Here is a 115,343-nt window from a genome sequence, read left to right as displayed (position 1 = left end):
AAAAGCCGGGCGTGTTATGAAAGCATCCCCAGTCAACGTAAGCTCTACGGTATTTGGGGCCGCCATTAAGCAAAGTAAAGCCCTCCGGCGTAATAAGTTGCATGGGCAACAGATGCGCCAGTTCAGCAACTTTATGGCCATCGCTGCCATCAATACGGACTTTGCTTTCACCCGCACGGTTTTTGGTTAATCCCACCGACAGTTCGCGCTCTTTGCCTTCAAGGCGCCCATGCAGAACAAAGGCAGCCTGATCGTGACGAATCACCCGGCCCGCCTGCAAACTGCGAAACGCGCGACCATGTCCCAGAGTATAAATAGCTTCTAATACGCTGGTTTTGCCGCTGCCATTGGCGCCAACGAGAAAATTGAAGCCCGGCGCGAGTGTTAAATCGGCCTGCTCAATGTTGCGAAAATCTTTGATAAGAAGGCGGGTTAAAGCCATGAATCATCCAGCTTAAGGGCGAGAGTAAAGCAACGTTTTTCAATACTACCCAGGCCGTAGGCGACGCAGTCAGTCTGGTCACGGCCAGCGCGCAGCATCTGGGAGCATACTAAAGTATGTGACCAGGGACGAGCACTGCCCGGGGCCAGACTGGCCAGTAAGCCAGGCCAATATTTTCTACAGGCGCATAGGCATTACAACATAGGCGGCTGCTGGACTCGCAACGTCTTCGATTTGTACGCTGGAAACAGAGTCCGTTAACAGCAGACGCACATTTTCACACTTCAGCGCGTTCAGTACATCCAGCACATAACTGACGTTAAAGCCAATTTCCAGTTCGCTGCCGCTGTAAGAGACATCCAGCATCTCTTCCGCTTCTTCCTGCTCAGGGTTATTTGCAGTGATTTTTAACTGATTTTCCGTGATATAGAGGCGAACACCACGGAATTTCTCGTTAGAAAGAATCGCAGCACGTGCAAAAGCCTGCTTTAACAGATCGCAGCCAGATTCTAATGCTTTGTCAGGATTTTTCGGCAATACGCGACGATAATCAGGGAAACGGCCATCAACCAGCTTCGACGTAAAGATGAAGTCGCCAACATGCGCGCGAATATTGCTGCTGCCAATTTGTACCTGTAAAGGGGTTTCACCGCCATCCAGCAGGCGCAGCAGCTCAATCACACCTTTACGCGGCACGATCACCGAATGGCTCGGCAATGCCTGACCAATCGGCATAGAACATACTGCCAACCGGTGACCATCAGTGGCTACGGTACGTAACTCTTCTCCTTCGGTTTCAAACATCATGCCGTTGAGGTAGTAACGTACATCCTGATGCGCCATTGAAAACTGTGTCGCTTCGATCAGGCGCTTCAGGGTGGCCTGCGGCAGCGTAAATTCTACTTCGCTTTGCCAGTCATCAAGATTAGGGAAATCGCTGGCAGGTAGCGTTGACAGAGAAAAACGGCTGCGGCCAGAGCGTACTAACATACGATCGCCTTCCAGCGTAACGTTGATCTCCGCCCCTTCCGGCAAACCACGACAGATATCGAGGAATTTACGCGCCGGAACGGTGGTAGCGCCGGGTTCATGCGCTTGCGTCAACGCCACGCGAGCCACCATTTCCATTTCTAAATCGGTACCGGTCAGCAACAGCGAGCCTTCGTTAACCTGCATCAGCAGATTACCAAGAATCGGCAGCGTCGGGCGTCCGCCAAGTGGGCCGCTGACTTGTTGCAGCGGTTTTAGCAACTGCTCACGTTCAACAATAAATTTCATAGCGTCAGGAAGATAATGTTCTGATGAGATTAGAGAAATCTTCTTTAATATCGTGGCTTTCTTCACGCAATTGCTCGATCTTACGGCAAGCGTGAAGCACCGTGGTATGGTCGCGGCCACCAAAGGCATCACCGATTTCCGGTAAGCTGTGGTTAGTCAGCTCTTTTGCCATTGCCATTGCCATCTGGCGCGGACGCGCGACCGAGCGCGAACGACGTTTAGAAAGCAGATCCGCGACTTTAATCTTGTAATATTCAGCCACTGTCTTTTGGATATTATCGATGGTGACCAGCTTTTCCTGCAACGCCAGCAGATCGCGCAAGGCTTCACGCACGAAATCGATAGTAATGGCGCGACCAGTAAAATTGGCGTTGGCAATCACGCGGTTCAGCGCGCCTTCCAGTTCACGCACGTTAGAGCGCAGACGTTTTGCAATAAAGAAAGCAACTTCACCCGGCAGGCGAATATCATTTTCGTCCGCTTTTTTCATCAGGATCGCGACACGTGTTTCCAGCTCAGGTGGTTCGATCGCGACGGTTAATCCCCAGCCAAAACGCGATTTCAAACGATCTTCAACGCCGTTGATCTCTTTAGGATAGCGATCCGACGTGAGAATAATTTGCTGATTGCCCTCTAATAAGGCGTTAAAGGTGTGGAAAAACTCTTCCTGCGAACGTTCTTTATTGGCAAAGAACTGAATGTCATCGATAAGCAGTGCATCCACTGAACGGTAATAACGTTTGAACTCTTCAATAGCGTTGTTCTGCAAGGCTTTTACCATGTCCTGCACGAAACGTTCAGAGTGCATGTAAACCACTTTAGCATTGGGTTTACGTGCAATGATGCCATTGCCGACAGCGTGCAGCAGGTGCGTTTTACCCAAACCGGTGCCGCCATACAAGAACAGCGGGTTATAAGCACCGCCAGGATTATCTGCCACCTGACGTGCCGCCGCGCGCGCCAACTGGTTAGATTTACCTTCGACAAAGTTATCGAAGTTGTGGCGATTGTTTACATTGGAACGATAGGTCACATCTGCAGGCGCTGGCACGTTATCCCAGCTTGGGCGCAAAATTTGCGCAGGCGCGGGACGCGGTGGAACTGGTGCGGGCGCGCTCACACTGGCCATTACCGGCTGGCTAACCGTTGTCGCTTGTTGTACCGGGCGTGTTCCTACTTCAAAACGCAGTAACGGCACATCTGTTCCGCAGAATTCATTCAGCAGGGCGTTAATGCTGTTGAGGTATTTATCCCGAACCCAGTCGAGTACGAAGCGATTTGGAGCATACAAGGCAAGCGTATTGTCGTTTAACTCAGCCTGTAGCGGACGAATCCACATGCTGAATTCGGTGGCAGGAAGCTCATCCTGCAAACGGGCAAGACACTGTTGCCAAAGCGTAAGTGACACGGCGGACTCCACTCGTACAAATTCGATAAGAATAGTAGGCGCTAAACTAAGAAACGTTCATTTTTGACACAGACGAAAGAAAGCGCCTGCGACCGCTATCAGCGGTTTTCCGTCCCGCAATCATCGGAGGATCGTCAGCGGAAGGGCGGATCATAGCGCAAAGCGCGCCAGAGATCTTCACTTTCTACACAGTTTTTATCCTTTTTATCCACAGGCGAAAGGCGCGGAGAAAAGTTTACGCCAGCTGCGGAAAAAACCAGCAAGAATAAGGCTGAATGATGCAATTTTTCTGGCAGCCTCTCGTTTTAAACAACAGATCTTGCGATCCGATCGCAATTAGATCCTGTGCGATCCTTGCGCTTTGATGCGGAGCCCGTATAATTCTCCCCCGGCGTTGTCGCGCTATGCCCAATGCCCGGACTCAGCGGGCTGTATCCGGGATTCCAGGTACCGCGACAAGCGAAGTAAATTGACTCTGGACTGTACAATTATTACAATCCCGCCTCTTTATTAAAGACACATTGAGGCGTTGGTCGTTTTACTGGCCCAAAAACGCGTCACCCAGTGAAAATTTTCAAGTTTAGGTAGAAATCGCCATGAAACGCACTTTTCAACCGTCCGTACTGAAGCGCAACCGTTCACACGGCTTCCGTGCTCGTATGGCAAATAAAAATGGTCGTCAGGTTCTGGCACGTCGTCGTGCTAAAGGCCGCGCTCGTCTGACCGTTTCTAAGTAATAAAGCTAACCCTGATGGGTAAGCTCGCATTTCCCAGGGAGTTACGCTTGTTAACTCCCACTCATTTCACTTTCGTCTTCCAGCAGCCACAACGGGCTGGCACGCCGCAAATTACTATTCTCGGCCGCCTTAACGCGCTGGGGCATCCCCGCATCGGTCTCACCGTCGCTAAAAAACATGTGAAGCGCGCCCACGAACGCAACCGGATCAAGCGATTGACCCGCGAAAGCTTTCGTCTGCGTCAGCATGAATTACCGTCGATGGACTTTGTTGTGGTCGCGAAGAAGGGGGTTGCCGATCTTGACAACCGTACGTTGGCGGAAGCGTTGGAGAAATTATGGCGTCGTCACTGTCGCCTGGCGCGCGGCTCCTGATCGTCCTGATACGCGTCTATCAGCGCGGTATCAGTCCATTACTGGGACCACACTGTCGGTTTCATCCAACCTGTTCTCAATACGGAATTGAGGCATTACGCAGGTTTGGCATGATAAAAGGCAGTTGGTTGACTGTAAAACGCGTATTAAAATGCCACCCTTTGAACCCGGGTGGTGACGATCCTGTGCCGCCAAAAACCTTTGATACCAGAGAACATTAACGATGGATTCGCAACGCAATCTCTTTCTCATCGCTTTTCTGTTCGTGTCTTTCATGATCTGGCAAGCCTGGCAGACGGACCATGCTCCGCAGCCACAGCAGACCCAGACCACGCAAAACACCAACAGCACAGTGGGTGATGCCGCCAGTCAGGGTGTGCCGGCCAGCGGTCAGGGCAAAACGATCACCGTTAAGACCGATGTCCTGTCATTAAATATCAACACCCGCGGTGGTGATGTTGAGCAAGCACAGCTGCTGACTTACCCAGACAAATTAGGTTCCGATCAGCCTTTCCAGCTGCTCGAAACTACGCCTGGATTTGTTTATCAGGCGCAGAGTGGCTTAACTGGTCGTAACGGTCCGGATAACCCAAACAATGGTGCGCGTCCGCTGTTTACCACCTCGCAGGATCACTTCGAACTGGCTGACGGTCAGACTGAACTGCGTGTGCCGATGACCTTCACGGCGGAAAACGGTGTGGTTTACACCAAAACCTTCGTTTTCAAGCGTGGCGATTTTGCCGTTAATGTTGACTATAACGTTAACAACACCACGCAGCAGCCGCTGGAAGTCGCTCTGTTTGGCCAGTTGAAGCAGACCATTGATCTGCCCAAGCACCGTGATACCGGCAGCAATAACTTTGCGCTGCATACATTCCGTGGTGCGGCTTACTCCACCAGCGATGAGAAATACGAAAAGTATAAATTCGACACCATCGCGGATAACGAAAACCTGAATATCACCACCAACAATGGTTGGGTGGCGATGCTGCAGCAATACTTTGCGACCGCCTGGGTACCGCGCACCGCAGGCAGTAACTCGCTTTACACCAGCAATCTGGGTAACGGCGTTGCTGCCGTCGGCTATAAATCTGCGCCGGTTACTATCGCCGCCGGTTCCCAGCAGAATCTGGGTGCTACGCTGTGGGTGGGCCCGGAAATTCAGGATAAGATGGCTGCTGTTGCGCCGCATCTGGATCTGACCGTAGATTACGGCTGGCTGTGGTTTATCTCTCAGCCGCTGTTCAAACTGTTGAAATTCCTGCACAGCTTTATCGGTAACTGGGGTTTCTCCATTATCGTCATTACCTTCATCGTGCGTGGCATCATGTACCCGCTGACAAAAGCGCAGTACACCTCGATGGCCAAAATGCGTATGCTGCAGCCTAAAATCCAGGCAATGCGTGAGCGTCTGGGTGAAGACAAGCAGAAGATGAGCCAGGAAATGATGGCGCTGTATAAGGCAGAGAAAGTGAATCCGCTGGGTGGCTGTTTGCCATTGCTGATTCAGATGCCAATCTTCCTTGCCCTCTACTATATGCTGATGGGCTCGGTTGAACTGCGTCATGCGCCATTCGCGCTGTGGATCCATGACTTGTCTGCGCAGGACCCGTACTACATTCTGCCGATTCTGATGGGCATCACCATGTTCTTCATTCAGAAGATGTCACCGACCACCGTGACCGATCCGATGCAGCAGAAGATCATGACCTATATGCCAGTTATCTTTACCGTGTTCTTCCTGTGGTTCCCGTCAGGTCTGGTGCTGTACTACATCGTCAGCAACCTGGTAACCATCATCCAGCAGCAGCTGATTTATCGCGGCCTGGAAAAACGTGGCTTACACAGCCGCGACAAGAAGAAAGCGTAAGACGTTGCGGGAGACATCCCGCATTAAAAAGGTCTATCCTGAGGCGGTCATTGCGACCGCCTTTGTTTTTGTAGTGAGAGAGAATTTATGAGCCACAGCGATACTATCGTTGCCCAGGCTACACCGCCCGGACGCGGCGGTGTGGGTATTTTGCGTATTTCCGGCGCACGTGCAGCCGACGTGGCGCAGCAGGTTTTAGGCAAATTACCTAAACCGCGCTACGCTGATTATTTGCCGTTCAGAGATGCCGATAACAGCGTACTGGATCAGGGTATTGCGCTGTGGTTTCCGGGGCCTAACTCTTTTACCGGTGAAGATGTGCTGGAATTACAGGGCCACGGCGGCCCGGTGATCCTTGATCTGTTGTTAAAGCGTATTGTTGCCCTGCCCGGCGTGCGTATTGCGCAGCCGGGTGAGTTCTCTGAACGCGCCTTTCTGAATGACAAGCTTGATTTAGCCCAGGCTGAAGCGATCGCCGATCTGATTGATGCGAGTTCCGAACAGGCGGCGCGTTCAGCTGTTAACTCGTTACAGGGCGCATTTTCCACCCGTATTAACCATCTTGTGGAAGCACTTACTCACCTGCGAATTTATGTGGAAGCAGCGATCGATTTCCCTGATGAAGAAATTGATTTCCTTTCTGACGGCAAAATCGAAGCGCAGCTTAATGCTGTCATCAGTGACCTTGATGGTGTGCGTGCTGAAGCGCGTCAGGGAAGTTTGCTGCGTGAAGGCATGAAAGTGGTGATTGCCGGGCGGCCTAATGCTGGAAAATCGAGCCTGCTCAATGCACTGGCGGGACGGGAAGCGGCCATTGTGACTGACATTGCGGGTACGACGCGCGACGTACTGCGCGAACATATTCACATTGATGGTATGCCGCTGCATATCATTGATACCGCAGGTTTACGTGAAGCCAGTGATGAGGTTGAGCGCATCGGTATTGAACGCGCCTGGCATGAAATAGAGCAAGCCGATCGCGTGCTGTTTATGGTGGATGGCACGACCACCGATGCTACCGAAGCTGCGGCTATTTGGCCCGATTTTGTTGCGCGGTTGCCCAAAGCGTTGCCGATAACGGTGGTACGTAACAAAGCCGATGTCACGGGTGAGGCGTTAGGTCTGACAGAAGTGAACGGTCACTCACTTATTCGCCTGTCGGCGCGCACCAGCGAAGGCGTTGATGCGCTGCGTGAACATCTCAAACAAACCATGGGATTTGCAGGCAACATGGAAGGTGGATTCCTTGCGCGACGCCGTCATTTACAGGCGCTGGAGTTAGCAGCTACTCACTTACTTCAGGGTAAAGCGCAACTGCTTGGCGCATGGGCAGGCGAACTGCTGGCAGAAGAGTTACGTCTTGCGCAGCAGGCGCTCAGTGAAATTACCGGTGAGTTCACGTCGGATGATTTACTGGGACGCATTTTCTCCAGTTTTTGTATTGGGAAATAAGCGTACAACACCTATTGACCGGCAACGTCCTGTCGCCGGTCAGATGATTTTCACTCTTCATTAGGGTGATTCTTGCCTGAATGCTATTTGGCTGTGTTGAAGCATTGCAGTATAACCATTGAAGCCCTGTCCGGGGCGCGCCTTCATTTGTGGTAATCGCTTCTTTATTTTTATGTTTAATAAGGAATACAGAATGAGTACTCCGCTCGATACTGCTGCATTAGACACGCTGTTCAACCAGGCCCGCACTTACAGTTACTGGCAAGATAAGCCTATTGATAATTCGCTGCTTGAGCAGCTTTACGCGCTCACTGCCCTTGGCCCGACGTCTGCCAACTGTTCACCGGGACGCTTTGTTTTTGTCACCTCCGCAGAAGGCAAAGAGAAGCTCAAACCGGCACTCTCTTCCGGCAATCTTGAAAAAACCATGGCAGCCCCTGTGACGGTCATTGTGGCCTGGGACAGTGAATTTTATGAAGCATTGCCCACGCTGTTTCCTCATGGCGATGCGCGTAGCTGGTTTACCAGCAGCCCGGATTTGGCAAAAGAGACCGCGTTTCGCAACAGCAGCCTACAGGCTGGCTATCTGATCCTCGCTGCGCGTTCTTTGGGTTTAGATGCTGGCCCCATGTCCGGTTTCGATCCTGCGAAAATTAATGATGCGTTCTTCTCTGGCAGCAAATGGCAGGTTAATTTGCTGATAAACCTCGGTTACGGCAATCCTGATAAGCTGCATCCGCGCCTGCCTCGATTGGGTTTTGACCGGGCCAGCACCTTCGCCTGATGGCATCAGCGTCGCGACAGACGTCGCGGCGCATCAACAACCCAAACGTTCAGCTCTCTGTCACAAACTTCATCTTATTCTGAATTTTAACCATTCTGTGGTATGCCGGATGCAATCAGCTCAGAAAATTCTTACAATGCGCCTGATGATTATCTGACCATTTTCACGGAGCGACAGATGGCTGGTCATTTCGTACGTTGGACGGGCGATCCCGGTTTTTCGCCAGAAGGTATGCGGATTCCGCAGGATGTTTTTAACACGGCGCAACGCTTTGCTGACAAGCGTCGGGGTCGCTTTCTCGCCGCACGTACGCTGCTGGCGCAGCTTATGCTGCGCGTTTACGGCATCAACGAGCTTCCTCCTTTGATTACCAAATTCAATGGCCGCCCGGCGTTTGCTGACAGCAATCTGCCCGATTTCAGCATCGCCTATGCCGGAAATATGGTTGGCGTGCTGCTGGCTGAAGAGGGAGGGCGTGCCGGGCTGGATATTGAAATTGTGCGTGCTCACAGTCGTCAGACGCAGGAACAGCTTATGCAGGGATTTACCTCTGGTGAGATTGCCTGGATTAACGCTCAGCAAGATTTTATGGAGGCGGTGACGCAAATCTGGACGTTGCGCCAGAGCATCCTCAAATTAACCGGGGAGGGTGAAAGCGGGCTGGATTCGTTACGGTTATTACCCGGTGCAGGACGTTTGCGTTCAACGCTTTATCCCGACGTTCAGGTGGTGTGTGATGCAGAACCAACCCTGGTCTGGGCCTGCGCGTTATCGTCGGCAACGCAGCGTCTGCACTTGTGGGAGATGGATAACACGCTTCAGTGGCGGCCACTGCGCGAAGTGGAAATGAGTAAACCGAACATCGGCCCACGCGCGTTGCGCCTGACCAGTTTACCCAACGAACGAAGCGCGCAGACTGAGATATAAAAAGGCCGCAATTGCGGCCTTTTACGTTAATGTGCGTCGACAAAGACAATTTTCAGTACAAACAGCAGCGCCACAATAACCACACACGGGCTGATTTCACGCCAGCGGCCCGTGCCCAGTTTCATTACGCAGTAAGCAATGAAACCCAGCGCAATGCCTTCGGTAATAGAGAAGCTGAACGGCATCATCGCTGCGGTGACAAAGGCTGGCACCGCTTCTGTCAGATCATCCCAACGCACGCGCGACAGGCTGGCAGTCATCAATACACCGACATAAATCAACGCCCCCGCAGCCGCATAGCCAGGCACCATTGACGCCAAAGGTGACAGGAACATCACCAGTAAAAACAGGATGCCGGTCACCACAGCCATTAGTCCGGTACGCCCGCCAATCGCCACCCCTGAGGTGCTTTCAATATAAGCCGTTACCGATGAGGTGCCGATCAGAGCGCCGCTTACCGAGCTCACGCTATCAACATAGAGTGCCTGTTTCATGCGCGGGAAAGTGCCTTTCTCATCGGTCAGCCCGGCTTTATCCGTGACGCCAATCAGCGTGCCGGAGGAGTCAAACAGGTTCACCAACATAAAGGAGAAAATGATGCCCGCCATCCCAATATTAAAGGCGCCCCTGATATCAACCTGCCCGACAACAGTACTGATGGAGGGCGGCGCAGAGAACAGGCCGACAAACTTAACGTCGCCCAGCATCCAGCCAATCGCCGTTGTTACCACCATGGAAATCAGCACGGCAGCATGAATATTACGCGATGCCAAAATAGCAATGATAAAAAAGCCGAGCGCACCGAGCAGTACGCTGTGTGAGGTCAAATTACCCACTGTGACCAGCGTATCGGGATTGGGGACAATAATACCGGCGTTCTTCAGGCCCATCATGGCGATAAATAAGCCGATGCCAGCAGTAATACCCACACGCAGGCTGAGCGGAATATTGGCAATCATCCAGTAACGCACACGCAGCAGCGTCAGGATCAGCAAGCCCAGGGCGCCCCAGAAAATCGCGCCCATACCGATTTGCCATGAATAGCCCATCGCGCCGACCACCACAAAAGCGAAAAAGGCGTTCAGACCCATTGCGGGTGCCAGCGCCACAGGCAGGTTCGCAATTAATCCCATCAAAATACTGCCGAGTGCGGCAATCAAACAGGTCGTCACAAACACTGCCTGCGTATCCATGCCCGCCACGCCTAAAATCTGCGGATTGACGAAGACGATATAGACCATGGTCAGAAAAGTGGTAATGCCGGCGATCACCTCGGTGCGCACCGTCGTGCCGTGTTCCTGCAGCTTGAATACGCGCTGCAAAAGGCCTTGTTTGTTCATTTCATCCATCCAGAAGAAAAACTTTCGGCGCGTATCCTGGCGACTTTACCCACGCAATACAATGATTTTTCGCAACCGATTGCCAGTCTCGCAATCTGCGCCCATTACGGTAGAGTGAGAAGGTACTCACAAATCAAAGGATAAAGCCCAATGTCGGTAGAATGTGTGTTTTTTGATTGCGACGGCACGCTGGTAGACAGCGAATTACTCTGTACGCAAGCCTATGTAAATACCTTTGCCCGCTACGACATTGCCCTGTCGCTGCAGGAAATGTTTGAAAAATATAAAGGTGTCAAACTGTACGACATTATCCGTGAGGTGGGCGAGGCGCACGATATGGCGTTGCCGATGGATGAAGTGGAAACAGCTTATCGTGCAGAAGTGGCACGGCTGTTTGATGCAGAGTTGAAGCCTGTCCCTGGAGCAAAGGCACTGGTTGAACAGATAAAAGTCGCGATGTGCGTGGTGTCAAACGGAACGGTGAAGAAGATGCAGCATTCGCTGGGTTTAACCGGCATGCTGAAGCATTTTGAACATCACCTCTACAGCGGCTATGACATCCAGCACTGGAAGCCGGATCCAGAGCTGATGCATCACGCCGCCGGGCAAATGCAGGTGCCCATTGAAAACTGTATTCTGGTGGATGATTCAGAAGCGGGCGCCCGGGCCGGTATTGCGGCTGGCATTCCCGTGTTTTATTACTGTGCCGATGCGCATAATCCCGAACTTGATCATCCGCTCGTCACCCGCTTCGACGATATGGCGCAATTGCCCGCGCTCTGGCGCGCCCGCGGCTGGGATCTGGTGTAAAAGAGAGCCGCACCCGTTGCGCAACGCAGGGAAAACTATGCCGCAAACCGTCTGGTTCTTAACTTTGCCTGGTGTAATGGCGTTGGATCTTACCGGCCCCGCCGAATCACTGGCGCTGGCGGGCGATCATTTTACGCTGCGCTATATTGGTCCACAGCCGAGCGTAGTCTGTTCCACCGGCATGACGATCGGCAACATTGAACCCTTACCGGATACGCTGCCGCCAGAAAGTTTGCTGGTGGTGCCGGGCGTTTATGATTCGCGTATTTGCTACGACACGCCGCAGGCGGAGCAGGCGCGCAAATGGCTGCAAACGCAACAGGCGGTGATTCAGGCGCAAAATCTCATGCTGATCTGCGTCTGCTCCGGCGCGCTGCTGGCAGCGCAGGCAGGATTGCTCAACGGTGTTCAGTGCACTACCCATCACGATGTATCAGATCGCATGAAAGCTGCTGCCCCGCAGGCGAGGGTAAAAGATAACCGCGTGTTTGTTGAAGATGGCAACATCTGGACCAGTGCCGGTATTACCGCAGGCATCGATCTCGCTTTGCATTTGATCAACCGGCTTTGCGGCGCGCAACGTGCGTTGGCAGTCGCTCGCGAGATGGTGGTGTGGTTTCGCCGTTCTGGCGATGATCCGCAACTGTCGCCGTGGCTGCGCTATCGCAATCATCTTCACCCTGCCATTCATCGCGCCCAGGATGCGATGATCGCCCATCCGGAACATGCCTGGACACTGGCTGAACTCGCCGCACGTGCCCATGTCAGCAGCCGCCATCTGGCCCGACTGTTTCGTCAGCATTTAGGCATTAGCGTGCGGGAATATCATGAACAACTGCGCGTCGGCATTGCGCGCCAGCGCCAGCAGCAGGGTGAAGCTGCTGAAAAGGCGGCGCTGGCGGCAGGATTTTCCTCAGCACGCCAGCTGCGTCGCGCTCGCCAGCGTTGGAATGATCAACTGACCAGGTGATGTTTATCAACACGCTTCAGCGCCATCGCTAACAGCAGGCTGCCGCCGAGGGTGACGCCAAACACCCACGGCAAATCCAGTAGCGGGCGTGCCATATTGTCGTAATGATGGGTACGCAAAAAATGGATAAACAGGGCGTGAAATCCATAAACAGGCAGCGAATAGCGTGAAATAAAGGCAAATAGCGGCAACGTGCGCTGATTTAAAACATTTTTAAACACGATTAGCAGGCTAATAGCAGCAATAAAAACCAACGGGCCGCAGTATAAATACCAGGTATCGTTAAACGCACCGTTAATCTTCAGCGCCTGTTTCGTCCCTAACGCAATTCCCGTTACGCAGGCGATAAACAACAGCGTAGCCAGTGGCGTGGTAAAGCGCCGGTCCGTTTGCATCGACCCAATAGCGCGACCCAGCAAGGCATACAGCAGATAATAAATACTGTTGCCACTGACATATAAATTCACCGGCAGCCAATGGAATGGGCCAAGCGACTGACTGACCGTATTCGGATTGGCTAATACCGCCAGCACAGCCACTAACAACGCAACATAACGCGCCTGTACCGCTCTCACCTGGATAAGCGGTGACAGCAAATAGATGCCGATCAGCGCAAAGAAAAACCATAAGTGATAGAACACCGGTTTTTGCAGCATCTTCAGTATTGATCGTCCTTCGCTGATAGGCGTCAGCCAGGTGATATAGGCCAGCGCCACGGCACTGTAGAAAATTAAGCACAGCAGCAGTCGCTGCATATGGCGTGGCTGTGCGCTGCGCTCACCAAAAAACAAGTAGCCCGAGATCATGAAAAACAGCGGAACGCAGACGCGCGACGCAGAGTTCAAAATGTTGGCCATATCCCAGTGCCATCCCGTCACCGCCATCGGGCCGGTGATGTACCAGGTGGTGGTGTGAATCACAATCACCATCATGCAGGCGACCGCGCGTAAATTATCGATCCAGTAAATCTTTTGTGGCATGGCGTCCTCTTGCGCAGATTCTGGTGCGAAGAAGGGTAGACAGTCATCATCACACCGACAACCTCTGGCTTAAGGATTCGGATCCCTCTGTAATGCCTGGCAGAAGGGTTTGAAGACGATGGGCGAACCGATCCGGTATAAATCGCCCCTCAGGCCGCACAGGATTTCCGGCTGCACATCGCGCGGTCAAAGGGTATACTGACGCACTCTTTTTTCATCTAGCCGAATCGCGTGCGAATTCAACATGCAAAAGTTTGATACCAAGACCTTTCAGGGCCTGATCCTGACCTTGCAGGATTACTGGGCGCGTCAGGGCTGCACCATCGTTCAACCGCTGGACATGGAAGTGGGCGCTGGCACATCTCATCCAATGACTTGCCTACGTGCAATAGGCCCGGAGCCGATTGCAACCGCTTATGTGCAGCCATCCCGTCGTCCGACCGATGGGCGCTACGGTGAAAACCCAAACCGTTTACAGCACTATTACCAGTTCCAGGTGATGATTAAGCCATCCCCGGATAACATTCAGGAGCTGTATCTCGGGTCGCTGAAAGAATTAGGTATTGACCCGACAGTACATGATATTCGCTTCGTTGAAGACAACTGGGAAAACCCGACGCTGGGCGCATGGGGCCTGGGTTGGGAAGTGTGGCTCAACGGCATGGAAGTGACGCAGTTTACCTATTTCCAGCAGGTTGGCGGTCTGGAATGTAAGCCTGTCACTGGCGAGATCACTTACGGTCTTGAGCGTCTGGCGATGTACATTCAGAGCGTCGACAGCGTCTACGATTTGGTGTGGAGCGACGGTCCGCTGGGTAAAACCACCTACGGCGATGTGTTCCACCAGAACGAAGTCGAGCAATCCACTTACAACTTTGAATACGCTGACGTCGATTTCCTGTTCTCCTGCTTTGAGCAGTATGAAAAGGAAGCTCAGCAGCTACTGGCGCTGGAAAAACCGCTGCCACTGCCTGCTTACGAGCGCATTCTTAAAGCAGCGCACAGTTTTAACCTGCTGGATGCGCGCAAGGCGATCTCTGTAACCGAGCGCCAACGCTATATTCTGCGCATTCGCACCCTGACCAAAGCCGTGGCTGAAGCTTACTACGCCTCTCGCGAGGCAATGGGCTTCCCGATGTGCAATAACAAAAAGTAAGAGGCAGCCATGACAGAAAAAACCTTCCTGGTGGAAATTGGCACCGAAGAGCTGCCACCAAAAGCACTACGCACCCTGGCAGAAGCTTTTGCTGCCCAGGTAACGGCTGAGCTGGACGCGGCTAATCTGGCACACGGTGAAGTGAGCTGGTTTGCTGCACCGCGTCGGCTGGCATTAAAAATCGCGAGTCTGAGCGCCGCACAGCCCGATCGCGAAGTTGAAAAGCGTGGGCCAGCTATTGCTGCCGCTTTTGATGCTGAAGGCAACGCCACCAAGGCTGCTGAAGGCTGGGCGCGCGGTAATGGCATTACTGTTGATCAGGCTGAACGTCTGAGTACCGACAAAGGTGAATGGCTGGTTTACCGCGCGCAGGTAAAAGGCGAAGCCGCACAAAAGCTGTTGCCTGGCATGATCGCCACGGCGCTGAGTAAACTGCCGGTGCCAAAACTGATGCGTTGGGGCGCAAGCGACGTACAGTTTGTGCGTCCAGTGCATACCGTAACCATGTTGTTGGGCGATGAACTGATTCCGGGCACCATTTTGGGTGTTGAATCTGCTCGCATCATTCGTGGCCACCGCTTCATGGGCGAGAATGAAATCATCCTTGAGAACGCCGATCAGTATCCGGACGTTCTGGAAAAGCGCGGTAAAGTCATCGCCGATTATCAGACGCGTAAAGCGATGATTAAGGCTGATGCCGAAGCGGCAGCACGCCGACTGGGTGGCAATGCTGACCTGAGCGACAGCCTGCTGGAAGAAGTGACCTCGCTGGTGGAGTGGCCAGTGGTGCTGACTGCGACCTTTGAAGAGAAATTCCTCAAAGTCCCGGCTGAAGCCCTGGTTTACACCATGAAAGGCGATCAGAAGTACTTCCCGGTTTACGGTAATGACGGCAACCTGCTGCCGAACTTCATTTTTGTCACCAATATCGAGTCCAGCGATCCGCGCCAGATTATTTCAGGTAACGAGAAAGTGGTTCGTCCGCGTCTGGCGGATGCCGAATTCTTCTTCAATAACGATCGTAAAAAGCGTCTGGAAGATAACCTGCCGCGTCTCGAAACCGTGCTGTTCCAGAAAGAGCTGGGTACGTTACGCGATAAAACCGATCGCATTCAGGCGCTGGCAGGCTGGATTGCTGGTCAGACTGGCGCAGACGTAAACCACGCTACGCGCGCGGGCTTGCTGTCGAAATGTGACCTGATGACCAACATGGTGTTTGAGTTCACCGACACTCAGGGCGTGATGGGCATGCACTATGCGCGTCATGACGGTGAAGCCGAAGATGTGGCGGTGGCGCTGAATGAGCAGTATCAGCCGCGTTTTGCCGGTGACGATCTGCCATCTAACCCGGTCGCATGTGCGCTGGCTATCGCCGATAAAATGGATACCTTAGCCGGTATTTTTGGTATTGGTCAGCATCCGAAAGGCGATAAAGACCCGTTCGCTCTGCGTCGTGCGGCGCTAGGCGTACTGCGTATTATCGTTGAGAAAAACCTGCCGCTCGATCTGCAAACGCTAACAGAAGAAGCTGTACGCTTGTACGGCAGCAAACTGAGCAACGCGAAGGTCGTTGATGATGTGATCGACTTTATGCTGGGCCGTTTCCGTAGCTGGTATCAGGAAGAAGGCCACAGTATTGATACGCTGCAGGCAGTGCTGGCGCGTCGTCCAACCCGTCCGGCCGATTTCGATGCGCGTATGAAAGCCGTATCGCATTTCCGTACGCTGGAGGCAGCGGCTGCGCTGGCAGCAGCAAACAAGCGTGTCTCTAACATTCTGGCAAAATCGACAGAAACGCTGAACGACAGCGTGCAGGCTTCGCTGTTGAAAGAGAACGAAGAGATCCAGCTGGCAACCTTCGTGACGGCTTTAAGCAGCAAGCTTCAACCTTTCTTTGCTGAAGGCCGCTATCAGGATGCGCTGATTGAACTGGCGCAGCTACGTGAAGCGGTAGATAACTTCTTCGACAAAGTAATGGTCAACGCTGAAGATCCGGCTGTGCGGGTTAACCGCTTAACGCTGCTGGCAAAACTGCGCGAGCTGTTCTTGCAGGTTGCGGATATCTCATTGCTGCAGTAAGTGATTTTGATGGAGTGTAAAAAGGGGCGAAGAAATTCGTCCCATTTTTTTGCCTGTTTCAGACGGGTTTTAATCTGAACCGATAATCTTGAAAGTGATGAATTACACGAACGATGCTAATAATGTGAGTATCGCGTAGATAAAAAATGATGTGGCTTCCGCATGGCACGAAATAAAATTCTGCCCAGTTTCATGACGGCGATGGCCTGAATTAAATCTGGTGAGTTTAATGAACATCTGATGAAGCATCGCGTTGTAATCGTCTGCTTGCCGCAATCTAAAATTATTTAAGCCATAAAACCAAATCGAGATGAGATCATTTTTTGCTTTGGGATAGAGCTTCATTTTCCTTATCATGCATGCCTGCCCTGTTAACCATTTTCAAAAAAGCTTCCCTGTCCCATTCTTCGGGCTCGCCACTTTCTAATCCCGCTTTCAAAAGTGCCTTAAGATTTTCTGGTTGTGGGGCAACATGCTTTTCGCGCAGCAAACGTAATGAATCCCGCACCACGTCGCTTTGTGTTCGGTAGTCGCCTGATCCAACCAGAGATTCAACAAACTCCCTTAAATCATTACCCAGATCGATTGTCATAGTACGAGCCATACGCTGCCCAGCTTTGGGTAAAGGGGTAAGTGCGTTGCAGCCCGATTACAGTGATAAAGGTGAGATGGTGCGAGAAATCAGGGCAACTGGAATAACTGCGCGTCGCGCAATAGATGTTCATTGCCTCGACGGCGGGTAAAGCCACTGCGATCAAAAAACTCCAGGATTTGCACGGCGACTTTACGCCCGACACCAAGCTGACTACGAAAATCGGCAGTCGTGGTGCTGATGCCTTGCGCGTCATGCTGGCGTATCAGATCGGCGAAGATCAGGATCTGGTCGCTGCGATAGTAGCGATCGCGCACGATCGCCGTAATGTGGCCCAGGCGCGCAGCGGTGAGCAGCAGATCGCGTATTGCGGTTTCATCCTGCGTCAGTGCCTGGGCAATATCACGCACCCATAGCGGCTGGTCGAGAAACAGTGGTTCCGTCTGTTGCCAAAGCAGTGCTTCGCTGGCGGTAAAACGCGGCTCGAAGTCAGGCAGATGCAACCAGCCCTGGCGGTGGTTAATCAATCCTTGCGCCAGCATGCGGTCAATCAGCGCATAAATCATCCCGGCGGGCAAACCCGGCAACGCCATACGGCGCAGCCGATCGCGCCCAATGCCGGGTTGCTCCTGGTGATATTGATGAAAATGTGCCAGTGCCGATAGTATCGTTGACTGCCATTGCCCGGCTTGCTGTTCAGTGGTGAGCAAACCGCCCAGCGATACCGGATTGAGCCTGCTGAGCAGTTCAGACATAGCCTCTGGGGTGAGCTGGCGAGCCCAGGTCAATGCTGCCATATCGCCGGGTTGCTGGATCAGGTGTTGTTCAATGCTTTGCCGATCGTCCTGTGCGTCAGCCAGAGCCTCCAGCCAGGCCAGATAATCTGACTGACGTTTACCACGCTTTTTCCCGTGAAGCAGAATCACTCTGGCGCTGCCCAGCGTTTGCTGCGCGCTGTTATCACGTATGATGATGCGATCATTCTCAGCCAGCCAGAGCGGCGTCATTAAAACCAGCTCGGAGAGGCGATCGGAAAGCTGCGTCAGGCGACCGGTAACATGACTGGCGGCATGATAAAGGTGTACTGCCTGCGTTGGCTGCCTGAGCGGTTGCAGCAAATCGATTTCTACCACCAGACGAGAAAACCCTTCTGCTTGTGGCTCGGCCAGCAGCCAGTTGCCACGCTCAATCTGTGCTTTTTCAACAGCGCCAGCCAGATTCAACGCAATGCGCTCACCGGCTTGCGCCTGCGTCACAGGTTGATTTTGGGCATGCAGCGCCCGCACGCGCACCGGTTGACTGGCTCCGGTCAGCCAGAGTGTTTGCCCCACTTCAACCTTTCCAGCCAGCGCCGTGCCGGTGACGACTAAACCTGTTCCTTTCAGCGTAAAGGCACGATCAATAGCCAGCCGAAAGCGGCGTCGCGTATCACCGGGCGACTCGCGTAACTGACTGAGATGCTGGCGCAGCGCGTCAATGCCTTGCTGAGTGGAACTGCTGGTGACGAACAGCGGCAGGTCATTCCAGCTGAATTGCGCCGTAAGTTCGCGTACCTGTTGCTCAACTTCACTCATGCGCGCCTTATCAACGCGATCGGCTTTCGTCAGTGCCACCGTCAGCGATGGCAGGCCGGTAAGTTTCAGCAATTGCAGGTGCTCAAGCGTCTGTGGCATGACACCATCATCACAGGCGACAACCAGCAAAGCGTGTTGAATACCACCAATGCCCGCCAGCATATTGGCGAGAAATTTCTCATGGCCCGGAACGTCAATAAAGCCCAGCGTGCGTCTCTCATCCAGCGGCCAGTAAGCGTAGCCGAGGTCGATGGTCATGCCACGTCGCTTTTCTTCTGGCAGACGATCGGCATCGACCCCGGTGATAACCTGTAGCAGCGAGGTTTTACCGTGATCGACATGACCTGCGGTGGCGATAATCATGGCACCAGCATCCGAATGAACTGCGATTCATCGTCAAGGCAGCGCAGATCGAGCCACAGCTTGCCCTCTTGCAGGCGTCCGATCACCGGGCGCGGCAACTGCCGCCAGCGTTGGGCCAGACTGTTTAAGCTGCTGCCACGGCCATCACGTGGCGTAAAGGTCACGGCAAAGCTGGGCAAGCGTTCAACAGGAAGCGAACCACTGCCGATTTGCGAGGAGCAGGCGGCTGTTTCAACGAGAAAATCGTCTCCATAGGCTGTTTCCAGCGCAGGCATAAGTCGTTCCGCCTGTTGTAAGATGTCATGTGCTTTGCGCGTGAGCTGGCGCAGCGTTGGCAAGTTATCACCCAGCCGTTCAGGATGGCGATAGAGTTTGAGCGTGGCCTCTAGTGCTGCCAGCGTCATCTTATCGACACGCAATGCACGTTTGAGCGGGTGCTGCTGTAACCGATCAATTAACGCTTTTTTACCGATAATAATGCCGGCCTGTGGGCCGCCCAGCAGTTTATCACCCGAAAAACTCACCAAATCGACACCGGCGGCGATAAGTGATTGCGGCATCGGCTCGGCAGGTAAACCCTGCTCCGCCAGATCAATTAACGAGCCGCTGCCCAGATCGGTAATCAGCGGCAGTGCGTGCTCTTTGGCAAGTGCAACTAATTCAGCTTCATCCACCGCATGGGTAAAGCCCTGGATTTGATAATTACTGGTGTGGACCTTCATCAACAGGCTGCAATCATCGGTGATTGCGTGACGATAATCTGCTAAATGAGTGCGATTAGTGGTGCCAACTTCAATCAACTGACAGCCCGCCTGACGCATCACATCAGGAATACGAAACGCGCCGCCAATCTCCACCAGCTCGCCACGGGAAACGATAACACCTTTACCGGAGGCTAACGCGGCAAGCATCAGCAGCACCGCCGCTGCGTTGTTATTCACAATACAGGCATCTTCTGCGCCAGTCAGTTCACACAATAATTGAGCCAGTGCCCGATCGCGGTGTCCGCGTCCGGCCTCATCCAGCGCATATTCCAGCGTAACAGGCTGGCGCATCGTTTGCGTTACGGCTTCGATTGCTGCATCACAAAGCTGTGCGCGTCCTAAATTGGTATGCAATACCGTGCCGGTAAGATTAAACACCGGTTTAAGTGCGCTCGCTTCACGCATGCCGGCACGACGCTGGGCTTCGGTGCACCAGTCGTTGTGCCACGCTGGCAGTTTTGCTGCTGCTGAATGTGCTGGCGCGCCTCGTGCTGCATTTCGCGCAGTAAAGTCGTAACGAATATCGATCCTGAGTGGTTTAACAATGCCTGCAACGCCGGAGCACGAAGCAGGCTATCAATGGCGGGAAGCTGGCTGAACAGGGTATGCCTCACTTATCAGGCTGTCGGTGGCGTAGTGCGGGCAAAACTTTCACGCTGAAACAGCGTTTCTGCCAGCCTGACCAGCGCCGGGCGTTCTACGCACCAGTTTGGCACGACGCGGCGAAAGTTAAGGTAGCCAATCATGCAGCCGGTGGCGATAGTGGCCAGATTGAGCTGTCCGGCGTTGAGCCATTTTCCCTCGGCGGCCAGTTTTTCCAGCATATCCAGACCACGCTGTATTTTTTCACGATTACGTAGCAGCACTTCTTCAGATTGCTGATCGCCAGGGCGCATCTGTTCACGCACAATCACCAGCGCAGAATCACTGATGCCATCAGCCAGCTTTTCTATCTGACGAACTTGCAGTGATTCAAGCGGGTCGCCGGGCAGCAACGCTGGCGCGTTATCGCGTAGCGCCAGAAACTCGGCAATGATGGCGGAATCGAACCAAACTTGCTCATTATCAGCCACCAGCGCAGGGACTTTTCCTAACGGATTATAGTGAGGAACCTGGCTCTCTTCGCTGTATGGCGAGGCGTTAATGAACTCAAAAATAATGCCTTTTTCCAGCATGATAATGGAAATCTTACGCACAAACGGGCTGGTATAACTGCCAATCAGTTTCATTGAAGGTCTCCGTTAAACGTTAACTACGATTCGCCAGGAAATAAAAAGGGGTTGAGACTGCTGCGGGCAAAACCTTCCTGCTCCATGCGGGCATCCAGCACCAGCGAGGCGAGATCGTCTGCCACTGGCTCCAGTGCGGGATTCTTTTCCTGATACAGCATCTTGAGGTAGGTGCCGCAATCGCCACAGCTTTCCGCCTTCACCGCAGCGTGTTCATTTTCTAATGACCAGTAATGCAGATCGCGGGTTTGCTCGCAATTAGTACATTTGCTGCGCACGACATACCATTCACTTTCGCACAAGTTGCAGTGCAGGTAGCGCGCACCGTCGTTGTGGCCCATATGCACTACGCTGGCAACCGGCATGCTGGCGCACACCGGGCAAAACTGGCGTTGCTCGCCATATTCGGCGCGTGCTTTGCCGGGGATCAGTGCAGCCATTTGCGCCCAGTAGATCGACAGTGCCGCCCAGATAAACGGCGCTTTGTCGCTGCTGACTTTGGCAAACTCACCCGCAAACAGCGCGCTGGCCAGCGTTTCCAGCTCCATTGCAGAGGCTTTCTCCAGGTTTTCCAGCACTGCCAGCGCCTGGCCACTCATTTCTGGTTTAAGTTCAGCAATCAATGAATGCAGTAAACGATGCCAGTGCATATCACGCGGCAGGGTGTGAATATCAAGTGGGGGTTTACCCTCGCTGGCGCTCTGCACCAGGCGCGCATAAAGATCCATGTGCAGCGGATGGTCATACAGCACAATTTCCTGCGCCTGAGCAATAACGGCGGCAAAGCGCAGATAATCGCCGAGGGGATTTTTTGCCGCCAGGTCACGCAAACGCGCGGCGCGACGGCTGTATAGGTTTTTCAGCCGTGGGAAAAGTAACGGCGGAATCATCTCCACCGTTGATTTATCGCTCTTCTCCAGCTGTTCTTGCGGGATAATGCGAATACTCATCTGGGGCGTTTTTCCTGTTGTGTTGGCCGATGACGCTGCTCACGATACCAGCGAGGATGGTGTTTCTTCGCCCAGGCAGATGTTACCCAACCTTCAACCATCGCGGTAAGCGTGCCCTTGACCCATAACGCGGCATAAATGTGCACCATAATGACGATAATTAGCGCCGTTGCCGACACAGAATGCACTACCAACGCCAGGCGAATCAGCGGAATGTCAAACGCGCCTGCAAAGTAAGGACGCCAGATGACAATACCGCTGATGAGCAGCAGGATTAAGCTGATGATAGCAGCCCAGAACACACACTTCTGACCAAAGTTATATTTGCCACTGTCGCCGACTTCGTGGTTTTGCACGATTTTGTGAAAGTTTTTCGCCCAAACCCAATCCTGTTGACCGATCAGATTGTGTTTCCAGTAGCGTAAAAACATCAGCATGAACGCAGCAAACATTACCACGCCAACAAACGGATGCAGGATGCGCGCCAGTTGTGGCGTACCTAATACATGCATCAATCCGTTGAACGACGGGAAGAAGAAGCCTAACCCGCTTAACGAGGCCAGCACAAAGCAAAACGCGACGATCCAGTGATTAATGCGTTCGGGTGCGGTATAGCGCACAAAGCGATCGTGTTTTTTCATGATTTGCGCTCCTGAAAGTGATCATCATCTTCTTCATCTTCAACACGATTAGGCCCAACGCCGATATAGTGAAACACGGCTGCGGCAAACGTCGCGGCAAAGCCTGCTGCCGCCAGTGGTTTCCAGATGCCTTTCCAGAACGTGACGGTCGGGCTAATGCCTGGATTATCGGGCAAACCATGATAGAGCTGCGGTTTGTTGGCGTGGTGCAATACGTACATGACGTGCGTGCCGCCCACGCCAGCCGGATCGTACAGGCCTGCATTGATGTAGCCGCGCGTTTGTAGCTCGGCGACACGCTCGCCTGCCAGCGATTGCATCTGTACCTTACTGCCGAAGTGAATCGCGCCGGTTGGGCAGGTTTTTACGCAAGCCGGCTCCTGTCCGACATTGACGCGATCAACGCACAGCGTGTATTTATAGGCGCGGCTGTCTTCCTGGTTAAGGCGTGGCACATTGAACGGGCAACCGGCAATGCAGTAGCCGCAACCGATACACTGCTCAGACTGAAAATCGACGATGCCATTGGCATACTGAACAATGGCACCCTCCGCCGGACAGGCTTTCAGACAGCCAGGATCGGCGCAGTGCATACAGCCATCTTTGCGAATCAGCCACGCCAGCTTGCCGTTCTCTTCCACTTCTGAAAAGCGCATCACTGTCCAGGATTTTGCGGTTAAATCGGCGGGATTGTCGTAAACCCCGACGTTATGCCCGATTTCATCGCGAATGTCGTTCCACTCCGAACAGGCAACCTGACAGGCTTTGCAACCAATGCAGGTGGTGACATCAATGAGCTTCGCCACCTCCTGCTGATGATTGCGCCCCTGGGGCGGTGGGGTCAATCCGTTGGTTGCAGAGCGACGGATAATGTCTTGTGATTGATAAGCCATTTTCGTTCTCCTTAAACCTTTTCGACATTCACGAGAAACGCTTTGAACTCAGGCGTTTGCGTATTGGCATCACCGACGAAGGGCGTCAGGGTGTTAGCGAGGAAACCTTTTTTGCCAGGCCCTGAAAGCCCCAGTGAATCGGAATACCCACGGTATCGACGGTTTTGCCCTCCACCGTCAGCGAGCGAATACGCCTGGTCACCACGGCTTTGGCTTTGATATAGCCGCGGCTGGAACTGACTTTCACGGTGTCGCCCTGAACGATGCCCAGCTTAACGGCCAGCGTTTCGCCAATTTCGACAAATTGCTCAGGCTGAGCGATAGCATTTAACCGTGCATGTTTGGTCCAGTAGTGGAAATGTTCAGTCAGGCGATAGGTGGTGCCAACGTAAGGGAACGCATCAGCGTGGCCCAGACTGTCGCGATCGTTTTTGAACAAGCGTGCAGCCGGGTTTGATACCACATCAGGATGCAGCGGATTGGTGCCAATAGGGGTCTCAAAAGGCTCGTAATGTTCCGGGAACGGACCTTCAGCCATTTTGTTGAGCGCAAATAGCCGTCCAAGCCCTTCAGGCTGCATGATAAACGGCCCTGCGTCGCTGCCTGGCGCGGCGTTGCTGTAATCGGCAACGTCCTGACCAGTCCATTTACTGCCGTCCCATTGCACTAACTGCCGTTTTGCATCCCACGGTTTGCCTTGTGGATCTGCCGAAGCGCGGTTGTAAAGAATGCGGCGATTCAGCGGCCATGCCCAACTCCAGTTCAGCGTATTACCCAGACCAGACGGATCGCTGTTATCGCGGCGCGCCATTTGATTACCTTCTGGCGTCCAGCTACCGGCGAAAATCCAACAGCCGCTGCTGGTCGAACCGTCATCCTTCAGATGGGCAAATGTACTGAGCTGCTGGCCTTTCTTCGCAAGCAGCGTGCCTTTGCTATCGAAAATATCCGTTAATGCTTTACCGTTGCTTTCTTTCGCAACCTCTTCTGAAGCCGGATTGTCTGGCGTCAGATAGTTCCATGTCATGTTCAGTACCGGTTCCGGTACAGCGCCGCCTTCACGCGCATACATCTCACGCAGCCGCAGATAAATACCGGCAAGAATTTCGCCATCATTCACCGCTTCGCCCGGTGCATCCTGAGCTTTCCAGTGCCACTGCATCCAGCGGGCGGAGTTGACGATTGAGCCTGCTTCCTCAGCGAAACAGGTTGAGGGCAGACGGAAAACTTCGGTTTGAATCGCAGCGGTATCCACCTCATTGTATTCACCGTGGTTCTGCCAAAAGGTGGCGGTTTCGGTATTCAGCGGATCGATGGTTATCAAATATTTCAGCTTCGACAGCGATTGGGTAATTTTGCGCTTGTCAGGGAAGGAGGCCAGCGGGTTAAAGCCCTGACAGATATAACCATTCACTTTGCCTTGCGCCATCAGCTCGAAGTATTGCAACACGTCGTAGCCTTTATCCCACTTCGGTAGCCAGTCAAAACCCCAGTTATTTTCTTGCCGGGCGTGATCGCCAAAAAATGCCTTCATCAGGCTGACAAAGAATTTAGGGTAGTTGCTCCAGTAATTTACCTGGCCTGGCAGCATGGCTTTGGGAGTGTTGGCGCTGAGATAGCTTTGCAGATCGGTCTGCTTATCTGACGGCAAGGTCAAATAACCCGGCAAACTTTGCGACAGCAAACCGAGATCGGTCAGGCCCTGAATATTGGAGTGACCACGCAATGCGTTAATGCCACCGCCCGCCATGCCCATGTTGCCTAACAGTAGCTGGATCATGGCCATAGTCCGGATGTTCTGCGCACCCACGGAGTGTTGCGTCCAGCCCAGCGCATAAAGGAACGATGCGGTACGATCGTGGGCGCTGGTTTCCCCTAACAGCTCACACACTTGCAGGAAGTCAGCCTGTGGCGTGCCGCAGATACGTTCAACCATGTCAGGTGTATAACGGCTGAGGTGCTGCCTGAGTAAATTCCACACACAGCGCGGATGGGTCAGGGTGACGTCGCGTCTGGCGAAGCCCTCTGCATCCAGCTCATAGTGCCAGCTGGTTTTATCATACTGACGTGTTGTCTCGTCGTAACCGCTGAACAGGCCTGCATCAAACGAAAAATCGTCGCGCACGATCAGGCTGGCATTGGTGTACGCTTCGGTATATTCACGGTTGATTTTGTTATGGGTGATCAGCCACAGCAAGACACCCGACAGGAAAGCAATGTCAGTGCCTGAGCGAATCGGCGTATAGAAATCGGCTACCGATGCGGTACGTGTAAAACGCGGATCGATAACAATAATTTTGGCATTGTTATGAATTTTGGCTTCTATTGCCCAGCGGAAACCGACCGGATGCGCTTCAGCAGCGTTTCCACCCATCACCACGACCAGATTGGCGTTACGGATGTCGACCCAGTGGTTGGTCATCGCACCGCGACCAAATGTTGGAGCAAGACTTGCTACCGTTGGTCCGTGTCAAACGCGCGCCTGGTTGTCGACCGCTAACATACCCAGCGATCGGGCCATCTTTTGAGTTAAATAGCCAGTTTCGTTACTGGATGCCGATGCGCACAGCATGCCGGTTGTCAGCCAGCGATTAACCGTCACGCCCGCATCATTTTGCGCTTCGAAGTTGGCGTCACGATCCGCTTTCATTAATCTGGCGATACGGGTGAAGGCCTCGTCCCAGCTAATGCGTTGCCATTTATCTGAACCTGGCGCGCGATATTCCGGGTATTTCAGTCGGCTGTCGCTGTGGACAAAATCGAGCAGTCCGGCTCCTTTTGGACAGAGCGCACCGCGGCTTACCGGATGATCGGGATCGCCCTCAATGTGGAAAATGGTTTCTTTAACATTTTTTGCACCGTCGCCGAGGCTGTACATTAACAGCCCGCAGCCTACTGAACAGTAAGTACAGGTATTACGGGTTTCGCGTGCGCGCAACAGCTTATACTGCCGCGATTGCGCAAGCGCCGTCTCAGGCATAAAGCCGAGCGCCGCTGCCGTGGTGCCTGCCATACCGCCAGCACAAATTTTGAAGAACTTTCTTCGGCTGACATTCATGATTACATCCTTTTATACGATTGCGGTGACTGATGAGTGCTTGTCTGGCAGTGATCTTTATGGTTCTTCCTCTGCGAGTTTGTAGAGGTTATAGCGCAGGTTCAAAATGATCATTCGCTGGAAAAGCGGCATGATAATACCCTTTATTTACTGTGGTTTTTAGATCGGACAGATAAAGTGAAAATAAACGACGCGAATAGTGACGCGAATGTGATCAAGATCGCGGGAATGGTTGAAACCCAGGTCTGGCAACGTGATGATCTACAACAGTCTCAGGCTGACTGGCTGGCAGAAGAGGTGCCCGTCGCGCTGGTGTATAACGGCATTTCGCATGTGGTCATGATGGCGACACCCAAAGATCTTGAAGCCTTTGCACTTGGCTTTTCGCTGTCTGAAGGCGTTATTGATGCGCCAGAGGATATTTTTGGCATGGATGTGGTGCCGGGCTGTAATGGCATTGAGGTTCAGATAGAGCTTTCCAGCCGCCGCTTTATGGCGTTGAAAGAGCAGCGTCGGGCAATGGCGGGGCGCACAGGTTGCGGCGTATGTGGCGTCGAACAGTTAGATCAAATCGGTAAACCGGTTATGCCGCTGCCTTTCACCCAGCGTTTCGCGTTAAATCATCTCGATCGTGCATTAAGCCAGTTAAAAGCGTTTCAGCCGGTGGGCCAGAAAACCGGTTGTACTCATGCGGCCGCCTGGATTCAGCCAAACGGTGAACTGGCGGGGGCTGTGAAGATGTCGGGCGCCATGTCGCACTGGATAAACTGCTAGGCATTCGCAGCCAGGCTCGCTGGACGCAAGGCGCGGTATTAGTCTCCAGCCGCGCCAGCTACGAGATGGTGCAGAAATCGGCCATGTGTGGCGTTGAGATTCTGTTCGCTGTTTCTGCCGCCACGCGCCTGGCGGTTGAAGTGGCAGAACGCTGTAATGTGACACTGGTGGGTTTTAGCAAACCCGGACGCGCAACGGTCTATACACATCCACAGCGGTTAATTTAAACGCTTTTTTGTTCACAAAACGGAAGTGACACGATGTGGCAACACTATCGAACTGAGCGTTTGACGCGAAAGGATAGCGGCGTATTTGAATAGAGGTAGGTTGTTTTTCCGCCGATAAAGAGTGAACTGCGTGACACAGAAAGACTGGGATCCAGAGAGTGACTGGCTCAAATGGCTGTGGGAAAAGTACGCGGCTATGTTTGAGCTTCGAAACAGTAAGCCGCTATGCCGGTGAGAGCCGTTATATCCGGTTTAGCTTTGCGGGTGGCGATGGCGGATAGTGTCTTAATGAAAAAAAGCGACTTTGCCATTTCCGCTTATTTAAACGTGCGGAAAAAGCAAACAGCGTAAATACATTCGCTTACCGCTATGTTTTAAATTAAACCACCATGACCTGTGGCAAAGCCTGTTGCAGCGCAGCCAGCGCCACAGTTTTGCCACCGCCATTATCGGTAATAAGCAAACTAATTTCGGACGATGATGCGTAAACCGTGCGGCTGACAACGCCCATTTTGCTGTGATCGGCCAGTAAAAAACATTGATTCGACTGCTGCACCATGGCACGGGCGATGGCGGCTTCATGGGGATGAAAGCTGGTGGCACCGCTTTTTGCATCAATGCCCACGGGCGAAAGCAGGGCCACGTCGGCGCGGTAGCGATAAATTTCCCCAACGGTTATTTCACCCCGCGTGTGTTGCGCGCCTGCGCCCATAGTACCGCCTAATAAAATAACCTGATTATTCAGCGTTTCATGCTCTTCACCTGCGCTCAGCGCCAGTGCCGCCTGCAAACTGTTCGTCAGAATCGTCAAGCCGGACATGGTGCGCAGGATTTCCGCCAGCACGGTGGTGGTGCTGCCAGCATCAAGAAAAAGCGTTTGGCCTGGCTGTAACAATTGCGCGGCGGCTAAGGCAATGGCGCGCTTTTCTTTGGCCTGCGCAGCGCGACGGACGATCAGCGGCGGTTCAGGCGGGGTGTCGATCGCCACCAGTCCCCCATGCACACGGCGCGCCAGCCCTAATGCTTCCATTTCAATGATGTCGCGACGTGCAGTTTCACGCGATATACCGAGCTCTTTGATGATGCGTTCGGTGCTAACCTGACTGAGCGTAGTCAGTAAAGCACGGATACGGTGAAGGCGCGTTTCCTGCAGCATGGCAAATTCCCTGAGACAACATGAACAAGTGCCTAAGCTTACCTGAGCAGGGCGAAGGCGTCATGTGTATTTAGTTGTATTTGTGTATTTGGTTGCATTTTTAAAAAGAGCAGGCATGATGTGACTATTCGCTGCATCACCTACATTCGCAACGGGAGTTATCATGGCCACGCGCTCCACCATCATGGATACCAATAGTTTTCGTGCAGAACATGCTGACGCGCTTGATGCTGATACGCGCAAGCTGACTGACAAACGCAGTAAAGTGCTTGGCGAATCCTATCGCCTGTTCTACCGCAAGCCGGTACATCTGGTGCGCGGCGAAGGGCAATATCTCTGGGATGCGGCAGGTGATAAGTACCTTGATGTTTATAACAACGTGGCGAGTATTGGTCATTGCCACCCGGCGGTAATTGATGCGGTTACTCAGCAGATGAAAATGTTGAATACCCACACCCGTTATCTGCATGAAAATATTCTGGATTACACCGAAGAATTGCTGGCGACCACGCCCGACGAAATTGATCGCGCCATGTATATGTGTACCGGATCGGAAGCTAACGATCTGGCCATCCGCGTCGCGCGCGCTTTTAGTGGCGGTACAGGCATCATCGTGACGAAAGAGGCCTACCACGGCACCAGTGAACTGACATCAGGCGCATCACCGGCGCTGGGCAGTGGGCAGCCGCTGGCTCCAACCACACGTTTAGTTATGCCACCGGATGCGTATCGCGTTGACGCACCGGACCTGGGTGAATGGTTTGCCAAAGAAATTCAACAGCAAATCGACGATATGAAAGCGCACGGCATTAAATTTGCGGGCTTTCTTGCTGATTCGATTTTCTCTTCTGATGGCGTCTTGCCCAATCCACGCGGTTTTTTGCAAAAGGCGGTGGATGTGGTTCACGCCAACGGCGGTATTTTTATTGCTGATGAAGTGCAGCCTGGTTTTGGGCGCACCGGTGATGCGTTCTGGGGATTTGGTCGTCATGACATCGTGCCTGACGTGATCACAACTGGCAAACCCATGGGAAATGGCATTCCGGTGTCTGGCCTGCTAGCCAAAAGTGATGTGCTGGCCGCGTTCAGTGACGACATTCCTTACTTCAATACGTTTGGTGGCAATCCGGTGGCGATGGCCGCAGCACAGGCGGTGTTGAAAGTCATCAGAGAAGAGAAGTTACAAGCGCACAGCCGTGTTGTCGGTGCCAAATTGCAGGCTGAGCTGAGCAAACTGATGGATCGTTTCGACTGCGTTGGCGATGTGCGCGGTGCCGGATTATTTATCGGTTTTGAACTGGTAGAAGATCGCGCCAGTAAAACGCCAGACAAAGTGCTGGCATTAAATCTGATTGAAAAGCTGCGCGAACATCGTGTGCTGACCTCAGTCGCCGGGCCTTATGGCAACGTTCTGAAACTGCGTCCACCGTTAGCGTTCCAGGAAAGCGATATCGACTGGTTAGTGGGGGCGCTGGATAAATCGCTGCGCGAGCTGGGTAAATAACAGTGGGTCCGGCGGCAATAGTGCTGCCGGTGAAGGCCAGGCCGTAAAAACAACGGGTTGCTTTTGCTCGCTTGCTCAAACCCTTATGTTTAATGGGGCATTGATTACTCTTTTACGGATCATGAATTTAACTATAATGATTCGACTGCTTACGCGGCACGCTCAAAACAAGTGCTGCTCAAACATTAAATGGAGAGGAAGAACATGAGTTATTCACTGCCATCCCTGCCTTACGCATACGACGCACTGGAACCGCATTTTGACAAGCAGACGATGGAAATCCATCACACTAAACACCACCAGACCTACGTCAACAACGCCAATGCGGCGCTGGAAGGAACTGAATTTGCCGATCTGCCAGTTGATGAACTGATCACTAAACTGGATCAGCTGCCAGCAGATAAAAAGGCCCACTGCGTAACAACGCAGGTGGTCACGCTAACCACAGCCTGTTCTGGAAAGGCCTGAAAACCGGTACGACTTTACAGGGCGACCTGAAAGCAGCCATCGAAAAAGATTTCGGTAGCGTTGAAAAATTCCAGGAAGAGTTTGAGAAAGCGGCTGCAACCCGCTTTGGTTCTGGCTGGGCGTGGCTGGTTAAGAAGGGCGATAAACTGGCTGTGGTTTCTACCGCAAACCAGGACAACCCGCTGATGGGTGAAGCAATTTCTGGCGCATCAGGCTATCCAGTTCTGGGCCTGGATGTGTGGGAACACGCTTATTATCTGAAGTATCAGAACAAACGTCCTGACTACATCAAAGCATTCTGGAACGTTGTAAACTGGGACGAAGCAGCAGCACGTTTCGCTTCAGCTAAGTAAATAAGTGACAAACCGGTGGAAGCGATTCCGCCGGTTTTTCGTGTTTATCATGATCTGTTTTCCAGCCTCGATTGCTAAATCAAAAGTAAACCAATCCTGATTTTCTCCGCCTGGCTTTTTAACGTTAACCTGCCGTTGATATTCGTGGTTTTACCCTGAGCGCCATTCCCACTTCAGAGTATGACGCTAACATGTCAATTATCACTGCTCAGGAGACGAACACTGATTCGTCTGTTTCACTGTTTTTGCCGTTAATTAGCGGGAAATATATTCCAGATAAATTGTGGCTAAGTAAACGCTTCCGATTAAAGTTCTTGTTAAGAACCTTAATATCGCCTGTCACCACCGCGCGCTATTTACACCAGCTTTCACAACTGCCGCAAATAACGCAGTTGATGAACAGCCAGGGCTTGCTGCCAGCCAGACCTCATCGCCCTTATCTGCGCGCGGGCCTCAGCGTGGCAGCGCGTGCACAGGCTATTCTCGATCACTATCAAACCATCAATCAGCTGCAGGATCCGCAGTTGCGTCAGCTTCTGCAAAGCCACGGCGATAATGTGCTGGCTCATTTACAGGGCAAAAATGGCGAGGCATTTTTTATTACGGCCAGCCCCGGACATTATGATCGTGAAGGCGAAGTGACATTAGTGCTGCGCTATCAGCAGGACATTATTGCCTCACTCTCATTTTCACTGATTAATGAGGATAACCAGCGCACGTTGTTAATTGGTGGTTTGCAGGGACCGCGTAAAAACATAACCAACGACGTTATCCGTGAAGCGACCAAAGCTGCGCACGGCCTGTTTCCGAAACGTCTTTTAATGGAAGTGGTTTTTATTTTGGCCGGAGAGTGTCGGGCGCAGAAAATAGCGGCAGTAGGTGATAACACCCATGTTTTCCGCAGCCTGCGTTATCGTCATAGCAAAAGCGAACACTTTTTTGCCAGCTACAGTGAGTTCTGGCTGTCGTTAAGCGGTGAAGAGCGTGCAGATGGCGTATTTCAGTTGCCGTTAAGCCTGCCACGTAAATCGCTGGAAGAGATTGCCAGTAAAAAACGCGCTGAGTATCGTCGTCGTTATGAGCTGTTAGCCAGCCTGGCGGAGCAGGTTTATGCTGCCGCCGGACAACGCAATGTCGATCAGGCCGCAGCCTGACCGTTATCTCAGAATGCGTTTTTAGCGAAACCGGTCATGACTTTGAGGCCCATTTCACGTCCCAGCGCGGTCATTGGATGCACCACAACCAGACCGCGCACGCTTTTCTTTAGCGCGCCCAGGTTCGCCTGCTCTTTTTGGTGATTTCACGGCTAAAAGGCAGTTTTTGCAGCTTTTGCGCTTCAACGCTCAACTTTTCGACGCGTTGATTACGTAAACGCTCGATCTCAGTAACCAGGGTTTCTTTCTCTTTTAACAGCGCACCCAGCTTTTCTGCATCACCCGATTCCAGCAACTGCGGCTCTTTACGGTTCAGGGCATCCAGCTGATCGCTGAGGCGTTTGATTTCGTTCTTTTCTGGCTCTTTCATGACAACAACTCGTTAAGGAAAACAGGCAAAGGATACACCAAAACTGGCGCATGTTCTCGGTGAGGTTAGGGGGATAAAGCAGATAAGATTCAGCTAACGGGCTTTTTAAATGCTTGCTTAAGACTAATGCGGGAAATCAATTCAGTCAGTGATAACACCATGGTAGATCGCACCATTTGCAGATAACGTAGCTGCTGCATAGCACGCAGCTCTGCATCGTCAGGATGAAAATCGGGTCGTGGTGGCCATGCAGTGACGCAATGCAGCTCGCCAAACGGGCCGAGAATTTCATCATCCGTGAAGCGGTAATCACCCTCGTCATGATTCAGCTCCTCGCGTAGCGCAAGCAGCAATTCGCAATCTTCATACTCATGACGATTGATCACACCCAGGCCGTAGATCAATTTCAGCCGCACCGGTAATTCGCCCAGCGGCCCATTGCCAAGCAATAGCGGTTCGACGGCGTATTTAACGGCGTAATCATCCTTGCGAAACACCTGTAAAACCAGCAAGTTGACCGCTTCGGCCAATAGCTCGACGGCGGCGATCAGAAAGCTTCTCACCGAGCGACCGGCGTTCAGGCGCTCAAGCACCCGGTTTTCAAAAGCTTGCTTCTCTTCCATTATTGCCTGCATGGGTTTGATACCGCTATCGGGTGCAACTGCACTGCACCCGATGAGCAAAGCTAACATACGCGCATTATGCCATAGCGTTATATGCGCTCACCACCGAAGCCACTACTTCGCTATTAGCGTCAAGGCCAGAAACCTGCGCCAGCGCAGCCTGCGGGCCTTTCTCCTGTAACAGCGTGGCTAACTCTTGTGCCTGTGGGTCCTGATCGCTGCGGTAGTGCATCGCGGCAGCAATCCCCTGTACCAGATGCGTGTGCGGTAGTTGGTACTCCAGCGTGCCGAGTGTCGGCTTGATCAGGCGATCACCTGCGCTCAGTTTACGCAGCGGCTGACGACCTACGCGCTCTACATCATCTTTCAAATAGGGGTTTTCGAAACGGCCCAGAATTTTTTCAATGTATGCTGCATGCTTATCGGCTTCAAAACCATAGCGTTTGATCAATACAGCGCCACTCTCTTCCATCGCGCCTTTCACTACCGCACGGATTTTGTCATCCAGAATGGCATCACGAATAGTCTGATGACCCGCTAACTGACCAAGATAGGCCGTAATCGCGTGGCCCGTATTCAGGGTAAAAAGCTTGCGCTCCACAAAGGCCATCAGGTTGTCAGTCAGTTCCATACCTGCAATCGTCGGCAATTCGCCTTTGAACTGAGTCTTATCAACAATCCATTCGCTGAAGGTTTCCACCGTCACTTCAAGCGGATCATTACTGCCTGCTTCAGACGGCGGTACAATACGGTCAACAGCCGAATCAACAAAGCCGACATGCTGTTCCAGCCAGGCGTGATACTGCTCCGGCAGAGCTTTCAGAACATGCTGCTTTAACTGACTGGTGCCACGCACCATGTTTTCGCAGGCGATAATGTTCAACGGGCGGGCATTACCGCTGTCGCTGCGTTTGGCCAGGCCTCTGGCGAGGCTACCCGCAATGCGCTCAAGAATTTGTGGCCCCACCGCAGTAGTAACAAGATCAACCTCAGCAACCAGCGTAATAATCTCTTCGCTGGTACTGTTTACCGCGCTCACGCCTGTTACAACGTCAACCTTCGCCTGCTCGCCGACAACATGAACGGGATATTCATGACGTGCGTTCAGCGCATCCAGCACCGCCTGATTAACATCAGCAAACACCAGTTCGATGCCTGCATCTGCTAACAGTTTGCCAATGAAACCACGACCGATGTTTCCTGCTCCAAAATGTAACGCTTTCATAATTTTGACCCATTTCAAAGACGATGGGGCGAGCATGCCCGCCCCGGATTTCAGGACGGGCTTACCCGCCCCAGGGAAATGATTTATCTGAATTACGCGGTTGCCGGGCTGCCTGACAGCAGATCCAACACTTCCTGCACGCTGGTGGTGTTGGCCAGCTTTTCAATCACGCGGTCATCGTCCAGCGCATTGGTCAGGCTGGTGATGACCTGGATGTGCTCGTTATTGCGTGCAGCAATACCAATCACCAGACGGGCAACGTCATCTTCTTCTTCGCCAAACAGCACGCCAGCCGGATACTGGCAGAAAACCACACCCGTTTTCAGCACGCGATCTTTCGCTTCAACAGTGCCGTGTGGCACAGCAATGGATTCGCCGAGGTAGGTTGGCGTTAACTTTTCACGTTCCAGCATCGCTTCTACGTATTCCGGCTCGACGTAACCCCCTTTCACCAATTGCTCACCGGCAAAGCGAATTGCCTGCTCTTTGGTGGTTGCGCTCTGACCGAGGAACACGTTGTCTGAACCCAGTTTAAACAGGTTTGTGTTGCCATCGTCATAGCTGTCGCCTAACGTTTTCTGGACTATTTCACGGTTCGATTCGCTGCGGTTTGCCGCAACCAGGCGTTCAGTCAGCGTGCTGTACAGGGCGCTGTCGAGGAAATTGTTCAATGAAATATGCTGAGCATGCGGAGCCTGACGTATTGCACGTTCAGTCAGGTCGCGGTGCGTGATAACCAGATCCACATCACCCGGCAGATTATTGATAGCAGTATTGGTTACCGACACGTTGCTCAAACCCGCATCCTGAACTTTTTTACGCAACACGCCAGCACCCATCGCACTTGATCCCATTCCGGCATCACAGGCAACGATGATTTTGCGCACATGGTTCAGTTCAACGCTCATCGCATCACTGGCGACAGGCGCACCAGCTACGCTTTGGCCTTTAGACTGCGCCTTCATATCCTGCATGCGCTTCGTGGCCGCTTCAATGTCATCTTCATCTTTCACTTTGCTGGTTTTCAGCAAGATGGCTGATACCACAAAGGAGACGGCAAAAGCCGCGACGATAGCCATGATGTTCGCGAAGTAAGCCCCTTTTGGCGTCATCGCCAGCACCGCAAGGATCGAACCCGGTGAGGCTGGAGAAACCAGGCCGCCGTTCAGCAGTGTCAGTGTGAATACGCCCGTCATACCGCCAAGGATAACCGCCAGCAGCAGACGCGGTGCCATCAATACGTAAGGGAAGTAGATTTCATGGATGCCGCCGAGGAAGTGGATGATTGCCGCACCGCCCGCAGACTGTTTTGCACTTCCACGACCAAAGAACATATAGGCCATCAGCACGCCCATACCAGGGCCTGGGTTGGCCTCAATCAGGAAGAAGATTGATTTACCGGCTTCGCTGGCCTGCTGGATACCCAGCGGCGAGAAAATGCCGTGGTTAATGGCGTTGTTAAGAAACAGAATTTTTGCAGGTTCAACAAAGATTGAGGTCAGCGGCAGCAGGTTATTCTGCACCATCAGGTTTACACCCGCAGCGAGAATATGCGACAGCCCTTCAACCAGCGGACCGATAGCCATAAAGGCCAGCAGCGCCAACAACATACCGATAATACCGGCAGAGAAGTTGTTGACCAGCATTTCAAAGCCGCTTTTGATCTTGCCGTCAATGGCACGGTCAAAGGACTTGATCGCCCAGCCGCCAAGCGGACCGGCAATCATTGAGCCAAGGAACATTGGCATATCGGCACCGACAATCACGCCCATAGTGGTGATCGCACCGACCACGCCACCGCGGTCACCACCTACCAGACGTCCGCCGGTAAAACCGATCAACAGCGGCAGCAGATAGGTGATCATCGGACCTACCAGCTTGGCCAAGGTTTCATTTGGGATCCAGCCGGTTGGAATGAACAACGCTGTGATGATACCCCAGGCGATAAACGCCCCAATGTTTGGCATCACCATATTACTCAGAAAGCGACCAAAGCTTTGTACTTTGACCTTCACTGATGAGGACATAAACCCACCCCTTATTGAGACGCGCTGCAATAGGAGAGCGCGTTTGTTTTTGTTTAACCACCGCGGCGGGAAACCGCTGGTATTACTGTATGCACGCGGACTCTATCACGCGAATATGACGCTGCGTAGCGTCTGGAATAAGTGTGATGCAGATCACGCACTTAAGGTGGGGGCTGGGGTTGTTTAAGTGATGTAGATCACAAAATTAAGCTGTAATAAAAGTACGTTGGTGAATTTATAAGCGTAACCGGGCCAGTTTTGTGATTGTAATCACAGATAATGATGGTCTCTTTGTTTCATTTATGTGATTTAGATCACAAAGAATTTTCGTTTAAAAATGCGCCAGATCGCACTTTAATCGTGGGCTGTTTTCATGCGTATAAATCTGAAAGAGAGTAACGAAAGGCGAGAAATCGAGCGTTTAGCCCGTTCATACTTTAAGCTGCGGGGCGTTAACAACGGTTGCGGGAAAAATGAGCCTCGGGCGAGGCTCATTGCTGGCATGATTACTGTAAGCCGCCCTGAACGGCATTTTGTGCCTGCGTTAGGGCCTGCGTATTAGCTGACAGGTTGCTCATCAAAGTGTTGTACTGCGATGCCTGATCCTGAGTCGGGAACTGCACACCGCCGTCATTGAAGCTGACGCGCGTGCCCTGGGTTTGCAGGAAATCACCGGTTTGCACTGCGCTTTGGCTTAACGCCTGTAATTTAGGCAGTAAAGGAATAAGCAGGTTGGCAGGTTTTGTCACCACTTTGTCATAAACGGTGTCGTAAACTTTCTTGAGATCGTCCGGTTGTTTAAGTGCGGCCTTGCTGCTGTCAGCCTGCATTTTGGCGCTCTCAATTTGCTGGGTAACGATGACTAACGCACCGTTGGCCTGACGCAGCGAATCACGGCGGGAAAGATAGTCCTGCGGCACGCGGATCGCTGACAGCTCATCCACTACCGGGCGCATCCCTTGTTCCACAGCTTTATTCGCCTGCTGAGAAAAACCATAAATGATGGCGTAGTCGCTGGCGAAATTGCCAAAGCTCTGCTTTTGATTTTCGCTCAGGCTGGGCAGATGCTCGCCGCTGCGCATGACCGTGTTTTGCAGAAAATCAATAAAGGCTTTGCGCTGCTCGCCTTCTTTATCACCGCAAGCGGTAAGTTGCAGCACGATAAGCGCGCCAGCAAGCATGATACCGCTGCGCGCCCAGAGGCGGGAAAGTCCTGAAGCCATTCGTTCAACTCCTGTCAGTGAATCGGGCTGATATCTACGTAAGAATGGCCTAAAGAATAGAACAAACGGGGGAGTGCGCACAACGTGAAAGCCGTTGTTGTTGGGCGTATTAATCCGAAGCGTCAGTGAAATCATTTCTGAGCTTAACTGACGATGCACAACCTGTGACGTGTCCGCACTATTACGCAGCATTGCGCTCATCGCTGCGATCTGCGTTAAGCGATGTCACCGTGGGTTAAATGCTGAAAAAGTCGGCAGGTGTGATGAACCGCATTCAGCTTTAAAGCGGGATGGGCGGTAAAGGGAGGGTGATTGCAGCCTGTTAAGTAAACAAATGGCGCAAATTTTGCACGGATAAAAAGCTAAGACGTTATTATTCAGTGGCAGAACAAGCGGGTGTGACGGGTTGGGAGCAACGTCGGGTTGGACGGTGAAGAAAAGATGGAGAATCTGGTTACGGCAACGATAAGCAGAGTTGTTCAATTCCAGATAAGAGCATTTCAGTGAAAGTTTATAATTATCATTTGCTTAACCTGTTTTTGCCCGTAACGGCATCGTTAAGGTAAAAAAATAATCATAAATTGCACAGCAAATCGTCCGGTCTCTATCCATACTTAATCTCCCGGCATTTGTTGCATTGTCCTGACTTATTCAAAAAGCAGTGCGCATCAGGCTGTGTCCCGTAATGGTTTCACCTATAACAAAAACAAACCCTTGCGGGATACAGCCTGAACTGGCCGGTTTCAGAACCTGATTTCAGGTTCGTACCTCTCTACTTTCACGTGATTCATAGTGAGTTTGAAGGAGTTCTCTATGGAGTTAAAAGACCCAATGTTTGAATTGCTCAGCAGCCTTGAGCAGATTGTTTTGACACGTGATAACTGCCCTGTTGAATCGGAAATCCAACTTCAACCTGCTATGCCAGAACCCCAACGCTTACGTGAAATGACGGGTATGCAGGTTGATGAGTTTGCCAAAGTAATGGGTGTTAGCGTTTCTTCTGTAAAAAGTTGGGAAGCACGCCGCACGCGCCCTTCCGCTACCGCGCAGAAATTGATGAAATTGCTTCATGCCAATCCCTATCTTGGCCGGCAGTTACTTGAATAAAAAAGAAAAGAAAGGAACCCGCCACAGGCGGGTTTTTTTAACTCAGCCCACCATATTTTGCCGCCTGCTTAACAAACCAGCTTTCTGGCACGCTGTGCGGGGGCTGTCCTAACTGAGCGATGCCATTTTCGATAATGGTTGAGGCCTGCTGCCATAACTGCCTGTCGCCCTGTTTGAGCAACGCGATCTGCACCTTTTTTCCACTAAATAAACCCGGGCAAAATGTGGATCGAAACGCACAATCGAACGGGTATTGTCGATAATGTCAGCTAACTTAATGGTTTGTGCATCGGGTGATGCACTGGCTGTGTGTTGAAAATGTGCCAGTTTGCGCGCCGCACGATTTTTAGCAGAAGGCTGCACGCTGTCCGTTAACATCTCAACCAGTTCTGCGACGCGCGGGCCAAAAAAATTTTCGATATCGCTTAATGTGGTGCCGGTATCTTCTACCGTATCGTGTAGCCAGGCGGCGGCCAGCAAATGCTCATCATGGCTGACGCTGCGCACCAGTTCGACCACTGCCGCAGGATGCACAATGTAAGGTTCGTCAGTGTATTTACGGCGCTGACCTGCTTCGGCATGGGCTTGTGTGGCATAGCGTCGCGCCTGCTCTTCCAGAGAATCCATCATGCGTTAACCCCCGAGGAATAAGTTGCTTGCAATTATGTAGTGCGCTATTTATATTCTAACCCATGAACAGTGATCAAGATGACAAAAAGTGAAAGCGACGCCACTGTTGCTCGATCAACAGCTTTGCTTTGCACTTTATTCAGCTAATCTGGCAATGAATAAAGTGTATCGACATTTACTGACGCAGCTCGACATTACCTATCCGCAGTATCTGGTTATGCTGGTGTTGTGGCAAAAAGATGATGTCACCGTTTCTGAAATAGGCGAGCAGTTGTTTCTGGATTCTGCCACCTTAACACCGCTGTTAAAGCGGCTGGAAAACGCCGGATTGATTAATCGTCAGCGTTCCCGTGAGGACGAGCGTCAGGTTGTTGTTACGTTAACTGAAACAGGCAGAGCATTACGCAGTAAAGCTGAGAGTATTCCAGAAGCGATTCAGTGTGCAGCGGCCTGTGATGACAGCGCACTGAATGCCTTGAAAATGCAACTGGAAGGACTGCGCGATAATTTAAACAAGTCGCGTTAATTATCTGGCTGTCGGTACAGTGTACCGGCATAACTTCATCCGCTCGACGACACAGATTTAAATAGCGAGCGATTAAATAGCGTTATAGCGAGGATATATGTCATTACAAGTGGTTTATCGTGCTAAAGCCAAAGCAACCGGGGGCCGTGATGGCCGCGCAACCTCTTCCGACGGCGTGCTGGACGTTAAATTAGGCGTGCCAAAAGAGATGGGCGGCGCGGGCGGTGAAGTGACTAACCCAGAGCAATTATTTGCGGCAGGCTATTCAGCCTGTTTCCTTGGTGCGATGAAGTTTGTTGCGGGTCGTGACAAGATTGCTATGCCAAAAGATGCCTGGATTGAAGGCGAAGTGGGCATCGGTCCGATTCCAGATGGTTTTGGTATTGAAGCAACCCTGAATATTCACCTGCCAGAGATGGATGAAGCGGAAGCGAAGAAGCTGGTCGATGCGGCACATATCGTTTGCCCGTACTCAAACGCTACCCGCAATAACATTGACGTAACGCTTAATATTATTCGCTAAGCGCAGCATGGGCCCGCAAAACGGGCCCATAATGTTTTCACACACTCTTTTTTCTGCCGTTTCCCCCGCATTTTCTCCACGCGCTTTACGCTTATTCAGTCTGCTAACTATCCTGGAGAAGTGCTCATGACTTTACACCTGCGCGCCTTGTTGCCCGGTTTATTGTTGACTGCTGCTTTTACTGTTGCCGCAGCCGACAACGTTATTACGCCTACACGCGGCACCATTGATGCCATTAGCGGTAATCAAATGGAGATCACTACCCGTCAGGGGAAAAACTCAGCGTCGAAATAACAGATAAAACGAAAGTGAACAGCGTCAGCAAAGCGCAGATGAGTGACATCAAACCTGACAGCTTTATTGGCACCGCTGCGGTGCCTCAAGCCAACGGTGAGCTGAAGGCGCTCGAAGTCCATGTGTTTGCACCGAGCCTGCGCGGTAGTGGGGAAGGGTTTAATCCGTTTGAATCCGCAGACGGCGCGATTAATACCATGACTAACGGCACCGTCGGCAAGCTGGTCAATAACAATGGCCGCACCCTTACCGTAAAATATGGTGATAAACAAAAAATCGTGCAGGTGCCGGATGACGTGCCCGTCGTACTGATTGAACCGGGTAACAAAAGCCTGTTAAAACCAGGCGGTAAAGTGGTGTTGTTTGGCACATTAACCCGTGAGGGTCACATTGTGGCGAGAGGAATTTCAGCAGGTAAAGATGGCCTGACGCCGCCTATGTAACGCTCTCTTTATCACGGGCCGGTTGTGTTCGGTGGTGATGCCGGTGGGTACGGCAACGTATTACAACGTGTTAAGCAGGGGCGGTGTTATAGCCGTTCCTGCCATTTTCGATGAACAAAAAATGTGCAAATTGCCACCATAACGTTTATTTTCTGGCCTAACCGTAACTCGCATGTTTTACTGTGCCACCTCGCTATAATCGCTCAGATTTATCTCGCATCCTGTGCGTCGCGCTTATAAAGCGAACTCTGCTGCAATCTGGCAGTCACAATACGTTCATAACGTGCACCACTCCAGGGAAACGCCATTTTTCATGAGTTATATTAAAAGTTTAACGCAGCAAAAGCTGTCGCTATTGCTGGCGTTATACATCGGTATATTATTGAATTTACCGATTTTTTATCGCCGGTTTGACGGCTTCTTAACGAAATCCACACTCGTCGACTGGGTTTCTGCCGTAACGGAAGTTGTGGCTATTGTTCTGTTAACCTTTTTCCTGATGCGTTTGCTTTCGCTAGGGGAAAAAGGATTTATCGCGTTCTTGCCACTTTTTTAGTGCTGATTTCCGTCGCTGCCGCCTATTACATGGCATTTTTTAATGTCGTGATCGGCTATGGCATCGTGGCATCGGTGATGACCACCGATATCGATTTGTCAAAAGAGGTAATTGGTCTGCACTTTGTAGTGTGGATGATACTGGTCAGCGGGTTGCCGTTGCTGATGATTTGGCGCAATAACCTTAGCCTGACGCTAAATGAGCAGTTACGCACACCGGGACAGCGCCTGAAGCCTGTGCTGATCATGCTGGTCTGCGTGGCGCTGGTTTGGCTGCCCATTCGCTATTTTGACAAGCTACAAAAAGCCAATGAAGAAATAACCAATATCGATCTGCCAAGCTACGGTGGTGTCGTCGCGCACTCTTATTTACCATCAAACTGGCTGGCCGCGGTTGGACTGTTTGCCTGGACGCGGTTTGATGAAACCATGGATAGCCAGGAGTTGCTCGATCCGGCGAAGAAATTTACCTATGTCGCGCCCAAAGGGTTAGATGATACCTACGTGGTATTTGTGATTGGTGAAACGACCCGCTGGGATCACATGGGGATGCTTGGCTATGAGCGTGACACGACGCCTAAGCTTTCTAAAGAGAAAAATTTAGTCGCGTTTCGTGGTCAGTCCTGCGATACCGCAACCAAGCTGTCGCTGCGCTGTATGTTTGTACGTGAAGGCGGCACCATGGATAACCCAGGCCGCACGCTGAAAGAGCAGAACGTGTTTGCAGTGATGAAAGAACTGGGCTTCACGTCTGAACTGTTCGCTATGCAAAGCGAAGTATGGTTCTACGATAACGTCAATGCTAATAACTTCGCGTTTCGTGAGCAGATTGGTTCTGAAAAGCGTAATCAGGGCAAAGCGGTAGACGATATGCTGTTAGTGCCTGAGCTGAAAGCGTCGCTGGATCGTTTTCCTGACGGCAAACATTTAGTGGTTCTGCATACAAAAGGCTCGCACTATCTTTATTCGCAGCGTTACCCGCGCAGTTTTGCGCGCTATCAGCCGGAATGTTTAGGGGTTGATGACACCTGTAGTAAAGCACAATTGATCAACGCTTATGACAACTCAATTTTGTATGTCGACAATATGCTCGATAGCGTGTTTGATCAGTTACGTGATAAGAAAGCGATTGTTTTCTATGCTGCCGATCACGGCGAATCAATCAGTGACAACATGCATTTGCACGGCACCCCACGTGAAATGGCTCCCCTGAGCAGTTCCGGGTGCCAATGATTGTCTGGGCTTCGGATAAGTATCTGGCTGATCCAACTAATCGCAGCAACTTTGAGCGTTTACAGGCGCAGCAGCGCGTAGGTAAAACGCATCGCCACGTTGAGTTGTTCGATACGATTCTGGGTTGTCTGGGTTATACCTCACCCGATGGCGGCATCAAAGCGGCTAATAACTGGTGTCAGGCACCGGCATCCGGCAAGGCGAATGCGTTATAATACGGCCCAAAACATATTGACGTATCGCGGCTTTTCTTGCGTCGCGTGCTTTCCAGGCGATTGGCGGTAAAAGCTTAAAAAGCGGTTGACGCTGTTTATAGGGCGCAGTAATATGCGCCCCCATCGGCGAGTAGCGCAGCTTGGTAGCGCATCTGGTTTGGGACCAGAGGGTCGGAGGTTCGAATCCTCTCTCGCCGACCACATTTAAAAACCTGCTTGAAAAAGCAGGTTTTTTTCGCCTGTAGCAAAGAGGATGAGAACCTCCGAAGGAGGTTTGAGCCGAGCGTAGCGAGACAACGTTGCTTCAGCAACGGCCCGCAGGGCGCTTCTTACAGAGAAGCGTCATCCTCTCTCGCCGACCACATTTAAAAACCTGCCTGAAAAAGCAGGTTTTTTTTTGCCTGTAGCAAAGAGGATGGGAACCTCCGAAGGAGGTTTGAGCCGGGCGTAGCGAGACAACGTTGCTTCAGCAACGGCCCGCAGGGCGCTTCTTACAGAGAAGCGTCATCCTCTCTCGCCGACCACATTTAAAAACCTGCTTGAAAAAGCAGGTTTTTTTCGCCTGTAGCAAAGAGGATGAGAACCTCCGAAGGAGGTTTGAGCCGGGCGTAGCGAGACAACGTTGCTTCAGCAACGGCCCGCAGGGCGCTTCTTACAGAGAAGCGTCATCCTCTCTCGCCGACCACATTTAAAAACCTGCTTGAAAAAGCAGGTTTTTTTTCGCCTGTAGCAAAGAGGATGAGAACCTCCGAAGGCGATTTGAGCCGGGCGTAGCGAGACAACACCGTTGTATCGATCATAAAACCTGTCGCCTTTCCATGCCGCACTCTCTTTCCAATAACGTATCAATAATCCCCTTTCAGCGGCTTAGCTTGCCAGAGCATTCTTTTCCCGGCTTTTCTTTAATTATCCCTTGCTGTATCAGTGTTGCAGCGTTATTTCGCGACACATTCTTCTTATGACCGAAAGCGGCAAGTTGCTGATTTCTTATGCCACTCAGGCAGCATATTTCGCTGGTTGAACGTCATAACGCACGGTGAATCGTTCAGTTATTCAACATTTGCCGGTAAAAGTTTTATGTTTTTTAACGGTGAGAATCACTAGCGACAAACTTAAACACCAGCAGAAAGTACGGATTTTGACCCGCCGATCTTGCGCAAAATATGGCATTTGCGCAAAAACGGTTTTTTTTAGCGTTGCTTGCTATTCCTCACACTCTGTGTAAATAACTAACCGTTGTATTGACGTTCTTTGCAACTGTTGACAAATTGATGCGTCAATAAAGAAGCAGAAGCGACATGCTCTGACAGATTCCACGGTGTCAGAAAACGACAAAATAACGCTTCGCTCTTTTCCACCTGTAAAGGTGGTCCGCCCGAACCGCATAAAAAAATCAGAGGTCGGGCAATGCACACAACATCACATCACAATGGAGCAAACGCATGATCAACTCCCTGGCAAAATCCGGGATGCTGAAGGTCGGTCTGAGCCTGATTGCCATGACTGTCGCCGCCGGTGTTCAGGCCAAAACCCTCGTTTACTGTTCAGAAGGTTCCCCGGAAGGTTTCAACCCGCAGCTGTTTACATCGGGCACCACCTATGACGCCAGCTCACGTCAGATCTATAACCGTCTGGTTGAATTTACTATCGGGACCACAGAGCTGCATGCGGCGCTGGCTGAGAAGTGGGACATCAGCGAAGACGGTAAGACGTATACATTCCACCTGCGTAAAGGCGTTAAGTGGCAGACCACCAAAGATTTTAAACCGACGCGTGATTTCAACGCTGACGACGTGGTGTTCACATTTGAACGTCAGCTCGATAAAAACAACAAATACCATAACGTCTCTGGCGGCAGCTATGAGTACTTTGAAGGCATGGATATGCCGGCACTGATCGGTAAAGTCGAGAAGGTCGATGACTATACCGTGCGCTTCGTTTTGACCCGTCCAGAGGCACCGTTCCTTGCTGACTTAGGGATGGATTTCGCCTCCATTCTTTCGAAAGAATATGCGGACAACATGCTGAAAGCGGGTACGCCGGAAAAAGTGGACCTGAATCCTGTCGGCACCGGCCCGTTCCAGCTGCTGCAATACCAGAAAGATTCTCGCATCCTGTACAAAGCGAACCCGGACTATTGGGGCACCAAGCCGAAAATCGATCGCCTGGTCTTCTCCATTACCCCAGACGCCTCTGTACGTTATGCCAAGCTGCAAAAAGGCGAATGTCAGGTTATGCCGTATCCAAACCCGGCAGATATTGCGCGCATGAAGCAGGACAAAAATATCAATCTGTATGAGCAGGCTGGCCTGAACGTAGGTTACCTCTCTTACAACGTTGAGAAAAAACCACTGGATAACGTGAAAGTGCGTCAGGCACTGACCATGGCGGTGAATAAAGAAGCGATCATTTCCGCCGTGTATCAAGGCGCAGGTCAGCCAGCGAAAAATCTGATCCCACCAACCATGTGGGGCTACAACGATGCAGTGAAAGACTATGCTTACGATCCAGAGAAAGCCAAGGCGCTGCTGAAAGAAGCGGGTCTGGCTGATGGCTTCTCCATCGATCTGTGGGCAATGCCGGTGCAGCGTCCTTACAATCCGAATGCGCGTCGCATGGCGGAGATGGTGCAGTCTGACTGGGCGAAAATTGGCGTAAAAGCCAAAATCGTTACCTATGAGTGGGGCGAATATCTGAAACGTGCGAAAGCCGGTGAGCATCAGACCGTGATGATGGGCTGGACCGGTGATAATGGCGATCCAGATAACTTCCTGGCCACCCTGTTTAGCTGCGCCGCTGCGAAAGACGGCTCTAACTATTCACGCTGGTGTGACAAATCGTTTGAAGACCAGATCCAGCCTGCGCGTGCAACTGCCGATCAGGCGAAGCGCATTGAGTATTACAAGCAGGCTCAGGTTGTCATGCACGATCAGGCACCGGCGCTGATGATTGCGCACTCAACGGTATACGAACCGGTCAGCAAAAAAGTCTCCGGCTATAAAGTTGATCCGCTTGGCGGACACTACTTTGCCCAGGTAGACATTCAGGAATAACCGTTGTCACCTTACCGGGGCTGATGCAAATCGCCCCGGTTTTATCCCTGTTTTACTGGAAACGGTAGAGGCGCAGCCTGTCTGCGTCGCGGTCGGGGCTACCCGATCGTCAGATGTGAGCATTAACTAACCTTGCGGCAACGTCCGCCGGGTAATGAGAGAAACCGGATTATGCTGCAATTCATACTCCGACGTCTGGGCCTTGTCATCCCGACGTTTATCGGTATTACCTTACTCACCTTTATTTTTGTCCACCTGATCCCCGGTGATCCGGTCCTGATCATGGCAGGTGAACGCGGGATCTCCCCGAGCGTCACGCGCAGTTGATGGCCCAACTGGGTCTCGATCAGCCGATGTGGAAACAATATCTGACCTATATCAACGGTGTATTGCACGGTGATTTAGGTATCTCGCTGAAAAGCCGCATCGCGGTGTGGGATGAATTTGTTCCCCGCTTCAAAGCCACGCTTGAACTGGGCATCTGCGCAATGTTATTTGCGGTTGCCGTCGGTATTCCTGTTGGCGTGCTCGCTGCTGTGAAACGCGGTTCTATCTTCGATCACACCGCTGTTGGTATCTCACTGACGGGCTATTCCATGCCGATTTTCTGGTGGGGCATCATGTTGATCATGCTGGTGTCGGTTCAATGGAACCTAACACCTGTGTCGGGGCGCGTCGGCGATACGGTGTTCCTTGATGATACCAACCCGCTGACTGGCTTTATGCTGATCGATACGCTGCTGTGGGGCGAGCCGGGCGATTTCAAAGATGCGGTGATGCATATGATTCTGCCCGCCATCGTGCTGGGTACCATTCCGCTGGCGGTCATTGTCCGTATGACGCGCTCCGCCATGCTGGAAGTGCTGGGTGAGGATTACATCCGCACCGCCCGCGCCAAAGGACTGACCCGTATACGCGTGATTGTAATCCACGCGCTGCGCAATGCCATGCTGCCGGTAGTAACCGTCATCGGTTTACAGGTCGGCACCTTGCTGGCTGGCGCAATTTTGACTGAAACCATCTTTTCATGGCCAGGCCTGGGCCGCTGGCTGATTGAAGCTTTGCAACGCCGCGATTATCCGGTGGTGCAGGGCGGCGTGCTGCTGGTTGCGGTTCTGATTATCCTGGTCAACCTGCTGGTTGATCTGCTGTATGGCGTGGTGAACCCGCGCATACGTCATAAGAAATAAGGGGGAATCATGTCTATTGTTGATCCCGCTAGCGTACCCGCTGCACCTAAGCCAATGACGCCGGTTCAGGAATTTTGGCACTACTTTAAGCGTAATAAAGGCGCGGTGATTGGCCTGGTTTACATCGTTATCATGCTGCTGGTGGCTATTTTTGCCGACGTGCTGGCACCGCACGCCCCCGCCGAGCAGTTCCGCGATGCGTTGCTGCATCCGCCTGTATGGCAGGAAGGCGGCAGTTGGCGTTTTATCCTCGGCACAGATGACGTAGGACGTGATGTGCTGTCACGTCTGATGTACGGCGCACGCCTGTCACTGCTGGTCGGTTGTCTGGTGGTGGTACTGTCACTGATCTTTGGGGTGATTTTTGGCCTGCTGGCGGGGTATCTCGGCGGTGTGGTTGACGCCACCATTATGCGTCTGGTGGACATCATGCTGGCATTGCCGAGCCTGCTGCTGGCGCTGGTTTTGGTGGCGATTTTTGGTCCTTCGATCGTCAACGCCTCAATCGCACTGACTTTTGTCGCGCTACCGCACTACATTCGTCTGACCCGCGCTGCGGTGTTAGTCGAGGTGAATCGCGACTACGTTACCGCTTCTAACGTGGCGGGCGCGGGAATGCTGCGTCAGATGTTCATCAATATTTTACCTAATTGCCTGGCACCCTTGATTGTGCAGGCATCATTAGGCTTTTCCAACGCCATCCTGGATATGGCGGCGTTGGGCTTTCTCGGTATGGGTGCGCAACCGCCAACGCCGGAGTGGGGCACCATGCTCTCCGACGTGTTGCAGTATGCGCAAAGTGCCTGGTGGGTAGTGACCTTTCCTGGATTGGTCATTCTGCTTACCGTGCTGGCATTTAACCTGATGGGCGATGGTTTGCGTGATGCACTCGACCCGAAACTCAAGCAGTAAAGAGGCACCGAGATGGCGTTATTAAATGTAGATAAATTGTCGGTGCATTTCGGCGACGAAAAAGCACCCTTTCGCGCGGTAGACCGCATCAGCTACCAGGTTGAGCAAGGCCAGGTCGTCGGTATTGTTGGTGAGTCCGGATCAGGTAAATCAGTGAGTTCGCTGGCTATCATGGGGCTGATCGATTTTCCCGGTAAAGTGATGGCGGAGAAGCTGGAATTTAATCAGCGCGACCTGAAGCGTATTTCCGAAAAAGAGCGCCGCCAGCTGGTGGGCGCTGAAGTCGCCATGATCTTTCAGGACCCGATGACCAGCCTGAATCCTTGCTACACCGTAGGCTTTCAGATTATGGAAGCGATTAAGGTGCATCAGGGCGGCAATAAAAGTACCCGCCGTCAGCGTGCCATTGATCTGCTGACGCAGGTTGGCATTCCCGATCCGGCTTCACGCCTGGATGTTTATCCGCATCAGCTTTCAGGCGGCATGAGCCAGCGCGTAATGATTGCGATGGCAATTGCCTGTCGGCCAAAACTGCTGATTGCCGATGAACCGACGACGGCACTCGACGTAACGATTCAGGCGCAGATCATTGAGTTGCTGCTGGATTTGCAAAAGCAGGAAAACATGGCGCTGATCCTGATTACGCACGATCTGGCGCTGGTAGCTGAAGCAGCACACCACATTATTGTGATGTACGCCGGTCAGGTAGTGGAGAGCGGTAAAGCGACAGATATCTTTAAAGCGCCACGCCATCCGTATACTCAGGCATTGTTGCGTGCGTTACCGGAGTTTGCTGCGGATAAAGCGCGTCTGGCCTCGCTGCCGGGCGTTGTGCCAGGTAAATATGATCGCCCAACCGGCTGCCTGCTTAATCCACGCTGCCCTTATGCAACTGACCGTTGCCGTAAGGAAGAACCCGAATTACGTACTATTCCGGGGCGTCAGTCCAAATGTCACTATCCGCTGGATGATGCCGGGAGACCAACTTATGAGTCTTGATAACACCAGGCAGGATTACCTGCTACAGGCGATTGACCTGAAAAAACACTACCCGGTTAAAAAGGGATTTTTCGGTCAGGAACGCTTAGTAAAAGCCCTGGATGGCGTCTCGTTTAATCTGGAACGCGGTAAAACGCTGGCGGTTGTTGGTGAATCGGGCTGCGGTAAGTCAACGCTGGGTCGTTTGCTGACGATGATCGAAACCCCTACGGAAGGGCAGCTTTACTGGCACGGCCAGGATTTATTAAAGCACGATCCGCAGGCACAAAAGCTGCGTCGTCAGAAAATACAGATTGTGTTCCAGAATCCTTACGGGTCACTCAATCCGCGTAAAAAGGTCAGTCAGATCCTTGAAGAGCCGCTGCTCATCAATACTTCGCTGACCAAAGCGGAGCGACGTGAAAAGACGCTGGAAATGATGGCGAAAGTGGGGCTGAAAACCGAGCATTACGATCGCTATCCGCATATGTTTTCTGGTGGGCAACGCCAGCGCATCGCGATTGCGCGTGGCTTAATGCTTGATCCTGATGTGCTGATTGCTGATGAACCCGTTTCCGCGCTCGATGTCTCAGTCCGGGCACAGGTACTTAACCTGATGATGGATCTGCAGCAGGAAATGGGCTTGTCATATGTCTTTATCTCGCACGATTTGTCCGTGGTGGAACACATCGCTGACGAAGTCATGGTGATGTACCTTGGCCGCTGCGTCGAGAAAGGAAGTAAAGAGGCGATTTTCAGCAATCCGCGTCATCCTTACACTCAGGCTCTGCTCTCTGCAACGCCGCGTCTGAATCCTGATGACCGTCGCGAACGCATCAAACTGACCGGCGAGCTGCCGAGTCCGTTGAATCCACCGCCAGGCTGCGCATTTAATGCGCGCTGCCGCCGCCGCTTCGGCACTTGCGTACAGCTTCAGCCAAAACTGAAACGTTACGGCGAGCAACAGATCGCCTGCTTCGCTGTTGATCAGGATGAGAATCAGCCGGTCGGTGCAGCAGAAAAGGTCAGTTAATCACCAAAAAGGCTCCGTTCTGGAGCCTTTTTTTAAGCCAATTTTCCATCAAACCCCCGCCGTGACTGATTTATTCCTGCCTGTAACCTCTTTAAAACTATTCATTAAGGTTAACGCATTGCAAGAGTATGGCAAAAACAGGCGAAACGCCTGATTCAGCGTGACGCAAACGCAGGCTGTAAATAATGTTTTGTTAACGTTAAAGCGCAGTATGAATTATGGCAGTATTTGGGACTATTCAAACTTTTAACAACTCTGGCACTGACAGACGATGTGTAACCACGATTTAGTGCTTAAGTGTTATCGTGTTGTTAAATAATTTAACTTAAAATTTTCTTATTAATTTATAAAGCTAAACAGTTAATTTCCCCATTTTACCGTTAATAATGAATCTTACTGATTAAACTCTTTTATTGAACTTGCTGATTTTATAATCAGATTTTTCTCACCGTGTTTAAATGGATATGATATATTCCGGGAAATTTCCCCCCTGTTGCAGGCCATGCCCCATGAAAAGTTACGACGATTTGCAGCGTTTCAAAGAAAAAACGCAAACGCTCGACATCGCCTTTAAGGACATGTCTGGACAAACGCAGGAAGCGGCGGAACAGAGTAAATGGGCATTGATTCGCCAGCTGGCAAATGATGAACAACACGCACCGTTCGGTAGTGGCCAACGTATTGATCTTCCTGAACCTCAGCCGGTACGTGCTGATGCGTTTAGTGCGCCTGCGCCAACGGCTTTCCTCCGTCAGGCACATGCTGTCGCGCCGTCGAATGTACCTGCACGCGCGTCAATTTTAGATAGCCTGGCGGCCTCCACTGGTGCTGATGCGCCTGTTGATGTGCCCGCCTCTGAGGTATCGTCGCTGTTCCCGCCGCCACTGGCGCATGCTCAATCTGCTGTGGTATCACAGCCTGAAAACCCGCCGCCTGCGCCTGCCACCTGTCACTCTGTGCCAGTCGCAGCCCAACCGCCTGCTGCACCTGTTATCAGCACCGAACCGGGACGTTTTGGTGCGCTATTCCGTTCACGCAATAGCGAACCGGTCAGCCTGTCGAAAGAGACTTTACTGAAACCGTTACTGGAGAAGATTGCGCTATGCCGTTAGTTTGTGTGTGCTCGCCGAAAGGGGAGTAGGAAAAACCACGATGGCGGCCAACCTGGCCTGGAGTCTGGCGCGTTCGGGTAGCAAAGTTCTGGCGATAGATTTCGATGTGCAAAATGCGCTGCGTCTTCATTTCGGCGTTCCGCTCCATGACGGGCGCGGTTTTGTTGCGCGCTCAGAAGAGCAGGCAGACTGGAGTCAGTCGATTCTTACCACTGGTGGCAATATTTTCGTTCTGCCGTATGGCAATGTAACTGAACCACAACGTGAGCGGTTTGAAGAAAAACTGGCGAAAGATCCCCATTTTCTTCGCCGTGGACTGGATACGGTGCTCAATTATCCAGGACTGGTGATTGTTGCCGATTTTCCGCCGGGTCCGGGGCCTGCGCTTAAAGCAATGACCGCATTAGCCGATATGCATTTAGTGGTCATGTTAGCGGACACCGCGTCGGTTTCATTATTACCGCAAATTGAGGAGAACCGAATGATTGGTCAGCCCCTCAATAATAAACAGGGACATTATTTTGTTCTGAACCAATGTGACAATCGCCGCAATATAAATCGTGACGTGACTGCCTTTATACAGCAGCGTTTGGGCGACAATTTATTGGGTGTCGTTCACCGCGATGAAAGCGTGGGTGAAGCCAACGCTTCACAGCAATCCGTTTATGATTTCAGCCCTGCTTCTGCGGCAGCGTTTGATATTGAACTGATCGCCAAACGCGTCGCCAGTATTTTGGATATTACTGTCGGAAACGGCGAGGTTCAGGCACCCATTCATACCCGCCACTATTAATAGCCCGGCGTTGTCAGGCTAATGACTCTATACAGCTCCCTCAGGGTGAATCATGAATAAGATCGGGTTTTACCTGCTGCTGCTGGTGCTTGCACCTGTGGCTGCGGTGATCGTCATTACGCCGATGGATAGTCAAAAGCAGTATATTTTTGGCTTAATCAGTATCGCGATGATGTTTTTATTGGGTTTCAGCAAAAGCCGCAAAATAACAGTGGTCATGGTGATGCTTTCGGCGCTGATGTCCACCCGATATATTTGGTGGCGCACCACTGAGACGCTACATTTTAATTCCGAAATAGAGGCTATCTTAGGGATCGGCTTATATCTTGCCGAGCTTTATGTCTGGCTGATATTAATTCTTGGCTTCCTGCAAACCACCTGGCCATTAAAGCGTACCATTGAACCGCTGCCGGACGACACCCGTCTGTGGCCAACGGTAGACGTTTATGTGCCCACTTATAACGAAAGCCTTGATGTGGTGCGTGATACCGTGCTGGCAGCACAGTGCATTGATTACCCGCGCGACAAGCTAAAAGTCTATTTGCTGGATGACGGCAAGCGCAGCGAATTCGCGGTCTTTGCTGCGGATGTTGGCGTGGGTTATATCACGCGTGACGACAACAGCCACGCAAAAGCGGGTAACCTCAACCACGCCATGAAAATCACCAAAGGTGAACTCATTTGTGTGTTTGACTGTGACCATGTTGCCACCCGTACTTTCTTACAGGCCACGGTCGGTCCGTTCCTGAAAGATCCAAAACTGGCGCTGTTGCAGACGCCACACTACTTCTACTCACCCGATCCGTTCGAACGTAATCTGCGCGCAGCACGCAGTATCCCCAATGAAGGCTTATTATTTTACGGTCCGGTTCAGCAGGGTAACGATAACTGGAACGCCACCTTCTTTTGCGGCTCTTGTGCGGTAATCCGACGTTCAGCATTAGAGGAGATCGGTGGCTTTGCGACTGAAACAGTTACCGAAGATGCGCATACCGCTTTGAAAATGCAGCGTCTGGGCTGGGGTTCGGCGTTCCTGTCAATTCCGCTGGCGGCTGGCCTGGCAACCGAGCGCCTCGGCTTGCACGTTATCCAGCGTACTCGCTGGGCGCGCGGCATGACGCAGATTTTCCGCGTCGATAATCCGCTGTTTGGACGCGGCCTGAAGTGGCAACAGCGTTTGTGCTATCTCAACGCCATGCTGCACTTTCAGTTTGGTCTGCCGCGCGTTGCGTTTTTAACCGCGCCGCTGGCTTACCTGTTATTCAACCTTAATATTATCCACTCGTCGGCGTCGCTGATTTTTGCCTACGTGTTGCCGCATCTGGTGATGTCGCTGTACGTCAACTCGCGGATGAATGGCCGTTTCCGTTACACCTTCTGGGGTGAGATTTACGAAACGGTAATGTGCTTCCACCTGATTATTCCGACAATCTTGACCCTGTTTTCGCCGAAGCACGGCAAATTTAACGTAACGGATAAAGGCGGCGTACTGGATCAGGGCTTTTTCGATTTCCACATTGTGCGTCCACATGTGATTGTCGCGGTGCTGTTGACGGTAGGGATTGTCGCGGGCGTGGTACGCGCCGTAATGCATGATTACTTTGGCGTGGATCCCTATGTGATTGCGCTTAATGTGGGATGGGCGGTATTCAGCCTGATTATTCTGATGGCAGCCATTGCCGTGGCGCGTGAAACCAAGCAGGTGCGTAAAACCATCCGTATTGAGGTGCAGATCCCGGCGATTATCCACTACGCCAGTGGGATCTCTTCACGCACCATGACCAGCGATATGTCGATGGGCGGCGCACAGTTGGACGCGCCAGATGGTCGCCATGAGTTTGATGAAATCGAAGAGATCGATCTGCTGCTTAAATCCGGCACCATCTCTATTCCGGTGAGCAAAATCTCTGGCGACGACAAAACCATTCGTCTGCGCTTTGAAGCCATGCCGCTGTCGCGTCGCCGTGAGTTAGTGCGCGTGGTGCTGGCGCGTGCGGATGCCTGGATTCAGCCGGAATATAAACAAGATAATCCGCTGATATCACTGGGCACCATTATTCGTACCGTTTTTGAGCTGTTCTGGCTGACCTGGAAAGGCCGTCATGATAAGCGGAAAAACGCCGCACAGGCTGCTACTGCCAAAGAGGACAGCGCAGCATGAAGATCCTGACGCAAACACTGCTGGCGAGTTCGCTGGCAGCCGCCCTGTTACTGACGCCAGCCTGGGCAGAAACCCCTGTGGACACAGGCAATAACAGCGATGCCCCCGTGAACAGTGCCGCGCCTGCTGCGTTGCCACAAACCAGCGATACGGCGGCTGTTACCCAGGATAATGAGGCGCTGTCACAAGTGCCGCCGCCGGAAGGGCTGGAAAGTGCCGATCCACAACTGGAAGCGGCAGCCAGTGCGCTGCCTTATGCACCAGGCCAGCCGGTAACAACACCTGACGAACTGCCACCGCCTGTGGTCAGCGCCTCGCTGAATCAGCCCATCAGCAGCACCATTACCGTGGCACAGATGGGGCAAACTCAGGGCATCACGCTAACCGGTGGGCAGCTACAGTCTGGCATTGTGTTCACTCTGCCGAATGATGAAGTGGTCACCAATGCGCATCTCAACCTGTCGCTGCGTGTGTCGCAGGCTTTGGCGGCGCGCAATACTTCGCTGCAACTGATGCTGAACGGCCAGCCGCTTGGCACGTTGCCGCTCGGCTCCAGCGACAGTGACGTAGCGGATTATCAACTGGATATTCCGGCCGCGATGGTCGTATCCAGCAACAACCTGAGTTTCAAAATCAACGATGCAGATAAGCTGCTGTGCGAGAAAGAGAGTGCTGAGCAATATCAGGTCACGATTCTGCCAAAGACCACGCTTAGCCTGGAGGGGCAACAGTTAAACTCGGGCACCAGCCTGCGCAATTTCCCGCGTCCGTTCCTCGATCCGCAGCGTATGACGGCGGCGAGCGTGAGCATGGGTTTTGCCAGTAACGTCTCGCCAGATACTGTTAGCGCCGCGGCGCTGGTGGCCTCCTGGCTCGGCATTCAAAGTGACTATCGCGGCATTCGCTTCCCGGTGGTGCGCGGTGAGCTGCCAGAGAAAAATGGCATCCTGTTTGGACATCCTGGCGACAGGATCGGCACGCTGACTTTCCCGGCGGCCAATGGCCCACAATTGCAGGTCGTGGATAACCCGAACAATCCGGTCTACAAGCTGTTGCTGGTGAGCGGCGCCGATGAAACGCAGTTGCGCCAGGCCGCTTATCGCTTAACCACGCAGCCGCTGGCTACCGATGCCAGCACGTTGCAGGTGCAGCCGCAAGCGATCGTCAACCGTCAACCTTATGATGCGCCGCGCTGGATCAACACCAGTCGCCCGGTGCGCCTGAGCGAGCTGCTGCGTAAAGATCAAAACCTGACCAGCACCGGTATCTGGCACGATGCGCTACGTGTCAATTTCCGCGCTGCGCCCGATCTGTTCCTGTGGGATGGCGACACCGTGCCGGTCAGCCTGCACTATCGTTTCCCGTCAGAAAGCTGGATTGATGAAAACAAGTCGTTCCTGAATGTGATGCTGAATGGCACATTCCTGCACAATTTGACGGTTAACAAAGTCGGCCTGCTGGAAAGTGTCTGGCATCGTCTGGGAGGGGATGCACGTCAGGAAAAATATCAGATCAACCTCGATCCCTATCTGATCTACGGCGATAACCAACTGGCGCTCTATTTCAACATCAAACCGAAGGCGGATGCGCCGTGCGGTGTATTGCTCAACAACAATATCAAGAGCCGCATAGAAGAAGATGCCTGGATTGATTTGAGCCACACCCGCCACTTTAGCCTGTTGCCTAACCTTTCCTACTTTGTTGGCGCATCGTTCCCGTTCTCACGTCTGGCAGACTTTGGTCAGACCACGCTGCTGTTGCCGGAAAAACCGACCGATGCAGAGATCGCAACGCTGCTGGATCTGGCTGCGCGTGCAGGTAATGCAACCGGCGTGGCGCTGGCACAAAATCAGGTGCTGTTTGGCCTGCCGAACGGTGGCTCTCACCTGGCACGTTTGCAGCAAAGCGACTTGCTGGCGGTCAGTACTACCGGAAACAGCTCCTTTAATCAGGCGATGCTGGCAAATTCACCTTATGAAGCCAGCGGCAATACCTTTGGTGTGAAAGAGCCGGATACGCTGGATAAGTTGCGCAGCTGGCTGACGGGTGACTGGTATCGCCAGCAGTTAGATGCCGATCGTTACTTCTCGTCGAATGAGGCGTGGCGCGGTTTCCTTAGCTATCGCTCACCGTGGAACCCGGATCGTCTGGTGGTGATGACAGTGGCAACCAGTGATGAACAGCTGCTGCGTCTGCACAGCGATTTAAGCTCGGCGCGTATCAATGCGGGCATTCGTGGTGATACCGCGATCATTACTGATGAAAACGGCATCCGCAGCTTTCGTGTCGGCCCGCAGTTTCCGGGCGGTGAAATGCCCTGGTACATGATGGTGGTGTGGTACGCCAACCAGCATTCGGTGCTGCTGGCTCTGGCGGCGCTGCTGTTCTCTGCACTGGTGGGGAGTGCGGTGTGGGTGATGTTGAAACGTCACGCCTGGCGACGCCTCAACCCTCAAAACAGCGATTCCGGCAAGAAGTAAGGAACAATAATGAAAACAAATTTGTTAAGTGCCGGCATTCGTCATGCGCTGCTTCTGGGCGGTGCACTGACGCTTTCTCAGCCGCTGATGGCGGCTGAGAGCAGCAATCCTGCGTTACAGGCGCTGTTCGATCAGGCGGCTTACTGGCATCAGAAAGCCCATGACGATCTGGCCGCCGCATCGCTGCAAAAAGTGTTGATGGTTGAGCCTGGTAATACGCAGGCGCTCTACCTGCTGGCGCTTTATGCGCAGCAGGGCGGCGACAGCGTGAGCGCAGCGAAGTATCGTGCTCGCCTGAGTCAGGTATCGCCTGACGATCCGCATCTCAGCGAGTTAGATAACGCACGCCAGCTACAGACGATCCCACAGGCGCAACTGTCGCTGGCACGTCAGCAGGCACGCAGCGGCAACATTGCGGCTGCTTTGCAGACGTGGCGCAATACGTTTAGCGGCAACGAGCCGCCTGCCAGCGTGGCAGCTGAATATTATCTGACCATGGCGGGCGATCGCACGTTACTGCCACAGGCGGTTGAAGCGTTGCGTCAGTTCTCTGCTGAACATCCACAAGATACCGGTGCCAGACTGGCGCTGGGTAAAGCGTTGAGCTATCAGGAATCGACGCGTCGCGAAGGCATTGATGTACTGGCCTCAATGGCGGATGGCAATCAGGATGCCGATCGCTCGCTGCGCCAGGCGCTTTTGTGGCTCGGCCCACAAGCCTCAGACGCCGCCACTTATCAAACCTGGCAGCAGCGTCATCCACAGGATTCAGCGGTGATGGATTATTACCGCAAAAACGTTGGGGGTGCAGAGAAAAGCGCAGGCTTTAGCGCCCTGAACAGCGGCGACGTGAGCGGCGCGCAAAGCAACTTCGAAAAAGTATTATCTGCGAACCCACAAGATGCTGATGCCCTGGCGGGCATGGGCTATGTTGCTCAACGCGCTGGACGTTATCAGGAAGCCGCAGATTATTTACAACGTGCCGCACAGCCTGGAGGCGAGCAAGGGGCGGAACGCCAAAAGCAGGCGGCAGATGCGCAATTCTATGCGCAGCTGGCAAATGCGCAGCAGGCGCTGAAAAACGGTGACAGCGCGCAGGCACTCGCCCTGAGCGAGCCGTTAGCCCAGGCTGAAGGGGATAAAGGCATCGCCGCTAAGCTGTTCCGCGCTGATGTGCAGCGCCGCAGCAATCAACCGGAGCAGGCAGAGCAGAGCTATCGCGCTGTGCTGCAAAGTGATGCCAGCAACCGCAGCGCCAAAGAGGGGCTGTTCTACGTGCTGCGTCAGCAGAACCGCAGCGCCGAAGCCAATACCTTGCTGGCCTCGCTGCCAGACAGCGTGCGTCAGAGCGTGGCACCGCGAGGCAACAGCACCGATCCGATTCGTCAGCAGGCGAAACGTCAGCTGGCGGCGGGCAATACCAGCAGCGCCATCGCCACGCTGCAACAAGGTATTCAACGCTATCCAAATGATGGCTGGCTGCGTCTCGATCTGGCGCGTCTCTATCGCCAGCAGGGCAATACGATGCAGGCCGCCAGCGTCATGCAACCGGTGATGCGCAACGGCGCCAGCACCAGTGAACTTTATGCAGGTGCGCTGAATGCCAGCGAAAGCGGTGCCTGGCAGCAGGCGAGCGTGCTGCTGGCGCGTATTCCCTCCAGCGCCCAAACACGTGCTATGCGCGAACTGGCGCAGCGGGTAAATTTCAACCTGCAAATGAATACGGCCGATCAATATCTGGCGCAGGGTTCAAATGCGGCAGCCGCCAATACGCTGAAAGCCCTGGCGACGAATCCACCGACAAATCCTGTTGATGCCGGTAACCTGGCACAGAAGCTGGCGAAAGCGGGCGATATCACCACGGCAGTAGCTATCGTGCGTGGCAATATGCAGCGCGGTGTGCAGGGTAACGCGGGTGACTACGCAGCGCAGGTCGCGGTACTGAATCAGGCTGGATTAAGCAGCGAAGCGCAGAACTTTCTGAGCAATCCCGAATTGCAGGCACGCAGCACACCAACCCAACTGGCGGGTATTCGCAACGGTTATCTGATTAATGAAGTTGATCGTCTGCGCCAGCAGAAACAGTACGCCGCCGCCTACGACAAGCTGATCGGTGCGCTGCAACACGATCCGCAAAACCGCGATTTGATGTTCGCCATGGCGCGCCTCTATCAGGACGGCAAGATGAACAAAGATGCAGGCGTGGTGTATGACTACCTGATGACGCAGGATACGCCAAACCAGGATGCGCGTGTCGGGGCGATTGACGTGGCGCTGGCACAGAACAATGTGCAGCGCGCCAACGATCTCAGCCGTGGCCTGACGAGCGCGCAGACGCCGGATCGCCTGCTACTGCTGGCGCGAGTCGCCGAAGCAAACGGTGAACATTCGCAGGCGATGAGCTATTTACGCAGCGCACGCGGACAGTTGATCGGCTTGCAAGGCGCGCAGCCGGGCAGTACGCCAACTGTGGGTGGACTGGCGCTGGCAGACAATCCGTTTATCAATCGCGGCACTTCGCCGGTCGGGCGTTCACCTTCGGGCTACGGTACGGTATTGCCGTGGCAGGCTGCGCCTGTGTCGACCAGCAGTGCTGACGGTGTGACGCTGGCGTCTGGCACAAGTGTGCCTTCGCAGCAGGCGCAGACGCTGCATCAGGTTGATACCATGATGGAGTCGCTGCAAGAGAAAACCGGCACCTGGGTTCAGGGCGGTATTCAGATTCGTGGACGTGATGGTGAATCGGGCTTGAGTAAACTGACGGAAGCGAAGGCGCCTTTAACCTGGTCAAGCGCACCGTTTGGCGACTCGCGCTTTGAATTCACGGTTACGCCAGTTTCTTTGAGTGCGGGCTCGGCAAGTGGCGATGCGTGGCGTCGATTCGGAAGTAACGCCGGTTCAAATGCAACAGCGAACCTGCTTACTACGATTAAAAACGAGAATACCGCAGCAGGCACTGATTACCTGAGCCTGCTCGCTGCCCATGGACTCACTCAAAGTCAGATCTCTGATTTAACTTTTGACGATCTCAATCCTATGACAGCGCAAGGGATGAGCAATCTGACGTTTATCAATAACAATCAGGACATTAAAAATTACCTGATTGCATCTACGCAGAAACCGAGCGTAACGCAAGCCGGAAGCGATTCAACCGATTCGCAAAATGCGTCAGGTGTTGAGCTGAATCTGGCATTGAAGGGCGACAGCTACAAAATTGATTTAGGCAGTACGCCGCTGGGACAGGATCTCAGCACGCTGGTGGGCGGCGTTCAATGGTCGCCAAAATTAACCGACTTCCTGACGCTGATTCTGACCGGTGAACGTCGTGCGGTCACTGACAGTTTGCTCTCTTATGTCGGTACCAAAGACGCTTTCTCAGGAAAATCATGGGGCCGCGTGACTAAAAATGGTGGCAATGCCTTACTGAGTTATGACAATGGCGATGCCGGGTTTTATGTTGGCGCGGGCGCTTACAGCTATATCGGTGAGAATGTTGCCAGCAACAAAAGTCTGCAAGGCAACGCAGGCGCTTATGTTCGCCCGTTCCACTATGACGACCGTGAGCTGAAAGTCGGGATGAGCCTGTCGTGGATGGACTTCTCTAAAAACCTGAGTTATTTCAGCTATGGTCAGGGCGGTTACTTCAGCCCACAAAACTACGCGGCGGTATCTTTCCCTGTTGATTTCAGTCAGAAATTTGACGATCTCAACGTGAAGATTGGTGGTTCAGTGGGTTATCAGTCTTACAGTCAGGATAAGAGCGCCTATTTCCCGAACAATCCAGACTGGCAATCTTTCATGGATGAGATGGTAACTGATGGGTTTGCCAAAGAATCTTATTACTCTGGCGGCAGCAAAAACGGCATTGGCTATAACCTGCATGCAGGGGCAGATTACAACGTTAATAAAGACGTGACGATTGGCGGCCAGCTTGGCTATGACACCTTTGGCGATTACAACGAGAGTACAGCGCAGTTGTACTTCCGTTATATGTTCGGAGAGAAGTAATGAATGAACCATTTGGTGCGGCTTCGCACCCTTATCAGCCGGGCTGGTTTGATTTAGTCAGCGTGCTCATTGAAGGCATGGTAGCCAATGCGGGCCAGCAAGAGGCTGAGGCTTTCCTGCAAAATATGGGTGAATCACTGGCGGCGCGCTATCCTTTGCCAGAGGCGCTGACTGTGCAGGATCTGGAGCGTGATATTAACCTGCAACTGGCACGCTTTAACTGGGGGTTTGTGCAGCTACGACCGCAAAGTACGGCGCTGTTATTAACACATCACGCGCTGCCGGCTGGCGACAAAGCCTTTGAAGCCACTAACTGGCAATCTGCATTTGGCGCGGTACTGACTGGTTTATATACCGGCTGGCTGAAAGGTCAGGGGCAGCGCCGCCGTGCCGGTCACGCTGGAGCTGAATGATGGCAATACGTTGCATTATCGATATCAATAGGACGTTGAGATGAGAGCCAGAGGTTATACGCAATGGATATTCTGTTTCATAGTGATGATTTTTAGTGCTCAGGCGGCGGCGACCGGTTGGGATACCTTTAAAAATCGTTTCATGACCGCAGACGGACGCATTACCGATACCGCTAATAATAATGTCAGTCACACTGAAGGTCAGGGCTATGGCATGTTGTTGGCCGTGGCGAATGATGACCGCGCCACGTTTGATCGGCTGTGGCACTGGACGCGTACGCATTTACGTAATGCTCAAAACGATCTGTTCTACTGGCGCTACACGCCGGGTGCAGCCGATCCGGTGGCGGATAAAAACAATGCGTCAGATGGTGACGTGTTGCTGGCCTGGCGCTGCAACGCGCGGCACAAAAATGGCAGGTAAGTGAATATCAGCAGGCATCGGATCGCATTCAGCGCGCTATCGTGAAGCTTAATGTGATCACCTTTGCTGACCATACTGTCATGCTGCCGGGCGCGCAGGGTTTTAATAAAAACAGTTATGTGGTGCTCAACCCTTCCTATTTCCTGTTTGCCGCCTGGCAAGAATTTGCCCAGCGTAGCCATCTTCAGGTCTGGACCAGACTGATCGATGACGGTATGGATTTGCTGGGAAAAATGCATTTTGGCAAAACCGGCCTGCCGCTGGACTGGGTGGCGCTAAATGCTGATGGTTCAGTTGCGCCTGCGCTGGGATATTCTAATCGCTTTAGCTACGATGCTATTCGCGTGCCGCTGAACATCTGGTGGTATGATCCGCAAAGCCTGCGCCTGGTGCCGTTTCAGCGTGTCTGGCAGGGCTATGGACGCCAGCAAACGCCAGCCTGGTTTGATGTGCTGGCGAATACGCCCGCGCCTTATAATCTAGACGGTGGCTTACTGGCCGTGCGTGATTTGGCCCTGAATGAGACCCGCTATTTGAGTGATAATCTCGCGCCAGATCAGAACTACTTCTCAGCAAGTCTGCAATTGTTATCGTGGCTGGCGTTTCAGGAAAAACAGTAAGCCTGCCATTCCCTTCCTTAACGGGGGAAGCAGTCGCTGTGACATGTTGCTTTAAGCTTGTATACCCCAACCTTCTCCCTGCGGCAGAAGGTTGGGGCGAAGGCATTATTACCTGGCGGAGTATGAGAAATAAGCCACCCCGTCATCGCCGTTCAGGCGGATCCAGGTTTATACACATCTGCGGTAAAGCGAATTACTTTCTCTTTTGAATCTTCCCACTGTTGTTAATATCGTACTCTCCGCTTTCCAGGATAAAATATTCCCCGCGCTCTGTCGTGTATCCCACATAAAGTTGAGCATCTTTTTCAATACAGTTTGTTGGGGGCTGCATATCCGTAAAACAGAGCCGGTCATATCCATCCGTCTCTGTATAACCATCACCAAAATCCCAGAAGATAACAGTATAGTTTCCATAGGACGCTGGCCTGGGGATGTCATAACGGCTTTTTAGCCTGTCCTTATTTTTCAGCCACCAGTTAATTTTACCTTTATCAGTAAACGGAAATGTTTTAACTAAAACATCGCTGTAATGGTGACTCTGATGGACAGCAACAATATCCACAGGGCGTAGCGACAGCCATAAGAGGTAGCCAGCCAGCACACAGCCGGCCAGAAACAGTGCGAAAAACGTTCTTTTATGGCTGACTTTCACTGCGGTCTCCGCTGATTTCCACTGTTGCTTCGATATTGGTCATAAACGGCTGAAAACCAAACGCGCTGTATCGCTGGAGCACAAACCAGATGCGGAAAAGGCGGAACTGGTTAAATTTAAACTTTGTGATGTCTTCACTGTCCAGGCCGAAATGATCCTGGATTTTGTAATGTACTACCGCGCGGTACTGATCATTAGCAATCTGTAGCGATTTTAGGGTTATTTCGGTTGCCCAGGTATCATGGACGGTAATTCCCATTCCGTTAAAAGTATCCTGCAGCCTGTCGAACTTTGGGAGTTTCCCACGCAGTATGGCTTCAGTTAAGCCATTTTTTTTTCCTGAAGGGTAAATATTTTTCGTCCAGTCTATATTTTTTACAAACGCTCTCTCTAATAAAATTCGCGTACTTTTTTGCTGCGACGAGTCATTCAGAATATGCGCTTTCAGCGCGCAATCCAGTTGCATATTCGAGAAGGTTAACCCGTCGCCATATTGCATATGGGTGATCATCTGTTCGATCAAATGTCTGTAAGGGCCGTAAACAGAAAATGACTGAGAAAGATAACGAAATTCATCAAACAGGATGCTGGCACACTGCTGAAGAGTAAGTTTATCGCCCAAACCACGGGAGCCGTGAAACATCGACTGCGGCTGGCTAAACGGCGTGATTTTCGTCAGCGTATAAGGACAGGCTCTGGTGGACACATCCACCAGATGATACTGCGTTTTCAGTTGTGCTGCGGACAGATCACCACAGCGCATATCTTTAGCGCCATAGTCATTAAACCTGTTTTGCGTTTTGAATATCGTGCAGGGAAACTGTAATGCAGTTATTGGGAAACACTCCTTGTGTTATCGTCCATTCTGTTTTCGTCGGTCAAAATACGCGTTAACAAATGTCTTGTTAACGTCGGGAATGTTTTTTTGTGAGGTTTATCAGAATAAGGAAAATTATTTTTCTTTTATTTGTAAAAATAAAAGCCCTGGCAAAAACAGCAATCTCTTTTATTTTCCTGACGGATGGCGTTTTTTTACCTGAAGACGTAACATGAAAAATAACCCACTGAACACAGCCCGGGTAACGTAATTCATCTAACTTTATTATCTTATCCGGTAATGTCTGCCGCACTTTATAAATTGCTGGTTAATTGTTAATGGCTGTGTCTGAGCCACCAGAATTATCCCACTGTTTAGCAAGCGGTAATGCTTTTTCTGCCAGTACGCCTTTTTTAACCTGTTTTTATTAACCGGTAATGTTTATTTTCCAGCCCGTGAATAACACCGTCAGGTAAAATCCAGCCACGCATCGCACCAAAATTGACCAGAGAAAAAATATAAACCTCCCCGGCAGGAAGGCCAGGGAGGTTTATCTGTACAACAGCAGGTCGCAGGAGCACTGAGCTGATCATCAACACGCAGTGGATTACTGCGGATAAGCCACCCAGTCACCGCCGTTCAGGCGAATCCAGGGTTTGCCCTGATACATCACCACAACCGCATTATCATTTTCTGACACCACCGCGGTTTGCGGCAGGTTATCGGTCAGTGCAGACATATTCACGTTTGGCGCATTAAACACCTGGCCATCTACCACGCGCGAAATCAACGCTGAAATTGCCTGTAAGCTGGTAGGCGTATCAAGCGTCAGCGGCTGTGCCTGATGGGGCGCTTTCATGCCCACAAACTTAATACCTACCGGGACATGCGTAATTTCCGGACTGGGGATATCACGTAAACCAGACATCTGCATCTTGTCACCCTGCAACGCGGCGCCGTGCTCCGGCACCATTACCACCATCACCCGACGTCCAGATTTCTCCAGGTTAGTTAAAAAGCTATCAAGTTGGTCAAACAGCAATTGCGCGCGTGGCTTCCAGGCGGCAGTTTTATTGCTGCCCAGCTCACGGGTGCCATCATGCAGTGGAATCAAATTATAAAAGGTTGCGCTTCGTGCATCGTTGCTTTTGCGGCGCTCGTCCAGCCAGTGCTGCATCAACTGCGCGTCATTAAATACTGGCGAACCGTCAAAAGAGGTCAGTTCTGGCGCAATGCCCGCCTGCGACATGAGGGGAGCCTGAACGTCACCAAAATCACGCAGCTCTTTAAGATAGTGACCAAACACACCAGTATGATCCATCATTAACTGCTGTTTAAAGCCCAGCTTTGCCAGATTATCAAACAGGTAGCAACGCTGATCGGTGGGCTGATAGAGATCGCTGTGTGAGGTTTGCCCGCAACTGGCGCGCAGCAGGCGGATCCCCGCCGGGCCACTGTAGCCCGTCGCCGAATTAAAATTGTTCAACACAATGTCAAAGTGCTGCCAGAGCGGATGATTGCGTAGCTGCGCGACATCGACGTCTGACCATGCCAGCGAGCAGATATTGATAATCAGAATATCAAAAGGCTGGGAATCAGCCGGTAATGCATCCGGAAATTGAGTCACGCGCTGGCGTTCACTGTCATAAAAACGGTTGAGCCAGGCGGTAAGGTTGGCGCTGGAAGGCGGAGCCGACTGATCGAGCACATCTGACGAAGCGGTCGCCTGAGAGGTGGCTGGCGTGGTATTGCGCACCACTTCAGGCGCGGCGGCTGAAGAGGGCAGCAGCGACAGTGACGGACCGGCAAGATTAATCACGTTCAGCCAAATCAGCATCAGTGAAACCAGCACAGAAACGCGGATCCACTGCGCAACAAACAGATAGAGCACCAGCAGCACAAAGGCTGCGCCAATCATCTGCCAGTTAATAAAGCGGTTCATCAAATCGAGCAGATAGGCAGCAGAAAACCCAGCCAGCTGATCGCCCTGACTAAGAAGACTGTTCAGACCCGGCAGCCAGGTATCGTGCCAGAACAGCGCAAGCCCGATGGGAATGGCGATGACGCTACGCAGGCGATGCAGGCGCGCCGAAGGCAGCGGAAGCAGTAGCCAGGCCAGAAAAACCAGATTGCTCAATGCGTGAAAATTAAGGTAGCCGTACCATAGCAAGCCAAACTTCAGCAGAAAGTAAAAATTCCAGCCGCCCAATCCCCGCCAGTTACGCCACAGCGACAGCGACAGCGGGGTAGTGGAATCGTTATGTTTATCAGTCATTAATCTTGTCGATCCTTATTAGCAGATTTTCGCTGCCAGTAGCCCTCTGATTTTAACGCACGTGCAGGCAGCAAGCGATTCAGCAAGCCATGCCAGCGGCGCGGCAACCAGTGACGGTATAGCGGTTTAAGAAATAACAGCAGAAACAGGATAAGCAGGGCTATTTGCACCCAATCCATCAGGTTCATCAGAATATTGTCCCGTCAGTGTTAAGTGTGATCGGTTGCGGTACCTGGCGTTCTTCTGCGCGGTTTACTGTGGCTGCCGTTTTGCTGACTAAAAGGGGTTCAGACGCCAGCGGCAAATCAGGCAGTGAACCGGGCATCAGGCGCTTGATTTTATTGATCTCAGAAAGAATTTGGTTGTCCTCAAACCACAGCACGCGATTAGTGAACAAATCTTCGTGTGGCAAGGAGAAAATAAACGTCAGCGCGGTATCGAGATCGTTAAAGCGACACGAGGAGAGAAAGAGATAAAGGCGATCGTCCAGCACCGTGACTAAATCGCCATAGCGACGTGGCTTGCACAGCGTTAACACTTGTGCGGGTTTCAACTCTGGCACCGGACGCAGCGCCACCAGCAAGCCTTTATCATTCTCCGGCAACAGGGTATTTGTCATTAACTGCTGCACCGCCAGGCAAAAGGCATCAAGCCTGAGATAGCCTTTTGTTGCAGCGGTTGTAACGCCTTAATCAATGCGTCGAGATCGGCCGGAACGTGGCGGCTGAATTGCAGACCCTGCAAGCCTTCCAGCGTGGTCAGGAAACGTGACATCGGTGCCGCAGACGGCACGATGGCATTAACGCCACACGCCATCAGCAGTCGCTCATCACTGTAGCGCAGGCTGGTATTCATCTCGCGCACCACAATTTTCAGGCCGTTGCCTCGTGAACGACGCAGGCTGTGCACCCATCTCGCCAGCGCAGCAATCTCTTCGCTGTTTGTCAGGCTAAATATCACTGTCGCAGCATTGGCTTGCTGGGCGCGGGAAAAAACGTGTTCATTATCAGTAAATAAAAACCACTGTTTAGACAACGGTGGCGCGCCTTCGAGCACTATTTTATCGGCCAGATAATGTGTGGCGTCATTACGACTTAAGGATTCATGCTGCTCATTTTCATTAAATGCAACAAACTGCTCCTCGTGGCAATTGAGGCGTAAGGCACGATCTGCCAGCAATCGATCGGCGGAATACCACCAGTTAATTCGATATTGCCAACTATCTTGCTGAAATTCTAAATGCGCGACGCCATCAATTTGACGAAAATAACGTTGTAGATTGTCACGAAGGTTAATAAGGGGGTGCCGTACGTGATAATCAACAGAGTAAATTGTTTTTGGATTAATAGACGGCGAATGCGTTTCACCCATTGTGTCAGTTCTTCAACGGATAATTTATCCCACATGGCGGCATGGGTATAAAACAGCACTAATCCATTTTTATTACTGATAGTCCGCGCCAGATCGCTATCCAGTTTTTGCAGGCTACTTTTATTATCAGGTAATGAAAACAAGGGAATACGCTGTGGAGCAGTAACAGGCTCGGGCGTTAATAAAGCGCGTGGTGATTCCGCAGCACTGATTAACGTTGCAGATTTCTGCTGTGCAATTACCTGGCGAATAAAGATGCGGGCATCTTCCTGACGCTGACAGGTTACCCAATAACAACCCGGAGATTGCATTGCCATTAATTCTGGCTGAACCTGTTGCAGGCCCAGCAGGTAAGGATTTTTCATATATGCATCGTGATTTTTACAGTGCGGTTAGCTTATTATAGAAAGACTCAGAAGTAACCGAAGATATTTAACATTTGCTATGACAGAATGCCTCAAGATGATTTATCATCAGAGAAAATTACGCTGCTACTATTAATAAATAATATTTACTCTGCGATGTATGACGACATTGCCTCGTTGTTTTTCTTTGGCGAAAAGTAATGAAAATCCAGAATGCCTTTTCACAGGCGAACGCTGCCAGTGAACAACAAGATGACATTGGCGCGTTAAGTCACGCCTTTTCCATTGATAATTTTGACTATATTGATATTGCCCGTGATGAGCGCCTGGTGAAGATTACTGCGCGCTGGCCTCTGCTGAGCGAATTAGCATCTGATGCAGCGGAGCATAAAGTCTGATGCCCGTCGTCGCGATACAGGGTTTACGTGGCGGCACAGGCGCAACGTCACTTACGGCAGCACTGAGCTGGGCGCTGACTTCATTAGGTGAGGCGGTACTGGCGATTGACTGCTGTGTGGAAAATCAACTGGCTGCTCATTTTAATGCGCCGCTGGACGCCCCGCGTGGCTGGATGCAGGCGCTGCTTGAGGGTGAGCGTTGGCAAGAGAGTGCATTGCGCTATCAGCCTGGCCTGGATTTGCTGCCGTTTGGTCATATCGTTGCACAGGATCTCTCTCAGGATGGCGCTCTTTCCGCCAGCCTGGCTGCTGCCTTACCGGCAATGAAAAATAGCGGGCAATGGTTACTGCTCGATACGCCCGCCACGCCCTTGCGCTGGCATCAGCCTTTACTGGCGCACGCTGATGCTGTTTTGCAGGTACTGACACCCGATGCCAATTGCCATCTGCGGCTGCATCAACAGGCTTTTAACGCGAATACACGCTTTTTAATCAATCAGTTCAATGCTAACAGCAAGCTGCAGCAAGATTTGCATCAGCTCTGGATCGCGTCGCTCAGGAATTTAATTCCCGTTTTGATTCACCGCGACGAAGCCCTGGCTGAATCATTAATGATGAAGCAGCCGCTGGGCGAATATCGTCCGCATGCGCTGGCAAGTGAAGAAGTCACCACGCTGGCTAACTGGCTGATCCTGCAAGTGGCTGGAGTAGCCAGATGAATCCGTTACGTTGGCTGCTGATCCCTCAGACGTGGCAGGCACTGCAATGGCGCTATAGCCGCGCCCGCCAGCATGGCGCTTCGGTGTTTTCCAGCGTGCTGCATCTGCTGTGGTGCACGCTGGGCTGGGCTCTGTTTCGCTTTGAAGCACCAGGCTGGCAACGTGTCATTTCAGATCGTCGTCGTCTTTATCCACATATTTCGCCCGAACGTCCGCGTCCGCTCGATATTGTGCGTTATGCACTGCAAAGCCTGTGGTTGCTGTTAGCGATGCCGCGCGTCAGCTCTGATAAACGACAGCGCAAGGTTTTACAGCCGCTGATGGGCTGGCGACAGCGCCTTTATCAGTGGCTTGAGAGGCTGCCCGCCCGGATTGATGCGCGAGAAATAAGTCAACGCTCTGAACAACGCCTGCGGCGGCTTTCGCCGCGCTTGCGTCGCGTGCTGTTTATCACGGTCGCGCTTGCTGCATCGCTGCTGGCGCTGCTCTGCATTTCGCAGCCGTTTGGCTTAATGACCCAGTTCATCTTCGTGGTGCTGCTGTGGAGTCTGGCAATGCTGGTGCGTCGTGTGCCGGGCCGTTTCACCACCCTCATGCTGATTGTGCTGTCGTTAACGGTCTCCTGCCGCTATTTGTGGTGGCGCTATACCTCAACGCTTAACTGGGATGATTCGGTCAGCCTGTGGTTTGGCTTGCTGTTGATCGTTGCTGAAACCTATTCATGGACAGTGCTGGTACTGGGCTATTTTCAGACTTTATGGCCGCTGAATCGTCAGCCGATCTCCATGCCGGTTCCGGTCGAACAGTGGCCGAGTGTCGATATTTTGGTGCCAACCTACAATGAGCCGCTCAGTGTGGTAAAGCCGACAATATATGCGACGCTGGGTATCGACTGGCCGAAAGAGAAACTGAATATCTATATTCTCGATGATGGCACACGCGATGAGTTCCGCGAGTTTGCTGCCAGCGTTGGGGTAAATTATGTGGTGCGTCCTACCCATGAGCATGCCAAAGCGGGCAACATCAACCATGCGTTACACACCCGCTGTCGCAGCGAGTATGTTGCCATTTTCGATTGTGATCATGTGCCAACCCGTTCGTTTTTGCAGATGACAATGGGCTGGTTTATCAAAGAAGACAAAATGGCGATGTTGCAGACGCCGCATCACTTCTTCTCGCCCGATCCGTTTGAACGTAACCTGGGACGTTTTCGCCGCACGCCAAATGAAGGCTCACTGTTTTACGGCCTGGTTCAGGATGGCAATGATACCTGGATGCCACCTTCTTCTGTGGCTCCTGTGCCATATTGCGCCGCAGTGCGCTGGATGAGATTGGCGGTATCGCTGTTGAAACCGTAACGGAAGATGCTCATACCTCGCTGCGTTTACATCGTCGTGGCTACAAGTCAGCGTATATCCGTATTCCGCAGGCCGCAGGGCTGGCAACCGAAAGCCTGTCAGCACATATCGGCCAACGCATTCGCTGGGCTCGCGGCATGGTGCAGATCTTTCGTCTGGATAATCCGCTGTTCGGCAAAGGGCTGAAGCTGGTACAGCGGCTCTGCTACGCCAACGCCATGCTGCATTTTCTGGCCGGTATTCCCCGGTTGATCTTCCTGCTGGCGCCGCTGGCGTTTTTGCTGTTTCACGCTTACATCATCTACGCACCTGCGCTGGCGATCGCCATTTATGTTCTGCCGCATATGTTGCATACCAGCCTGACAAACTCGCGCATTCAGGGGCGCTGGCGTCACTCTTTCTGGAGCGAGATATACGAAACCGTCCTCGCCTGGTATATCGCCCGTCCGACAACGGTGGCACTGTTTAACCCGCATAAAGGCAAATTCAACGTCACCGCTAAAGGGGGCTGGTAGAAGAGCGCCATCTCGACTGGGTGATCACCCGTCCTTACATGTTTTTGGTGTTGCTCAACCTGGCGGGCATCGGCATGGCCTTTTGGCGCATGATGTATGGTCCGTCAGCAGAAATACTCACCGTGTGTGTCAGTTTGATTTGGGTGCTTTACAACATGATCATCCTTGGCGGCGCCGTCGCGGTGTCGGTGGAAGCGCGGCAGATTCGTGAAGCGCACCGCGTGGAAATAGCCATGCCTGCCGCAATTGCGCGTATTGATGGACATATGCTGCCCTGTACGCTGCGCGACTACTCTGATGGGGGTGTCGGCGTTGAATTACGCGAAGCAGCGGCATTAACCGAGAATGAACCGGTGCATTTGTTGCTACGGCGGGGTCAGCAGGAGTTTAGCTTTCCCTGTTATGTGCAGCGCGTGTTTGGTCGCCGTGCCGGGATCCGTTTACATCAGCTGAGCACCGAACAACACATTGAATTTATTCAGTGCACTTTCGCTCGCGCCGACACCTGGGCGCTGTGGCAGGACGGATTCCCGGAAGATAAACCTGTACAAAGCCTTGCCGATATTATGTTGCTCGGCTTCAAAGGCTATTTGCGCCTGGCGGAGTACGGACCGCCGCAATTACGTCAGCTTTTTACGTTACTGACCGGGCTGGTCAGTTGGCTGGCCTCGCTGTTGCCAAAAAACATCAGCGTGCGTCAGCAGGCATGATGGTTCAACACCCTTGACTGAGAACACCATGACAAGATTAACCGGTTGGTTCACCGCCTTGCTACTGGGCACGGCAACGTTGACATGTTCCGCAGCGCAACAACCCGCGTTGCCGATGCCCACCACGACGGCAGCACCGGTTGCAGCCGCAGCGGTTAGCGAACCCAACGCGCCGTTGCGCAACAGCGTACTGAACTTTACACAAGTTGCACCGCCGCCGGGCAGCATGACGCTGCGCGGTACGCAGCCTTCCAGCCAGATTGAGTTTGGCGTGCGCAGTGACGAAGTGGTCACGCGTGCGGTATTGCATCTCAGCTATCGCCCGTCACCGGCGCTGATTCCGACGCTGTCGCAGCTTAAAATTTATCTTAATGATGAGCTGGCGGGCCTGGTGACGCTGACGCCTGAACAGACAGGCAAGCTGAATCAAACAGAGATTTCCCTCGATCCGCGTTTTATCAGCGATTTCAATCGCCTTCGGCTGGAGCTGATAGGCCATTACGCTAACGTTTGTGAAAATCCGGCTAACAGTGCCATCTGGCTGGATATTGGTAAAGAAAGCCGCCTCGATTTAACGCTGCAAAAGTTGCCGCTGAAGAACGATCTGTCGCATTTTCCCGAGCCGTTCCTGGATGCGCGTGATACGCGTCCGTTGACGCTGCCGATGGTGTTTAGCGCCCAGCCTGATCTTACTCAACAACGTGCTGCCGCCATACTGGCTTCGTGGTTTGGCAGCAAAGCTGCCTGGCGCGGGCAGTCATTCCCGGTACTGTATAATCAGTTACCCGATCAGCAACATGCTGTGGTCTTTGCCACCAATGCTCAGCGCCCTGATTTTATTAAAGATTTACCGCCGGTCAGCAAACCCACAATAGAAATTGTGAATCAGCCGGGCAATCCTTATGAAAAAATGCTGCTCATTCTGGGTCGTGATGACAACGATCTGTTGACGGCCGTACAGGGTATTGCACAGGGAGAGCTGATGCTGCGCGGTGCAACTTCCACTATCGACAGCGTGACGTTGCTGGCGGCGCGCAACGCTTATGATGCGCCAAACTGGGTACGCACCGATCGCCGAACGACTTTTGCTGAACTGACACAATATCAAAACCAACTGCAATCTGACGGCCTGCAGCCCGGTCCCATCAGCCTGACGCTTAACCTGCCGCCGGATCTGTTTTTAGTACGCGCACGCGGCATTGATATGGATTTGATTTACCGCTACAGCGCACCGATTCAGCAAGACGGTTCAAGGCTGGCGGTAAATCTCAACAATCAGTTTATGCAGGATTACCCGCTGCCACCGAAAGACAATGCGGGTAAACAACTGCTGCATATCCCCCTGAATCAGGGTTTACAGGACAGCAATCGCCAGCTGACGATCCCGGCGCTGCGTCTGGGCGTGATAAATCAGCTGCGTTTTGACTTCGATTACGCCAACACGTTTATTGGCGGTACTGCCGATGGACGCTGCGAAACCGTTACGCCGATTGGCCACCATGTGGTGATTGATGAGAGTTCGAGCATCGATTTATCGGGCTACCGTCATTATATCGAAATGCCGTCGCTGCGTGCCTGGGCCAACGCCGGGTTCCCGTTCAGCCGCTACGCCGATTTAGCGCAAACCTTAGTGCTCATGGACAAACATCCTGACAGCCAGCAGATGACAACCCTGTTGAATGCATTAGGCAATATTGGCGCGCAGACCGGCTATCCGGCGCTGCGGGTGCAGTTAACCCAGGACTGGAACGAAGCCAAAAACCAGGATGCGGATCTGTTGATGATCGGCACGATTCCGGCTGATCTTCAGGATGACCGGAAGATCACTGCTCTGGTGGACGCGGCGCGTGGCTGGATGAACAAACCAGTGTATCAACCGCTGTCAGATGTGACCGCACAAAGCGCCGACGATCGCCAGGCGGAGAGCACGACAGCTGTTGGCTCAAGTGGCCCGCTGGCAGCGGTTATCGGCTTCCAGTCGCCTTTTAACCAGCAGCGCAGCGTGGTCGCGCTGCTGGCGGATGGCAGCCCGCGCGCCTGGGAGTTGCTGAATAATGCCATGAACGACAGCGGCAAGCGCAACGCGATATTTGGTTCCGCCGCCATTATTCGGGAATCGGGTGTCAACAGCCTGCGGGTTGGCGAACGCTATTACGTGGGACACCTGCCGTGGTGGGAACGCTTATGGAATGCGTTGGCAACGCATCCGTTCTGGCTGGCAACCTGTGCGCTAATTGTGGTGCTGCTGTTCGCGCTGATGGTGTGGCGACTGATGCGCATGGTGAGCCGCCGTCGCTTAGCTGAATATGACGATGAATAACCGACATTTGCTCCTGCTGCTGAGTGCTGTGCTGGGCGCATCGTCAGTGGCAAGGGCCGCTTCCACGGAAGGGCAACAGGTTTCGCCTGTCGACTGGTTGTTAACGCAGGTGCGTACCGGTGAATCGACCCATAAATACGATCTGGTGCAGCAGTCGCTCTACCGGCTGGAAAAAATCGATCCTGATAATCCGCAGGTGCTGGCGGCGCGTTTACGCATGGCACTGCATCAGGGCGATTTAGTCCAGGCGCAAAAGTTGATGGATGAGCTAAACAAGGTTGCGCCAGATTCAGCGGCAGCGCGGGAATCCGCTGCCGGACTGAAAATGATGACAGACGCAGGGCGGCAAAAGCTCCAGCAAGCGCGTCTGCTGGCAACATCGGGTCGGCTGGCTGAAGCGAAAACCGCTTACGATGCCCAGTTTGGCGGCCTGTTTCCTGACGTTAATCTGGCGCTGGAGTACTGGCGTCTGGTGGCGCGTTTGCCTGGCCAGACTGCAACGGCGTATCAGCAATTACTGGCGCTGGAAAAACGCTATCCCGGCAATGTGGGCGTGGAGTTGCAGCTTGCCCGCATGGCGTTTGATCAACAACAGCCTGAGCAGGCCGTCATGCAGCTGCGTCGCCTCGCCAACAGCGACGAAGGGCGAGTAGCCGCAGCGGAGCTGTGGCTGGAGCAGATCCGCAATCAACCGGTGAGTGACAGCAGCGTGGCGGCTTTGCAGCAATACCTTAGCCTGTTTAGCAGTGGCGATGCCCGACAGCAGGGGCAGGAAGAGCTGATGCGCCAGCAAAAATTGCTTGCCGATCCCGCTTATCGTCAGCGGATGCGCGGTTTAGCTCTGGTGGAGGCAGGCAGTGGGGCCAGTGCGATACCTTTCCTGACAACGGCGCTCAAAGCCACTCCTGATGATGCTGAATTAATGGGAGCAATGGGTCAGGCGCAGGCGCGTGCTAACAACCGTGCCAGTGCTATCGACTGGCTGACACGGGCGCTAAAAGCCGGGCAGCAGAGTACGCAAACAGGGAAATGGCAATCTCTGCTACAAACCAACCGTTACTGGCTGGCTATTGAGAATGGCGACAAGGCGCTGGCGAAAAATGACATTGACGACGCAGAGCGCCAGTATCGTTTCGCCCAGGCCACGGACAGCCGTGACAGTTACGCGCTGATTGGGCTGGGTGACGTAGCGATGACACGTAAAAATAGCCAACGCGCAGAGCAGTTGTGGTTACAGGCGCTGGAACGTGATCGCAACAATACTACGGCTATTCGCCGACTGGCGGGGCTTTATCAAACGCAATCGCCGGCCCAGGCAATGACGTTTATCAACAGCTTGCCTGCCGTACAGCAGCGCGCCCTGGCAGACACACTGCGTGCGTTGCGTAGCGACAGCCTGCGCGCTGAAGCAGATGCGCTGGCGCAGCAGAACGCGTGGGCGCAGGCGGCGACAAAATATCGTCAGGCAGCCGCATTAAGCCCAGATGATATCTGGCTTAAATATCGTCTCGCGGGAGCGTTGCGTAACAGCGGCGAAGCTCAACAGGCTGACACACTCATGCATCACCTGTTGATTCAGCATGGGGACAATGCGGCGGCGCTCTATGCCGCCGCCCTCTACTTTTCCAGCCACGACGATAACGATGCGGCGCTGGCAGCGTTACATCAGCTGCCTCAGGAGAAGTGGGACAGCAATATGCAGGCACTGGCCGACCGGCTGGCGCTGGACAACGCGCTGGAACGAATCGAATCACTTATTGCGTTGAAACGCTTGCCGGAGGCACGCGCTCTGTTACAAACCCTGGCGCCAGACGAGAGCGGGAACCTGAACAGCGATCGCCGGGTCGCACTGGCCTGGCAGCAGGCGGGCGAGATGGCGCGTGCGCAGCAGCTGTTTGAAGGGTTAAAACGTCGCGCTGCCACTGATGCTCCTTCACAAACTAAGGCGTTGATTTACCGTGATGCCGCGCGTCTTGAGCAGGCGCAACGCCAGCCGGGTGCGGCGCTTTCTGATTACCGGGACGCGATGGTGGCCAGCGGCATTGCTACGCAACGTCCGCAAAACAATGAAGACTTTAGCGCATTAACCCGCAACGACCCGCAGGATGACTGGCTGAAAAGCAGCATTCGCAGTGATGCTGCCGATCTTTATCGCCAACAGGATACGACCTTAACGCTGGAGCAGGACTACTCGCGTAATAAAGGGACCGGTGGCATATCTGATTTCACCGCGCACACCACGATGTTACAAGCTGATACGCCGCTGGCTGATGGACGCGCTTTTATGCGACTCGATCACGTGCAGGTTTCAGCGGGCACGTTTGATGATACCAACGGCAGCCATAACCTGGTGTTTGGTAGCTGCAATGATGCGAATTCGGGCGGCTGTCGCAGAGATTTTACCCAGCGGGCAGAAGGCACAGCGGTGGGTGTTGGCTGGCAAAACGACCGCTGGTCAGCAGATATCGGCAGTACGCCGCTTGGCTTTGCCGTGACAAACTGGGTGGGCGGGATCAGCTGGAAAACAGATATTGATGATGTTGGCATGACCTTTAACGTCTCGCGGCGTCCCATTTCCAGTTCACTGCTGGCTTATGCGGGTGCCCGCGATCCCGCAGCCAGCGGCGGGAAAACTTTTGGTGGCGTGGTCGCAACGGGTGGCAGTATCGGGCTGAGTTACGATCGCGGCGAGGCGCATGGTATCTGGGCCGATTTCAGCGCCCACCACATCACCGGCAAGAACGTGGCTGATAACAGCCGCGAACGTTTAATGGCGGGTTATTACTATAAATTGATTAATGAAGATAATCGCCGCGCCACTGTGGGCTTAAACAGTATGCTGTGGCATTACCAAAAAGACCTCAGTGATTACAGCTTTGGTCAGGGGGGTATTACAGTCCGCAGCAGTACCTTTCTTTCTCTTTGCCTGTGGGCTGGCGACAGCGCAGCGGAAACTGGTCATACGATTTAGGTGGCTCGGTCTCCTGGTCCTGCTCGCAAACGGATGCGCAGCAGCGTTATCCCGTTAACCCAGGGTTTGCTTTATCTTCAAATCCTGTTTCGGAAAGTCAGTCAGGCTGCGGGACTGGTTACACTTTGCAAGCGGGCGTTGAGCGCCGCATTAGCGCGAACTGGTTTATCGGCGCGGGTGTGGATATTCAGCAAGCGAAAGATTATACCCCGAGCCATGGCTTGATTTATCTGCGCTATTCAGGTGCAGGATGGGCGGGTGATTTGGCGATGCCGCCGCAGGCATTAACGCCATATGCAGATTTTAAATAGTGCGCAGAGAGCAATAAAGGTCAGGAAAATCCGACGTGCCTTTCCGAATCTTTTTTGCTCTTCTGCAAGGTCATCAAAAAAACATGACGTTGGGATATACTTGCTACGCTTTTTCCTGTCTGATATCTGAGCTTTTTTATAGCCGGGGGAACATTTTTGCGGGTAAGTCGGTCACTTACGATAAAGCAGATGGCAACAGTTTCGATCGTTGCGCTCATTACCATTAGCATCTTTATCGTCATTCAACTGTTTCATTTTGTGCAGCAGCGCAGGATTGACTACGCCCAGCAAATGGAAAACATTGCGCATACCGTACGTCAGCCGTTATCCGAAGCGGTGCTGAAAGCGGATATTCCGCAAGCCGAACGCATTTTGCATACGCTTAAACCAGCCGGGATTTTGTCTCGTGCTGATGTGGTGCTGCCGAATGCCTTTCAGGCGCTCCACGCGGATTTTGAGCCAGAAAAACCTGTCCCACGCCTGATTGCGCGGCTGTTTGAGCTGCCAGTACAGATTACGCTGCCGCTCTATTCAATAGAAAATACCGGTTCACCCAAGCCTCTGGCCTATCTGGTGTTGCAGGCTAATTCGACACGTGTATATCAGTTTATCCTCAGCACGTTTTCCACCATGATCACCACCTATTTGCTGCTGGCGTTGATTCTTTCAGTAGCCATAAGCTGGTGTATCAACCGGTTAATCGTTCATCCGCTGCGTAATATTTCCCGTGAATTGCAGGAGCTGCCGCCGCAATCGATTCTGACACATAAACTGACGCTGCCGCAGGGGCATCGCGATGACGAAATCGGCATGTTGATCCGTAGCTACAATCGCAATCAACAGGTACTGGAGTCGGTTCATGATGAGATGAGCAGATTAACCACTCACTTTGACGTTACCGACTTACCCAACCGCGCGCTTTTTCTCGCCCTGTTGGATCAATATATGCGTAGTCGTTCAAAGCCGTTTGGCCTGATGGTGATCCGGGTTGAAACCTTGCAGGAAGCCAACGGCGTATTGAGTGACGAGCAGCGCGATACGCTGATGCTGACCCTGGTCGAGAAAATTCGCAGCACGCTTGACGATCACACGCTGCTGGCGCAAACCGGAGCCAGTGATTTTGTGCTACTGATGAAGCGCGCCAGTAATCCTTTCCGCGCCATGCGTCTGGCGCGTAACCTGATGATTCGCCTCAACCAGCCGGTTAATCTGCATCAGTTACAGTTACGTCCTAATTCCAGTATCGGGCTGGCGTTACGGGACGATGAGCCGCTCAGTGCAAATGAGCTGCTCGATCGCGCCACATCGGCCATGATGTCGGCACGTCATCAGGGTAAAAATCAGGTTTTGTTTTTTGACGCCGCGCTAAATGAGCGAGCGCAGAAGCGTTTAACGCAGGAGCACGACATCTTACAGGGTTTGCAGGATGAGCAGTTCGCGCTCTATCTTCAGCCGCAAATTGATATGCAAACCGGTGAGCTGGTCGGTGCTGAGGCGTTATTACGTATGCGTCAGCCAGACGGCAGTTATGGCCTGTCAGAAGAATTTATTGCCAGTGCTGAAGAGATTGGCGTTATCTCTGCGATTGGTCGCTGGGTATTTGAAGAAGCCTGCCGCATTCTGGCGGCCTGGCAAAAGCAGGGTGTCATGATCCCGCTCAGCGTGAATGTCTCTGCGGTGCAGCTGCGTGACGCCAGTATGGTCACGCATCTTCAGGCATTGCTTGAGCGTCACCGCATTGCGCCGGGTACTTTCGTACTGGAGATGACCGAAACGGCACAAATCGGCGATGCCGAACAGGCTATTTCATTGCTGCGCATGTTGCAGCAAACCGGCGTAGCCGTGGCGCTGGACGATTTCGGCATGGGTTACTCTAATCTCAATTATCTTCATCAGTTTAAGGCGTTGCCCGTTAATAAACTGAAAATGGATCGCAGCTTTGTCTCGGCGCTGCCTGACGACGACACCATGGTACGAATTGTCGCCGCCATTGCGGATATTATTGACCTTGATGTGATCGCTGAAGGCGTGGAAACGCATGAGCAGCGCGACTGGTTACTGGCGCGAGGTATCCGCATCGGACAAGGCTATCTCTACTCTGAAGCCCTTGTATTGACACGTTTCAACCAACAATGGATTGCGAAACCGTCACCGACAAAATAATCACCGGATGCATTGATTTATCGAGAAATTTAGTTACAAAAGTAGCAGCTGAAGCGTTTCAGTTCAGAATTATGCTTGTATCATTTCCCCGGGTTTGTCAGCCTGTATTAATCCCGTAAACAGAGTGTTATTTTCTGGCTACCGCGTTTAGCTGGTTCCCACCCGCTGGCCGGTCATAATAACGAACCCGACAATAACGTCATTTCTGTCGCTAGTGGACACTTGTTTATGAAAACCTCGCTGTTTAAAAGCCTCTACTTTCAAGTGCTGGTTGCCATCGGTATCGGCGTCTTGATGGGCCATTTTTATCCGGAATTAGGTACACAAATGAAGCCGTTAGGCGATGGCTTCGTGAAACTGATTAAGATGATCATCGCTCCCGTCATTTTCTGTACGGTAGTCACCGGTATCGCCGGTATGGAGAGCATGAAAGCAGTGGGCCGCACTGGCGCCGTTGCGCTACTTTACTTTGAAATTGTCAGCACCATTGCGCTGATTATCGGTCTGGTCGTGGTTAACGTGATTCAGCCTGGTGCAGGAATGAACGTTGATCCCTCAACGCTGGATGCCAAAGCGGTGGCAGTGTATGCACAACAGGCCGAGCAACAAGGTATTGTCGCCTTCCTGCTGGATGTCATTCCGAACAGCGTTATCGGTGCGTTTGCCAGCGGTAACATTCTGCAGGTGTTGCTGTTCGCCGTGCTGTTTGGCTTTGCACTGCATCGCCTGGGTAACGCCGGCACGCTGATCTTCAACGTTATTGAAAGCTTCTCGAAAGTGATTTTCGGCATCATCAACATGATCATGCGCCTCGCGCCAATTGGTGCTTTCGGTGCCATGGCGTTCACGATCGGTAAGTATGGTGTTGGCTCGCTGGTGCAGTTGGGTCAGTTGATTATCTGCTTCTACATCACCTGTATTTTGTTTGTTGTGGTGGTTTTGGGGCTGATTGCGCGCGTAACAGGTTTCAGTATCTTCAAATTTATTGCCTACATTAAAGAAGAGCTGTTGATCGTACTGGGCACCTCCTCTTCCGAGTCGGCGCTGCCGCGTATGCTGGATAAAATGGAGCGTCTCGGCTGTAAGAAATCGGTTGTGGGACTGGTTATTCCAACGGGTTACTCATTTAACCTGGATGGCACTTCCATTTACCTGACGATGGCCGCAGTGTTCATTGCGCAGGCAACCAATGCGCACATGGATATTGTTCATCAGATCACCTTGCTGGTGGTGCTGCTGCTCTCGTCGAAAGGGGCTGCGGGTGTCACAGGCAGTGGCTTTATCGTGCTGGCAGCGACGCTTTCTGCGGTCGGCCATCTGCCGGTAGCGGGTCTGGCATTGATTCTCGGCATTGACCGTTTTATGTCTGAAGCTCGTGCACTGACGAATCTGGTGGGTAACGGTGTGGCAACAGTGGTGGTTGCGAAGTGGGTCGATCAGCTGGATCACAAACAGTTGAAAGAGACGCTTTCAGGTGGCAATAAGGCGAAAAAAACGTCTGAATCATCTGTTTAATCACTGATTTCCATTTAAATCCTCCCAAATGCCCGCTGTCACTTGCCCTGACTGCGGGCATTTGGATAATAAACCCCAATGAGTTTTTCATTTCGCTGCGCGACATCCTGACCTTCCTGTGGTCAAACACTTTGTTGTTGGATAACAGCGCGCTCTGGCGTCAGCCGGTTCGTTTATAACAGCGGCAAAACATGCCAGCGATAACGATTTTGAATTGTTTAGTAGGGGTTCACATGCAGGGCACCAGAATTTGGCTTTTGGTTGGTGTAGTGCTGGCAGCAACCAGCTATGGTGTACAAGCGGAAACGCTGCAACCGGATCCGGCCTGGCAGGAAGGCAAACTGGATAACGGGTTTAACTGGCAAGTACTGACGACACCGCAACGTCCAAGCGACCGCATCGAGCTGCGTCTGGTAGTGAATACCGGTTCGCTGGTAGAAGGAACGCAACAGTCTGGTTTCAGTCACTTGCTGCCGCGTTTGGCAATGGTGCACAACACCGCGCTTGATACCAACCAACAGCGCGCATTATGGCAACAGGCGATGGATCCGCAACATCCGCTGCCGCCTGTTATCGCCTCCTATGATTTCACGCAATATAACCTCAGCCTGCCGAATAACCGGCCAGAATTGTTGAAAGAAGCCCTTAACTGGCTGGCGGCAACCGCAGGCAATATGGCGATTACTGAACAAGTCGTGAGTACCGCGCTTTCGGCTTCCGATCCTGTCGCAACCTGGCCTGCGAATACGCAGGATGTCTGGTGGCGTTATCGCCTGAAAGGCTCGGCGTTACTGGCGCACGATCCTGCTGAGCAGCCTCGCGCACCGGTCGATTTAGCCCAGCTTAATGCGTTCTACCACCAATGGTATACGCCCGATGCAATGACGCTGTATGTGGTGGGTAATGTTGACAGCCGCAGCCTGTCTGAGCAGCTCAATAAAGCGTTTTCGCCGCTGAAAGGAAAACGTGAAACGCCCGCGCCGTTACCGACACTCTCACCGTTACCCCACGAGCCGGTTAATCTGGTGAATGGCACTATGAATCAGGATCGCTTGTCATTAGTGTGGGACGGGCCGTGGCAACCCATCCGGGATTCGCAAAATTTACAGCGTTACTGGCAGGGCGATTTGGCACGCGAAGCCTTGTTCTGGCATGTGCAGCGTGCATTAAGTGACAGTAAAGCGCAGGGCGTTCAGGTCGGGTTTGATTGTCGTGTGCTGTATCAGCGCGCGCAGTGTTCTATCAACATGGATGCCCGCAACGAAACGCTTGAGCAAAACATGAATTTGGTGGCGCGCGAGCTGGCAAAAGTACGTGATAAGGGCCTGCCGCAGGAAGAGTTTGATGCGTTGATGGCGCAAAAGCTGCTGGAATTAAACAAGCTGTTTACCACCTACGCCCGAACCGATACGGACGTATTAATGAGCCAGCGTCTGCGCTCACAGCAAAATTCGGTGGTGGATATTGCGCCTGAGCAATATCAAAAGCTGCGCCAGGCTTTTCTGGCGGGTCTGACGCGCGACCGGTTAAATCAGGAGTTGCGCCAGCAGCTAACGCAGGAGCTGATGATGGTACTGATTCAGCCAGAAGGCGAAGCGGAAACCAATGTGAAAAGCCTGCGAAGCAACTGGGATAAAGTCATGACGCCTCCTGACGTACCGGCGGCCAGCAGCGATGCCAGCCAGCCGGACAGCAGTGCGAGCGACGTTGCGCCCCCGGCTACTTAAATCCTCAGGTTTTTGCCCTGAGCCATTCGGTGACCAGCATTGGCCAACTGGCGAGGGGCAAATCTGCCAGGCCACGGATACCAAAACCGTGGCCACCCTTCTGATAAAAATGAACTTCTGCCGGAACCTTGTGCTCGCGCAGTGCGCTGAAAAAATACCATGCTGTTATTAACAGATACTGAGTCATCATCAGCAGCGTGAATCAATAGCGTGGGCGGCACTTGCGCATGCACACGTGTCTCCAGCGAATAGGCATCAATCGTTTTCTGATCGGGCCACGCACCGAGTAATCGTGTACGCGAACCCTCATGTGCCAGGCCGTCACGCATACTGATGACCGGATAAATAAGCACCATAGCGTCTGGTCGCGGTGAGTGGTTTTCAGCGCCATCCTGCACCGGATAGAGCTTTTCCGCGAAACGTGTCCCGAGGCTGGCTGCAACATGCCCGCCCGCTGAAAAGCCCATCATCACGATGTACTTGCCGTTCAGTCCGCGCTGCGCACGTTCGCGCAGGACACGTACTGCCCGTTGCGCATCCGCAAGCGGTGCGTCAGGGCCTTCATGATGTCCATCGTAAGGCAGACGGTATGTCATCACAGCCAGCGTGTAGCCCATTGAGGTGAAAAAGGTTGCCAGCGCACTGCCTTCACGATCGATCATAACGCGATGATAACCGCCACCGGGCGCAACCAGTAGCGTAATACCATTTGACTCCACAGGATGCCAGATCGCTATTTCCGGGCAGCGCACGCCGGTTGCGGCACGATCATAAGGTTCATACTGTTTTGCCATATCGGTAATTTGTGGCTGTGCACGAGAATCGCTGGCACCTGGCGCTTCGCCGTGCGGCCAGATATTAATAATTTCTGTATTCATAACATGTCCTGATGCGAGAGATGTTGTAATAGTTTTGTTCGCGGCCGGGTAAACAGCATCCTGCTATTGTTGATTAAAAGATGGTGTTTTTTTATAAAGGCGTCCATCTGAAAACAGAGAATATAAGCAGATTCGGACTAAGCCTGGGGAGAGGTCATTGATTTCAACTGACTAATCTATAAAGGAATTAATTGCAGAATGTGCGGTTTTTCTGGCTGTTAAAATTGAAGGCAGCTTGTTTGTATAACTCAACTAAAATCAAAAATGGATTGTTTTACCATAAGTTAAATTATTGCACTTTTCATTTGCGAAAATTATTGAGAAAATTAATGATCCTGCTAATGAAAAAAGGCAACGCAGGGTTGCCTTTTAAATAATCATTAACGTGTTTCTTTTCCGTTATACCAGTCGAAAAAACGGAACGCTGAAGAAAAAAAAGAATAAATGCCGATTATGACAAAAAACCATAGCAGGAGATCGTAATAGTTTCCTGTTACAGAAAAGCGGCACAAACTGCTCTTATAAGCTACAGGATAAAAAACAATTAACGAACACAAATTAATTATGGTTCGTCGTTTGCGCGGCTGTTTAAAAAAATCTCTAATGTGAAAGGTAAATGATTGTTTAATCACCTGGTGCACTGCCCTCCAAAATTACCGCGATTAGAGGAGTTGTTACCGTTTTTATTACCGCCGTAAGGGCTGTTATTACAACTAAGCGATCCGCTTAATCCACCTATTGCGGCACCGACTGCCATTCCTCCTGGCCCGCCAGGCATTCCACCAATCAAACCCAAAATCATACTGGCACCCACGTCGTTTGCACAGCTCCTGGGCGCGCCACCTTTACCGCCGTTATAGCCACCAGAAACACGACCGCCCTCGGATTTGTCGGCAAAATTCCCTGCGCCTGAAATCGTTTCTATTTCGTCCAGAGTGAGTTCACGCATATATCTTTCCTTGTATTAATATTATTTTAATTTACGGGATGGCACCTGACCTGAAGAAAGATATAAAGCAAATTTATATTTAAGTAAACGGCGTTATTTCTTGAGGGTGCTTTTTACGAGCTATATCACAATAAATTGCAGAGGTTTGACCATTATATTAATGGCCTTGTTTAAAGTAACGTGTTACTTAAATTAATAATAATTTATTTAACATATATTATTAATTATTAAATGGATGAGAGCTGTAAATATAGAAAAGCCCCATCCTACAGAGGAGAGGGCTTTTTTATTACGGCATGGCATCAAGCGGAATAATCGCGCCGCGGTGCTGGATCACCGTGCTGGCAGTCAGATGACCGCACTGCGCGGCGGCTTCCGGTGAGGCACCCGTTAAACGCTGTGACAAATAGCCAGCACTAAAGGAGTCACCCGCAGCGGTGGTGTCGATCACTTTCTCTTTCGCCAGGCGTATAGCAGGCACATCGATGAGCGGCTCGTCGCCAACCGCAACCAGACACGATTCGGCACCTCGTTTAATCACAATCTCGCTGGCACCTGCCTGCCGCGTGCGGGCAATGACCTCTTCCAGTGACTGCTCACCCCACAGAAGATGCTCATCATCCAGCGTCAGAAAAGCGATATCGGTGCAATTTAACATGGCGCGGTAGGCCGTTTGCGCGGCAGCGTTATCACGCCATAAACGTGGACGGTAGTTATTATCGAAAATGACGTTACCGCCATTGGCCCGGCAGCGTGCCAGTAAGGCCATCAGCTTGTCACGGCTGCTGTCAGGCAATATCGCTAAACTGATGCCGCTCAGATACAGATAATCGTACTGCGCTAACTGCTGACAAATGTTGTCAGATTCTGGGCTGTCGAGCCAGTAACGGGCCGCCGCATCACTGCGCCAGTACCAGAAGGTGCGCTCGCCGTGGGCATCCGTTTCGATGACGTACAGGCCCGGCATTTTATTTTCCAGCCGCTGAATCAGGCCGGTGTTAACCTTCTCTTGTTGCCAGGCGGCAATCATTTGATCGCTAAAAGAATCAATTCCCAGCGCGGTTACGTAATCAACACTGAGCTGTGCGTCATCTGCCTGTCGGGCAAGGTAAACCGCGGTGTTCAGCGTATCGCCGCCAAAGCCGCGTTTAATGTTCTCACCCTTTTCGGACAACTCAATCATGCATTCGCCAATAATGGCGATTTTTTTCTGCGTCATGGTTTTTAGCCTGTAGTGAAATTCAACCCTAGTCTCGCGTCTGGTATGGCAGACGTCAACGAATTTTAAAACGGCGTTTTAATTCCACTTAAGGTCTGAAAAGTGGAATTTTCAGTTGATATAGCAATTAAATTCCAGCTTGTTTTGGCGATTGTGCAGGTTCAGTCATTGTTACACTCAGTGCTTTCAAGCGGCCAAATGCTAATAAAGTTATCCCGGAGATAGCCGATAAGTGCCGCTGAGTTGCCCTGTCCAGGCGCTCACTACCAACCAGGAAAATACCATGGTGATGGAGAATACAAGTCACAGGCTACCTTCTTTGAGTGACATAAGCCCCCAGCCGGAAACACATCTTTTCTGGCAACAATGCCAACGATTCTATACTTTTCAACCGATTTACAAGGTGTCTGGCCGGTTGCTGGCTATCGAACTGCTCACCGCCATAACGCACCCATCCGCACCTGAAAAAAGCTGTCACCTGAATCATATTTTGCTGCGCTTGATACCGCTCAGCGGCTGCATGTCGTACATGAGCAACTGGAGTTGCTTACACAGTGGTCTGAATTTTTTGAAAAAGCGGACATCGTTGCGTCGGTCAATATTGATGGCCCTTCGCTGCTGTCGATACAGAATCATCCACCGATTCGCAGCCTGATCGCACGGCTATCCTGGGTGCGATTTGAACTCACTGAGCATCACGTTTTACCGCAGGAAGAGATGATTGCACAGATGCCGGAGCTCGGCCCGCTGTGGCTGGACGATTTTGGTTCAGGCATGGCCAACTTCTCAGCCCTGACCGAGCTTAAATATGATTACATCAAGCTGTCCCGCGAGCTGTTTATCCTGCTGCGAAAAACTGACGAAGGACGTAGCCTGTTTGCAATGCTTCTGGCGCTTATCAACCGTTACTGTAACGGGGTCATCGTTGAAGGCGTAGAAACAGAAGAGGAGTGGCAACAGATTCAGTCTTCACCAGCGATGGCTGCACAGGGTTATTTCTTTTCGCGCCCGGTCCCTTTTTCTGAGTTGAATCATCTTGCTATCCAGCTTTCCTGATGCTGTTCCTTACGGTCTCGACTATCTTTAACAGAGACCGGGGAAGGGCAAGGAGAAAGCGAAATGTCTCGCACAGGAAAAATCATAAGTTGGATTATCGGGCTTTTTTATTACTGGTTGTTGTACTCATTGTCATTATTGCCACATTTGACTGGAATCGTCTGAAGCCAACCATTAACCAGAAAGTCTCGACAGAATTGAACCGTCCGTTCGCCATTCGTGGCGATTTAGGCGTAGCCTGGGAACGTAATCGTGACGAGCCTGGCTGGCGCAGTTGGGTGCCGTGGCCGCACTTGCACGCGCAGGACATCATGCTGGGCAATCCGCCGGATGTTCCGGAAGTAACAATGGTGCATTTGCAGCGCGTGGATGCCACTCTGGCGCCGCTGGCGCTTCTGCATAAAGAAGTATTTATACCCTGGATTAAACTGGAGCAGCCCGATGCGCGCTTGATCCAGACGGCAGATAAGAAAAATAACTGGACCTTTAATCTCGCCAACAGTGACAACAAAGATGAGAACGCGCCACCCTCGGCGTGGTCCTTCCGTCTCGACAATATCTTGTTTGATCAGGGGCAAATCCGCTATCGCGATGCGATCAATAAAGCTGATGTCACCGTGAAGGTGAACCCGTTGGGCAAGCCGGTGCCCTATGCGCAAATTGCAGGCGGTGATGATAAGCAAAAAGGTGCGGGAGATTTTGTATTTGGCTGGCAGGCTAACGGTACTTATAACAACGAGCAGTTAGAGGGTGAGGGCAAAACTGGCGGCATGCTGTCGCTGCGCAGCCAGAATACGCCGTTCCCGATTCAGGCCGATGTGCGGAACGGGACAACGCGCGTGCAGGTAACAGGCGGGTTGCAGGATCCCATGAATTTAGGCGGGCTGGACGTGCGTCTGCGCTTCTCGGGCGACACGCTGGCAAATTTGTATGGTCTGACGGGCGTGCTGCTGCCCGATACCCCACCTTATGACACAGATGGTCATTTGCGTGCTAAATTTGCCGGTGAAAAAGGTCCTGTTTATCAATATGAAAATTTTAATGGCCACATCGGCGACAGCGATATTCATGGCTCGTTAACTTATACCCAGGGTAAACCGCGTCCCAAACTGAGCGGTGAACTGACGTCTCGCCAGTTGCGTATGGCGGATTTAGGGCCACTCATCGGCGTTGATTCCGGTAAAGGCAGCAAAAAAACCGAGCAGGCGAAAGCGCAGCGGGGAGAAAAGTCGACCCAGCCCACCGATCGCGTATTACCCCACGATAAGTTCGATACCAAAAGCTGGGACGTGATGGACGCTGATGTGAAATTTAGCGGCAAGCGTATCGAACACAGCAATTCGCTGCCGTTGAGCGATCTTTATACCCATTTGCAGCTCAAAAATGGTGACCTGCTGTTGGATCCGCTGCGTTTCGGCATGGCGGGCGGCAATTTAAACAGCACCATTCGTTTAGAAGGCGATCGCACGCCGATGCGCGGGCGCGCAGATATTCACGCACGGAAACTGCGCTTGCGTCAGCTGTTCCCGGATGTATCAGCGATGCAGAACAGCCTGGGCCAGCTAAACGGCGATGCCAGTTTTACCGGTACGGGTAATTCGGTCGCAGATTTACTGGCGACCAGTGATGGCCAACTGAAATTGTTAATGAACGATGGCGTGATCAGCCGCAGCCTGATGGAAATCGCCGGGCTTAATGTCGGTAACTATGTGGTAGGCAAACTGTTTGGCGATGATCAGGTGCGTATTAACTGCGCCGCAACCGATATCAAACTGCAAAACGGCTTAGCGACACCCAACCTGTTTGTTTTTGATACTGAGAATGCAGTGATTAACGTCACTGGCAACGCTAATTTCGCCAGTGAGCGGATGGATCTTTCTATCAATCCAGAGAGCAAAGGCATTCGCATTATTACCCTGCGTTCGCCGCTTTATGTGCGCGGAACATTCAAAAATCCTGACGCCGGAGTGAAAGCGGGTCCGCTGCTGGCGCGTGGTGCCGCTGCCGTGGCGTTAGGTACAGTTGTTGCGCCTGCTGCTGCATTACTGGCACTGATTTCCTCCAGCGATAACGAGGATAATCAGTGCAGTACTGTATTACAGCAGATGAAAAACAGTCAGTAATCAGTTGCGGTAGAGCACTTTGATAATGTGATAACCAAACGCGGTTTTCACCGGTCCGTAAGGTTTTAATAGCGGGCAGGTGAAAACCGCTTTATCAAATGCGGGCACCATCTGACCCTGACGGAACTCCCCAAATCGCCGCCGTTTTTCCCGGACGGACAGGTAGAGTGTTTCTTTGCCAGTTGTTGAAAGCTCCCGCCTTTTTCCAGCTTCGTCAGTATCTCTTTCGCCAGAGCTTCCTCTTTCACGAGGATGTGTAAAGCCGCCGCAGTTTTCGCCATGTTGCTGTCTCGTTGTGTATAATCGTCGCCCATTATAACCCTAACTTGCACGCAGCAGGCGCGTTGGCTGGCTGCGCAACGGGCGTTATAACTTTTCTTAATCAACTGAGTGAATGTCTGTTATGCGTTTAAATCCCGGCCAACAGCGTGCTGTCGAATTTGTCACCGGTCCTTGTCTGGTGCTGGCGGGTGCGGGTTCGGGGAAAACCCGTGTCATTACCAATAAAATTGCGCATCTGATCCGCGCGTGCGGCTATCAGGCGCGCCACATTGCGGCAGTCACCTTTACCAATAAAGCCTCGCGCGAGATGAAAGAGCGCGTTGCGCAGACGCTTGGCCGTAAAGAAGCGCGCGGTTTAATGATCTCCACTTTTCATACGTTGGGATTAGAGATTATCAAGCGTGAATATGCCGCGCTGGGCATGAAATCCAACTTCTCGCTGTTTGACGATCAAGACCAGCTTGCCTTGCTAAAGGAGCTGACGAAGCAGTGGCTGGAAGAGGATAAGACGCTGGTTCAACAGCTTATTTCCACTATCTCTAACTGGAAAAATGATTTGGTTGATCCCGCTCGTGCCACTGCACTGGCCCGCTCCGAGCGAGATACCCTTTTTGCTCATTGCTATGGCCTGTACGATCAGCATCTGAAAGCCTGTAACGTCCTCGATTTTGATGATTTGATTCTGCTGCCCACGCTGCTGCTCCAGCGCAACCAGGAGGTGCGGGAACGCTGGCAACAGCGCATCCGTTATCTGCTGGTGGATGAGTATCAGGATACGAATACCAGCCAGTATGAACTGGTGAAATTACTGGTTGGCGCGCGGGCGCGTTTTACCGTGGTGGGTGATGACGATCAGTCTATTTACTCCTGGCGTGGTGCCCGTCCGCAGAATCTGGTGCTGTTAAAAGAGGATTTCCCGGCGCTGGAGGTGGTGAAGCTGGAGCAGAATTACCGCTCTTCCCAGCGTATTTTGAAGGCAGCCAATATTCTCATCGCTAACAATCCACACGTTTTTGAAAAGCGGCTGTTCTCTGAGCTGGGCATGGGTAACCCGCTGAAAGTATTGACCGCAAATAATGAAGATCACGAAGCGGAGCGCGTCGCAGGTGAAATGATTGCGCATCACTTCATCAATAAAACGGCTTACAAAGATTACGCCATTCTTTATCGCGGTAATCATCAGTCGCGTGTCTTTGAGAAGCAGTTGATGCAAAACCGCATTCCGTACCGTATTTCAGGCGGCACGTCGTTCTTCTCGCGACCTGAAATCAAAGATCTGCTGGCTTACTTGCGCGTGCTGACCAACCCGGATGATGACAGTGCTTTTCTGCGCATCGTTAATACACCGCGCCGTGAGATTGGTCCGGCTACGCTACAAAAACTGGGCGAATGGGCCAATTTGCGTAACAAGAGCCTGTTCAACGCCAGTTTTGACGTTGGATTAGGGCAAACCCTGAACGGTCGCGGTTTGGAGCATCTACAACGCTTTACGCACTGGCTGAATGAGATCATTCAACTGACCGAACGCGAGCCGGTTAACGCGGTGCGCGATCTGATCCGTGGCATCGATTACGAAAGCTGGTTATTTGAAACCTCTGGCAGTCCAAAAGCCGCAGAAATGCGCATGAAAAACGTCAATACGCTGTTTCAGTGGATGACGGAGATGCTGGAAGGTAGCGATCTGGATGAGCCGATGACGCTGGCGCAGGTGGTGACGCGCTTTACGTTGCGCGACATGATGGAGCGCGGTGAAAACGATGAGGAGCTCGATCAGGTGCAGTTGATGACGTTACATGCATCAAAAGGGCTGGAATTTCCTTACGTTTACCTGGTTGGCATGGAAGAGGGGTTATTGCCGCACCAGAGCAGTATCGATGAGAATAATATTGAGGAAGAGCGACGCCTCGCTTACGTAGGTATTACGCGCGCGCAGAAGGAGCTGACGTTTACTTTATGTCGCGAACGTCGCCAGTATGGTGAGCTGGTGCGCCCGGAACCGAGCCGCTTTTTACTGGAGCTGCCGCAGGATGATGTGGCCTGGGAAACCGAGCGCAAAGTTGTCAGCGCAGAAGAGAGAATGAAAACCGGCCAAAGCCGTGTGGCGGGTTTAAGAGCGATGCTGGAAAAAGCGAAGAAAGCCTGAGTTGGGCGCATGCTGCCCTTTCTCCCGCCAGCGAGAGAAAGAGCCGCCCGACGCGAAACTGAAAAATTTGCGCTGCCTTTTAAATTATTTTCTTTTGAACATCACTAACCTGGCCTCAGACAAGAACTTTAGCGAGCGACGCTGAGGCAAGGCGAAGCTTTTCCGGCATAGCGGAGTTTACACAGCGTAAAGGAGCATTTGACGGAAAAGCTTCAACGCTGCATCGGCGAGCGCAGCAGGTTCGATTAAGTAATAGTAAGAAGCCAGTGAACATAGGACTGATAATGGCTTTCCTGTTCCAGCAGCTCGGCCCGCAGTGGATGCGCCGCCAGCCAGCCAGCAGGTAATGTCAGATGCAGCGCGTCATCATCTGCCTGCAATCGCACTGCAGGTAATGTATCGTCACGGCGACGGCTGGAGAAGATAATTGCCAGACGCAGCAAACGACACAGCCGTTCTGCCAGGCGCGGCGGTACAGCATTCTGCTGGGTTAACAGCGCCAGATCGATACTGCCGCTCTGGTTTTGCAACAGGCAGGCCAGCAGCTTTTTTTGTGCAGGAGTAAAACCAGGCAGGTCGAGATGGCGGACTAAATAAGCGGCGTGCTGGGGTGCCTGACGAAAATCTACGCTCAGGCCGATTTCATGAATGGCGCAGGCGCTCAACAGTAAATCACGACAGCGTTGATCGAGTTTCCATAGCGCACTGACCTGACGAAAAAAAGTTTCTGCCAGTTGACGCACACGTCCAGCCTGCTCGATATCAATACTGAACCGACGCTGTACGTTTTGCAGGGTACGGCTGCGAATATCGCGGTCAACAGGCAGATGTAACATGCCATAAACCAACCCTTCACGTAGCGCGCCGCCTGCCAGCGTCATGCTTTCAATGTTCAGCTCCTGGAAAATGGCAATCAAAATCGACAGGCCACTGGGGAAAACCAGTGCGCGTTCCAGTGTCAGACCTTCGATTTCTAACTCTTCCAGCTTGCCGCATTGAATTGCACGCTGTTTAAGCTGTTGCAGTTTGCTGAGGGTGATGCGCTCGTCCATGCCTTGTGCAACCATGATCTCCTGAAGCGCCTGCACTGTCCCCGATGCACCAACACAGGCTTGCCAGCCTTGCTCGCGCAGACGCGCAACAACGGGTTGAATCATTTCGCGTGCTGCCTGTTCAGCCTGCGCAAAATTCTCTTTAGCCAGGTGACGGTCGCTGAAGAAACGTTCCAGCCAGGTTACGCAGCCCATCGACAAGCTAAACAACACCGTGGCGTGAGAGCCATCGCCCGTCGCCAGTTCCGTGCTGCCACCGCCAATGTCTACCACTAAGCGCCGATCTGAACCGCCAGTAGTATGAGCAACGCCTTGATAAATCAGGCGAGCTTCCTCTTCACCGCTAATAACATTGATCGCGCAACCCAGGATCTGCTGCGCTGTTTCGAGAAAGGCTTGTGCATTTGCCGCAAGGCGCAGCGTGGCAGTGGCGACCACGCGAATTTGTTCGGGAGGAATATCTTGCAGTTGTTCTGAAAACAATCTGAGACATTGCCAGCCGCGCGTCATCGCTTCAGCTGACAAATGGTTGCTTTTATCCAGACCTGCAGCAAGGCGCACCTTGCGTTTGATCTTCGCGACGGTCTGGATACTGCCAGACACTTCGCGCACCACCAACATATGAAAGCTGTTAGAGCCTAAATCAATCGCAGCATAAAGTGACGATGCGCTTAGCATGGTGAGCTTAACTCGAACGTTTACGGTTGTTGTTGCGTGGCGTACCACGGCGATTAGCGTTGTTACCGCCACGACGCGGACCGTTACCTGAACGGCTTCTTGCCAGGCGCTTCGGTGGTGGTAATTCGCTCAGCAGCGCATCACTGTTGTACTTGCTGACCGGAATGCTGTGTCCGATATACTCTTCGATAGCCGGTAAATTCAGCGCATACTCTTCGCACGCCAGGCTGATAGAGTGTCCGCTGGCACCTGCGCGTCCGGTACGACCAATACGATGCACATAATCTTCGCGATCGTCAGGCAAATCGTAGTTAAAGACGTGCGTTACCGCAGGAATATGCAGGCCACGCGCCGCAACGTCGGTTGCGACCAAAATATCCACGTCACCTTTGGTAAAATCATCCAGGATGCGCAGACGTTTTTTCTGGGCCACATCGCCCGTCAGCAAGCCGACACGATGACCGTCCGCCGCCAGATGTCCCCAAATATCTTCACAACGATGTTTGGTATTGGCAAAAACGATAGCGCGATCTGGCCACTCTTCTTCAAGCAGCGTTTGCAGCAGACGCATTTTCTCTTCATTTGAAGGATAGAAAAGCTCTTCTTTAATGCGGTGGCCGGTTTTTTGCTCCGGTTCCACTTCAACATATTCGGCGCTATTCATGTGTTCAAACGCCAGTTCACGCACGCGGTAAGAGAGCGTAGCGGAGAACAGCATGCTCAGACGCTGCGTAGCAGCAGGCATGCGGCGGAACAACCAGCGAATATCTTTAATAAAGCCGAGATCGAACATGCGATCGGCTTCGTCCAGCACCATCACCTGAATGGCACCGAGGTTAACGTGATTTTGCTTAGCGTAATCGATCAGGCGACCTGTGGTGCCGATCAAAATATCTACGCCCTGTTCTAAGACTTTAAGCTGTTTGTCATAACCGTCACCGCCATAGGCCAGGCCTAATTTTAGTCCGGTCGCGGCTGCCAGCGGCTCAGCATCAGCATGAATTTGCACGGCAAGTTCACGCGTTGGTGCCAGAATTAATGCGCGTGGCTGGTTGACCTGACGGCCTTCAGCCGCAGGATTTGAGAGAAGATGATGAAACGTTGACGTCAGAAACGCCATCGTTTTGCCGGTACCGGTTTGCGCCTGACCCGCAACATCACGCCCTGAAAGCGTAAAAGGCAGTGCTAACGCCTGAATGGGCGTGCAGTTATGAAAGCCTTTATTTTCAAGGGCTTCCACCACCAGAGGGTGCAGGGCGAAGTCGGAAAACTTCTGTTCGGTTAAGTGTGTTTTGCTCATAGTGTGGTAGAATATCAGCTTACTATCGCTTTACGAAAGCGTATCCGATGAAATAAAGTCAACCTACATTGGTATATTTTACGCCAATTCGCCAGGCATAATCTTGTGGAGTAAAACATGAGCAGCGATAAAATCGTTCACCTGACCGATGACAGTTTCGACACCGACGTGCTGAAAGCCGACGGCGTTACACTGGTAGATTTCTGGGCTGAATGGTGTGGTCCTTGCAAAATGATCGCCCCGATTCTTGATGAAGTCGCAGAAGAGTACGAAGGTAAGCTTACTATCGCTAAGCTGAATATCGACGACAACCCGGGCACTGCGCCGAAATATGGCATTCGCGGTATTCCGACGCTGCTACTGTTCAAAAACGGTGAAGTCGCCGCAACGAAAGTCGGCGCCTTGTCCAAAGGTCAGTTGAAAGAGTTCCTGAACGCCAATTTGGCCTAATCAGGGCTGAACGTTCAGCGATGTGGAAATTTATTTCTGCCGCTGGACGTTCGCTTTCAGGCGTGCTAAGTTACCAACACTGCATTACGAACTTACCTTGTAGTTAGCATCTTAAAGTTTTCCCTGTTGAACCCTGCCGCACTGTACCTTTAGCAGCGGTTTTGCAATCTGACGGTTAGCTCCAACTTTGGCATCGCAATCGGCCGCCTCCTCGCATCCAGTCGCTATCCCTGATGATGATCGTCGAGAAGAGTCGAAAAGAGCCATTAACAGGCATGGATTAATTGCCATACCATTCACGACAAACATTTCGAGTATTACCCCGAGTTTAAGAACCCATCACTATGAATCTTACCGAATTAAAGAATACGCCGGTTTCTGAGCTGATTACCCTCGGCGAAAATATGGGGCTGGAAAATCAGGCTCGCATGCGCAAGCAGGACATCATTTTCTCAATCCTGAAGCAGCACGCAAAAAGCGGCGAAGACATCTTCGGTGATGGCGTGCTGGAGATATTGCAGGATGGATTTGGATTCCTCCGCTCTGGAGACAGCTCCTACCTCGCCGGTCCCGATGATATCTACGTTTCCCCAGCCAAATTCGCCGCTTTAACCTCCGCACTGGTGACACCATTTCCGGCAAAATCCGTCCGCCGAAAGAAGGTGAGCGTTACTTTGCGCTGCTGAAGGTTAATGAAGTTAACTATGACAAGCCAGAGAACGCGCGTAATAAGATTCTGTTCGAAAACCTCACGCCGCTGCACGCGAATAATCGCCTGCGTATGGAGCGGGGTAATGGCTCAACTGAAGATTTGACGGCTCGCGTACTGGATCTGGCTTCACCTATTGGTCGTGGTCAGCGTGGTTTGATCGTCGCACCACCAAAAGCCGGTAAAACCATGCTACTGCAAAACATCGCACAGAGCCTGGCGTATAACTATCCGGATTGCGTGCTGATGGTGCTGCTGATTGATGAGCGTCCGGAAGAAGTGACCGAGATGCAGCGTCTGGTAAAAGGTGAAGTTATCGCTTCTACCTTTGACGAACCCGCATCACGCCACGTTCAGGTTGCTGAGATGGTGATTGAGAAAGCTAAGCGCCTGGTTGAACACAAGAAAGACGTTATCATTCTGCTCGACTCCATTACACGTCTGGCGCGTGCTTACAACACCGTTGTACCGGCTTCCGGTAAAGTGTTGACCGGTGGTGTGGATGCCAACGCCCTGCATCGTCCGAAGCGTTTCTTCGGTGCAGCACGTAACGTCGAAGAGGGTGGCAGCCTGACTATCATCGCAACGGCGCTGGTTGATACCGGCTCGAAGATGGATGAAGTTATCTACGAAGAGTTTAAAGGCACCGGTAACATGGAGCTGCATCTCTCACGTAAGATCGCTGAAAAACGTGTCTTCCCGGCAATTGATTACAACCGCTCCGGTACGCGTAAAGAAGAGCTGCTGACTTCTCAGGAAGAACTGCAGAAAATGTGGATCCTGCGTAAGATTATTCACCCAATGGGTGAAATCGATGCGATGGAATTCCTCATTAATAAGTTGGCAATGACCAAAACCAACGATGAATTCTTCGACATGATGAAGCGTTCCTGATCGTATAAGTAATTAAGCCGAACCTTATTTTCGGCTTTTTTAACTAAAATGATCGCGAAATCGCACCTACGCCACGTCTTAACGTGGCGTTTTTCATTTTTGGGCTATAGGATTGAACACTGACAGGAGCATTTATAATGACTGTGGGAGCGGTGGTGAATTATTGAGCATTCATGCACCTCTTGATGCAGAATTCGGATTCTGGCGCAGTGGTATTGGCGATTTATCGCGTATCGTTGTCCAAGATGTTAGCTGAGAGCGTTTAACGTGAATTTACTCACTATGAGTACTGAGCTTGGTTTAATTTTTTTCTTTTCCTTAGTTTTCCTCTTTTTTGCCCGAAAAGCAGCGTTAAAAATTGGCCTGGTTGATACACCAAACTCGCGTAAACGCCATCATGGCGCGATTCCGCTGGTTGGCGGCATTTCTGTGTTTGCCGGTATCTGTTTTACCTTTGCTATCACCAATTATTATCTGCCGCATGCGCTGCTCTATTTAGGCTGTGCTGGATTATTAGTCTTCGTTGGCGCACTGGACGATCGCTTCGATATCAGCGTGAAAATTCGTGCTGTGGTTCAGGCTATTGTTGCCGTGGTGATGATGGTTGGTGCAAAGCTTTATTTATTGAGCCTTGGCTTTATCATCGGACCGGTAGAGCTCATTGTCGGGCCTTTTGGCTATGTACTGACGCTGTTCGCGGTGTGGGCAGCCATTAACGCCTTCAATATGGTTGACGGTATAGATGGTCTGCTGGGCGGACTCTCTTCCGTGACGTTTGCCGCAATGGGCATCATTCTCTATTTTGACGGGCAGTTCAGTCTCGCGATGTGGTGCTTCGCGATGATCGCCGCCACGCTGCCCTATATTTTGCTCAATCTTGGCTTTCTTGGGCGCCGCTATAAGGTCTTTATGGGCGATGCTGGCAGCACCATGATTGGTTTCACCATCATCTGGATCTTACTCGAAACCACGCAAGGCCTGAGCCATCCGATAACGCCTGTTACTGCGCTCTGGCTGATCGCGATCCCGCTGATGGACATGGTAGCCATCATGTATCGTCGTTTGCGCAAAGGCATGAGTCCTTTTTCTGCCGATCGTCAGCACATTCACCATTTGATTATGCGCGCGGGTTTTAGCTCGCGTCAGGCCTTCTTGTTAATTACTGTCGCGGCAGCAATTCTCGCCGGTATTGGCGTGCTGGGTGAATATCTCGCCTTCATTCCTGAATGGGTGATGCTGGTGCTGTTTCTGGTTGCCTTTATGGTTTACGGCTATTGCCTGAAACACGCCTGGCGCGTTGCACGTCGAATTCGCCGCATCAAACGTCGTATTCATAGCGCCCGCGACGCCAAAAAAAAATTACTCTGATAAGACCTGATAAAGGATAACCCTGTTATGCCCTCTGATGTTGTGGAGAACGAACTGGATATTCGCGGCCTGTGCTGCTGTTTATGGCGCGGTAAGCGGTGGATTGTTGGGCTTGCGCTGCTGTTTGCGGCGATTGCCTGGCTGGCAACACTGTTGATGAAACAAGTCTGGAGCACTACGGCGATTACCGATCGTCCTACGGTGAATATGCTGGGTTCTTATTACGCCCAGCAGCAGTTTCTCAACAACCTCGACGTGCACAACAATGCACTGACGTTGAGTGCGCCATCGCCTACGGTGATGGATGAGGTGTATCAGGAATTCACCATGCAGCTTTCCTCCTGGGATACCCGCCGCGAGTTTTGGCAGCAGACGGAGTATTACAAAAGCCGCAAAGTGGGGAATGCACATAACGATGCAGCGTTACTGGATGATCTGATTGGGAACATTCAGTTCGCACCTGCTGATCCCGCGCATAACACCTTTGACAACATCAAACTCAAAGCGGAAACCGCCAGCGATGCGAATAACCTGTTGCGACAATATATCGCTTACGCCAGTGAACGCGCGGCGCGTCATCTTAACGCCGAATTAAAAGGCGCGTGGCAGGCTCGCGGCGCGCAGTTACAGGCGCAGGTAAAACGTCAGGAAGATGTTGCAAATGCCGTCTTTCAGCGCCAACAGCATCGGCTTGAGCAGGCATTGAAAATTGCCAGCCAGCAAGGCATTCGTGAAAAGCAACCGCGAGAATCTGACGAAAGCCTGTCTGACAGCGATCTGTTTTTGCTTGGTCAGCCCATGCTGCAAGGGCAGTTAGAGACGTTGCAGGCGACCGGTCCGACCTACGATATAAGCTATGATCAAAACAGAGCCATGCTCACCACGCTGCAGGCAGGCCCGATGCAAAACAGCAAGTTTCAGACTTACCGCTATTTGCGTACGCCCGAAGAGCCCGTATCACGTGACAGTCCGCGTCGTCTGTTCATGATGATTATGTGGGGCGCCGTGGGTGCGCTGGTGGGTGCTGGTGTGGCATTGGCGCGTCGTCCGCGTCCAATATCAGAACCGCGTCATTGAGAGAAACAGTGTGAAAGTTCTGACAGTATTTGGTACTCGCCCCGAAGCCATCAAGATGGCGCCGCTGGTCAAAGCCCTGGCGCAAGATCCCGCATTTGAATCACGTTTGTGCGTCACGGCGCAGCACCGTGAAATGCTCGATCAGGTGTTGCGATTATTTCAGCTGCAACCCGATTATGACCTCAACATCATGCGTCCGGAGCAAGGGTTAACTGAAATCACCTGCCGTATTTTGCAGGGTATGAAAACCGTTTTGCTCGACTTCAAACCGGACGTGGTATTAGTGCACGGTGACACCACTACCACGCTGGCTGCCAGCCTGGCTGCATTTTATCAGCAGGTTCCTGTTGGTCATATCGAGGCGGGATTACGCACAGGCGATCTCGCTTCGCCGTGGCCAGAAGAAGCTAACCGTAAACTAACCGGGCATCTTGCCAGCCTGCATTTCACGCCAACCAGCCGCTCACGGCAAAATTTATTGCAGGAAAATCTGTCCGATAACCGCATCTTTGTTACCGGCAACACGGTAATTGATGCCCTGTTGTGGGTGCGTGACCGCGTGCTGGATGATGCCGATCTCAATGCCCAGCTGGCAGCACGCTATCCCTTCCTTGATACCAGCAAAAAGCTGGTTTTGGTCACAGGGCATCGTCGGGAAAGTTTCGGTGACGGTTTCGAGCGTATCTGTAGCGCACTGGCACAAATCGCCCGCCAGCATCCCGACGCGCAGATTGTTTATCCTGTGCACCTTAACCCTAACGTCAGCGAGCCGGTAAATCGCATTCTCAGCGGGATTGAAAATATTGTGCTGATTGAGCCGCAGGAATATCTGCCCTTCGTCTGGCTCATGAACCGCGCCTGGCTGATTCTCACTGATTCTGGCGGTATTCAGGAAGAGGCACCGTCGTTAGGCAAACCGGTGCTGGTCATGCGCGACACCACAGAGCGTCCCGAAGCCGTAGAAGCGGGCACAGTAAAATTAGTGGGCACCGATGTGACCAAAATTGTGGCGGAAGTGAGTCGGCTGCTGACGGATGAAGCGGCCTGGCAAATAATGAGTCGCGCCCATAATCCCTATGGCGATGGCAAAGCCTGCGGACGTATTTTGCAAGCCTTAAAAGATAACAGAGCCGAATTATGAGTTTTGAAACCATCTCCGTGATTGGACTGGGTTACATTGGGCTGCCTACGGCAGCCGTTTTTGCCTCAAAAAAAAAAAAGTTATTGGCGTTGATATCAACGCGCATGCCGTTGAGATCATCAATCAGGGAGCAATTCATATTGTTGAGCCTGATCTGGATCACGTTGTCCATAAAGCCGTCACGCGCGGCGATCTGCGCGCAACGACGCAGCCGGAAGCCGCCGACGCTTTTTTGATCGCGGTACCAACGCCGTTTATGGCTGACTATCAACCCGATTTACGTTTCGTTAAAGCAGCAGCAGAATCTATCGCGCCGGTGTTGAAGCAAGGCGATCTGGTGATCCTCGAATCAACCTCGCCGGTCGGAAGCACCGAGCAAATGGCGGAATGGCTGGCGGCTGCGCGTCCCGATCTGCGTTTTCCTCAGCAGGGCGGTTTGCCGGATATTTTTATCGCTTACTGTCCTGAGCGCGTATTACCTGGCAAGGTGATGGTTGAATTGATCAACAACGATCGGGTGATTGGCGGCATGACCCCAGCCTGTTCGGCGCGTGCCAGCGAGCTTTATCGTATCTTCCTTAAAGGAGAATGCGTTGAGACCAATGCGCGCACCGCTGAAATGTGCAAGCTGACCGAAAACAGTTTCCGTGACGTTAATATCGCTTTTGCCAATGAACTGTCGCTGATTTGTGCTGAACAGGGGATTAACGTCTGGGAGCTGATTGCACTGGCGAATCGGCATCCGCGTGTCAATATTCTTCAGCCTGGCCCCGGCGTTGGGGGTCACTGTATTGCTGTCGATCCGTGGTTTATCGTGGCGCAAAATCCGGCGCTGGCACGTTTGATCCGCACCGCGCGCGAAGTCAACGATGCTAAACCGCAATGGGTATTGGATCAGGTAAAAAATGCCTTAGCTGACTGCCTGACACAAACCGGCAAGCGGGCCAGCGAGATCACCATCGCCTGTTTTGGTTTGGCATTTAAGCCAGATATTGATGACCTGCGTGAAAGCCCGGCAATGCATGTCGCACAACTGATTGCTGACTGGCACAGCGGCGTTACGTGGGTCGTTGAGCCTAATATCAGCGCGATCCCGCCTGTGCTTAAAGAGCAGGCTACGCTGGTCCAGCCTGAACAGGCACTGGCAGAGGCCGATCTGTTGGTGATGCTGGTGGATCACCGGGATTTCCGCGCTATTGGCGCAGATCAGGTCACGCAGCCCTGGATTGTGGATACTAAAGGCGTTTGGCGATGAAAGCCTGCGGTCGCGGCCCACTGTCACGCCATTCTCGTCACGGTCACGCTTTATCGGATGGGTAATATGTCTGTCTTCGTCAAGATTAGTCCACTCGCGTGGGAGAGCCAGTTCTTTGGGCTGAACAGCGCACGACTTGATTTTGCAGGCGATCTGCCACTGGCGGTAGCCGTACAACATCCTTGTGCGCTGTTACAGATTAAAATCCCTGCTGAGCAACACGAAATCATAGATGCTGTGAATCAGCACGGTTTTCAGCTGGTTGAAGGCGAGGCGGATTTAGTTCTCAATATCAAGCGTACCGAGCGTCAGACCGGTGTTCGCATTGCGCGTGAGGCGCAAATCCCTGCGCTACGCGAAGCCGCTGCGCAGGCCTTTCGCCAGAGCCGTTTTCGTGCCCCTGGTATGCTAATGAAGCGAGTGGTCGTTTCTACGCGCAGTGGATCGAAAATGCGGTGCGCGGCACCTTTGATCATCAATGCCTTATTGCCTGTGATGAGGCGGGCACGCTCCAGGGCTTTGTTTCGTTGAGAGAAGTTGATGGCGATGCGCGTATTGGTTTGCTGGCGGTGCTGCCAGCGGCGCAGGGCAGCGGCGTCGGTCAGCGATTAATGCTGGCGGCGGCAGACTGGGGACGGGTGCGGCAACTTGAGCGTCTGCGCGTTGCAACGCAGCTCAGTAATCTTACGGCGATGCGCCTCTATTTACGCAGCGGTGCGCGGCTGGAAAGCACGGCGTACTGGTTTTACAGGAAAGGTCATGATCCCATTTAATGCACCCCCGGTCACAGGCACCGAAATCGACTACATGCAGTCGGCGATGAGCAGCGGCAAACTGTGCGGCGATGGGGGGTTTACGCGTCGCTGCCAACAGTGGATGGAGCAACGATTCGGCAGCAGAAAAGTTTTACTGACGCCTTCCTGCACCGCATCGCTCGAGATGGCGGCACTGCTTGTTGATATTCAGCCGGGTGATGAAGTCATCATGCCGAGCTATACCTTTGTTTCCACCGCCAATGCCTTTGTATTACGTGGTGCAAAAATTGTTTTTGTCGATGTACGCCCTGACACGCTTAATATCGACGAAACCCTCATCGAAGCCGCGATTACTGAAAAAACCCGCGCCATTGTCCCGGTGCATTATGCTGGCGTGGCCTGTGAAATGGACACCATCATGGCGCTGGCGGCGAAGCATAAGCTGTTTGTTATTGAAGATGCGGCGCAAGGGGTAATGTCACGTTACAAAGGACGCGCACTGGGAAGCATCGGACATATTGGCTGCTTTAGTTTCCATGAAACCAAAAACTACACGGCAGGCGGTGAGGGCGGTGCGACCTTAATCAATGACGCCAGCCTGGTGGAACGTGCCGAAATCATTCGGGAGAAAGGCACTAACCGCAGCCAGTTTTTCCGTGGTCAGGTCGATAAATATACCTGGCGCGATATGGGTTCCAGCTATCTGATGGCCGATTTGCAGGCCGCTTATCTCTGGGCACAACTGGAAGCTGCTGAAAAAATCAATCAACGGCGTTTACGCCTGTGGCAACGTTATCATGACGCTTTACAGCCTTTAGCTGTGCAGGGCCGCATTACATTGCCAACCATTCCTGCCGACTGCCAGCACAATGCGCATATGTTCTACATCAAGTTGCGCGATCATGACGATCGCCAGGCAGTGATCAACTGGATGAAAGAAGCGGAGATCCTGACCGTCTTTCACTACATTCCGCTACACAGTTCCCCGGCAGGAGAGCGTTTTTCGCGCTTTTTTGGCGAAGATCGCTTCACTACTCAAGAGAGTGAACGCCTGCTGCGGCTGCCGCTGTTCTACAATCTGACAGACAATAACCAGAATACCGTGATCAGTTCTCTGTTGAGCTTCTTTTCCTGATGTCGTTAGCCAAAGCTTCAGTGTGGACGGCCTCGTCTACACTGGTCAAAATTGCCACAGGTTTGCTGATAGTAAAATTGCTGGCGGTCAGTTTCGGACCCGAAGGGGTGGGGCAGGCAGGAAACTTTCGCCAGTTGATCACCGTGCTGGGCGTACTGGCGGGTGCGGGTATTTTTAATGGCGTAACCGCTTACGTTTCGCAATATCAACAGCAGCCTGAGCGGTTACGCGCGGTGGTGGGCACGGCTTCAGCAATGGTTCTGGGCTTTTCGACTGTGCTGGCGCTGCTGTTTTTGCTGGCCGCTGCGCCAGTCAGCGAGGCGCTGTTTGGCCACGATCGCTATCAGGCAGTGGTGCGTGTGGTCGCGTTTCTACAGCTTGGTATCGCCTGGGCCAACCTGACGCTGGCGTTACTCAAAGGCTATCGGGATGCGCGCGGCAACGCGCTGGCAGTAATATTTGGCAGTTTAATCGGCCTCGCGGGCTACCTGTTGTGCTGGTGGCTTGGTGGTTATCAGGGGCGCTGACAGGTTTAGCACTGGTGCCAGCCCTGCTTTTGCTTCCGGCGCTGGTGATACTCAAGCTGCGCGTGCCGTTGCCACTGCGTTGGTTGCGTCCTCAGTGGCAGCCCGATCTGGCCCGAAAGCTGGCTAAATACACCCTGATGGCGCTAATTACTGCTGTTACCTTACCTGTCGCCTGGGTGATGATGCGTAATTTGCTGGCAACGCAAGCGGGATGGGCGCAGGTAGGTTTATGGCAAGGCGTGACCAGCATTTCTGATGCTTATCTGCAGTTTATCACCGCCACTTTTAGCGTCTGGCTGTTACCAACGCTGGCGCGACTGGAGCATAAAGCGGATATAGCGCGGGAAATTGGTCGTGCGCTGCGCTTTGTATTACCTGCTGTTGCCGCGGCCAGTTTCTGCGTCTGGCTGATGCGCGACGTGGCGATCAGTCTGCTGTTTTCCGAAGCCTTTCGCGGCATGCGCGATCTGTTTGTCTGGCAGTTATGCGGTGACGTGTTCAAGGTTGGTGCTTACGTATTTGGCTATCTGGTGATCGCAAAAGCCTCGCTACGTTTTTATGTTTTGACGGAAATAAGCCAGTTCATTCTACTGACGCTGTTTTCTCGTTGGCTCATACCATTGCAGGGTGCGACTGGCGCTGCGCTTGCTTACATGTTCACCTATGTGTGTTATTTCGCCCTGTGCTGTGGCGCTTTTATCATTTATTGCCGGAAAAAATGACTTTAATTCACGTTTTGGGATCGGATATTCCCCATCACAACAACACCGTGTTGCGCTTTTTCAACGATCTGCTGAGCGTTGAGCAACCGACCGTTGCACCACGCCATTTTATGGTAGTGTCACAACAGCCTGAAAGTTTGCAGGCGTTCAGCGCGCTACATATCGAAATATTTAACAGTAAAAAATCGCTGGCGCAGACGCTTATCCAACGCGCAAGAAATCGCAAACAGCGTTTCTTTTGCCATGGACAGTTTAATCCGTGGATCTGGCTGGCGTTGCTCAGTGGCAGGCTACACCGCTCGCAACTGTACTGGCATATCTGGGGCGCTGATCTCTATGAAGATTCACGCAGCCTGAAATTTCGGCTGTTCTACAGACTACGCCGTATGGCGCAGGGCAAACTGGCCCATGTCTTTGCCACACGTGGCGATCTGCACCATTACCAGCAACGTCATGCCCGCGTGCCGACATCGCTGCTCTATTTCCCTACTAAAATGCCGACGGCGGCAGTAAAGGCTGAACCGGCGGAAACCTTCACAATTCTGCTGGGAAATTCAGGCGATGCCAGCAATCGACACATTGAAGGGTTAAAAGCGATACGTGCGCAGTTTGGCGAGCAGGTGAAGATTGAGGTGCCACTTGGCTATCCACCTGATAATGATGCTTATATTGAGCAGGTTAAAACGGCGGCGGACGCGCTGTTTCCCGCCGGACAAGTGCGCTTGCTACGAGCCAGTCTGGCGTTTGATGATTATTTAAGCCTGCTTGCGCGCTGCAATTTAGGCTATTTTATGTTCGAGCGTCAGCAAGGCATTGGCACGTTATGTCTGCTGATACAAGCCGGTGTGCCGTTTGTCCTTAATCGTAAAAACCCGTTTTGGCGCGATATCAGTGAGCAGCAGCTTCCGGTGCTGTTCAGTGAAGATCCGCTCAATCCTGATGTGGTGGCAGAAGCGCGACGTCAGCTGGCAGGCTGTGACAAACAGGCCATAGCCTTTTTGCCCCGGGCTACCTGGCGGGCTGGCGCACGGCATTACGCCTTTGCGAAGAGGAACCTTCATGAGCCTGATGCAGTTTAGTGGTCTGCTGGTGGTTTATCTGTTGTCACTCGGTTTTATCCTGACATTGACCTGGCAGGAATTTAAGCGGGTGCGTTTCAACTTCCATCTTTTCTTTACTTTATTGTTTCTACTGACCTTCTATTTCGGTTTTCCCTTGTCCTGCCTGTTGGTTTTTCGTTTCAACACCGGGATTGTGCCAGGGAATTTTTGCTACAGGCGCTGCTGTCGGCGGGGACGTTTTACGCTATTTATTACGTCAGCTATAAAGTGCGGCTCAGGTCCGTGAATACACCGCCTGCTAAACCCTGGCTACAGATGAATCGTGTTGAAACGCATCTGACCTGCGTCATTCTTGCATTGGTGGCGTTAAGCACCGTTACGGTGTTTTTTCTGCACAATGGTTTTTTGCTTTTCAGGCTGACGGCTTATAACCAAATTTTTTCCAGTGAAGTTTCTGGTGTGGCGCTAAAACGCTTCTTCTATTTCTTTATTCCGGCCATGCTGATCCCCTATTTTCTGCGGCCATCACAGCGCAACTGGCTGCTGTTTCTGATCGTAACTGTCGCGTTCGGCCTGTTAACCTATGCGCTGGTGGGCGGTACGCGCGCTAATATCATCATCGCCTTCGCGCTGTTTCTGTTTATTGGCATTACGCGCGGCTGGATTACCTTATGGATGCTGGCAATGGCAGGTGTAATGGCTATCGCAGGCATGTTCTGGCTGGCGCTGCGGCGTTACAACCTCGACGTGATGGGTGATGAAGCGTTTTATACCTTTCTCTATTTAACGCGCGATACCTTTTCGCCCTGGGAAAACTTAGCTTTGCTGCTGGAAAACTACTCTAAGATTGAGTTTCAGGGGCTGGCGCCGCTGTGGCGCGATTTCTATGTCTTTATTCCGGGCTGGTTGTGGCCAGATCGTCCCGCTGCTGTCCTGAACAGCGCCAACTATTTTACCTGGGAGGTTCTCGACAACCATTCCGGGCTGGCGATATCACCGACGTTGATCGGTTCGCTGCTGGTGATGGGTGGCGTTTGGGCAATCCCATTGGGTGCAGTGGCGGTGGGCATGATTATTAAGGCTTTCGATGCACTGTATACGCGAGGTCGTAATGAAACCAATCGCTACAGTGGCGCCGTTTTGCAAAGTTTTTGTTTTGGTGCGGTGTTCAACATGATTGTACTGGCGCGTGAAGGGCTGGATGCGTTTGGTTCACGCGTGGTATTTTTTTGCGTTATTTTTGCCGCCAGTCTGGCAGTGGCAAAATTGCTTTATTGGTTACTGGATCGCGCCGGGTTGATTCGCAGCCGCGCAGTGCGGGCGTTACAGAGCACATCCTGACCGCTTTTGGGAATGACGGGAAGTAGTAAACGATATGACAAAGTTACCTGACACGCCACAGTACGAGATTCGTGGTGTTGCGCTCTATGGCTTCGACAGTATGTCGTCGTTTGTTGATTTCCTCATGCCAGCATCAGGTGTGCGCAGCGGTACGCTGGTCGCGATTAATGCGGAAAAGATGCTGACGGCTGAACAAGATGAAGGTTTGCGATCCCTGCTGCAACACGCCGAGTTCAAATATCCTGATGGCATCAGTATTGTGCGTTCGATTCGCAAAAAATATCCCTGTGCGGCAGTGCAGCGCATTGCGGGTGCTGATTTGTGGGAGGCGCTGATGGAGCGTGCAGGACGCGAAGGAACGCCTGTGTTTTTGCTTGGTGGCCGTCAGGCGGTGCTGAATGAAACCTGTGACAAACTGCGCCGCCAGTGGAATGTGAACATCGTAGGCGCGCAAGATGGTTATTTTACGCCAGCCGATCGTGATGCACTGTTTGCCCGCATCGCTGCCAGTGGCGCAAAGCTGGTGACCGTGGCGCTGGGCTCGCCGCGTCAGGAGTTGTTAATGCGTGATTGCCGTTCCCACTGGCCGCATGCGCTTTACATGGGAGTAGGCGGAACCTATGACGTTTTTACCGGGCATGTGAAGCGTGCGCCCAAAATCTGGCAAAATCTCGGGCTGGAGTGGCTTTACCGGCTTATCCGGCAGCCCAGCCGCCTGCGCAGACAACTCAAACTGATCCAGTATTTGCGTTATCACTGGCGTGGCGATCTTTGATATCGCTGATAAATGCGGCATTTTTTTGCGGCTGGCGATGATAATTGCTCTAATTCTCGACGAAATGCACAAAGCGTAAGCAAACGCATTTTTTTATTGAAAAAGCACTAGACAGGATGGTCGCTTATCTCTAGTATGCACATCCGCAACGGCGCTACGCGCCCGTAGCTCAGCTGGATAGAGCGCTTGCCCTCCGGAGGCAGAGGTCTCAGGTTCGAATCCTGTCGGGCGCGCCATTAACTTTGTGCGCAGGAGCTGCGGTGGTTTCATTACCGCGTTAGTAAGAAGTAGAGAATTAGATGGTGTAGGTTTTAGCTTGCAACATTAAGTACAGTGGTGGCTATAGCTCAGTTGGTAGAGCCCTGGATTGTGATTCCAGTTGTCGTGGGTTCGAGTCCCATTAGCCACCCCAGATTTTGCTGGGAAACGCGAAGGTGGCGGAATTGGTAGACGCGCTAGCTTCAGGTGTTAGTGTCTTAACGGACGTGAGGGTTCAAGTCCCTCTCTTCGCACCAGGCAAAAAGAATAAAAAATCGGCGAGTAGCGCAGCTTGGTAGCGCATCTGGTTTGGGACCAGAGGGTCGGAGGTTCGAATCCTCTCTCGCCGACCATTTTAGAAACCTGCTTCTCTGGAAGCAGGTTTTTTTCGCCTGTAGTAAAAGGATGAGGACCTCCGAAGGAGGTTTGAGCCGAGCGTAGCGAGACAACGTTGCTTCAGCAACGGCCCGCAGGGCGCTTCTCTCAGAGAAGCGTCATCCTCTCTCGCCGACCATTTTAGAAACCTGCTTCTCTGAAGCAGGTTTTTTTCGCCTGTAGTAAAAGGATGAGGACCTCCGAAGGAGGTTTGAGCCGGGCGTAGCGAGACAACGTTGCTTCAGCAACGGCCCGCAGGGCGCTTCTCGCAGAGAAGCGTCATCCTCTCTCGCCGACCATTTTAGAAACCTGCTTCTCTGAAGCAGGTTTTTTTCGCCTGTAGTAAAAGGATGAGGACCTCCGAAGGAGGTTTGAGCCGAGCGTAGCGAGACAACGTTGCTTCAGCAACGGCCCGCAGGGCGCTTCTCGCAGAGAAGCGTCATCCTCTCTCGCCGACCATTTTAGAAACCTGCTTCTCTGGAAGCAGGTTTTTTTCGCCTGTAGTAAAAGGATGAGAACCTCCGAAGGAGGTTTGAGCCGAGCGTAGCGAGACAACGTTGCTTCAGCAACGGCCCGCAGGGCGCTTCGCTGGCTGCGGCCTCGACCTCATCGCGATGTTTCCTCATCTAACGGGCTTTTTGCCCGCCTGCATATGCCATAGACAACTTATTAAATTCTGCAGTAATCGCCTGGAAGACAGCTTATCTGTTTTCAGCAACGCGATTTCAGCGGGTGTCGTTAATATGAGACGAATAAGCCGTTGATTTAGAAATTATTGAGGTGGATTTTCACAGATTGTCGCTTAATCGAGACAGAAGGGACCTTGTTGTCGCTTTAAGAAGACAGTTTTTACAAGCAACAGGCTGTTGATTAAGGCGTAATCGTTATAACTAACGGATAAATAAGCTGTTTGCAGAAGTAATGACTTTTTGGCACGCTTTATGCAATAATTCAGATGTAGATGCTCATTCCACCCATTATGTTTGCTGATGCGACATAAACCTGGGAATGACGCAGAGCCAATTTTGGGTACCTGTTGTCTGACCTGCCTGTATCGCGCAAGCTTTACAAGACCAACAGACACTACGTTGAGTCGGGTACCTTCCAGTTGTCTTACCGACCTGATCTTACACCTGCTTCTGGCAGGTGTTTTTTTATCTGCTGTTTATCCCGTGACAGGCAAAAAAAAGCCGGGCGAACCCGGCAGAGATAATCAGACGTTGGGATTATTTTTCAACGTAAGCAGTAAACCTTCGCGACGCATTTTTGCGGCCTCTTCCGGACGATGCAATCGATCATAAGCATCAGCCAGCCAGGCATAATCAAATGCATCAGGACGCTGCGCCAGCGCCTGTTGCAGTGCATCGGCAGCCTGCTGCCACTCACCATGACGCATCAGCAACTGACCCAGCGTACTGTGCAGCAGCGGCGTTGCGCCATGCTGTTTAATCTGCTGGCGTAACGCTTTTTCCAGGGCTTCCGGATTTCCGCTTTTGATACGCGGCATCAGCAATACCAGGCGATCGTCGTAATGGCGCTTCAGGCCGTCCAGCACAATTTCTTGTGCAGTATCATGGTCATTACACTCGATGAGATGATCTGCCATCGCCACCTGTAACGCCGTCTCCTGGCGTGTTTTACGACTTAAATCGCTCCACCAACGCTTCAGACCGTCACTTCCCTGGTCCGCCATGGCCTGGTTCATCAAACCGAGCCAGGCCTGCTGTTGCAGTGCAGAACGTTGCTCTTCACTGCATACCTGCGCTTTCTGCATTGCAGGTAAAATATCCAGCAATGCACCCCAGGCCCCGGTGCGGATGTAAGCTTGTTCAGCAAGACGCAGCACTTCCGGATGCCGCGGCGCGACTTCCAGCAAGCGATCAATGCTGTGGCGAGCCGCATGATCTTCATTACGTGCTAACTGAATGCGCGCGCGAGTGATTTCCACAGGGATCATCTCTTTATCCGACAGTTCAGACGCGCGCTCCAAATGCTGATTCGCACGGATTTCATCGCCGCGTTGTTGGGCCGCTTCTGCTGCCAGCAGATAATTTGCGACCGGCACATCAGCGTGATCGGCATCCTTAGAGAGCAGCTTTTCTACCTGCTTATGGTCGCCTTCAGCCAGCTTCATCAATGCCGACTGGGTGTGGCGTTGTGCACGACGACGCTTGCGGCCAGTAAACCAGCCACGGGTGCGGGCGCCTGTGCGGAACAGGCGGCGCAGCAGCCATTCCACGGCCAAAATAATCAACAGGCTGATAATCAAAATGATAACCAGGCCCGTCACGCTGGTTTCAATATTCCAGTTGTCGGTTTGGATCAGGACGTAGCCCTGGTGACCTGCGATCATCGGTCCGAGGGCAATGCCCGCAATCAGCAGTACAAAAAGAATAAATACCTTGAGCATGCTTAGCCTCCCTGCTGATTAGGATTAGCAGCAACAGAAGGTTGGGCGAGCAGGTTGCGTACGCGCGTTTGCATCAACTGTTCCAGCAAAGGCTGACTATCGAGGCTTTCTGGCAGATCCATATTAATACTCTGCTGGCTTAGCTCATCCAACTGCGCAAGGAACGCTTTTGTTGCCGCATCGTTGGTGTCATACCAGGCGCGGACCCAACTGGAAACGGTATCGATGGATTGTTTATAAATCTCATCCTGATGACGCGGCACGGCCTGGGCAGCAATCAGCAGGCGTGAACGAATATTTTCGCGCAGATACACATCCTGATTAGGGGCCAGCAACGGCTGAGCGGTATTATCGCGGCGACGGATGGTAATGAAATCATCCATGAAATTGTGCCAGCTTTTCACCAGGTTTTGACGCCATTCGCGTACCGAGCTGGAGAGTTCGCCACCGTCGCTGTCCATCGGTGCATCATCACTGTCATTGTCAGCCAGACGTAAATTGTCTACACCGTTCGACAGCTGATTCAGCTTGAGGATGATCCCGTCATAGTCGATCTGGCTGACTCCTGACAGCGTACCGATATCCTGTGTCAACGCACGACGCACATTCATCACGCTCGGATCATTCATGTCAGCCAGGCTGGCATCTGCACTTTTCAACAGTGCAGCCGCCGTGGTGACATCCTGATCGCTCCACAGTTTGCGGCCCGCCAGTTTTACCAGGTAATCTGCCTGCGCCAACAGCCAGCTACGGAGGTCATTACCGGAGATTACTGCCATTTTTTCACGCAGCGTTTCCAGTTCTTTGGCGGTGTTCGCCTGCTGCGTCTGTGCGGTCTGCAGCGCGCTTTCGGCGCTGGTAAGTTGCTGAGTTAACTGCTGCTTATCATTACTGGCCTGCTGTTGCAGGGCGCTTAACTGTTCGCTCAGGTTCTGATTAGTTTGTGCCTGTAAATCAGCCTGATGTTTCCCATTGAGGTATAAACCGGCACCTACCGCCAGCGCGATAACTATCGCCACCGCACCCAGCACCATGCCACCGTTTTTATTGTTACGCGGTGATTGATTGCTGGAGGAAGGAGAGTGATCAACCGCTGGGGTGGTTTCTTCAACCATGGCGGAGGAGTCTTTTTGTTCCGTCATATGTGGCACATCCCATTGTTAAGTTCAGCGTAACGCGCGCAACAGCGCGTCGTTATCGGCACCATCGGCTACCTGAATATCCTGCCAACCCAAATTCGCAGCCAGGGTAGCCAAACGTTCACTGACGACCAACAGTCGACAGGTAAGCAACCATTCCTCGCGGTCAATTGCGGGGAACAGCGAAAAAAGCTGCTGTAACATTTCGCCGCTGGTCACCACTAAGGTGGTAATCCCGCGTTCGCGCCAGCGTTTACCTTCAATTGCGCCGTCATAATGCTTCTGACAGCGTTGATAACATTCGCTAAATGTGACTTCAGCACCACGACGACGCAGCGTTTCAGCCAGCAATTCGCGCCCGTGATTCCCTCGCAGGATCAGGGCGCGCTTATGCGCGACCTGCTGCAGCGCATTCAGCTGGATTAATTCTTCACTGGTTTCCTGCGCGTATGGATAAGTAACGTGCAGGCCACTGATGGTATGAAACGCCAACGCGGTGCTACGACCAATTGCATAATAGTCTACGTCGACGGGCCATGCTGCGCCTGCATGCTGCATGGCGGGATGCGCAAAATGAATAACCTGCTGTGACAGCATAAAAACCAGATCGCCGGGACGTAAAGCCGCCAACTGCTGTGGCAAGCGATCGCGATCGCCACCCGGCGCGAATTCTATCAGCGGCAGGCTCCACGCCTGCTTACCCAGTGCCTGAAGTCGTGTGACTAACTCTGCGGCAGCGGGTTCCGGGCGGGTCACCAGAATGGTCATGCAGGCGGTTGCCCCTGATAAACATCTTGCAGAATTTTACGTGCGCCGCCGTTTAGCAACTCTTCCGCCAGTGAAACGCCCATCTGCTCAGCCTGATCGCGTGGACCACGGCGTTCACCGCTGACGATGACGCTGCCGTCAGGCGCACCAACCAAACCACGCAGCCACAGCTGATCGTTTTCTAATACGGCAAAACTGCCAATCGGCACCTGACAACCGCCTTCAAGACGGGTATTCATTGCGCGTTCCGCTTTGACACACACAGCGGTATCGTCGTGATTCAGCGCCTGCAATAAACCGATCAGCGTGCTGTCATCCAGTCGGCATTCAATACCTACCGCGCCCTGGCCGACGGCAGGTAACGAAACTTCAGCCGGTAACGGCTGACGTATGCGATCTTCCAGGCCTAAACGCTTTAATCCTGCCGCTGCGAGAATGATGGCATCATATTCACCGGCATCCAGCTTGCTCAGGCGTGTTCCTACATTGCCGCGCAGGGTTTTGATGATTAAATCAGGGCGGCGTGCGCTGATTTGACACTGACGACGCAGGCTTGATGTGCCAACAATCGCGCCCTGTGGCAGCTCATCAATCGAAGCATAATGATGAGATACAAACGCATCGCGTGGATCTTCGCGTTCGCAGATGGTTACCAGCCCCAGACCTTCGGGAAAATCTACCGGCACATCTTTCATTGAATGCACCGCCAGATCGGCACGATTTTCCAGCATTGCCAGTTCGAGTTCTTTTACGAACAGGCCTTTGCCCCCCACCTTAGCCAGCGGCGTATCAAGAATGATGTCACCTTTTGTGACCATCGGAACCAGCTCAACACGTAAGCCAGGATAGGCGCTCATGAGGCGCTGCTGTACATATTGTGCCTGCCACAAAGCGAGCGGGCTTTGTCTTGTAGCAATTCTGAAAATTTTGTCTAACATGCTGTTAACCATTTTGATCGTTCACTGAATATCCTATCATCGTTAGGGGAATGCTGTCAGTTTCAACGAATTGAAAACGGCTGGCACTCGGATTTGGCCCGTTTTTTATTGGGTTAAGGTGTAAGTCAGAGTCCGAAAAGGCGGGAAGCCAATCAGAACGTGCTAAACTGTTAAGTAGCGCAACTTTCTTTACGGTCAATCTTTCGAGTGATAGATTGATCACGTTTCCTGCAAAAATCTGCACGATATCTTTATTATTAAGCGGCAGATTTGGAAACAGGGTGCTTAAACACTAGGACAATCAGGCGAAACGTCTTGTACCTCTACATTGAGACACTGAAACAGAGACTGGATGCCATCAACCAGCTACGTATCGATCGTGCGCTGGCTGCCATGGGACCCGCTTTCCAGCGCGTCTATAGTCTGCTGCCAACCTTATTACATTATCAACATCCGCTGATGCCGGGTTACCTTGAGGGTAACGTTCCACATGGCATCAGCTTCTTCACGCCTGATGAAAATCAGCATCGGCTACTGGCTGATTTGACCAGCGATGATGATCTGACTCAGGCCGATGCGCCCAAAGGCGAAATGCCGATTATCGGCATTTACTCAATGGGCAGCACTTCCTCTGTAGGCCAGAACAGCGTGTCAGATCTCGACATCTGGGTGTGCCATCAGTCCTGGCTTGATAATGAAGAACGCCTCAATCTCCAGCGAAAATGCACGCTTTTGCAAAAGTGGTGCGTGTCGATGGGCGTTGAAGTCAGCTTCTTTCTTATTGATGAAAACCGCTTCCGTCATAACGAAAGCGGCAATCTCGGTGGTGAAGATTGCGGTTCTACCCAACATATTTTGTTGCTGGACGAATTTTATCGCACGGCGGTGCGCATGGCAGGCAAACGTATTCTGTGGAATATGGTGCCGGGTGAAGAAGAACACCATTACGATGATTACGTCATGTCGTTGTATGCCAAAGGTGTGCTGACGCCAAACGAATGGCTTGATTTAGGTGGCCTCGGCACGCTGTCGGCTGAAGAGTATTTCGGCGCCAGCCTGTGGCAGCTCTATAAAAGTATCGATTCGCCCTACAAAGCCGTATTGAAAACCCTGCTGCTGGAAGCGTATAGCTGGGAATACCCCAATACGCAGCTACTGGCGATGGATATCAAACAACGTCTGCACGACGGTGAAATCGTCTGTTTTGGCCTTGATCCTTATTGCATGATGCTGGAGCGCGTCACGCACTATTTGACCAGCGTTGACGATCAGGCGCGGCTCGATTTGGTGCGCCGCTGCTTCTATCTCAAAGTGTGTGAAAAACTCACCAGTGAAGAGCACTATCATCGTTCAGGCTGGCGACGTGAAATTCTGTCGCAGCTGGTCAGAGAGTGGGGCTGGGACGACGAAAAATTAGCGATTCTTGATAACCGTGCGGAATGGAAAATCGAGCGCGTGCGCGAAGCGCATAACGAATTGTTAGATGCGATGATGCAGAGCTATCGCAACCTGATCCGTTTTGCCCGCCGCAACAATTTAAGTGTCAGCGCGAGTCCGCAGGATATTGGCGTGCTGACACGTAAATTGTACGCCGCATTTGAAGCCCTGCCGGGTAAAGTCACATTGGTGAATCCTCAAATTTCACCCGATTTGTCAGAAGACAATCTGACCTTTATTCACGTGCCACCGGGCCGCGCCAATCGTTCTGGCTGGTATCTGTATAATCAGTCACCCGACATGAGCTCGATTATTAGCCATCAGCCGCTGGAATATAACCGCTACCTGAACAAGCTGGTGGCATGGGCCTGGTTTAACGGCTTACTGACCAGCAAGACCCGTTTGCACATAAAAGGTAATGAGCTGTGTGATCTGGCACGTTTGCAGGAGCTGGTGAGTGATG

General features: G+C 52.3%; 66 protein-coding genes, 5 tRNA genes, 7 other RNA genes and 26 pseudogenes (2 of these 104 only partly in view). 68 read left to right on the top strand and 36 right to left on the bottom strand.

All coding sequences use genetic code 11. The features are described 5' to 3' along the window. From recF to dnaA, 3 genes are all read right to left on the bottom strand, one after another. Positions 1 to 442, bottom strand: partial view of a DNA replication/repair protein RecF gene (gene recF / locus O3W44_RS12345; RefSeq protein ID WP_269293286.1) — the 5' portion only. Its footprint begins 644 nt before the window's first position; only the first 442 of its 1,086 coding nucleotides appear in the window; the start codon lies at positions 440 to 442; its stop codon lies off the left edge, out of view. A 177-nt stretch (positions 443 to 619) separates the two neighbouring features. Further along, complete coding sequence (gene dnaN, locus O3W44_RS12340; RefSeq protein WP_269293285.1) at positions 620 to 1,720, bottom strand: DNA polymerase III subunit beta; 1,101 nt, start codon at positions 1,718 to 1,720, stop codon at positions 620 to 622. A gap of 4 nt (positions 1,721 to 1,724) precedes the next feature. Next, a complete protein-coding gene (gene dnaA, locus O3W44_RS12335; protein ID WP_269293284.1) occupies positions 1,725 to 3,128 on the bottom strand; it encodes a chromosomal replication initiator protein DnaA in 1,404 nt (467 codons plus the stop codon). 596 nt (positions 3,129 to 3,724) lie between these two features. Here dnaA and rpmH point away from each other — a divergent pair. From rpmH to O3W44_RS12300, 7 genes are all read left to right on the top strand, one after another. Continuing rightward, a complete protein-coding gene (gene rpmH, locus O3W44_RS12330; RefSeq protein WP_015369029.1) occupies positions 3,725 to 3,865 on the top strand; it encodes a 50S ribosomal protein L34 in 141 nt (46 codons plus the stop codon). Positions 3,866 to 3,879: 14 nt separating this feature from the next. Next, on the top strand, positions 3,880 to 4,239 hold the full coding sequence (gene rnpA, locus O3W44_RS12325) for a ribonuclease P protein component (protein WP_269293283.1): 360 nt from the start codon (positions 3,880 to 3,882) through the stop codon (positions 4,237 to 4,239). Further along, positions 4,203 to 4,460: a membrane protein insertion efficiency factor YidD gene (gene yidD / locus O3W44_RS12320; RefSeq protein WP_269293282.1), complete on the top strand. Its 258-nt coding sequence runs from the start codon at positions 4,203 to 4,205 to the stop codon at positions 4,458 to 4,460. The genes rnpA and yidD overlap by 37 nt, the downstream gene beginning before the upstream one ends. A gap of 2 nt (positions 4,461 to 4,462) precedes the next feature. After that, entirely contained in the window at positions 4,463 to 6,109 is a 1,647-nt protein-coding gene (gene yidC, locus O3W44_RS12315) for a membrane protein insertase YidC (RefSeq protein ID WP_269293281.1), read from the top strand. 87 nt (positions 6,110 to 6,196) lie between these two features. After that, positions 6,197 to 7,561, top strand: a complete 1,365-nt coding sequence (mnmE, locus tag O3W44_RS12310) for a tRNA uridine-5-carboxymethylaminomethyl(34) synthesis GTPase MnmE (RefSeq protein WP_269293280.1) — start codon at positions 6,197 to 6,199, stop codon at positions 7,559 to 7,561. A 193-nt stretch (positions 7,562 to 7,754) separates the two neighbouring features. Then, on the top strand, positions 7,755 to 8,345 hold the full coding sequence (locus tag O3W44_RS12305) for a malonic semialdehyde reductase (protein ID WP_269293279.1): 591 nt from the start codon (positions 7,755 to 7,757) through the stop codon (positions 8,343 to 8,345). 177 nt (positions 8,346 to 8,522) lie between these two features. Beyond that, the gene (locus tag O3W44_RS12300; RefSeq protein ID WP_269293278.1) at positions 8,523 to 9,272 is read left to right on the top strand and encodes a 4'-phosphopantetheinyl transferase family protein; all 750 of its coding nucleotides are present in this window, start codon (positions 8,523 to 8,525) and stop codon (positions 9,270 to 9,272) included. 26 nt (positions 9,273 to 9,298) lie between these two features. Here the strand turns inward: O3W44_RS12300 and O3W44_RS12295 are convergent, their stop codons facing one another. Beyond that, positions 9,299 to 10,612, bottom strand: coding sequence for an NCS2 family permease (locus O3W44_RS12295; RefSeq protein WP_269293277.1), 1,314 nt, complete (start codon positions 10,610 to 10,612; stop codon positions 9,299 to 9,301). Between the two features lie 150 nt (positions 10,613 to 10,762). On the opposite strand from O3W44_RS12295, the gene yieH reads away from it, so the two are divergent. Further along, a complete protein-coding gene (gene yieH / locus O3W44_RS12290; RefSeq protein ID WP_269293276.1) occupies positions 10,763 to 11,422 on the top strand; it encodes a 6-phosphogluconate phosphatase in 660 nt (219 codons plus the stop codon). Between the two features lie 37 nt (positions 11,423 to 11,459). Continuing rightward, entirely contained in the window at positions 11,460 to 12,392 is a 933-nt protein-coding gene (locus O3W44_RS12285; RefSeq protein WP_269293275.1) for a GlxA family transcriptional regulator, read from the top strand. Here O3W44_RS12285 and O3W44_RS12280 read toward each other — a convergent pair. Beyond that, positions 12,377 to 13,372, bottom strand: coding sequence for an acyltransferase (locus O3W44_RS12280; protein ID WP_269293274.1), 996 nt, complete (start codon positions 13,370 to 13,372; stop codon positions 12,377 to 12,379). The two genes, O3W44_RS12285 and O3W44_RS12280, sit on opposite strands and share 16 nt — an antisense overlap. A 244-nt stretch (positions 13,373 to 13,616) precedes the next feature. Between O3W44_RS12280 and glyQ the strand changes: the two genes are divergently transcribed. Continuing rightward, positions 13,617 to 14,528: a glycine--tRNA ligase subunit alpha gene (glyQ, locus tag O3W44_RS12275; RefSeq protein WP_269293273.1), complete on the top strand. Its 912-nt coding sequence runs from the start codon at positions 13,617 to 13,619 to the stop codon at positions 14,526 to 14,528. 9 nt (positions 14,529 to 14,537) lie between these two features. Further along, positions 14,538 to 16,607, top strand: coding sequence for a glycine--tRNA ligase subunit beta (glyS, locus tag O3W44_RS12270; protein ID WP_269293272.1), 2,070 nt, complete (start codon positions 14,538 to 14,540; stop codon positions 16,605 to 16,607). A 316-nt stretch (positions 16,608 to 16,923) separates the two neighbouring features. On the opposite strand, the gene O3W44_RS12265 is transcribed toward glyS, so the two are convergent. The 8 genes and pseudogenes from O3W44_RS12265 to fdnG all read right to left on the bottom strand — a co-directional run bounded on the left by O3W44_RS12265 (position 16,924) and on the right by fdnG (position 26,671). Further along, positions 16,924 to 17,211: a type II toxin-antitoxin system ParD family antitoxin gene (locus tag O3W44_RS12265; RefSeq protein ID WP_269293271.1), complete on the bottom strand. Its 288-nt coding sequence runs from the start codon at positions 17,209 to 17,211 to the stop codon at positions 16,924 to 16,926. 77 nt (positions 17,212 to 17,288) lie between these two features. Next, entirely contained in the window at positions 17,289 to 19,136 is a 1,848-nt protein-coding gene (gene selB / locus O3W44_RS12260; protein ID WP_269293270.1) for a selenocysteine-specific translation elongation factor, read from the bottom strand. Next, positions 19,133 to 20,514: pseudogene (gene selA / locus O3W44_RS12255) on the bottom strand (L-seryl-tRNA(Sec) selenium transferase). The gene selB and the pseudogene selA overlap by 4 nt, the downstream one beginning before the upstream one ends. A 3-nt stretch (positions 20,515 to 20,517) precedes the next feature. Beyond that, positions 20,518 to 21,129, bottom strand: coding sequence for a glutathione S-transferase (locus O3W44_RS12250; protein ID WP_269293269.1), 612 nt, complete (start codon positions 21,127 to 21,129; stop codon positions 20,518 to 20,520). Between the two features lie 23 nt (positions 21,130 to 21,152). Then, positions 21,153 to 22,079: a formate dehydrogenase accessory protein FdhE gene (gene fdhE / locus O3W44_RS12245; RefSeq protein ID WP_269293268.1), complete on the bottom strand. Its 927-nt coding sequence runs from the start codon at positions 22,077 to 22,079 to the stop codon at positions 21,153 to 21,155. Further along, entirely contained in the window at positions 22,076 to 22,720 is a 645-nt protein-coding gene (gene fdoI, locus O3W44_RS12240) for a formate dehydrogenase cytochrome b556 subunit (RefSeq protein ID WP_269293267.1), read from the bottom strand. Before fdoI ends, fdhE begins: the two co-directional genes overlap by 4 nt. After that, positions 22,717 to 23,613, bottom strand: a complete 897-nt coding sequence (gene fdxH, locus O3W44_RS12235) for a formate dehydrogenase subunit beta (protein ID WP_269293266.1) — start codon at positions 23,611 to 23,613, stop codon at positions 22,717 to 22,719. The genes fdoI and fdxH overlap by 4 nt, the downstream gene beginning before the upstream one ends. An 11-nt stretch (positions 23,614 to 23,624) precedes the next feature. Then, a pseudogene (gene fdnG / locus O3W44_RS12230) lies at positions 23,625 to 26,671 on the bottom strand (formate dehydrogenase-N subunit alpha). A 228-nt stretch (positions 26,672 to 26,899) separates the two neighbouring features. Here fdnG and fdhD point away from each other — a divergent pair. Then, a pseudogene (fdhD, locus tag O3W44_RS12225) lies at positions 26,900 to 27,672 on the top strand (formate dehydrogenase accessory sulfurtransferase FdhD). Positions 27,673 to 28,051: 379 nt separating this feature from the next. Here fdhD and O3W44_RS12220 read toward each other — a convergent pair. After that, positions 28,052 to 28,828, bottom strand: a complete 777-nt coding sequence (locus O3W44_RS12220; protein ID WP_269293265.1) for a DeoR/GlpR family DNA-binding transcription regulator — start codon at positions 28,826 to 28,828, stop codon at positions 28,052 to 28,054. Positions 28,829 to 28,991: 163 nt separating this feature from the next. Here O3W44_RS12220 and O3W44_RS12215 point away from each other — a divergent pair, with 163 nt between their 5' ends. From O3W44_RS12215 to O3W44_RS12205, 3 genes and pseudogenes are all read left to right on the top strand, one after another. Next, complete coding sequence (locus O3W44_RS12215) at positions 28,992 to 30,332, top strand: aspartate aminotransferase family protein (RefSeq protein WP_269293264.1); 1,341 nt, start codon at positions 28,992 to 28,994, stop codon at positions 30,330 to 30,332. Positions 30,333 to 30,536: 204 nt separating this feature from the next. Beyond that, positions 30,537 to 31,153 (top strand): annotated as a pseudogene (sodA, locus tag O3W44_RS12210) (superoxide dismutase [Mn]). Between the two features lie 191 nt (positions 31,154 to 31,344). Further along, positions 31,345 to 32,307, top strand: a complete 963-nt coding sequence (locus O3W44_RS12205) for a VirK/YbjX family protein (RefSeq protein ID WP_269293263.1) — start codon at positions 31,345 to 31,347, stop codon at positions 32,305 to 32,307. An 8-nt stretch (positions 32,308 to 32,315) separates the two neighbouring features. Here the strand turns inward: O3W44_RS12205 and O3W44_RS12200 are convergent. The 5 genes and pseudogenes from O3W44_RS12200 to O3W44_RS12180 form a co-directional block, all read right to left on the bottom strand. After that, positions 32,316 to 32,677: pseudogene (locus O3W44_RS12200) on the bottom strand (YibL family ribosome-associated protein). An 89-nt stretch (positions 32,678 to 32,766) separates the two neighbouring features. Beyond that, positions 32,767 to 33,369, bottom strand: coding sequence for a mannitol operon repressor MtlR (mtlR, locus tag O3W44_RS12195; protein WP_269293262.1), 603 nt, complete (start codon positions 33,367 to 33,369; stop codon positions 32,767 to 32,769). 7 nt (positions 33,370 to 33,376) lie between these two features. Beyond that, positions 33,377 to 34,525, bottom strand: a complete 1,149-nt coding sequence (gene mtlD / locus O3W44_RS12190) for a mannitol-1-phosphate 5-dehydrogenase (protein ID WP_269293261.1) — start codon at positions 34,523 to 34,525, stop codon at positions 33,377 to 33,379. A gap of 92 nt (positions 34,526 to 34,617) precedes the next feature. Further along, a complete protein-coding gene (locus O3W44_RS12185; protein WP_269293260.1) occupies positions 34,618 to 36,552 on the bottom strand; it encodes a PTS mannitol transporter subunit IICBA in 1,935 nt (644 codons plus the stop codon). A gap of 506 nt (positions 36,553 to 37,058) precedes the next feature. Then, positions 37,059 to 37,775, bottom strand: a complete 717-nt coding sequence (locus O3W44_RS12180) for a DUF3053 domain-containing protein (protein WP_269293259.1) — start codon at positions 37,773 to 37,775, stop codon at positions 37,059 to 37,061. A gap of 813 nt (positions 37,776 to 38,588) precedes the next feature. Between O3W44_RS12180 and O3W44_RS12175 the strand changes: the two genes are divergently transcribed. Beyond that, positions 38,589 to 38,882: an HTH-type transcriptional regulator gene (locus tag O3W44_RS12175; protein WP_269293258.1), complete on the top strand. Its 294-nt coding sequence runs from the start codon at positions 38,589 to 38,591 to the stop codon at positions 38,880 to 38,882. A gap of 37 nt (positions 38,883 to 38,919) precedes the next feature. Here the strand turns inward: O3W44_RS12175 and O3W44_RS12170 are convergent. Next, positions 38,920 to 39,512 (bottom strand): annotated as a pseudogene (locus tag O3W44_RS12170) (HD domain-containing protein). A gap of 62 nt (positions 39,513 to 39,574) precedes the next feature. Here O3W44_RS12170 and O3W44_RS12165 point away from each other — a divergent pair. The 20 genes and pseudogenes from O3W44_RS12165 (at position 39,575) to O3W44_RS12070 (ending at position 62,478) form a co-directional block, all read left to right on the top strand. Further along, positions 39,575 to 40,038 (top strand): annotated as a pseudogene (locus O3W44_RS12165) (MarR family winged helix-turn-helix transcriptional regulator). A 97-nt stretch (positions 40,039 to 40,135) separates the two neighbouring features. Continuing rightward, positions 40,136 to 40,561: an organic hydroperoxide resistance protein gene (locus O3W44_RS12160; RefSeq protein WP_269293257.1), complete on the top strand. Its 426-nt coding sequence runs from the start codon at positions 40,136 to 40,138 to the stop codon at positions 40,559 to 40,561. 126 nt (positions 40,562 to 40,687) lie between these two features. Then, positions 40,688 to 41,298, top strand: a pseudogene (locus O3W44_RS12155) (hypothetical protein). A 313-nt stretch (positions 41,299 to 41,611) separates the two neighbouring features. After that, a pseudogene (gene eptB, locus O3W44_RS12150) lies at positions 41,612 to 43,301 on the top strand (kdo(2)-lipid A phosphoethanolamine 7''-transferase). Positions 43,302 to 43,425: 124 nt separating this feature from the next. After that, positions 43,426 to 43,502 (top strand) — tRNA-Pro (locus O3W44_RS12145). Between the two features lie 31 nt (positions 43,503 to 43,533). Further along, positions 43,534 to 43,663, top strand: a non-coding RNA gene (locus O3W44_RS12140) — RtT sRNA. A gap of 32 nt (positions 43,664 to 43,695) precedes the next feature. Continuing rightward, a non-coding RNA gene (locus tag O3W44_RS12135) (RtT sRNA) lies at positions 43,696 to 43,825 on the top strand. Between the two features lie 31 nt (positions 43,826 to 43,856). Continuing rightward, a non-coding RNA gene (locus tag O3W44_RS12130) (RtT sRNA) lies at positions 43,857 to 43,986 on the top strand. 757 nt (positions 43,987 to 44,743) lie between these two features. Beyond that, a complete protein-coding gene (gene dppA / locus O3W44_RS12125; protein ID WP_269293255.1) occupies positions 44,744 to 46,354 on the top strand; it encodes a dipeptide ABC transporter periplasmic-binding protein DppA in 1,611 nt (536 codons plus the stop codon). 171 nt (positions 46,355 to 46,525) lie between these two features. Next, positions 46,526 to 47,544: pseudogene (dppB, locus tag O3W44_RS12120) on the top strand (dipeptide ABC transporter permease DppB). A gap of 9 nt (positions 47,545 to 47,553) precedes the next feature. Further along, positions 47,554 to 48,456: a dipeptide ABC transporter permease DppC gene (gene dppC, locus O3W44_RS12115; RefSeq protein ID WP_269293254.1), complete on the top strand. Its 903-nt coding sequence runs from the start codon at positions 47,554 to 47,556 to the stop codon at positions 48,454 to 48,456. A 12-nt stretch (positions 48,457 to 48,468) separates the two neighbouring features. Beyond that, a complete protein-coding gene (dppD, locus tag O3W44_RS12110) occupies positions 48,469 to 49,455 on the top strand; it encodes a dipeptide ABC transporter ATP-binding protein (protein ID WP_269293253.1) in 987 nt (328 codons plus the stop codon). Beyond that, positions 49,445 to 50,467, top strand: coding sequence for a dipeptide ABC transporter ATP-binding subunit DppF (gene dppF / locus O3W44_RS12105; RefSeq protein ID WP_269293252.1), 1,023 nt, complete (start codon positions 49,445 to 49,447; stop codon positions 50,465 to 50,467). Before dppD ends, dppF begins: the two co-directional genes overlap by 11 nt. Positions 50,468 to 50,976: 509 nt before the next feature. After that, positions 50,977 to 51,579 (top strand): cellulose biosynthesis protein BcsO, encoded by a 603-nt coding sequence (bcsO, locus tag O3W44_RS12100; RefSeq protein WP_269293250.1) that lies wholly within the window; start codon positions 50,977 to 50,979, stop codon positions 51,577 to 51,579. Further along, a pseudogene (gene bcsQ / locus O3W44_RS12095) lies at positions 51,570 to 52,372 on the top strand (cellulose biosynthesis protein BcsQ). Before bcsO ends, bcsQ (O3W44_RS12095) begins: the two are co-directional and overlap by 10 nt. A 52-nt stretch (positions 52,373 to 52,424) precedes the next feature. Beyond that, positions 52,425 to 54,533, top strand: coding sequence for a UDP-forming cellulose synthase catalytic subunit (bcsA, locus tag O3W44_RS12090; RefSeq protein ID WP_269293249.1), 2,109 nt, complete (start codon positions 52,425 to 52,427; stop codon positions 54,531 to 54,533). Then, a complete protein-coding gene (gene bcsB / locus O3W44_RS12085) occupies positions 54,530 to 57,013 on the top strand; it encodes a cellulose biosynthesis cyclic di-GMP-binding regulatory protein BcsB (RefSeq protein WP_269293248.1) in 2,484 nt (827 codons plus the stop codon). The genes bcsA (O3W44_RS12090) and bcsB (O3W44_RS12085) overlap by 4 nt, the downstream gene beginning before the upstream one ends. A gap of 9 nt (positions 57,014 to 57,022) precedes the next feature. Continuing rightward, positions 57,023 to 61,021: a cellulose biosynthesis protein BcsC gene (locus tag O3W44_RS12080; protein ID WP_269293247.1), complete on the top strand. Its 3,999-nt coding sequence runs from the start codon at positions 57,023 to 57,025 to the stop codon at positions 61,019 to 61,021. After that, positions 61,021 to 61,465: pseudogene (bcsD, locus tag O3W44_RS12075) on the top strand (cellulose biosynthesis protein BcsD). The gene O3W44_RS12080 and the pseudogene bcsD overlap by 1 nt, the downstream one beginning before the upstream one ends. A gap of 9 nt (positions 61,466 to 61,474) precedes the next feature. Next, a pseudogene (locus O3W44_RS12070) lies at positions 61,475 to 62,478 on the top strand (glycosyl hydrolase family 8). Between the two features lie 193 nt (positions 62,479 to 62,671). Here the strand turns inward: O3W44_RS12070 and O3W44_RS12065 are convergent. The 6 genes and pseudogenes from O3W44_RS12065 to O3W44_RS24675 all read right to left on the bottom strand — a co-directional run bounded on the left by O3W44_RS12065 (position 62,672) and on the right by O3W44_RS24675 (position 67,958). Beyond that, positions 62,672 to 63,130, bottom strand: coding sequence for a DUF943 family protein (locus tag O3W44_RS12065; RefSeq protein ID WP_269293246.1), 459 nt, complete (start codon positions 63,128 to 63,130; stop codon positions 62,672 to 62,674). After that, on the bottom strand, positions 63,114 to 63,965 hold the full coding sequence (locus tag O3W44_RS12060) for a DUF3289 family protein (protein WP_269294432.1): 852 nt from the start codon (positions 63,963 to 63,965) through the stop codon (positions 63,114 to 63,116). The genes O3W44_RS12065 and O3W44_RS12060 overlap by 17 nt, the downstream gene beginning before the upstream one ends. Positions 63,966 to 64,554: 589 nt before the next feature. After that, positions 64,555 to 66,222 carry a cellulose biosynthesis protein BcsG gene (gene bcsG, locus O3W44_RS12055; protein WP_269293245.1) on the bottom strand — a complete coding sequence of 556 codons (1,668 nt, stop codon included), beginning with the start codon at positions 66,220 to 66,222 and terminating at the stop codon, positions 64,555 to 64,557. Beyond that, positions 66,222 to 66,410, bottom strand: coding sequence for a cellulose biosynthesis protein BcsF (gene bcsF, locus O3W44_RS12050; RefSeq protein WP_269293244.1), 189 nt, complete (start codon positions 66,408 to 66,410; stop codon positions 66,222 to 66,224). Before bcsF ends, bcsG begins: the two co-directional genes overlap by 1 nt. Further along, positions 66,410 to 67,479 (bottom strand): annotated as a pseudogene (gene bcsE, locus O3W44_RS12045) (cellulose biosynthesis protein BcsE). Before bcsE ends, bcsF begins: the two are co-directional and overlap by 1 nt. Further along, positions 67,458 to 67,958, bottom strand: a complete 501-nt coding sequence (locus O3W44_RS24675) for a BcsE family c-di-GMP-binding protein (RefSeq protein ID WP_331283434.1) — start codon at positions 67,956 to 67,958, stop codon at positions 67,458 to 67,460. Before O3W44_RS24675 ends, bcsE begins: the two are co-directional and overlap by 22 nt. Positions 67,959 to 68,158: 200 nt before the next feature. Between O3W44_RS24675 and bcsR the strand changes: the two genes are divergently transcribed. From bcsR to O3W44_RS12005, 8 genes and pseudogenes are all read left to right on the top strand, one after another. Beyond that, positions 68,159 to 68,356 (top strand): cellulose biosynthesis protein BcsR, encoded by a 198-nt coding sequence (bcsR, locus tag O3W44_RS12040; protein WP_269293243.1) that lies wholly within the window; start codon positions 68,159 to 68,161, stop codon positions 68,354 to 68,356. After that, the gene (gene bcsQ / locus O3W44_RS12035) at positions 68,356 to 69,075 is read left to right on the top strand and encodes a cellulose biosynthesis protein BcsQ (RefSeq protein ID WP_269293242.1); all 720 of its coding nucleotides are present in this window, start codon (positions 68,356 to 68,358) and stop codon (positions 69,073 to 69,075) included. Before bcsR ends, bcsQ (O3W44_RS12035) begins: the two co-directional genes overlap by 1 nt. Further along, positions 69,072 to 71,658 (top strand): annotated as a pseudogene (gene bcsA / locus O3W44_RS12030) (UDP-forming cellulose synthase catalytic subunit). The gene bcsQ (O3W44_RS12035) and the pseudogene bcsA (O3W44_RS12030) overlap by 4 nt, the downstream one beginning before the upstream one ends. Before the next feature lie 28 nt (positions 71,659 to 71,686). Continuing rightward, a complete protein-coding gene (gene bcsB / locus O3W44_RS12025) occupies positions 71,687 to 73,978 on the top strand; it encodes a cellulose biosynthesis cyclic di-GMP-binding regulatory protein BcsB (RefSeq protein ID WP_269293241.1) in 2,292 nt (763 codons plus the stop codon). Continuing rightward, positions 73,971 to 77,260: pseudogene (locus O3W44_RS12020) on the top strand (cellulose synthase subunit BcsC-related outer membrane protein). Before bcsB (O3W44_RS12025) ends, O3W44_RS12020 begins: the two are co-directional and overlap by 8 nt. 156 nt (positions 77,261 to 77,416) lie before the next feature. Next, positions 77,417 to 79,423, top strand: coding sequence for a biofilm formation regulator HmsP (hmsP, locus tag O3W44_RS12015; RefSeq protein WP_269293240.1), 2,007 nt, complete (start codon positions 77,417 to 77,419; stop codon positions 79,421 to 79,423). A gap of 228 nt (positions 79,424 to 79,651) precedes the next feature. After that, entirely contained in the window at positions 79,652 to 80,938 is a 1,287-nt protein-coding gene (locus O3W44_RS12010; RefSeq protein ID WP_269293239.1) for a dicarboxylate/amino acid:cation symporter, read from the top strand. A gap of 233 nt (positions 80,939 to 81,171) precedes the next feature. Beyond that, positions 81,172 to 82,665 carry a M16 family metallopeptidase gene (locus tag O3W44_RS12005; RefSeq protein WP_269293238.1) on the top strand — a complete coding sequence of 498 codons (1,494 nt, stop codon included), beginning with the start codon at positions 81,172 to 81,174 and terminating at the stop codon, positions 82,663 to 82,665. 4 nt (positions 82,666 to 82,669) lie between these two features. Here O3W44_RS12005 and O3W44_RS12000 read toward each other — a convergent pair. The 3 genes and pseudogenes from O3W44_RS12000 to O3W44_RS11990 form a co-directional block, all read right to left on the bottom strand. Beyond that, positions 82,670 to 83,543, bottom strand: a pseudogene (locus O3W44_RS12000) (alpha/beta hydrolase). Between the two features lie 628 nt (positions 83,544 to 84,171). After that, complete coding sequence (locus O3W44_RS11995; RefSeq protein ID WP_269293237.1) at positions 84,172 to 84,492, bottom strand: hypothetical protein; 321 nt, start codon at positions 84,490 to 84,492, stop codon at positions 84,172 to 84,174. Between the two features lie 289 nt (positions 84,493 to 84,781). Beyond that, positions 84,782 to 85,711, bottom strand: coding sequence for a sugar kinase (locus O3W44_RS11990; RefSeq protein ID WP_269293236.1), 930 nt, complete (start codon positions 85,709 to 85,711; stop codon positions 84,782 to 84,784). A gap of 283 nt (positions 85,712 to 85,994) precedes the next feature. Here O3W44_RS11990 and pdeH point away from each other — a divergent pair. Both pdeH and O3W44_RS11980 read left to right on the top strand, forming a co-directional pair. Continuing rightward, positions 85,995 to 86,767, top strand: a pseudogene (gene pdeH / locus O3W44_RS11985) (cyclic-guanylate-specific phosphodiesterase). A 63-nt stretch (positions 86,768 to 86,830) separates the two neighbouring features. Continuing rightward, positions 86,831 to 88,890 (top strand): annotated as a pseudogene (locus O3W44_RS11980) (AsmA family protein). On the opposite strand, the pseudogene ppiC reads toward O3W44_RS11980, so the two are convergent. Then, positions 88,891 to 89,171 (bottom strand): annotated as a pseudogene (ppiC, locus tag O3W44_RS11975) (peptidylprolyl isomerase PpiC). A gap of 122 nt (positions 89,172 to 89,293) precedes the next feature. On the opposite strand from ppiC, the gene rep reads away from it, so the two are divergent. After that, positions 89,294 to 91,315 (top strand): DNA helicase Rep, encoded by a 2,022-nt coding sequence (gene rep, locus O3W44_RS11970; protein ID WP_269294431.1) that lies wholly within the window; start codon positions 89,294 to 89,296, stop codon positions 91,313 to 91,315. 245 nt (positions 91,316 to 91,560) lie between these two features. Here rep and gppA read toward each other — a convergent pair whose 3' ends face one another. Together gppA and rhlB are read right to left on the bottom strand one after the other, a co-directional pair. Next, a complete protein-coding gene (gppA, locus tag O3W44_RS11965) occupies positions 91,561 to 93,045 on the bottom strand; it encodes a guanosine-5'-triphosphate,3'-diphosphate diphosphatase (protein ID WP_269294430.1) in 1,485 nt (494 codons plus the stop codon). Between the two features lie 7 nt (positions 93,046 to 93,052). Further along, positions 93,053 to 94,345, bottom strand: coding sequence for an ATP-dependent RNA helicase RhlB (gene rhlB / locus O3W44_RS11960; protein WP_269293235.1), 1,293 nt, complete (start codon positions 94,343 to 94,345; stop codon positions 93,053 to 93,055). 117 nt (positions 94,346 to 94,462) lie between these two features. On the opposite strand from rhlB, the gene trxA reads away from it, so the two are divergent. From trxA to O3W44_RS11855, 20 genes and pseudogenes are all read left to right on the top strand, one after another. Beyond that, positions 94,463 to 94,795, top strand: coding sequence for a thioredoxin TrxA (gene trxA / locus O3W44_RS11955; RefSeq protein ID WP_008105741.1), 333 nt, complete (start codon positions 94,463 to 94,465; stop codon positions 94,793 to 94,795). Between the two features lie 344 nt (positions 94,796 to 95,139). Next, positions 95,140 to 96,398 (top strand): annotated as a pseudogene (gene rho / locus O3W44_RS11950) (transcription termination factor Rho). A gap of 282 nt (positions 96,399 to 96,680) precedes the next feature. Continuing rightward, on the top strand, positions 96,681 to 97,766 hold the full coding sequence (gene wecA / locus O3W44_RS11945) for a UDP-N-acetylglucosamine--undecaprenyl-phosphate N-acetylglucosaminephosphotransferase (RefSeq protein ID WP_269293234.1): 1,086 nt from the start codon (positions 96,681 to 96,683) through the stop codon (positions 97,764 to 97,766). Between the two features lie 27 nt (positions 97,767 to 97,793). After that, positions 97,794 to 98,843 carry an ECA polysaccharide chain length modulation protein gene (gene wzzE / locus O3W44_RS11940; protein ID WP_269293233.1) on the top strand — a complete coding sequence of 350 codons (1,050 nt, stop codon included), beginning with the start codon at positions 97,794 to 97,796 and terminating at the stop codon, positions 98,841 to 98,843. A 10-nt stretch (positions 98,844 to 98,853) separates the two neighbouring features. After that, positions 98,854 to 99,984, top strand: a complete 1,131-nt coding sequence (wecB, locus tag O3W44_RS11935) for a non-hydrolyzing UDP-N-acetylglucosamine 2-epimerase (RefSeq protein ID WP_269293232.1) — start codon at positions 98,854 to 98,856, stop codon at positions 99,982 to 99,984. Then, a pseudogene (wecC, locus tag O3W44_RS11930) lies at positions 99,981 to 101,239 on the top strand (UDP-N-acetyl-D-mannosamine dehydrogenase). The gene wecB and the pseudogene wecC overlap by 4 nt, the downstream one beginning before the upstream one ends. A 66-nt stretch (positions 101,240 to 101,305) precedes the next feature. After that, positions 101,306 to 102,012: pseudogene (gene rffC, locus O3W44_RS11925) on the top strand (dTDP-4-amino-4,6-dideoxy-D-galactose acyltransferase). After that, positions 101,999 to 103,129 carry a dTDP-4-amino-4,6-dideoxygalactose transaminase gene (gene rffA, locus O3W44_RS11920; protein WP_269293231.1) on the top strand — a complete coding sequence of 377 codons (1,131 nt, stop codon included), beginning with the start codon at positions 101,999 to 102,001 and terminating at the stop codon, positions 103,127 to 103,129. The pseudogene rffC and the gene rffA overlap by 14 nt, the downstream one beginning before the upstream one ends. Next, positions 103,129 to 104,378, top strand: a pseudogene (gene wzxE / locus O3W44_RS11915) (lipid III flippase WzxE). Before rffA ends, wzxE begins: the two are co-directional and overlap by 1 nt. Continuing rightward, positions 104,375 to 105,441, top strand: a pseudogene (locus O3W44_RS11910) (TDP-N-acetylfucosamine:lipid II N-acetylfucosaminyltransferase). The pseudogenes wzxE and O3W44_RS11910 overlap by 4 nt, the downstream one beginning before the upstream one ends. Then, a pseudogene (gene wzyE / locus O3W44_RS11900) lies at positions 105,438 to 106,780 on the top strand (ECA oligosaccharide polymerase). The pseudogenes O3W44_RS11910 and wzyE overlap by 4 nt, the downstream one beginning before the upstream one ends. Positions 106,781 to 106,814: 34 nt before the next feature. After that, a complete protein-coding gene (wecG, locus tag O3W44_RS11895; protein WP_269293230.1) occupies positions 106,815 to 107,555 on the top strand; it encodes a lipopolysaccharide N-acetylmannosaminouronosyltransferase in 741 nt (246 codons plus the stop codon). Between the two features lie 158 nt (positions 107,556 to 107,713). Continuing rightward, a tRNA-Arg gene (locus tag O3W44_RS11890) sits at positions 107,714 to 107,791 on the top strand. A gap of 100 nt (positions 107,792 to 107,891) precedes the next feature. Continuing rightward, a tRNA-His gene (locus O3W44_RS11885) sits at positions 107,892 to 107,967 on the top strand. Positions 107,968 to 107,983: 16 nt separating this feature from the next. Then, positions 107,984 to 108,070: transfer RNA gene (locus tag O3W44_RS11880), tRNA-Leu, on the top strand. 19 nt (positions 108,071 to 108,089) lie between these two features. After that, a tRNA-Pro gene (locus tag O3W44_RS11875) sits at positions 108,090 to 108,166 on the top strand. A gap of 31 nt (positions 108,167 to 108,197) precedes the next feature. Beyond that, positions 108,198 to 108,327, top strand: a non-coding RNA gene (locus O3W44_RS11870) — RtT sRNA. A gap of 30 nt (positions 108,328 to 108,357) precedes the next feature. Next, a non-coding RNA gene (locus tag O3W44_RS11865) (RtT sRNA) lies at positions 108,358 to 108,487 on the top strand. A gap of 30 nt (positions 108,488 to 108,517) precedes the next feature. After that, a non-coding RNA gene (locus O3W44_RS11860) (RtT sRNA) lies at positions 108,518 to 108,647 on the top strand. Between the two features lie 31 nt (positions 108,648 to 108,678). Then, a non-coding RNA gene (locus tag O3W44_RS11855) (RtT sRNA) lies at positions 108,679 to 108,803 on the top strand. Between the two features lie 598 nt (positions 108,804 to 109,401). On the opposite strand, the gene hemY is transcribed toward O3W44_RS11855, so the two are convergent. Genes hemY through hemC form a run of 4 tightly spaced genes read right to left on the bottom strand, consistent with a single transcriptional unit; the run spans position 109,402 to position 113,443 of the window. Next, complete coding sequence (hemY, locus tag O3W44_RS11850; protein WP_269293229.1) at positions 109,402 to 110,598, bottom strand: protoheme IX biogenesis protein HemY; 1,197 nt, start codon at positions 110,596 to 110,598, stop codon at positions 109,402 to 109,404. Between the two features lie 2 nt (positions 110,599 to 110,600). Continuing rightward, a complete protein-coding gene (gene hemX, locus O3W44_RS11845; RefSeq protein WP_269293228.1) occupies positions 110,601 to 111,740 on the bottom strand; it encodes a uroporphyrinogen-III C-methyltransferase in 1,140 nt (379 codons plus the stop codon). Between the two features lie 24 nt (positions 111,741 to 111,764). Beyond that, a complete protein-coding gene (gene hemD / locus O3W44_RS11840; protein WP_269293227.1) occupies positions 111,765 to 112,505 on the bottom strand; it encodes a uroporphyrinogen-III synthase in 741 nt (246 codons plus the stop codon). Then, a complete protein-coding gene (gene hemC / locus O3W44_RS11835; RefSeq protein ID WP_269293226.1) occupies positions 112,502 to 113,443 on the bottom strand; it encodes a hydroxymethylbilane synthase in 942 nt (313 codons plus the stop codon). The genes hemD and hemC overlap by 4 nt, the downstream gene beginning before the upstream one ends. 315 nt (positions 113,444 to 113,758) lie before the next feature. On the opposite strand from hemC, the gene O3W44_RS11830 reads away from it, so the two are divergent. Then, on the top strand, positions 113,759 to 115,343 hold the 5' portion of the coding sequence (locus O3W44_RS11830; RefSeq protein WP_269293225.1) for a class I adenylate cyclase. It continues 974 nt past the right edge of the window; 1,585 of the gene's 2,559 nt are visible here — the first part of the coding sequence; the start codon lies at positions 113,759 to 113,761; its stop codon lies off the right edge, out of view.

Origin of the sequence: Pantoea sp. LMR881, from assembly GCF_027157825.1 — a bacterium.
GTDB lineage: Bacteria > Pseudomonadota > Gammaproteobacteria > Enterobacterales > Enterobacteriaceae > Pantoea > Pantoea haifensis.
Note: the sequence above shows the minus strand (reverse complement) of the source record. Positions and strands in the feature narration are given on the sequence as shown.

Excerpts from the sequence above, each read along its gene's own strand:
- dnaN (WP_269293285.1), bottom strand. The coding sequence starts at position 1,720 with ATGAAATTTATTGTTGAACGTGAGCAGTTGCTAAAACCGCTGCAACAA.
- rpmH (WP_015369029.1), top strand. The coding sequence starts at position 3,725 with ATGAAACGCACTTTTCAACCGTCCGTACTGAAGCGCAACCGTTCACAC.
- rnpA (WP_269293283.1), top strand. The coding sequence starts at position 3,880 with ATGGGTAAGCTCGCATTTCCCAGGGAGTTACGCTTGTTAACTCCCACT.
- yidD (WP_269293282.1), top strand. The coding sequence starts at position 4,203 with ATGGCGTCGTCACTGTCGCCTGGCGCGCGGCTCCTGATCGTCCTGATA.
- yidC (WP_269293281.1), top strand. The coding sequence starts at position 4,463 with ATGGATTCGCAACGCAATCTCTTTCTCATCGCTTTTCTGTTCGTGTCT.
- mnmE (WP_269293280.1), top strand. The coding sequence starts at position 6,197 with ATGAGCCACAGCGATACTATCGTTGCCCAGGCTACACCGCCCGGACGC.
- O3W44_RS12305 (WP_269293279.1), top strand. The coding sequence starts at position 7,755 with ATGAGTACTCCGCTCGATACTGCTGCATTAGACACGCTGTTCAACCAG.
- O3W44_RS12300 (WP_269293278.1), top strand. The coding sequence starts at position 8,523 with ATGGCTGGTCATTTCGTACGTTGGACGGGCGATCCCGGTTTTTCGCCA.
- O3W44_RS12295 (WP_269293277.1), bottom strand. The coding sequence starts at position 10,612 with ATGAACAAACAAGGCCTTTTGCAGCGCGTATTCAAGCTGCAGGAACAC.
- yieH (WP_269293276.1), top strand. The coding sequence starts at position 10,763 with ATGTCGGTAGAATGTGTGTTTTTTGATTGCGACGGCACGCTGGTAGAC.
- O3W44_RS12285 (WP_269293275.1), top strand. The coding sequence starts at position 11,460 with ATGCCGCAAACCGTCTGGTTCTTAACTTTGCCTGGTGTAATGGCGTTG.
- O3W44_RS12280 (WP_269293274.1), bottom strand. The coding sequence starts at position 13,372 with ATGCCACAAAAGATTTACTGGATCGATAATTTACGCGCGGTCGCCTGC.
- glyQ (WP_269293273.1), top strand. The coding sequence starts at position 13,617 with ATGCAAAAGTTTGATACCAAGACCTTTCAGGGCCTGATCCTGACCTTG.
- glyS (WP_269293272.1), top strand. The coding sequence starts at position 14,538 with ATGACAGAAAAAACCTTCCTGGTGGAAATTGGCACCGAAGAGCTGCCA.
- O3W44_RS12265 (WP_269293271.1), bottom strand. The coding sequence starts at position 17,211 with ATGGCTCGTACTATGACAATCGATCTGGGTAATGATTTAAGGGAGTTT.
- selB (WP_269293270.1), bottom strand. The coding sequence starts at position 19,136 with ATGATTATCGCCACCGCAGGTCATGTCGATCACGGTAAAACCTCGCTG.
- O3W44_RS12250 (WP_269293269.1), bottom strand. The coding sequence starts at position 21,129 with ATGAAACTGATTGGCAGTTATACCAGCCCGTTTGTGCGTAAGATTTCC.
- fdhE (WP_269293268.1), bottom strand. The coding sequence starts at position 22,079 with ATGAGTATTCGCATTATCCCGCAAGAACAGCTGGAGAAGAGCGATAAA.
- fdoI (WP_269293267.1), bottom strand. The coding sequence starts at position 22,720 with ATGAAAAAACACGATCGCTTTGTGCGCTATACCGCACCCGAACGCATT.
- fdxH (WP_269293266.1), bottom strand. The coding sequence starts at position 23,613 with ATGGCTTATCAATCACAAGACATTATCCGTCGCTCTGCAACCAACGGA.
- O3W44_RS12220 (WP_269293265.1), bottom strand. The coding sequence starts at position 28,828 with ATGCTGCAGGAAACGCGCCTTCACCGTATCCGTGCTTTACTGACTACG.
- O3W44_RS12215 (WP_269293264.1), top strand. The coding sequence starts at position 28,992 with ATGGCCACGCGCTCCACCATCATGGATACCAATAGTTTTCGTGCAGAA.
- O3W44_RS12205 (WP_269293263.1), top strand. The coding sequence starts at position 31,345 with ATGTCAATTATCACTGCTCAGGAGACGAACACTGATTCGTCTGTTTCA.
- mtlR (WP_269293262.1), bottom strand. The coding sequence starts at position 33,369 with ATGTTAGCTTTGCTCATCGGGTGCAGTGCAGTTGCACCCGATAGCGGT.
- mtlD (WP_269293261.1), bottom strand. The coding sequence starts at position 34,525 with ATGAAAGCGTTACATTTTGGAGCAGGAAACATCGGTCGTGGTTTCATT.
- O3W44_RS12185 (WP_269293260.1), bottom strand. The coding sequence starts at position 36,552 with ATGTCCTCATCAGTGAAGGTCAAAGTACAAAGCTTTGGTCGCTTTCTG.
- O3W44_RS12180 (WP_269293259.1), bottom strand. The coding sequence starts at position 37,775 with ATGGCTTCAGGACTTTCCCGCCTCTGGGCGCGCAGCGGTATCATGCTT.
- O3W44_RS12175 (WP_269293258.1), top strand. The coding sequence starts at position 38,589 with ATGGAGTTAAAAGACCCAATGTTTGAATTGCTCAGCAGCCTTGAGCAG.
- O3W44_RS12160 (WP_269293257.1), top strand. The coding sequence starts at position 40,136 with ATGTCATTACAAGTGGTTTATCGTGCTAAAGCCAAAGCAACCGGGGGC.
- dppA (WP_269293255.1), top strand. The coding sequence starts at position 44,744 with ATGATCAACTCCCTGGCAAAATCCGGGATGCTGAAGGTCGGTCTGAGC.
- dppC (WP_269293254.1), top strand. The coding sequence starts at position 47,554 with ATGTCTATTGTTGATCCCGCTAGCGTACCCGCTGCACCTAAGCCAATG.
- dppD (WP_269293253.1), top strand. The coding sequence starts at position 48,469 with ATGGCGTTATTAAATGTAGATAAATTGTCGGTGCATTTCGGCGACGAA.
- dppF (WP_269293252.1), top strand. The coding sequence starts at position 49,445 with ATGAGTCTTGATAACACCAGGCAGGATTACCTGCTACAGGCGATTGAC.
- bcsO (WP_269293250.1), top strand. The coding sequence starts at position 50,977 with ATGAAAAGTTACGACGATTTGCAGCGTTTCAAAGAAAAAACGCAAACG.
- bcsA (WP_269293249.1), top strand. The coding sequence starts at position 52,425 with ATGAATAAGATCGGGTTTTACCTGCTGCTGCTGGTGCTTGCACCTGTG.
- bcsB (WP_269293248.1), top strand. The coding sequence starts at position 54,530 with ATGAAGATCCTGACGCAAACACTGCTGGCGAGTTCGCTGGCAGCCGCC.
- O3W44_RS12080 (WP_269293247.1), top strand. The coding sequence starts at position 57,023 with ATGAAAACAAATTTGTTAAGTGCCGGCATTCGTCATGCGCTGCTTCTG.
- bcsG (WP_269293245.1), bottom strand. The coding sequence starts at position 66,222 with ATGACTGATAAACATAACGATTCCACTACCCCGCTGTCGCTGTCGCTG.
- bcsF (WP_269293244.1), bottom strand. The coding sequence starts at position 66,410 with ATGAACCTGATGGATTGGGTGCAAATAGCCCTGCTTATCCTGTTTCTG.
- O3W44_RS24675 (WP_331283434.1), bottom strand. The coding sequence starts at position 67,958 with ATGAAAAATCCTTACCTGCTGGGCCTGCAACAGGTTCAGCCAGAATTA.
- bcsR (WP_269293243.1), top strand. The coding sequence starts at position 68,159 with ATGAAAATCCAGAATGCCTTTTCACAGGCGAACGCTGCCAGTGAACAA.
- bcsQ (WP_269293242.1), top strand. The coding sequence starts at position 68,356 with ATGCCCGTCGTCGCGATACAGGGTTTACGTGGCGGCACAGGCGCAACG.
- bcsB (WP_269293241.1), top strand. The coding sequence starts at position 71,687 with ATGACAAGATTAACCGGTTGGTTCACCGCCTTGCTACTGGGCACGGCA.
- O3W44_RS12010 (WP_269293239.1), top strand. The coding sequence starts at position 79,652 with ATGAAAACCTCGCTGTTTAAAAGCCTCTACTTTCAAGTGCTGGTTGCC.
- O3W44_RS12005 (WP_269293238.1), top strand. The coding sequence starts at position 81,172 with ATGCAGGGCACCAGAATTTGGCTTTTGGTTGGTGTAGTGCTGGCAGCA.
- O3W44_RS11995 (WP_269293237.1), bottom strand. The coding sequence starts at position 84,492 with ATGCGTGAACTCACTCTGGACGAAATAGAAACGATTTCAGGCGCAGGG.
- O3W44_RS11990 (WP_269293236.1), bottom strand. The coding sequence starts at position 85,711 with ATGACGCAGAAAAAAATCGCCATTATTGGCGAATGCATGATTGAGTTG.
- rep (WP_269294431.1), top strand. The coding sequence starts at position 89,294 with ATGCGTTTAAATCCCGGCCAACAGCGTGCTGTCGAATTTGTCACCGGT.
- gppA (WP_269294430.1), bottom strand. The coding sequence starts at position 93,045 with ATGCTAAGCGCATCGTCACTTTATGCTGCGATTGATTTAGGCTCTAAC.
- rhlB (WP_269293235.1), bottom strand. The coding sequence starts at position 94,345 with ATGAGCAAAACACACTTAACCGAACAGAAGTTTTCCGACTTCGCCCTG.
- trxA (WP_008105741.1), top strand. The coding sequence starts at position 94,463 with ATGAGCAGCGATAAAATCGTTCACCTGACCGATGACAGTTTCGACACC.
- wecA (WP_269293234.1), top strand. The coding sequence starts at position 96,681 with ATGAGTACTGAGCTTGGTTTAATTTTTTTCTTTTCCTTAGTTTTCCTC.
- wzzE (WP_269293233.1), top strand. The coding sequence starts at position 97,794 with ATGCCCTCTGATGTTGTGGAGAACGAACTGGATATTCGCGGCCTGTGC.
- rffA (WP_269293231.1), top strand. The coding sequence starts at position 101,999 with ATGATCCCATTTAATGCACCCCCGGTCACAGGCACCGAAATCGACTAC.
- wecG (WP_269293230.1), top strand. The coding sequence starts at position 106,815 with ATGACAAAGTTACCTGACACGCCACAGTACGAGATTCGTGGTGTTGCG.
- hemY (WP_269293229.1), bottom strand. The coding sequence starts at position 110,598 with ATGCTCAAGGTATTTATTCTTTTTGTACTGCTGATTGCGGGCATTGCC.
- hemX (WP_269293228.1), bottom strand. The coding sequence starts at position 111,740 with ATGACGGAACAAAAAGACTCCTCCGCCATGGTTGAAGAAACCACCCCA.
- hemD (WP_269293227.1), bottom strand. The coding sequence starts at position 112,505 with ATGACCATTCTGGTGACCCGCCCGGAACCCGCTGCCGCAGAGTTAGTC.
- hemC (WP_269293226.1), bottom strand. The coding sequence starts at position 113,443 with ATGTTAGACAAAATTTTCAGAATTGCTACAAGACAAAGCCCGCTCGCT.